Annotated in this window: 71 protein-coding genes (1 of these 71 only partly in view); 27 read left to right on the plus strand and 44 right to left on the minus strand. The window is 53.1% G+C overall.

Going from position 1 to position 115,343, the window contains the following annotated elements; translation table 11 throughout:
- Positions 1-1,690, minus strand: partial view of a SurA N-terminal domain-containing protein gene (locus tag HG66A1_RS05125; RefSeq protein WP_145181152.1) — the 5' portion only. Its footprint begins 896 nt before the window's first position; the window shows 1,690 of its 2,586 coding nt (coding positions 1-1,690); it begins with the start codon at positions 1,688-1,690; its stop codon lies off the left edge, out of view.
- Positions 1,691-2,137: 447 nt separating this feature from the next.
- Here HG66A1_RS05125 and topA point away from each other — a divergent pair, with 447 nt between their 5' ends.
- The gene (topA, locus tag HG66A1_RS05130; RefSeq protein WP_145193702.1) at positions 2,138-4,834 is read left to right on the plus strand and encodes a type I DNA topoisomerase; all 2,697 of its coding nucleotides are present in this window, start codon (positions 2,138-2,140) and stop codon (positions 4,832-4,834) included.
- A 4-nt stretch (positions 4,835-4,838) separates the two neighbouring features.
- On the opposite strand, the gene HG66A1_RS05135 is transcribed toward topA, so the two are convergent.
- Positions 4,839-5,678, minus strand: coding sequence for a DNA topoisomerase I (locus HG66A1_RS05135; RefSeq protein ID WP_197993827.1), 840 nt, complete (start codon positions 5,676-5,678; stop codon positions 4,839-4,841).
- 115 nt (positions 5,679-5,793) lie between these two features.
- Positions 5,794-7,071 carry a reverse transcriptase family protein gene (locus HG66A1_RS05140; protein ID WP_145181153.1) on the minus strand — a complete coding sequence of 426 codons (1,278 nt, stop codon included), beginning with the start codon at positions 7,069-7,071 and terminating at the stop codon, positions 5,794-5,796.
- Positions 7,072-7,615: 544 nt separating this feature from the next.
- Between HG66A1_RS05140 and HG66A1_RS05145 the strand changes: the two genes are divergently transcribed.
- Positions 7,616-8,311: a M50 family metallopeptidase gene (locus HG66A1_RS05145; RefSeq protein WP_145181154.1), complete on the plus strand. Its 696-nt coding sequence runs from the start codon at positions 7,616-7,618 to the stop codon at positions 8,309-8,311.
- 24 nt (positions 8,312-8,335) lie between these two features.
- Here HG66A1_RS05145 and HG66A1_RS05150 read toward each other — a convergent pair whose 3' ends face one another.
- Positions 8,336-9,688, minus strand: a complete 1,353-nt coding sequence (locus HG66A1_RS05150) for an enolase C-terminal domain-like protein (RefSeq protein WP_145181155.1) — start codon at positions 9,686-9,688, stop codon at positions 8,336-8,338.
- Between the two features lie 198 nt (positions 9,689-9,886).
- On the minus strand, positions 9,887-11,230 hold the full coding sequence (locus HG66A1_RS05155) for an ATP-grasp domain-containing protein (protein ID WP_197996991.1): 1,344 nt from the start codon (positions 11,228-11,230) through the stop codon (positions 9,887-9,889).
- A gap of 243 nt (positions 11,231-11,473) precedes the next feature.
- Between HG66A1_RS05155 and fae the strand changes: the two genes are divergently transcribed.
- From fae to HG66A1_RS05195, 8 genes are all read left to right on the plus strand, one after another.
- Entirely contained in the window at positions 11,474-11,971 is a 498-nt protein-coding gene (fae, locus tag HG66A1_RS05160; RefSeq protein ID WP_145037213.1) for a formaldehyde-activating enzyme, read from the plus strand.
- Positions 11,972-12,073: 102 nt separating this feature from the next.
- Entirely contained in the window at positions 12,074-12,937 is an 864-nt protein-coding gene (locus HG66A1_RS05165; protein ID WP_145181157.1) for an NADP-dependent methylenetetrahydromethanopterin/methylenetetrahydrofolate dehydrogenase, read from the plus strand.
- Between the two features lie 145 nt (positions 12,938-13,082).
- The gene (locus tag HG66A1_RS05170) at positions 13,083-13,676 is read left to right on the plus strand and encodes an RNA polymerase sigma factor (protein ID WP_145181158.1); all 594 of its coding nucleotides are present in this window, start codon (positions 13,083-13,085) and stop codon (positions 13,674-13,676) included.
- A complete protein-coding gene (locus HG66A1_RS05175; RefSeq protein ID WP_145181159.1) occupies positions 13,673-14,293 on the plus strand; it encodes a hypothetical protein in 621 nt (206 codons plus the stop codon). The genes HG66A1_RS05170 and HG66A1_RS05175 overlap by 4 nt, the downstream gene beginning before the upstream one ends.
- A 402-nt stretch (positions 14,294-14,695) precedes the next feature.
- The gene (locus HG66A1_RS05180) at positions 14,696-17,374 is read left to right on the plus strand and encodes an outer membrane protein assembly factor (protein WP_232102138.1); all 2,679 of its coding nucleotides are present in this window, start codon (positions 14,696-14,698) and stop codon (positions 17,372-17,374) included.
- Positions 17,375-17,481: 107 nt separating this feature from the next.
- On the plus strand, positions 17,482-18,096 hold the full coding sequence (locus tag HG66A1_RS05185; RefSeq protein ID WP_232106756.1) for a DUF447 domain-containing protein: 615 nt from the start codon (positions 17,482-17,484) through the stop codon (positions 18,094-18,096).
- Between the two features lie 44 nt (positions 18,097-18,140).
- Positions 18,141-19,124, plus strand: a complete 984-nt coding sequence (locus HG66A1_RS05190; protein WP_145181160.1) for a beta-ribofuranosylaminobenzene 5'-phosphate synthase family protein — start codon at positions 18,141-18,143, stop codon at positions 19,122-19,124.
- 189 nt (positions 19,125-19,313) lie between these two features.
- A complete protein-coding gene (locus HG66A1_RS05195; RefSeq protein ID WP_232106757.1) occupies positions 19,314-20,441 on the plus strand; it encodes a DUF1501 domain-containing protein in 1,128 nt (375 codons plus the stop codon).
- 42 nt (positions 20,442-20,483) lie between these two features.
- On the opposite strand, the gene HG66A1_RS05200 is transcribed toward HG66A1_RS05195, so the two are convergent.
- From HG66A1_RS05200 to HG66A1_RS05225, 6 genes are all read right to left on the minus strand, one after another.
- Complete coding sequence (locus HG66A1_RS05200) at positions 20,484-21,020, minus strand: hypothetical protein (RefSeq protein ID WP_145181162.1); 537 nt, start codon at positions 21,018-21,020, stop codon at positions 20,484-20,486.
- Positions 21,021-21,115: 95 nt separating this feature from the next.
- Positions 21,116-22,486 carry a nickel pincer cofactor biosynthesis protein LarC gene (gene larC / locus HG66A1_RS05205; RefSeq protein WP_145181163.1) on the minus strand — a complete coding sequence of 457 codons (1,371 nt, stop codon included), beginning with the start codon at positions 22,484-22,486 and terminating at the stop codon, positions 21,116-21,118.
- A gap of 228 nt (positions 22,487-22,714) precedes the next feature.
- Entirely contained in the window at positions 22,715-23,755 is a 1,041-nt protein-coding gene (locus tag HG66A1_RS05210; protein WP_145181164.1) for a prenyltransferase/squalene oxidase repeat-containing protein, read from the minus strand.
- 34 nt (positions 23,756-23,789) lie between these two features.
- Positions 23,790-27,839, minus strand: coding sequence for a DUF4175 family protein (locus tag HG66A1_RS05215; protein WP_145181165.1), 4,050 nt, complete (start codon positions 27,837-27,839; stop codon positions 23,790-23,792).
- A gap of 174 nt (positions 27,840-28,013) precedes the next feature.
- Positions 28,014-30,563 carry a hypothetical protein gene (locus HG66A1_RS05220; protein WP_145181166.1) on the minus strand — a complete coding sequence of 850 codons (2,550 nt, stop codon included), beginning with the start codon at positions 30,561-30,563 and terminating at the stop codon, positions 28,014-28,016.
- 39 nt (positions 30,564-30,602) lie between these two features.
- On the minus strand, positions 30,603-32,861 hold the full coding sequence (locus HG66A1_RS05225; protein ID WP_145181167.1) for a BatA domain-containing protein: 2,259 nt from the start codon (positions 32,859-32,861) through the stop codon (positions 30,603-30,605).
- A 268-nt stretch (positions 32,862-33,129) separates the two neighbouring features.
- Here HG66A1_RS05225 and HG66A1_RS05230 point away from each other — a divergent pair, with 268 nt between their 5' ends.
- From HG66A1_RS05230 to arsC, 5 genes are all read left to right on the plus strand, one after another.
- The gene (locus tag HG66A1_RS05230; RefSeq protein ID WP_145181168.1) at positions 33,130-35,241 is read left to right on the plus strand and encodes an FAD-dependent oxidoreductase; all 2,112 of its coding nucleotides are present in this window, start codon (positions 33,130-33,132) and stop codon (positions 35,239-35,241) included.
- Positions 35,242-35,322: 81 nt separating this feature from the next.
- The gene (locus HG66A1_RS05235) at positions 35,323-36,861 is read left to right on the plus strand and encodes a DUF1570 domain-containing protein (protein WP_145181169.1); all 1,539 of its coding nucleotides are present in this window, start codon (positions 35,323-35,325) and stop codon (positions 36,859-36,861) included.
- A gap of 28 nt (positions 36,862-36,889) precedes the next feature.
- Positions 36,890-37,723 (plus strand): sugar phosphate isomerase/epimerase family protein, encoded by an 834-nt coding sequence (locus tag HG66A1_RS05240; protein WP_145181170.1) that lies wholly within the window; start codon positions 36,890-36,892, stop codon positions 37,721-37,723.
- A 17-nt stretch (positions 37,724-37,740) separates the two neighbouring features.
- The gene (locus HG66A1_RS05245; protein WP_197996992.1) at positions 37,741-39,123 is read left to right on the plus strand and encodes a sulfatase-like hydrolase/transferase; all 1,383 of its coding nucleotides are present in this window, start codon (positions 37,741-37,743) and stop codon (positions 39,121-39,123) included.
- Entirely contained in the window at positions 39,120-39,461 is a 342-nt protein-coding gene (gene arsC / locus HG66A1_RS05250) for an arsenate reductase (glutaredoxin) (RefSeq protein WP_145181172.1), read from the plus strand. Before HG66A1_RS05245 ends, arsC begins: the two co-directional genes overlap by 4 nt.
- 10 nt (positions 39,462-39,471) lie before the next feature.
- Here the strand turns inward: arsC and HG66A1_RS05255 are convergent, their stop codons facing one another.
- On the minus strand, positions 39,472-40,107 hold the full coding sequence (locus tag HG66A1_RS05255) for a zinc ribbon domain-containing protein (protein WP_145181173.1): 636 nt from the start codon (positions 40,105-40,107) through the stop codon (positions 39,472-39,474).
- Positions 40,108-40,411: 304 nt separating this feature from the next.
- Here HG66A1_RS05255 and HG66A1_RS05260 point away from each other — a divergent pair, with 304 nt between their 5' ends.
- Positions 40,412-41,725: a Gfo/Idh/MocA family oxidoreductase gene (locus HG66A1_RS05260; RefSeq protein WP_145181174.1), complete on the plus strand. Its 1,314-nt coding sequence runs from the start codon at positions 40,412-40,414 to the stop codon at positions 41,723-41,725.
- Positions 41,726-41,826: 101 nt separating this feature from the next.
- Here HG66A1_RS05260 and HG66A1_RS05265 read toward each other — a convergent pair whose 3' ends face one another.
- From HG66A1_RS05265 to HG66A1_RS05295, 7 genes are all read right to left on the minus strand, one after another.
- A complete protein-coding gene (locus HG66A1_RS05265; protein ID WP_145181175.1) occupies positions 41,827-42,936 on the minus strand; it encodes a type II secretion system F family protein in 1,110 nt (369 codons plus the stop codon).
- 44 nt (positions 42,937-42,980) lie between these two features.
- Entirely contained in the window at positions 42,981-43,847 is an 867-nt protein-coding gene (locus tag HG66A1_RS05270) for a type II secretion system F family protein (protein ID WP_145181176.1), read from the minus strand.
- A 2-nt stretch (positions 43,848-43,849) separates the two neighbouring features.
- Positions 43,850-45,211, minus strand: a complete 1,362-nt coding sequence (locus tag HG66A1_RS05275) for a CpaF family protein (RefSeq protein ID WP_145181177.1) — start codon at positions 45,209-45,211, stop codon at positions 43,850-43,852.
- 15 nt (positions 45,212-45,226) lie between these two features.
- On the minus strand, positions 45,227-46,495 hold the full coding sequence (locus tag HG66A1_RS05280) for a hypothetical protein (protein ID WP_145181178.1): 1,269 nt from the start codon (positions 46,493-46,495) through the stop codon (positions 45,227-45,229).
- A 59-nt stretch (positions 46,496-46,554) separates the two neighbouring features.
- Entirely contained in the window at positions 46,555-47,670 is a 1,116-nt protein-coding gene (cpaB, locus tag HG66A1_RS05285) for a Flp pilus assembly protein CpaB (RefSeq protein WP_145181179.1), read from the minus strand.
- 131 nt (positions 47,671-47,801) lie between these two features.
- Complete coding sequence (locus HG66A1_RS05290; protein ID WP_145181180.1) at positions 47,802-48,218, minus strand: TadE/TadG family type IV pilus assembly protein; 417 nt, start codon at positions 48,216-48,218, stop codon at positions 47,802-47,804.
- Between the two features lie 53 nt (positions 48,219-48,271).
- The gene (locus HG66A1_RS05295; protein WP_145181181.1) at positions 48,272-48,841 is read right to left on the minus strand and encodes a prepilin peptidase; all 570 of its coding nucleotides are present in this window, start codon (positions 48,839-48,841) and stop codon (positions 48,272-48,274) included.
- Positions 48,842-49,470: 629 nt separating this feature from the next.
- Between HG66A1_RS05295 and HG66A1_RS05300 the strand changes: the two genes are divergently transcribed.
- The 3 genes from HG66A1_RS05300 to HG66A1_RS05310 all read left to right on the plus strand — a co-directional run bounded on the left by HG66A1_RS05300 (position 49,471) and on the right by HG66A1_RS05310 (position 60,547).
- A complete protein-coding gene (locus tag HG66A1_RS05300) occupies positions 49,471-50,247 on the plus strand; it encodes an inositol monophosphatase family protein (protein WP_145181182.1) in 777 nt (258 codons plus the stop codon).
- A gap of 278 nt (positions 50,248-50,525) precedes the next feature.
- The gene (locus HG66A1_RS05305) at positions 50,526-53,879 is read left to right on the plus strand and encodes a hypothetical protein (protein ID WP_145181183.1); all 3,354 of its coding nucleotides are present in this window, start codon (positions 50,526-50,528) and stop codon (positions 53,877-53,879) included.
- Between the two features lie 53 nt (positions 53,880-53,932).
- On the plus strand, positions 53,933-60,547 hold the full coding sequence (locus tag HG66A1_RS05310) for a hypothetical protein (protein WP_145181184.1): 6,615 nt from the start codon (positions 53,933-53,935) through the stop codon (positions 60,545-60,547).
- 6 nt (positions 60,548-60,553) lie between these two features.
- Here the strand turns inward: HG66A1_RS05310 and HG66A1_RS05315 are convergent, their stop codons facing one another.
- The 16 genes from HG66A1_RS05315 to HG66A1_RS05390 all read right to left on the minus strand — a co-directional run bounded on the left by HG66A1_RS05315 (position 60,554) and on the right by HG66A1_RS05390 (position 87,901).
- Positions 60,554-62,551 carry a PDZ domain-containing protein gene (locus tag HG66A1_RS05315; RefSeq protein ID WP_145181185.1) on the minus strand — a complete coding sequence of 666 codons (1,998 nt, stop codon included), beginning with the start codon at positions 62,549-62,551 and terminating at the stop codon, positions 60,554-60,556.
- Positions 62,552-62,572: 21 nt separating this feature from the next.
- Positions 62,573-63,616 (minus strand): S1C family serine protease, encoded by a 1,044-nt coding sequence (locus HG66A1_RS05320; protein ID WP_145181186.1) that lies wholly within the window; start codon positions 63,614-63,616, stop codon positions 62,573-62,575.
- A 29-nt stretch (positions 63,617-63,645) separates the two neighbouring features.
- Positions 63,646-65,403 (minus strand): S1C family serine protease, encoded by a 1,758-nt coding sequence (locus HG66A1_RS05325; protein ID WP_145181187.1) that lies wholly within the window; start codon positions 65,401-65,403, stop codon positions 63,646-63,648.
- Positions 65,404-65,471: 68 nt separating this feature from the next.
- Positions 65,472-66,638, minus strand: coding sequence for an NPCBM/NEW2 domain-containing protein (locus tag HG66A1_RS05330; protein ID WP_145181188.1), 1,167 nt, complete (start codon positions 66,636-66,638; stop codon positions 65,472-65,474).
- Between the two features lie 54 nt (positions 66,639-66,692).
- A complete protein-coding gene (locus HG66A1_RS05335; protein WP_145181189.1) occupies positions 66,693-67,835 on the minus strand; it encodes a hypothetical protein in 1,143 nt (380 codons plus the stop codon).
- A gap of 36 nt (positions 67,836-67,871) precedes the next feature.
- On the minus strand, positions 67,872-69,635 hold the full coding sequence (locus HG66A1_RS05340) for a hypothetical protein (RefSeq protein WP_145181190.1): 1,764 nt from the start codon (positions 69,633-69,635) through the stop codon (positions 67,872-67,874).
- Positions 69,636-69,850: 215 nt separating this feature from the next.
- On the minus strand, positions 69,851-72,325 hold the full coding sequence (locus tag HG66A1_RS05345; RefSeq protein WP_145181191.1) for a hypothetical protein: 2,475 nt from the start codon (positions 72,323-72,325) through the stop codon (positions 69,851-69,853).
- 74 nt (positions 72,326-72,399) lie between these two features.
- Entirely contained in the window at positions 72,400-74,859 is a 2,460-nt protein-coding gene (locus tag HG66A1_RS05350) for a vWA domain-containing protein (RefSeq protein ID WP_145181192.1), read from the minus strand.
- Positions 74,856-77,123, minus strand: coding sequence for a BatA domain-containing protein (locus HG66A1_RS05355; protein WP_145181193.1), 2,268 nt, complete (start codon positions 77,121-77,123; stop codon positions 74,856-74,858). Before HG66A1_RS05355 ends, HG66A1_RS05350 begins: the two co-directional genes overlap by 4 nt.
- A gap of 46 nt (positions 77,124-77,169) precedes the next feature.
- A complete protein-coding gene (locus tag HG66A1_RS05360; protein ID WP_145037292.1) occupies positions 77,170-78,057 on the minus strand; it encodes a DUF58 domain-containing protein in 888 nt (295 codons plus the stop codon).
- Positions 78,047-79,123 carry an AAA family ATPase gene (locus tag HG66A1_RS05365; protein WP_145037294.1) on the minus strand — a complete coding sequence of 359 codons (1,077 nt, stop codon included), beginning with the start codon at positions 79,121-79,123 and terminating at the stop codon, positions 78,047-78,049. Before HG66A1_RS05365 ends, HG66A1_RS05360 begins: the two co-directional genes overlap by 11 nt.
- A gap of 435 nt (positions 79,124-79,558) precedes the next feature.
- Positions 79,559-82,474, minus strand: a complete 2,916-nt coding sequence (gene purL / locus HG66A1_RS05370) for a phosphoribosylformylglycinamidine synthase subunit PurL (RefSeq protein ID WP_145181194.1) — start codon at positions 82,472-82,474, stop codon at positions 79,559-79,561.
- 76 nt (positions 82,475-82,550) lie between these two features.
- Positions 82,551-83,426: a prephenate dehydrogenase gene (locus HG66A1_RS05375; RefSeq protein WP_145181195.1), complete on the minus strand. Its 876-nt coding sequence runs from the start codon at positions 83,424-83,426 to the stop codon at positions 82,551-82,553.
- 119 nt (positions 83,427-83,545) lie between these two features.
- Positions 83,546-84,820, minus strand: coding sequence for a PQQ-binding-like beta-propeller repeat protein (locus HG66A1_RS05380; RefSeq protein WP_145181196.1), 1,275 nt, complete (start codon positions 84,818-84,820; stop codon positions 83,546-83,548).
- Positions 84,821-84,991: 171 nt separating this feature from the next.
- Positions 84,992-86,260: a DUF1501 domain-containing protein gene (locus tag HG66A1_RS05385; RefSeq protein ID WP_145181197.1), complete on the minus strand. Its 1,269-nt coding sequence runs from the start codon at positions 86,258-86,260 to the stop codon at positions 84,992-84,994.
- Positions 86,261-86,263: 3 nt separating this feature from the next.
- A complete protein-coding gene (locus tag HG66A1_RS05390; RefSeq protein ID WP_145181198.1) occupies positions 86,264-87,901 on the minus strand; it encodes a DUF1549 domain-containing protein in 1,638 nt (545 codons plus the stop codon).
- 230 nt (positions 87,902-88,131) lie between these two features.
- Here HG66A1_RS05390 and HG66A1_RS05395 point away from each other — a divergent pair, with 230 nt between their 5' ends.
- Entirely contained in the window at positions 88,132-89,490 is a 1,359-nt protein-coding gene (locus HG66A1_RS05395; RefSeq protein WP_145181199.1) for a DUF4013 domain-containing protein, read from the plus strand.
- A gap of 400 nt (positions 89,491-89,890) precedes the next feature.
- Positions 89,891-92,002, plus strand: a complete 2,112-nt coding sequence (locus HG66A1_RS05400; protein ID WP_145181200.1) for an elongation factor G — start codon at positions 89,891-89,893, stop codon at positions 92,000-92,002.
- 69 nt (positions 92,003-92,071) lie between these two features.
- Here the strand turns inward: HG66A1_RS05400 and HG66A1_RS05405 are convergent, their stop codons facing one another.
- The gene (locus HG66A1_RS05405; RefSeq protein WP_145181201.1) at positions 92,072-96,058 is read right to left on the minus strand and encodes a hypothetical protein; all 3,987 of its coding nucleotides are present in this window, start codon (positions 96,056-96,058) and stop codon (positions 92,072-92,074) included.
- A gap of 590 nt (positions 96,059-96,648) precedes the next feature.
- Here HG66A1_RS05405 and HG66A1_RS05410 point away from each other — a divergent pair.
- From HG66A1_RS05410 to HG66A1_RS05420, 3 genes are all read left to right on the plus strand, one after another.
- The gene (locus HG66A1_RS05410; protein WP_145181202.1) at positions 96,649-98,145 is read left to right on the plus strand and encodes a MotA/TolQ/ExbB proton channel family protein; all 1,497 of its coding nucleotides are present in this window, start codon (positions 96,649-96,651) and stop codon (positions 98,143-98,145) included.
- A gap of 64 nt (positions 98,146-98,209) precedes the next feature.
- Positions 98,210-100,486, plus strand: a complete 2,277-nt coding sequence (locus HG66A1_RS05415; RefSeq protein ID WP_145181203.1) for a hypothetical protein — start codon at positions 98,210-98,212, stop codon at positions 100,484-100,486.
- A 1-nt stretch (position 100,487) separates the two neighbouring features.
- Positions 100,488-101,636: a hypothetical protein gene (locus tag HG66A1_RS05420; RefSeq protein ID WP_145181204.1), complete on the plus strand. Its 1,149-nt coding sequence runs from the start codon at positions 100,488-100,490 to the stop codon at positions 101,634-101,636.
- 7 nt (positions 101,637-101,643) lie between these two features.
- Here the strand turns inward: HG66A1_RS05420 and trxA are convergent, their stop codons facing one another.
- The 3 genes from trxA to HG66A1_RS05435 are packed head-to-tail and all read right to left on the minus strand — an operon-like array spanning position 101,644 to position 103,963.
- Positions 101,644-102,507, minus strand: a complete 864-nt coding sequence (gene trxA / locus HG66A1_RS05425) for a thioredoxin (protein WP_145181205.1) — start codon at positions 102,505-102,507, stop codon at positions 101,644-101,646.
- Between the two features lie 54 nt (positions 102,508-102,561).
- Positions 102,562-103,068 carry a 6-pyruvoyl trahydropterin synthase family protein gene (locus tag HG66A1_RS05430; RefSeq protein ID WP_145181206.1) on the minus strand — a complete coding sequence of 169 codons (507 nt, stop codon included), beginning with the start codon at positions 103,066-103,068 and terminating at the stop codon, positions 102,562-102,564.
- Complete coding sequence (locus tag HG66A1_RS05435) at positions 103,058-103,963, minus strand: triphosphoribosyl-dephospho-CoA synthase (protein WP_145181207.1); 906 nt, start codon at positions 103,961-103,963, stop codon at positions 103,058-103,060. Before HG66A1_RS05435 ends, HG66A1_RS05430 begins: the two co-directional genes overlap by 11 nt.
- Positions 103,964-104,127: 164 nt before the next feature.
- Between HG66A1_RS05435 and HG66A1_RS05440 the strand changes: the two genes are divergently transcribed.
- A complete protein-coding gene (locus HG66A1_RS05440; protein WP_145181208.1) occupies positions 104,128-105,060 on the plus strand; it encodes a dihydrodipicolinate synthase family protein in 933 nt (310 codons plus the stop codon).
- A 28-nt stretch (positions 105,061-105,088) separates the two neighbouring features.
- On the opposite strand, the gene fusA is transcribed toward HG66A1_RS05440, so the two are convergent.
- On the minus strand, positions 105,089-107,233 hold the full coding sequence (gene fusA / locus HG66A1_RS05445; protein ID WP_145181209.1) for an elongation factor G: 2,145 nt from the start codon (positions 107,231-107,233) through the stop codon (positions 105,089-105,091).
- Positions 107,234-107,659: 426 nt separating this feature from the next.
- A complete protein-coding gene (gene ppdK / locus HG66A1_RS05450) occupies positions 107,660-110,392 on the minus strand; it encodes a pyruvate, phosphate dikinase (protein ID WP_145181210.1) in 2,733 nt (910 codons plus the stop codon).
- 619 nt (positions 110,393-111,011) lie between these two features.
- Here ppdK and HG66A1_RS05455 point away from each other — a divergent pair.
- On the plus strand, positions 111,012-111,437 hold the full coding sequence (locus HG66A1_RS05455; protein WP_145037330.1) for an FHA domain-containing protein: 426 nt from the start codon (positions 111,012-111,014) through the stop codon (positions 111,435-111,437).
- 9 nt (positions 111,438-111,446) lie between these two features.
- Here HG66A1_RS05455 and HG66A1_RS05460 read toward each other — a convergent pair whose 3' ends face one another.
- Together HG66A1_RS05460 and lpxD are read right to left on the minus strand one after the other, a co-directional pair.
- Positions 111,447-112,340 carry an LpxI family protein gene (locus HG66A1_RS05460; protein ID WP_228030574.1) on the minus strand — a complete coding sequence of 298 codons (894 nt, stop codon included), beginning with the start codon at positions 112,338-112,340 and terminating at the stop codon, positions 111,447-111,449.
- A gap of 43 nt (positions 112,341-112,383) precedes the next feature.
- Entirely contained in the window at positions 112,384-113,484 is a 1,101-nt protein-coding gene (lpxD, locus tag HG66A1_RS05465; protein ID WP_145181211.1) for a UDP-3-O-(3-hydroxymyristoyl)glucosamine N-acyltransferase, read from the minus strand.
- A gap of 398 nt (positions 113,485-113,882) precedes the next feature.
- On the opposite strand from lpxD, the gene aroH reads away from it, so the two are divergent.
- Positions 113,883-114,254, plus strand: a complete 372-nt coding sequence (gene aroH / locus HG66A1_RS05470) for a chorismate mutase (protein WP_145181212.1) — start codon at positions 113,883-113,885, stop codon at positions 114,252-114,254.
- Positions 114,255-114,260: 6 nt separating this feature from the next.
- Here the strand turns inward: aroH and HG66A1_RS05475 are convergent, their stop codons facing one another.
- A complete protein-coding gene (locus HG66A1_RS05475; RefSeq protein ID WP_145181213.1) occupies positions 114,261-115,097 on the minus strand; it encodes a hypothetical protein in 837 nt (278 codons plus the stop codon).
- Positions 115,098-115,343 lie beyond the last annotated feature (246 nt).

A 115,343-nucleotide genomic window follows, 5' to 3' on the forward strand; every position in this document is an offset into this window, starting at 1 on the left:
TCGGTGTCGGAGGATTCTCATCGGTAGCAGGGCTGTTGATCTTGTAGCTCAGGTCGTTCATGAAGGTCGCGGCTGCGTTGATCTTCTGCTGCATCAGTTCCAGGGTGCGTTCCCGCAGCAGCTGATCGCGAATTTCACTTTTCAACTCATCGTTGAGTGGACGGTATGGTTCCAGCGGAGGTGCAGCCGTCGTTGCACTTTCCGGTTGAGAGTCTGCCGGTTTGTCAGCAGGTTTCTCAGCTGGCTGTGCTGGTTTGCTTTCGGGCTTCGCAGCTGGTTTCGCAGGCTTATCAGCCGGCTTCGTATCTGCAGCGGGAGCCGATTCTTTCTTTTCAGGTTCCTTGGCTGCAGACTCTTTCTTGGCAGGCTCTGGTTTAGCAGGCTGCTTTTCATCCAGCAGTGCTACGAAAGTTGTCTGGTTGGAATCGAGGGCACTCGTTTTGTCTTTCGATTCTGTTTTGGCTTTCTCTGCTTCCGGTTTCGCTTCGGTCTTGGGTTTTTCCTCAGCCTTGGGAGCAGGTGTTTTGGTTTTCTCCGCTGGGTCTGCCTTGGGAGCTTCTGGCTTCGCAGGTGCTTTCTCTTCAGCAGCTGGTTTAGGAGCGGCAGGCTTCGGGGCTTCGACCGGTTGATCTCCCTGCGGAGCGACAGGAGCTCCCGGGAAGTTCATGTTCGGATCGTTGGGGATCGGATTATTTTTGTAAAGCGTTTCCTTGTTCTCTTCGTAGAACGCTTTGATCTCTTCTTCTGTAACAGCCTTTACCTGCTTTTCGGTCTCTTCGTAGTCGGCCAGCAGGTATTCGACTTTCACTTTGGGTGGCTGCAACAGCCCCGGTGCTCCCGGACCTTTTTCGTTGGGCATGACCGCTTTGTAATTTTCGTAGAATGCCTTCATCTCAGCTTCGGTCGGTTCGGCGATCTCTTTCTTGAAATCTTCGACCGGCAGGGCTGCCACTTCCAGTTCTTCGCGTACGTTGAATTTCTGATAGAAGTTCCAGTACTGATCCGGGGTCAGCGAGACTTCAGGGCTCTTCAGCTGGAAGGCAAGACGTGCTTTGAGCTGGTCCCGCAGGATTTCATAAATCCGTCCCTGGGTGACACCCAACTGCTGGCAGACCCGTTTGAAGGCGTCCTGGCTCAGTTTGTTATTGGTATAGCGTGAGATGTAATTGGAAACCGCATCGTCAGAGACTACCAGTTGCATCTGGTCTGCTTCTTTACGGAGCAGGAATTCCAGGATCATGTCGTCTTCGGTGCTCTGCACAAAGGGAAAACCGAACAAGGCACCCTGCGGCACCCGTGCGCTCTGCATTTCTTCCTCGGTGAGCGAAGCGAAATACGACTGGGCGACGAACTGGTTGGCGATCTGCCGGTTCTGCAGCATGATCTGGTACTGCTGCTGGTCGATTTCTCCTGCGGTGGAGGTGACGACATTCGCGGTTCCCATCCGGGGCATGTACATGTAGCCCAGTAGAAAGCCGACCACGACTCCGACGACGGCAAATTCTTTGCCTTTACCACGGTCTTTTCCCAGGAACCAGAATAAAGGTCCCACAAAGAGCATGCCCAGGATCGGCGGTACCTGGTCTGCATTCATCTGGCCCAGCACGATAAATGCGAACATGGCCAGAATGGTCAGGGGGACCATTAATACTTTTTGATTTTTACGAAACAATTCCAGTGGCGAGGCCATGCTGTTTCCTTCTTGAGTCTGCAAGTCGAACGAAATCGATTTCCTGTCGTCAGTTTCCGGAAGAACAGGGTTACCCCGGTGCTCTCCGGCGGGATTCGTATCTCCCGTTCGGAAAAGAGTTTTCCGTTTAATCCATGTGTTGTAATTTATTCCGGCAATTCGTGAAAGTCTTCTCTGAAAGAATCCTGCGGTTTCCCACCTGATCTTACGCCGAAAACAGCCCGTTTGGGGATCACGATCCGCTGTGAAAAAATAATTACAGGCTTGACAGGGACTTTTATCGCGGTTATGGATTGCCGGATGAAATTGATCAAATGAATCCGCAGCAACGATTCAAAACAGTCTCTGTCAGAAGTACATTGAGCCGCGTATTGTAGCCGGGAGAGCTCTGGTGACAAGGTTGACGTCGGTTTTCCAGGAAGGATAGATCTGGTGGCAAAGAAAAAGCTGAAAGCTTTGGTGATCGTGGAATCACCTGCCAAGGCAAAGAAAATCGGCAGCTATTTAGGCAGTGATTATAAGGTACTGGCCAGTATGGGCCACGTGCGCGACCTGCCTGCCAAAGCTTCCGATGTTCCTTCCGAATTCAAGAAGAAACACAAATGGGCCACCCTCGGGGTCAATGTTGAATCGGAATTCGAACCGTATTACCTGGTTCCCAAGGAAAAAAAGAAGACGGTCAAAGAACTCAAAGATGCTTTAAAGGACGCTGAAGAGCTGATTCTCGCGACCGACGAAGACCGCGAAGGAGAAAGCATCGGCTGGCATCTCACCGAGCTGCTTAAACCCAAAGTGCCTGTAAAACGCATGGTTTTCTCGGAAATCACCGAAGAAGCCATCAAGGAAGCCATCGAAAATCCACGTGAACTTGACCTGAACCTGGTTTCCGCACAGGAGACCCGCCGGGTCCTGGACCGTCTGTATGGGTTTACACTGAGTCCCCTGCTGTGGAAAAAAGTTTCCCGCGGACTCTCCGCCGGTCGCGTGCAGTCTGTCGCGGTTCGTATCCTGGTTCAGCGGGAACTGGAACGCCTGGCGTTTCGCAGCGGTACCTACTGGGACTTGAAAGCCCTGCTCAAAACGGACGAAGGGGCCGAATTCGAATCGATGCTGATGACCGTCGGCGGAAAGAAAGTCGCCAGTGGTAAAGACTTCGACGAATCCACCGGGAAACTCAAAGAGGGCGCCGACGTCCTGCTGCTCAACGAACAGCAGACCGAAGAACTCCTGGAACGCGTTCAAAAATCGGACTGGACCGTCACCTCCGTCGAACAGCGGATGCAGTCACGCAAACCCCCCGCACCGTTCACCACCAGTACGCTGCAACAGGAGGGGAACCGGAAGCTGAACATGTCGGCCCGGGAAACCATGCAGGTCGCCCAGCGGCTCTACGAAGACGGTCACATTACTTACATGCGTACTGACAGTGTGAACCTCTCCAACGAAGCGATAACAAGTGCCCGTCAGCGGATTGAAGATCTCTACGGCCAGGATTACCTCAGCCAGGACATCCGCCGCTTCGAGACCAGTTCCAAAGGGGCACAGGAAGCTCACGAAGCGATCCGTCCTGCCGGTAAACTGATGAAAACCGCTGAGGAACTGAACCTCAAAGGACAACAGGCCAAACTCTATGCCATGATCTGGAAACGGACGATGGCCACCCAGATGGAAGAAGCCCGCCTCCGCTTCCAGACCGTTACGATTACAGCAGACGACGCTGAATTCCGGGCTACCGGCCGCCATGTCGAGTTCCCCGGTTTCTTCCGTGCCTATGTGGAAGGGGTCGACGATCCCGAAGCCGCACTGGACGACAGTGAATCCATGCTGCCGCCTCTGGAAGAAAATCAGAAGCTGGATCCCAGCCAGGTCGAACCACTCAAGCACGAAACCAAGCCCCCCGCGCGGTACACGGAAGCCACGATTGTCCGCAAGATGGAAAGCGAAGGGGTGGGCCGTCCCAGTACCTACGCCTCCATTATCAGTACTATTCAGGATCGGGGCTACGTCAACAAATCAGGCAGTCAGCTCGTTCCAACCTTCACCGCGCTGGCGGTCACGCGACTCCTGGAAAAGTTCTTCCCGAACCTGGTCGACCTGCAGTTCACCGCTGCGATGGAACAGGAACTGGACGACATTGCCGTCGGCGAAGGGGATCGTCTGCCTTATCTGAATCATTTCTACAGGGGTAAGGAAGGGCTCGACGAGCAGGTCAAAACCAAGGAAGAGACCATCGATGCTCGCGAAATCTGTACCCTGGACCTGGACGGCATCGAGTCAGCAGTGCGTGTCGGCCGTTACGGACCGTACGTTACCGATGAAAATGTGGAAGAGCCCGTGTCGGCTTCGATTCCCGAAAATATCGCCCCTGCAGACCTGACCAACGAACTGGCTCAGAAACTGATTCGCCAGAAGAGCGAAGGTCCCAAGGCACTGGGGATGCACCCCGAAGAAAATTCACCCATTTACAAGTTGCACGGCCCCTTTGGACCGTACCTGCAGCTGGGCGATGTGACCGAAGACGGCCCCAAGCCGAAACGGGTCAGTATTCCGAAAACCGTGGACCCGGATGACGTCGACCTCGATCAAGCTCTGAAATACCTGAGCCTGCCCCGTTTCCTGGGAGAGCATCCCGAGACCGGCAAGAAGGTCAACGCAGGCATCGGACGCTTTGGACCCTACGTCCTGCATGACAAGGTCTATAAGTCTTTGACAAAAGATGATGACGTACTGACCATCGAACTGGATCGTGCAGTCGAACTGCTCAAGCAGGCCCGCCGGCGCAGTGCCCCGACTCCGATTCGCGAACTGGGTAAACATCCCGAGGACGAAGAACAGGTCGCCATCTTCGATGGTCGTTACGGACCTTACGTGAAACACGGAAAGATCAATGCCACGATTCCCAAGGAATACGAGGTCGAAAACGTAACCCTCGAGCAGGCCGTCGAATGGCTGGAAGCCAAAGCGGCTAAGAAGGGCGTCAAGAAAAAGGCGAAGAAAGCCACCAAAAAGAAAACGGCGACCAAAAAATCAGCCGCAAAGAAGACTACGAAAAAAGCAGCTGCCAAGAAAAAGACGACCAAGAAAAAAGCCGCCAAAAAAGCGACTAAAAAGAAAGCCGCTGAGAAAAAAGAGGACGACGAATAGTCGTTCAGGCGGACGCCTTCGACTGATCGGTGTCCGCCTCGGCAGGCGTTGTCTCGCTATCGAGTTTCTCAGCGCAGTTTTTACGGTCGGCTGCTTCAACCTCGGATTCATCCAGGTCGAATTCTTCTATCAGTTCCCGTCGCCGCTGGTTAACCTGGCGGTCAAATTCCGAGAGCACATCCAACGCGCGATCGCGTGAGGTCACCAGGCCAATGATCAGGTACTGAGCGATCGCCATGCCGTAACAGACCCAGCCCACGGTATCGACGGCGATCGCAGACAGGATTGCAAAGACGGGTGACGAACGATTGATATGCTGGCAGACAAAACCTTTAAGAATGGCCCGCCATTTTTCTTTCAGCTCACGCCAGATTCCGTACTCCCGGGATAACTCCAGTTTCGGGGGGCCAGGGTGAATAATCGAGAACAGTTCCTGATCGGGCATCACTTCAATCACACCAATCACCAGCATGATCCGGAAACCCATTAGCACCGGGTTGCTGCTCTCCTCGGGTTGCACATTGGGCAGCCAGGAGAAGAGCGCTGCTTCCATGTTTTTGGTTGCAACCAGCAGCAGCAGAGAACCACGAAACCACTGCTCCAGGTCTTTCTCGAGCTCTTCATCAATTTCCTGAACCCGTACGACCTTGTTCATGAACAAATGAAAAATAGGAATTGCGATCAGCCCCACAAAGAAACGTGTTAAAGGTTTCAACACGTTTCGCAGGTAGGGAAACATGGGGCTTAGATAGGAAAACAGGATTCTGATCAATCCACCCACAGCAAATCCAATCTGGTCGAAGGGCGTCAGCATGAATTCGTCTCCCTGCTGATCAGAACGCACGATTCCTCAGCAGGGATCAAAAAAAGGCCTCGAAAAACCGGATTGGCAACTGAGACCGGGCCTCTATTATGTCGCAAAAAGCGTCACTGAGACAAGGCAGATTCGCGTGTTGCGCTTACCAGCGAATCTGTTCGTAGAGATGCAGTAAACGCTGACCACGATTCGGGTTGAGCTGCTGCACGTGAGCGATTTTACCCCGCAGATGATTTGCAAAATCAGGATGCTGTTCCCGGTTTTGTGTTTCTGGGCCCTGGCGGATGCAATTCGTGAGAATCGCTTTCAGACGGTCAAATTCCTTGCGGGACACATTCGTGTGTTCGTTCACAACAACGCCCGTGACGGTCTGCCGCTGATTATTTCTGATCACTCGTCGTTTCGACAGATTCACCTGAAAGCGCTCCGAACGGATCACCTGCTGGACCAGCGGGATAAACACCTTCAATGATCGCAGAAATGCTTCCGACCCCGAGAAGGTCAGGTCGTCTGCATAGCGTGTGTAATCGGCTCCAAAGGATCGTGCCAGTCCCGACAGTCGCACATCCAGTGAGTAAGCTGACAGATTCGCCAGAGCAGGGGACGTTGGTGCGCCCTGTGGCAGGTGACGTGGCAGATAGGGGAGCAGTGGCCGCAGTGTCCCATCGGGAAAGGGCAGGTTCGCCGGAATCGCTGAAGTCGTCAGACGTGCCAGCCAGAGGGCGGCTTCCCGGCAGTAACCCAGACTGCGAAAAATCGAAACCACGCGCGAGAACTTCACGTTCGCATAGAAGTTTTCCAGGTCGAATTTCAACACCACCCGTTTGCCTGCATGCGGTCGGGCATTGGTCACGGGCGAATGCCCCGAGACAAAACCGTGGGCACTATGGTGCATGGGGATCCGACTTAAGATTTCCTGCTGGATCTGCTGCTGAGCCATTTTGATAAACGGACGCGGCGCTTCAATCAACCGAAACCCGTTTCGTTTGGGCAACCAGTGATAAGTGTAATGCGACTCCTTTACATCTTCCGGACCGTCGCTGTGATTGTAACGATGTGTCAGCCAGGCGAGTTTTCCCAGTGGAATTTCCAGCCACTGTGCCAGTTCCAATGGCGTCGCGAACTGAGGCAGTTCATGGCGACTCAGCTGCTCTGCATCCGTGTCCTGGGTCATGTCAAAATAATGACCGGTCATGGCACCGTAGCGGGCCAGCTCGTAGGGGGGCGCTGGGACCTCTTCAATATTGTACTCAGTCCGTGGTCGTCTCTTGGGATAGCGGAGCGGCTGCAGACGGACGGGGCGTCGCTTCTGAGGTGGTTCGTGGGGGGCCGGCTCAGGGACAGGATCGGGATCCGCTGCCTGACCGGAGCGGTCGGGAGGGGACCCGAAGAGCTGGCGAATAAAATCAAATAAGCCCATTCGAATAACCTGGAGTCAGTTCAATGCTATGCGGATCAAAAGCGGGTCAGCGCAAAACAATGGCCAGCGGGCCGCACAACCCATCCTGTGACGAAGTGTTGCAACGAAAACGGTCTTTCGTTGCGACACTTCACCTGTCGTAGTCTGGTCAATTCTTCTCCCGCGGGGTATCCCCGCAGTGCTCTGAGAAATCGGTCAGGATTCATTCAGAGTCAGAGCTTGTGCGACCCACTGCCCATCTGACTGCAAATCGTATCCTTTTCGTGAGATGCGTCAATGTTAAGTCCATTGAATTCAGGTCTCCCCCTGATTTTTCGTGCAGGAAATCTGTACCCTAAACTATGTCGACCGGGTCAAATACAGTCAATTTGTCCGATTTTGGACCTCCAAACTGCAATTGCCCTGTTTTCAGGACCTGACTACAGTGCCGCTGCCGGTCCAGACCATGCAGGAGTGCATTTCTGTTGACCAGGCGATATGCTGTCCTCTAAACCGGATTGAAACTTCCATTCCGGGATCAATACAACAATAGAAAGTGAAGCTGATGCTGGGAAATGTCGCTCCCACAGAATTTGATTTACGTTTTTCCATATTTGGCATTCCGATCCGCGTGCATCCACTGTTCTGGGTTGTGGCCGCCTTCATGGGCTGGAATCCGGATGATCTGAAATTTACCTGGATCTGGATCGCCTGCGTATTCGTCTCCATCCTGGTTCACGAACTGGGACACGCCATCATGGCGAAAATCTTCGGCTGGCCTCCCCAGATTATTCTCTATCATTTCGGCGGTCTGGCCGTCTATCAGCCGTATTCGGGGCTGACCACACAACGCTCGATCATCATTTCCGCCGCCGGCCCGATGGCCGGGTTTATCCTGTTCGGCATCGTGTGGGTCTTCCGCTATTACTCGATCCGCTTCGGCCTCTGGGACGGCTTCAGCCCACAGGCGCGAGGGTATATAGGCCTCGCCTTTTATGACCTGATCTTTATCAACCTCTACTGGGGGCTGATTAACCTGGCACCGGTACTCCCCCTGGATGGCGGACATATCTGCGAAGATATCTGCAAGTCGGTCAAACGTTACCGGGGCGATATCCTGGCGCTGCAGATATCGATGGTCGTCGCCGGCGGTCTGGCCGTTTATTTTTTTTCACAGCATATGCGCTACGCGGGAATCATGTTCGCACTGTTCGGCGTCTTCAACTTCCAGATGTACCAGCAGCGCAACCGGTCCTGGTGAGACGAGAGTTACGCTGAGAGTAGCTTAGAAGCCCAGCCCGTCTCCGTTTAGCTCACCGGTCTTTACAGTACCATCGGTGAGTTTGAACATCCCGGGATAGGAGCGGCTCCACTTCTTATTCGGTCCCGGACAGTACTGCCGGCCGTTGCCTTCAATCGCCGCGACCGTCGGAATACGGGCGGCCAGACTTGCGGAGTGCAGGAACGAATAACCGCAGCAGGTCAGGTCCTGCACACAGAGGAACATGTCGAACTTCTGAGCAGCGGCCCCGAGGAACAGCGATTCGGTCTGACCCTTGCAGGCTTTGAGTGCCACGCCGGAATAACCCAGATCGCGGCTCAAGAGCAGCGATTCGTAGTCGACCAGCGATTCATCAATCACCACCGGTTTGATCTTGGCGGCCTCGTGCATTTTATTTTCGGGGTTGGCTTTGAGATCCCGATTGGTCGGCTGTTCGATGTACTGCACCCGATCAAAGGCAGCCGGGGACTGTTCCCGAACTTTGTTCAAGAAGTCCAGTACGTAATCGACGTTCTCGCACTTTTCGTTGAAGTCGAGTGAATAGCACCAGGTATCCTGACCCCGTTCGGCCTGGGCCTTGGCGGCTTCATTTTCGACCGCAATCACACGACTGATGTCCCAGTCGAGGTTGTCGCCCGACAGCTTGATCTTGAGATGGGTCAGGCCGTCAGCCTTGATCCACTCGCCCAGGGTTTCCGGCAGTCCATCGTCGATTCGCTCGGCGACGTCAGCTTCGGTAATCGGATCCAGGGCTCCCACCAGGTGGTACAGGGGGAGAGTCGGTTTAGGATCGCGGAGCGTGTACTGGTCCAGGTATTCGCCGGCGAACTGATCGTCCAGGTACTCCGTCAGGTCATGGATCATGTACTCTGAAGACAGACCGTTGTAGCTGTTGATATGATTTGCCCGACCGAAACCATCGTGAATGGCGGCGTCCAGGGGGCTGGATGCGACCAGCTGCGCCAGTTCGGGGATCTCTTCCGCCAGTCCCAGCTTCTTGGCAATTTTCTTGGCCATGAAGTGGTATTCGGCGGAAATGTGATACATCAGGTCGATGGGATGAGCAATTTCCGGGCAGATATTGGCGATTTCCACCGCTTCTTCCAGAAACTCGATCATCGCTTTCAGTGCATCCTCAGGACTGACCACGCTGGAAGGCCAGGCCCAGATATTCCCGGCCGGCATACTGCCGATTCCGATGCCCTGTTTTCCTGAGCGTGTTTCAACGATCACTTCCACGTTCAGCAGCACGCTGCTGTCCATCACCCGACCACCAAATTTCAGGGGCGTGCGAAAGGGAACTTGTTCCGTTGAAAATTTTGCCTCAACAATTTTGATGTCTGTTGACTTGGCCATCGGTCCTGACTTTTTCCTTCATGCTGCTTGATGAACCGGAACGGTCGATCATCTGTGAAATATTATGTCGTCTGTTTGAACGCTGAGACTGGAGTCGTTTCAGAGAAAACCAGACACGCAAGTATCGACTATACCCGGCCCGGAAGACCTTGCAAACTCAATCCGAAACGCGGAACGCGATTGAAATTGATTTTATAGTCAATCAGGAGATTCTTCAAGAAACGAAAGTCTTCCCGGGACGCTTGAGAAAAAACGTGAAAAAAACAGATTTTCCGGTTCCTTTACTGTTCCCGGGCTGGTATGCGGATTGTCACCAGACTCTTCCGGCAATTCCCCTGCTGCCAGTAACTGCTGATATTTGTTGACCCGCCTCGCCAGCACCTGCAGGCTTTCCCGGGGATTCTTGCCCGTCCCATACACCGAACAGAACGGCGTTCCTCGAGGGATCAAAGTACCGGGATAGGGAAGATCGGCGCTTTCGGGGATCGCATAACAGTCGTCTGGGATGCCCGAGAAACGAATCTCAGGAGCCGTCCGGTCTCGCTGGGCATACAGGATTCCTTTCGAGATTTGCTGAAATGGCTCTCGGAAGGCCCGTTCGAGTTGTGTCTTTAACTCACCAGCGGTATCCGGCTCTGCTGCAGGATCTGCAAACGAGCGACAGGCTTTTAAGTGCCAGCCCAATAGCGGCACTTGGGATTGCAGCTCAAACAGTTCCGTCAGCCCGGTATACCGCGGGTTGACCTCGGTCAGCCAGAGCGGCTCTTCGTCGTCCGGGCTCCCGATCAGATCACAGCCAAACAGACCCTGAATCCCAGAGCCCCGGGCGACGGTGGTGCCCAGTTCTTCGAGATCGGATCGCAAACCATCTGGGACCGGCGAGATAGTCACTCCGCCACAAAACTGAAACGCAGCAGCCCCCAGCGTCGGGTTTCCACAGAACTGCAGGGCCATTCCCACCAGAACGACCGCTTCAGGAAAGGCGATAAACAGCGCTGACAAGGGAGCCCCCGACTGATACCGCTGCAGATAACAGTAGCCAGCCGGTGCGTTCTCCCCAGGACGTTCGCCCACGAAATGAATCCCCTGGCCGGCAGCACTCTCGAGTGGCTTCAGGAGCCAGTTTTTCGCATCGGCAGGTTTCGCTTCCACAGGCAGACAGGGGGACATGCGGATCGAATTATCGGACAGCAACGTCTGTAAAAAAAACGGATCTCGTACCCGACTCAGACAGTCAGGATCGCAACCTCTTAGAGTGTGCTGCGCGCTGATCTGCGCGATCAGTTCACTTTGATTTTCTACAGCACCCGTAAAGATCCATTCCATTGGTTCCAGGGCAGCCAGTTCGTGCAGCCAGTCATTCGGTGCAGATGTCCGGGGAATCACACGGGCCAGGGCATGCAGATCCTGGTCACCAAACTGATCGACACACACGGGACGCATGCCCGCACGAAGCGCAGAGGCGGCAGCAGCGCGCGTACTGGCACCTGCAATCAGCAGGTTTGCTGCGTCGGTTTCGGAATGTGTAAATTGGCTATTCATGAGTGTGAGATCGGGGCCTGGGGACATGATAATTTTATGAGGATTTAAACTGAATGTCAGCCGTTTACTGGCAATCCCGTTCTTAAATTGTTATTACTTGATACAGGCTACGAATGATCCAAGGCGAACCTGACTTTCTCAGTTTGTTTCGCCGTCCGTTCAGGACTGCGGTATTCGTGATCCGTTTTCAAATTGTGCTGAAAGCATATCGAAGCAAACCTCATATGAAATGGAGAACGAAGAATGTCTATGTTTGTCGGTGAGTCACTTGTCGGTGAAGGTAATGAAGTTGCTCATATCGATCTGTTGATTGGTGACAAAAACGGCCCTGTCGGGGCTGCCTTTGCAAACGCCCTGTCCAGCCAGAAAATGGGTCACAGCAACCTGCTGGCTGTTCTGACACCCAACCTGGCCGTTAAGCCCGCCACAGTCATGGTTACCAAAGTGACCATCAAAGGTGCCAAGCAGGCCGTTCAGATGTTTGGTCCTGCTCAGTATGCTGTTGCCAAAGCTGTTGCAGACAGCGTTGAAGCTGGCGTCATCCCCAAAGATCAGTGCGAAGAACTGGTCATCGTCTGTGGCGTCTTCATCCACTGGGAAGCTGACGACGACAAGAAGATCTTCGATTACAACTACGAAGCCACCAAAGAAGCCATCGCACGGGCCATGAAGAATGAGCCTTCTGCTGATGAAATGATCGCCAAGAAGAGTGAAGCATCTCACCCCTTCTACGCCGGCTGATCATTCCGCTCTAAGTGGATAGATCGAATTCAGACCCCTGTTCGCATCGAACAGGGGTTTTTCCATTTGTCAGTTTCGCATTGATCAGGTTGCAGAACTCTCATGAAAAAAATACTGATTCAACTGGATTCCAGTCAGCATGCCAGCACGTTTGATCGCGTCGTCGCCATTGATGCCGGCGTGGATGAATTGATGAGCTATCACGAAGTGACTCCCGTCAACGTCGAAGCACTCGTGCATGGTGCCATGTTTACCCGCGGACCGGAAGATCTCAAAAACACCGCACTCTTTATCGGAGGCAGTGATACCCATTCGGGTGAAAACCTGCTGCGAAAAGTTCAGGAAACATTTTTTGGACCCGTGCGGGTTTCGGTCATGATGGATTCCAATGGCTGCAATACCACCGCAGCCGCAGCCGTGCTCGCGGCAGGCAAGCATCTCGATTTCTCGGAAACCAAAGCGCTGGTGCTCGGCGGCACCGGCCCCGTCGGTCTCCGCGCGGCACAACTGCTGGCCCGTCGTGGCGCTGAAGTGGTCCTCGCCTCCCGCTCCGAAGAACGAGCCCAGGCTGCCTGTGATGCGATTGCCGGACTCGTCGAAGACGCCCGGGTGCAACCGCTGTCGCTGAAAGACCACAAACAACTGGAGGCCGTCAACCAGGAGACCAGCCTGATCATCGCTGCCGGAGCAGCCGGCGTAAAACTTCTCCCCGCAGCCTGCTGGAAGCCCCTGAAGAATCTCAAGGTTGTCATCGACTTAAACGCAGTTCCACCTGCCGGCATCGAAGATGTCGACGTCATGGACAAAGCCACTGAGCGGGACGGAAAAATCTGTTACGGTGCCATCGGGGTCGGCGGGACTAAGATGAAAATTCACAAGGCCGCTATCCGTAAGCTCTTCGAAGCCAATGATCTCATTCTCGATACCGAGGAGATCTATCAGATCGGCGTCGAACTGCAGTCCTGACATGAGTCCATTTTCACTCCAGATTCGCGAGTTCCGGTTGCATCGGAGTGACTCTTGCCGCTAAAATCAGGAACGGTCCTGTGTGGATTTCCGCACAGGTCGTTCCTCCCTTTTCGGCCGTTTTACTTCGGTAACCTGGTAAGCCATGAATCAGAAACTGGACGATGCCACCATCATGAAGCGCGTCTGTGCAGGAGAATATCTCCTGTTCGACGAACTCGTGTTGCGCTATCATCAGCGTCTGTTACGCTTCGCCTGGAGCAAATACGGGAACCAATGTGCTGCGGAGGACCTCGTGCAGGAAGCATTCCTGGCCGCCTATGCAGCCCGGGAGACTTACAATCCTGCCTTTGCTTTTTCAACCTGGCTCTGGACAATCTTCCTGAACCTCTGTCGTCGGCATTACAAGCGGGAAATGAAGCAACCCCGCGAAGTCGTGCGGTCTGCATTGGGAACCAGCGAAGAAATCAGGATTCCCGAGCCCAGTTCGACCGAAACACCCCTGCAGACCGCTCTCAGAACCGAGCAGTTTGAACTGCTGGTGACTTACCTGGCTGATCTGCCGGAAGTCCAGGCGGATGCACTCCGTCTGCGGTTTTTTGGAGGACTGAAATTCTCTGAAATTGCTCTGACGATGGAATGCAGTCTTTCGGCTGCCAAAATACGTGTGAAAAATGGATTGCTTCAACTGGCTCAGCGTTTTTCTGAAGAGACCCCTTCAGAAGGAGAAGTCTCATGAATTGTGACGAAGCTTTTGAATTAATGACTCATCCTGCGGACTATAACTGTGACGAACTGCAGTGGCACCTGCAGATGTGTCCCCGTTGTCGGCAGATGCAGGAAACGCTCGCGCCCGCGCTGACCTCGTTTCAGAAACTCTCAGACGGGAATGATCTCTCTGAAGAAGAGCTGGCCCTGTTCGACGCCCATTTTACACACCAGAGTGATTCTCAAAATGACACCGGCTTTACGTCTGGTGGTAAACCGTTCCTCTCGCCGGAGGCAGTACGGATTGCTGAACAGGCGGCAACCCGGTTGAGCGCTGAAGTCGGACTCAGCCAGCCGAGTACCGAAGTCTCACCGGCAATCATCCAGCGCAAACGAATGCTGCAGGCCGCCCTGGTGCTGTTCGTCGGTTTCGTTTTGGGTTGGGGAATTTCCATGGATGTTCCTTCCGAGAAGTTGCCTGTGGGAGCAGCAGCCAGCCTGCCTGCTCAGGAGCCCTGCCTCTGGATCGCCCAGCGGGATCAGAACATCAGCAGTGAGCAGCAGAAGTCGACCCGCAGCACGAAAGCATCGGCCCACAGCGTTGTCCTCTCCTGTGTTGCCTGCCACCTGCAGTCTTCTGCCGACTAGCTCGAATTCCACGCTTTGACCAGCTTCTCCAGCTTCCTGAAATAGCGGTCGAAAACCCCTCTGCGCAGCGGAAAATCCCCGTGGTTTTGTAACTCTTACACGCTTCAAACTCTGCCTGCGTAATTTTTTCTCTACGAACCTGCCAAATCTGAATGACGTCGGGAAACTCGTCTTGCGGCTGTTTTCGTTTTCCGTTATTTGTACGCAACCCACTTCGAATTAGAGGGTAACTTTCCTGTCTTTCAGTCCCGTTTCTCAAATCCTCTCTGAGTCGCCGGGACAATGAAAAAGTGATTTCCAACCTGTCACAAGAATGTGAACCTCATATCTTTTCTCGCAATATTTACAATTGGATCTGACATGATAAGAGGTGTCTCGTCTGACACCAGATGCGGCAACGCATTGCGATTGGCTCTAAGCCTGATCCTGGTACAGATAATAATCTTCGGAAACTGCATCAACGGAATCATTCCGCTGATTGATTCCGTTAGCGCGCAGGAACCACAGAAGCGTTCTATCGATCTGAATCAGTCAATCTTTGATGTCCGCGTCGAAGGCAACGAATCAATTCCTGCACTCGCCATTCTCCAGAAAACGAAAATTCAACGTGGCCGTCCCGCCACACGCGACATGGTTCTTGAAGACGTCCGCCTGCTGTTTGCCACGCGCTGGTTCGCCAGTGTGGTTCCCGTGTATCGTCAGACCGAACAGGGACTGGTGCTCGTATATAAAGTCAAAGAACGTCCCATCGTGGAAAAGGTAGAATTCCGCGGCTATAAAAAAATCAAAATCAAACGCCTGCAGGCAACCACCGGTTTGAAGGTGGGTTCACCTTTCGATATCGCTGCCAACCAGGAATCCGTTAACCGTATCAAGCAGCTCTACGTCGAACGGGGTTACCGGTTCGCTGAAGTGAAACTGCTCAAGGGGGGAGACCCCAATGACCGCGAGGTCATCTTTGAAATCAAAGAAGGCCCCAAAGTAGTCGTTTCCGGTATTAAGTTCCGCGGCAATAAGTTCGTCAGCGACGGCGTGCTGAAGACCAAGCTGCAGACGAAAAAAGCACCGCTGGGAATGAGCTTCTTTGGCGGTAAGTATGATCCTGCTACGATTCAGGACGACCTGATTTCTCTCAAACAGTACTACAATGGCCTGGGATTCTTTGATGTCAAAATCGATGAGAAAGTCGGTTACAACAAAGATAAATCCCGTGTGCAGGTCGAATACACGATCAACGAAGGCAAACGTTACAAAATTCGTGATATCATGATTGAAGGCAATCGCATCTTTTCGGAAGAAGAGATCCGCGAAGATATCAAACTCGCTGCAGGCGAATACTTCAACAGCCGCACCCTGGCCACCGATGTGGAAAAACTTTCGGAACGCTACGGCGAACTGGGACACCTGTTTGCCAAGGTGACACCGCAGCCCCGTTTCCTCGAAGCCCCCGGTGAAGTCGATCTGGTTTACAGCATCAATGAAGATAAACCTTATCGCATCCGTAAAATTACCGCCCATATTTCCGGCGATAACCCCCGTACAAAAAGTTCGGTTCTCTTGAACCCGATGATGGTCGCACCCGGCGATCTGGCCAATCAGCGTCTGATTGCCAAGAGTAAACGCCGCATCGAAGGTAACCAGGTCTTCCAGAAAGGACCCCAGGATGGACCGCGCATCAATGTGACACGCGTCAATCCAGAGCGGGAAATGCTGGCCAGCCGCGAAAACGATATTCTGCGGGGACAGAATGCAGACGAGCAGCAGGTCCAGAAATTGCGTTATCCTAATCTCAAGTATCGCAGCCAGACTTACAAACAGCCTGCTCCTCAGCAGAATCAGGATCTGTTTGAAGGCATCAAAACCGAGCCCGTTTCTTATCAGTCTCCTCAGCGGACAGGACAGATCTTCCGCGGGCAGAACTATGATAACGGTATTCCGGAACCACTCAATCCGCTGTTTGGGGAAAGCCCCCTCGGCGATCCGATGGGCACCGAGTTTCCTCAGCAGCAACCTGGCTGGGTCGACCTGGACGTCTATGCCTCTGAAAGCCGTACCGGACGTCTGATGTTCGGCGTGGGTGTGAACAGTAACGCCGGTGTGGTCGGTTCGATCGTCCTGCAGGAAGAAAACTTTGACATTCTCCGTCCTCCGCGCAGCATGGAAGATATTCTCGATGGTACTGCCTGGCGTGGTGGCGGACAGCGGTTCCGTGCCGAAGCTGTTCCCGGTGATCAGGTCAGCCGTTACCTCGTTAACTGGACCGATCCCTACTTTCTGGATACTAACTTCAGTCTGGGTGTCAGTGGTTTCTACTTCACCCGTTACTATACCGACTGGGACGAACAACGTGTTGGTGGTCGTTTCTCACTGGGCCGTCAGTTGACTCAGGAATGGTCGATCAACACTCAGTACCGTCTGGAAGACGTCAAACTGTATAACCCACGTACTCCCACCCCCGCCATCGTGCAGGCGTCTGTGGGGGACAACCTGCTGAATACATTCCGCATCTCGCTGAACCATGACACGCGTGACGCCGCGTTCCTGCCAGCCGAAGGTCACCTGCTGGAATGGGCGGCTGAACAGGCAGTGGGCGATTACACTTACAGTCGCCTCGAAGCCAACGGCAGCCAGTACTTCACGTTGTACAAACGACCGGATGGCGGCGGACGCCACATCCTCTCGCTGAGTGCACAGCTCGGCTGGACCGATACTGATACCCCGGTCTTCGAACGTTACTATGCCGGTGGTTTCCAGACCTTCCGCGGCTTCGAATTCCGTGGTGTGACTCCCCGCGAAAACGGCATCGCCATCGGTGGTCGCTGGAGCTTCCTGGGTAGTGCACAGTACATGATGCCGATTACCGCAGACGAAATGATTCAGATGGTCTTCTTCAGTGACTTCGGTACCGTGGAAGAAGATGTTTCCCTGGATCAGTTCCGTGTCTCTGTCGGTGCTGGTCTGCGACTCACGGTTCCCGCCATGGGCCCGGTTCCCGTCGCACTGGACTTCTCTGTGCCTCTCGCCAAAGAGTCTTTCGACCAGACACAGGTCTTCAGCTTCTACGTCGGATTCACTCGCTAAGCCGAATGTTTCCCTCGCAGGTCTGACAGCGCTGTTCCCGTCGATCTCACGCAATTGATGCAGCCACTGGTTTCCCCTCCGTCGCTTTCTGAACTATGATAGGGTCTGTGAAAAAACATCGGATCCCGGCAGAGGGCACATTGGAAATGATTCTGGAAGGCATGGTCACCAGTCGCAATCAGGAGAGCGAGTATAATCTCGCGCCGATGGGGCCGCTGGTCGACCAGGAAATGACCCAACTCATCTTGCGTCCCTTCCAGACTTCACGGACCTGCCAGAATCTGAAAGAGACCCGCTGCGGTGTCTTTCACGTCGTCGATGATGTGCTGCTCCTTACAAAAGCCGCCATCGGTCGATTGGAGTCAATGCCGGAAACATTTCCCGCAGAACGGATCGAAGGGGCCGTACTCCAATCCGCCTGTCGCTGGTATGAATTCGAGATCGAATCGATCGATGATTCTGACCTGCGGACTGTCATGCAGGCCCGGGTTGTGCACCAGGGCCGCATTCGTGACTTCTTCGGTCTCAACCGGGCAAAGCATGCCGTCCTCGAAGCCGCCATCCTGGCCACGCGTACGCATCTGATCCCACAGGCCGAGTTATTACAGCAGTATGAGTCACTCGCCGAAATCGTGCGTAAAACCGCTGGTCCTGCAGAAACAGAAGCCTTCCGTTTACTGGAAGAATATGTCACCAGAGCGTATGCTGAGTTGCAGTCTTAATTCGTCTTATCCACACTCACGCCAGCTCGGAAATCAGATTCGCCATGTCACCTGAAGTGATCGTCACCACCGGAAGCCGTCTGCACTGGGGACTGCTTTCGCTCGCCCCCCGCACCGGGCGCGAATTTGGTGGCCTGGGGCTGATGGTGGAAGAACCTGCGCTGGTGCTCTCCGTGAGATCTGCTTCCTCGCAGGAAGATCAGATCTCGGGTAGTACTGGCAGCGCTGCGAAAATTCAGGCCGCGCTGCAGGTACTCCGTGCCAGTTCTCCAGACTGGTTCGGCGATCACTGTTTTGAAATCACGCTCCAGTCTGAAATCCCCCAGCACTCCGGCTTCGGTTCAGGGACACAGCTCAGTCTCGCAGTGGCCCGTGGACTGGCAGCGCTCATGGGGCAGGACGAACTTTCATCGGTCGAACTCGCTCAACTTGTCGATCGTGGTGCACGGTCTGCCCTGGGGGTTTACGGATTCGACAAGGGTGGATTTCTCATCGAAGCCGGAAAACGGGATTCCGCTGATATCAGTCCCCTCGTGTTTCAGGCTCCCTTTCCGGAACCGTGGCGGATTCTCTTAATCACCCCGCAGGACCAGGCTGGCATCTCGGGAGCCGTCGAAGCTGATGCCATTCAGCAGCTGGGGCCGATGCCAGACGCGTTGACGGAAAAGCTCTGTCGTCTGGCGCTGATGCAGCTGGCACCAGCTGTCCTGGAACAGAATTTTTCAGAGTTCACCAGCGGCCTGACAGAATTCGGACATTTAGTCGGTGAATTCTTTGCACCGGTCCAGGGGGGCGTTCTGGCTCATCCCCGGATGCGGGAACTGGAGCAACTACTGCTCTCACAAGGAGTTGAGGGCATCGCCCAGACCTCCTGGGGGCCGACATTATCTGTAATCTGTCCTGATGAGGGAGAAGCAGAGAGTCTCTCAAGTCTAATTAATTCAGCAGGTTACGGCGAAGAATGCCTGGCCCGTATCGTGAAACCGTTCAATCAGGGCGCCACGCTCGAACACCGGAAATCGGTCTGAACTTTGGATTTTGCCTGTGAAGTTTCAGAAACAGGTTGAATTCTCTGTGAGGATTTCTTCGACTATAGTCGAGGGCTGGTATAATATTTCACCCACAGCGTATACCTTTGAGACTGTATTCAATCGAGTAAAAGACGTATGAACTCCAGGAAAAAACAATCGGAAGTATCGCGGCGGGATTTTCTCCGGGTGGGCAGCTTAAGCTTTGTCGGTCTCTCCATGGCCGAGCGGGCCGCCCTCGCAGCGACTCGCAGCGATCGCTCTGAGAAAAACTGTATCCTGATCATGATGACCGGCGGCGCCAGCCAGCTGGAAACCTTTGATCCCAAACCCGATGCACCTGCCGAGATCCGGGGACCTTTGAAAGCGATCTCCACGACAGTGCCTGGTCTGCAGGTGAGTGAAGCATTTCCGCAACTCGCACAACGTACCGGACAGTTCTCACTGATTCGATCTCTCTATCACGATGCCGCCCCAATTCATGAAACCGGTCACCAGTTAATCCAGACCGGTCGCGTCTCACGCGGTTCGTTGAACTATCCCTGCTTTGGTTCGGTTGTCGCCCGCCAGTGGGGACCGCGGGGCGATGCGCCACCGTTCGTAGTACTGCCTCGTCTGCTACACTCCCTGGGAGTCAACACCTACCGAGGCCAGCAGGCAACCTTCCTGGGCGAAGAGTTTGCTCCCGCCACCACGATTGGAACAAAGTCAGCTTCCACCGAATATGAAATCGAAGTCGCCGGCGAATCTCCAGCCATCCAGCAGCAGTACGGCAAGCATCGTTTCGGCAAGCTCTTGCTCCAGGCACGGCAACTGGTTGAGCGGGGTACACGGTGTGTCGTCGTCAATCTGTTTGACGATCTGCATGAGCAACTGACCTGGGACTGTCACGGCACCGGCGCCGGGACCGCAGGAAAAGTTTACGAATACCGCGATTCACTCGGCCCAGCTTTTGACAAAGCCCTCTCCACGCTGCTCGACGATCTGGCCTCCCGAGGTTTGCTCCAGGATACACTCGTCGTAGCCACGGGTGAGTTTGGTCGCACACCACAAATCAACGCTTCCGGCGGACGCGATCACTGGCCGCATGTCTGGTCGGCCCTCGTAGCCGGCGGTGCGACTCCCGGCGGTCAGGTAATTGGCGCCAGCGATTCGCGGGCCAGCAGTCCCGTTGAGCGGCCCGTCCATGCAGCCGAACTGACGGCGAGCATTTATCAGCATCTGGGCCTCAATCCTCAGAGCTGTCTGGCACGTCAGGACGATCAGCAGATCAGCCTGGTCGATGCAGCACCGATTGGGGAACTGTTTCAGGGCTAAGCTGCAACTCTGTCAGTTTAAGGTCCTGTAGTTGATCCACTTTCAGGCGGTCTCGGAATCGGGACGTGGCAGATCTTCCGCAAGTACCTTTTCGACTTCCTGCAGACTGCACTGAAAACAGTTGCTGATTTCCTGCGCGGAAAAGCCAGCCTGGCTTAAATAGACCATCATCAGTCGTTTTTCTGCACTCGCGGAGAGCCGCCTCCGCTCCTGCTCATACATCAGAATATCTGGTCCCGCAGCAGATTGATCAGCCGACAGCCCCTGTTGTGCCAGCGCCAGTTGCGTCCGTAGACGATTGATTTCCTGATCCGCTTCCTGCAGCAGTTCATCCAGCACCCGCAGTCGATCTTCACTGCGGGCCTCCACCTCGCGACCGTAATCGTAGAGTTTGACCTCCAGCTGATTCAGCCGGTTCATCTGGTTCTGTTCCATACTGGTGAGTTCGCTGCGGGCCTCTTCCAGTGGATCGCGGTTTTTCGATTTGTGCTGTGCGCGAAAGTTTCTGCGAAGCGACCAGGCAATTACCAGGATCAGCACGCCCGTCAGAATTGTATTGGTATTATTCAGATCAAACATGTTTGGAAAGTCATCCTTTACTTCCAGACAATACCAGTGAGGAACGCATTCTGTATTCGGGGGCCATGATCTTCCTGATCAGGGGCCCGCGTCGATTAATGATCGTGATCGTGATCGTGATCGTGATCGTGATCGTGATCGTGATCGTGATCGTGGTCGTGATCGTGGTCGTGGTCGTGGTCGTGGTCGTGGTCGTGGTCGTGGTCGTGGTCGTGGTCGTGGTCGTGGTCGTGGTCGTGGTCGTGGTCGTGGTCGTGGGGCGCATGTGCACCCGAATCAAATGCGGTTTCTGCAACGCCTTCCAGCAGAAATGCCGCTTCAGCCGCCCGATACACGGTTCTCAGCGAAATCTGATGGGTAGCGGCTAACTCGGCACACGCTTCATATTCGGGAGTAAAAATCGACTGGTAGTTCGGTCCCAGCGACAGTTTCCCGGCGACTTCCCCCCAGGCGGTTTTGACCTGATGGGGTTTACGGGCGCGGATTGCACGTTGTAACTGATGTTTGCGGATGCCGAGAGTTTCGGTTTCTTCAAACAGAATTCCTTCCAGCTGCTCGGCTGACTCCGGTTTGCAGATCACACTCAGCATCACCGCGGGGCGATCCTTCTTCATCTGGATCGACGTGCTGTAGACATCCAGGGCTCCCGCTGCCAGCAGCTTCTGTTTGGTATGACCGATGATCTCTCCGGAGATGTCATCCAGATTGGTTTCCAGCAGGGTGACATAATCAGTGTGGGCGGGTGTCGCAACTTCGCCGACAAACAGCCTTAACAGGTTGGCTCGCTCCGGGAAGTTCTTGGTTCCCGCGCCATAGCCGATCTCTTCAATCGTCATCGGCGGAAGCATGCAGAAACGATCCACGAGCGTGGAAACAATGGCAGCGCCGGTCGGCGTGGTCAGCTCAGCCTGAATTGGAATGTCCGCCAGCGGAATCCCTTTCAGCAGCTCAGCGGTTCCCGGTGCAGGAACCGTACAGATTCCATGATCGATCTTGATCTGTCCAAAGCCGGTAGGAACCGGGCTGCAGAGAACCTGGTCAACTCCCAGCAGATCAAAGCCGATTGCGACGCCGACGATATCCACGATCGAATCGATGGCTCCCACTTCATGAAAGTGGACTTTGTCGATTGATGAACCGTGTACTTTCGCCTCCGCGCCTGCAATCGCCGAAAACAGCGAGAGGGCCAGCTCGTACTGGCGGGGCGTAAGCTTATCCGACTGCTTCAATATCGTGATGATATCACCCAAATGCCGGTGTGCATGCTGCTCTGGATGTTCGATGGTGACATAGGTCGCGTGAAAGCCCCCCTTGATTGTCGAGGAGAACGTCAGTTTCACGCCGGGCAGTCCCAGGGAATCGATGCCGGCACAAATCTGATCCGGGTCCACACCCGCATCCACGAGGGCGCCGAGGGTCATGTCGCCGCTGATTCCGGTAGAACAGTCTAAGTAAGCAATCCGCACAGTCAGGTATCCAGGGAAAAAGGGTTAAAAACAGGAAGCGAATTCTAAAGATAACGGGCAGGATCTCCAAGATCAATTCGTTGTCAGGCACCGCTGGAGAAACGGGGTAAGTTTATATCTCACAGCAGGATATCAAGCAGCGGCTTCTGCACCCAAGTGGGGAAAACGCAGGAATATCGCGGGTTTCTTGCTGCGAGGATGAAAAGTGTGCCGTGACAGGACGGGCCCTCAACGCTGATAAATGGGCAGGTATTGATATTCGACCGCCAGAGCGAGGACTGCCAGCGACGTCGCATAGACCTTGCCGGCTTCTTTTTCGCTCCCCTTGGTTGCCAGCCAGCTGCCGTCATGCTTCTGCATCTCCAGCAGTTGGGGCATGATCGTATCCCGGGTTTTTTTCCAGTACTCGCCTCCCATCTGGAACATCCCGACACTGCAGTAATACGCCCCGTAGAAATAATAGAATTCATCCGGGTGCAGGGGACGCTGCACGAGATAGTCGCCGGCTTCAAGGGCATCCTTGGTGTGATGCTGCCCGCAGATTTCCAGCGCCAGGATTCCGGTTCCCGTTCGCGTTGCACTGGGGGCACCGCCGGGTTGATAGGCAAAGCCCATGTTGTTCCGTCCCCGACAGTGGCGGACATACGCGACCGCTTTGTCGATCTGATCTGCAGAGATATCACAGCCGATGTTCTTCGCCGCACGCAGGGCCAGCAGCTGCCAGCCGGTCACACTCAGATCGCTGTCTTTACTCGTCTGATTATATCGCCAGCCTCCGGCGTTCCGTTTGTCTTTGGGAACATTCTGGGCTGCAACAATCAGTTTTACCGCCCGTTCCAGAACTTCGCGACACTTTTTCTCCCGTTCACCCGTCAACATCCCGGCCACTTCGGCCAGCATCAGCGTGCTGATCCCATGGCTGTACATCGGCCCATGACTCTTGTGGTGCACCACCAGCCCGTTATCTGCCTGGTGTGCGAGAACCCAGTCGATGCCTCTGTTGATCTGGTCACCATAGGGGCCCTCTTCGGGCACATACCCGGCCGCCATGAATGCCATGATCGCCAGAGAGGTCGCGGCCGTCGATTCACCATAAGAATTAAACGACCAGGCTCCGGAAGGCTGCTGTGTTTTTGATAAAAACTGAATTGCCCGCTGGATACTCTCGTCAGTTTTCTTTTTCTGTGCGTCCAGCTCCTGTGCCCGGCAGAGGGCAGGGGAGAGCAGCATCAGCAGTCCCAGCGGGTAAGCGATCAGCCTGAGTAACATTGAATTATCCTGTGATTGAAATCGAACCGGTCGCTTATTTGCTGTCGGATTTCGATTTGGCGATGGCTTCAAAATAATGTTTGATCAAGCGGGCGTATTCGGGATCAGTTCTGCTTTGCGAGCCTTGCAGAATCTCGGTATCCAGTTCGCCGGGCAGCTCACCCCAGTTTCGATTGGACATGGCTTTCAGCTTCATTTCCAGTTTACTGAAGTCCACATTCGTGCGGGCACCGCCCCCTTCGCTTTCTCCCTGACCCTTACCGGGGGCCATATTGCGGGAAGCGGTCTGGGACTGCTGACCCTTACCGGGATCGGAACCCTGCTGCGCTTTCGACTTCAATTCCGTCGCTGCCTGGGAAAGGGATTCCGCTGCCTGTTTGAGCGATTCGGCCGCCTGCTGCTGGGCAGACTGTTTTCCAGCCTGACCCGATTCTGCCGACTGTTGACTCTGGTTTTTCCCCTGCTGGCCTTGTTGGCTTTCGGAGGATTTCCCATTCTGACCTGATTGGGAATCACCCTGAGCCTGCTGCTGCTCGCCCGATTCGGTTGCTTCCTGTTTCTGGTCGGCTGGATTCGACGAGTCCGGCTGTGACTCGGCATCGCGGGGAACGGATTGCTGCTGTTCGTTTTGAGCCATCAGTTGATCCAGGGCACTTTTGAATTCGGGGTTCTGCTCCATCTGTTGCTGTGCCTGGCGGAGTTGTTGAGCAGCATCGGTGACCTGGTTGCCGACCTTTTCGGGAACCGGCGAATCATTGGCTTGCTGCTTGCGAGACTGCTGTGCCTGTTGGGCGGCAGCCTGTAATGCCTGAGCTGCCTGCTGCGCCTGTTTCGCAGCCTGTGCCAGGTCTTCCTGTTTCAGCTTATCGACCGCCTGTTGCATTGACTGACCAGCCTGTTCAGTCTGCTTGCGACTCTGATCTGCCTGGCGGCTCTCTTTATTCAGTTTAATCGGATCGTTTTCCAGCTTCTGCGAAGCCTCAGAGAACTGTCGCGTTAATTCCTGGGTCTGCTGAGCCAGTGTCTGTTGAGAATTCTGGATCGCTGCCTTCCGTGCCTCTTCCGAATTGGATGCTTCTGCCAGCTTGTTCGCAACTTCGCCCTGCAGTTGTGCCATCCGTTCTGCTTCTTCGAGGAACGCATCCCGTTCGGTATTCTGCTGCTGTTCTTTGCGTGCCTGTTGTGCTTCCTTGATTTCATCCGCAATCTGGGCAGCCCGATTTGCAGCCTGGCTCGCTTCGTGGAACTGCCCCACATTGGCCTGCTGTTCTGCCTGGATCGCTTCGCGTGCCATCTGAGCCGCCTTTTGTGTCGACTCTGATTCGGCGCCAAACTTCTGGGCAGTCTCCAGCAGGAAGTTCGCTGCGGCATCCGCCAGGTTTCGTTGCTCCTGTTGCAGGGCACGCATTTTTTCCTGAGTCGTAGATGGTGCCTGTGCCCGGGCAGGCTCGTTGCTCATGTTGGTTTCGGCAGGCTGACTGTTCGTAGACGGCTCGTTGTTCGCAGCGGCGGTGGCGGCGTTTTGCGGTGCATCACCATTCGCCGGGGCCGCGGGCTGAGCCGGAGGTGTCGCTGCATCGTTGCCCTGAGGTGCTGCACCCTGTGGGGCCGCTGGTTCAGGCGCTTCCGCATCGCGGGGCAGGGGACGACCCGCAGATACCGGGGCCTGCTGCTGCATCGCTTCAGCGAGTTGCTGTTGTGGCTCGACCAGTTGCGATGCCTGGGTGACCAGGGAATCGAGCTGTTTTAACTGAAAGTTGCGGGCAGCATCTACCAGTTCCGGTCGACGATCCAACAGGTCATCCAGGTCTTTCGTCAGACGGGACTGACGGTGTTTCAGTTCGGCCTGTTCGTTTGACAGCTCCTGCTTCATTTCCGGTGTCAGTTTTAACTGCTGATGCGGATTATTCTGTTTCTCAGGCGTCTGGTTATCCGCCTGCTGCGGCTCTTCTGGTTTTTGCATCTGCTGTTTGACCGACTCTACCTTGTCGTTGAACGCCAGCATGTCATTCGCCAGGTGATCGGTCTCTTCCGCCAGACGATCCAGATTGTGCAGATCGTTTTCCAGTTCGACCAGTTTTTCATACTGGCGTACCAGGTCATCGATCTTCTTTTCTGTCTGCTGCATGGCAGCAGGTACCGGTTTGAGTTCCTGCTGCGCCTGTTCTCGATTGTCGGCTGCTGCCGCGGATTTCAGTGTATCGTGGTTTTGGACGAAGTCGTTCCGGGCGAGGTTCTGTGTCTGCTCTGCCAGTTTCTGATAGAGGGGCAGTTCCAGAAATTCATTCGCCACAGTTTCCAGCTGCTGAGCCAGTTTTCGTTCCTGCTTGGTCAGCTCCTGCAAAGACTGTTCATCCTCGGGGGAGAGCGCCTCCTGTTTTTTCTGATCTTTCAGGTCGGCAATCTCTTGCTTGACCTGTTCTTGATGTGTCTTGAATTCCTGCTGAATCTTCTTTAATTCATCCCGCAGTTTCTGCTGCCGGGCTACGACACCTGCCGAAAGCTGCTGCTCTGCATTCTTGTCAATGCCAAAGACACGCGGCGTCGACCAGACCACATTCGGCCCCGGAACTTCGCGATTGTCTGCAGCCTTGATGCGATAGGTAAAGATATCCGCCTGGTCGGCCTGGAGTTCTTTGAGATCGATTTTGAATTCATGGTCCACCGTGGACGTTCCCAGCTTGTCGGCGGGGACTTTGACCACGGTCGCTTTCTCGTCCAGTTTCTGAATCTCCAGTTCCAGTTCATTCACGGCATAATCATCAAGCACTTTGACAGGAACGGAGAATGTCTCACCAGGTTTATAGAACTCCGGTTGATTGTAGAGAGACAGCTCAATTTCCGGTGCGCGATCCTGAGTGATCTTGACCAGATGCTCAGAAGTCTGGTTTTTCAGTCCGCCCTCTTTACTGTGAAACTCAATATGAAAGACAAAGCTCTGGTTGCCAACGGGCAGATCCAGTTGTGCAGTCAGCTGATCCTGACCGATATTCAAAGGTTGCTCTTCGACCGGCGGACGTTCGTTGTTCTCTGCACCAGATGCGTAGTACTGATAAAAGAGTGTGGCCTGACTGATCGGTCGATCGAACGTCAGCTGCAGGGCGATCTGGCTCTGTTCCATCACGCGGATTTCGCTGGGAAGCACCGTCAGCTCCTCCGCCGCCTGTCCGGTATAACGAGGCGGCGTGATGACCACTCGCGTATCGGTGATCGAGGGAGGCTCCGCCACCTGGATGGCATACTGCTTCGTACGGCTCGATCCGCTGGAAATTGAATAGGTAAATCCGCTCAACAGTCGCGAAAACTGAGTTGTGTAATGACCGGCTGCCTGATCGAGATCCATCCGGCGTGAGAACGGTTGTCCTTCCGCGTCTTCCCAGGCAATCCAGACCTCATCGATGGTTCCCGGCTGCTTGGTGTGCCAGTGAGGAGTGGCAATGATCTGCAGGTCCTCGCCGCGGGCCACTGTTCCATCGCCCGGTTCAACTTCGAAATAGAGTGAACTGACCGTCCCGAAATTCCCCCAGGGAACGATACTGCGAGAAATCAGCAACTGGTAAGCGTCGGGCCAGAACAGGAGCGGCGTCAGGAAGATGATAATGGCAATCCCGGCACTCATCACGAAACGCATGGCGCGATCGGAGGGTACCGAATCGGTAATATTGAAGTTCGTCAGCGAAGCGATGGTCTCCCGCGCCAGGCGTTCGCGCATCACGGAGGAACTCGTGTCGTCGTGAGCGACGGAGAGTTCCAGAACAGAAGTCAGTCGTTCGTTGAGAGACGACTGCGATTCCTCGACAATCGCCGCCAGTTCGATGGGGGTCCGCTTATGAAAGACCCGTCGGAGCATACCAAACCAGAGACAGCCCACCAGCACCGTTAATGAAAACGAAGTCAGGGCAATCCGGGCCGTGTTATTCAATGAGAACACAAAATCAAGACTGATCTGGACTGTCACCAGGCAGATCAGAACCAGGATCACAAACCCCAGTCCCCGCAGCAGAGCCAGTGAGCGGATGCGCCGATCCAACTGGCCTAATTGCCGTTTGAGTTCATTGACGAATTGATCTAACTGTCCATCCATAGTCGTTCTCTGAGAGAAGTAGTGATCTGGTCAGGGTTTGCGAGCGATCTGTTCCGTCCATAAATCGCATATCCGGAATGCAGGCCGGATGGGGAGCCGGAACGGAACTCCTGATATTGTAACAGGAAATTCCGTGAAATAGGGATGAAAAAAGGGTGGGAACCCTAAAAACTTTTAAGGCAGACCGTTCAGCTTACGCAGAGCCCATTCGACAGTCAGGATTCCCATGATCAGTACCAGAATCAGCCAGTGATCCCAGAGCGAAACTTCGTCCTGGTTGGAGATTTCCTGGTTCAGATTAGGGATCAGCTCCAGCAACTCGTCGATCGTTCCCGGGGTCAGCAGTTTCCCTCCACTCGACTCAGCCATTTCGGTGAGCAGTTGCGGGTTGGAGGCAAGGTTACCCAGCTCGATCGTTTTGACTTCATGTACAAACAGGGGTGTGACAATCTCCTTGTCGCCTGGCTGCTGAGTCGACGGTTTGAGCCTCAGCTCGTATTCTCCCGGATCCAGCTCGGGGAGGTTCGCTTCCTGCAACTGCGGATTGTTTTTCTGGGTCTGCAGTTCGAATGAAGCGACGATCTGATCCGGCTCCGCGGCCCGGACGATTTCGACGGTTGATTTAATATTCGGATGTTCTTTCAGATACACCTGAGTCCATCGTGCGGTCGCGGTCGCGATTTCGCCGGCGTCGACATCGGTTTTATTCAGACTGAATTTGACGAACTCATTTCCTGCCGAGGCTTTGTTACGGGCGGCCCACCGTGCCAGCTGACCCCAGAAACGATGATGGTAGCGATCTCCCATGCGGAACCGCCAGCGCCAGGTGCTGTCGATCCCAATCCAGATCACCTGTCCCGCGCCATACTGCCTGACCACAATCACGCCATCCCGCTCTTCATTCAACGGCGCATTAAAGGGAGACAGACCATAGGCGAGGACCGTTGCCCCCGGTTTGAGTGTCCCCTGCAGAAACCAGAGGTGGCCCGGCAGATTTTTCCAGATATCCCGATTCACATCCGGAGTGGCATCAAACTGGAACAGGGGCTCCAGCTCTCCCTCGGGGGTCAGAGCCAGGTGCATGCCTCGTTCATTGGGAGGAACTTTGAAATTTGCCTGGTTCCAGTCGACGACACTCAGATCTTTCACGGGCAGCAGTTCGTTCAAAGTTTGCGAACGGTGTTGCAGCGGTAGATATTTTTTGCCTGCCAGCAGTACCAGGGTCCCTCCCTGATCGCCGACAAACGCTTGAATCTGTTTCCAGTGTTCTTCCTGGACATGTTCGGGCGAAACGTCGCCGATAATGATCAGATCTTTGTCGGCAAACGGCTTTGGCTGTTCTGCATTATTGTCAGCCACCTGGTTTGGCTGCGGGGCGTTGATCAACAGCTGATTCGGAAAGAAGGGCTGCGGCAACAGGCCCATATAAGGCTGTTCGAACAGCACCTGCTGCAGATCGATGCGTTTGTCCCGTTCCAAAGCGTTGTGCAGAAAACGGAATTCCCACCGTGCGGTCTCTTCCACCAGCAGCACATGCGATTTGTCATCGACGAAATTGATCGCAAAGGTTTTTTCGTTGTTATCCTCGCGTGTTTCTCCCGGAAGAATGTCCGTTTCCAGCCGGTACTCCTGTCGTCCCGGCTTATCGGATCCCAGTTCAAATTCGAGTAACTGACTTACGCCGGAAGACTTGAAGCGTTTCACCGCCAGTTCCTGATCTCCCTGCATCAATGCCACGCGGACATCCTGTCCCTCAAAACCACTCGTGCCAATGCGGGCTTTAAGTAAAGGCTTGTCGTCTTTGAATGCGGTTTGTGGATAGTCGAGTGCTGATACAGAGATGTCTTTCGGCTGATTCGCCGATCCGAGCAGTACCGGATAGACGGGGACCTTCATCTGCCCCAGTTGTTCTGCAGTCGAGACCGGATCTAACTGGCTATTGTCGCGTCCGTCGGTCAGCAGGACGTAACCGGAAATCGGTGAGTTGCCGGACTCCGAACCGCTGCCCGCCGCTTTCAGGGCCTGTGACAGATTCGAAAGTTCCATGTGCACCTGGTCGGGAACTTCCGCCAGTGAATTCTCCAGGGTTGTCTGTTCGGTGGGGACTGCATCACCGGCAAACAGGACGAGGTCGATGTCGCCGCGCTGTTTTAACTGGTCCAGAATCGGATGCGCGGGATTGGTCAGCAGTTTCTGGGCGATCTCTTTGCGGGACATCTGATCGATCTCGTCAAAAATAGTTTCCAGATTCTCGCGGCGGCTCTCTGCCAGTTGGGTCCGTTTTTCCGGGTTCGCGGTCTCACTCTCTTCGACCCACGCGGGTTCTTCACCCGCTGCATAAGCAGCCTCCCACCGATCGAGTCGTGCGTCGATCTGATCGTTGCCAATCATTTTCAGGGCCCGCGCCAGTTGCAGCTTTTCCAGCTTGCTCGCGTGGCGGTCCTGCGTATTCATACTGTCCGAAACATCCAACGCAACAATCAGGCGGCCTGTTTTTTCGGTATTGAATGACCAGGTAAGTACTGGCTCGAGGAAGGTGAGCAGAATTAGAATCAAAGCGGAGATGCGGAGTGCAATCAGTGCATTGCCGATGCCGTGCGAAACCAGTCGCCGCTCGTAACGGAACAGCAGGATGATGCTGACCAGCACCACCAGCACCGCGCAGACGCTGACAATGGTCCACCCGCTCCATTCGAGGCTGTTAAACTGGAAATGCTTTTCCATCAGTAGGACAACGTTCTTTAATTCAGGTTTCTCTGGAAATTATTGATTCTCTTCCGGGAGCGACACATGTCCTCCCTGTACCAGTCGCCGGGTCAGGAACATCTCCCCAACCATCAGTAGTAAAAAGATCAGCAACAGAAAACGCCAGAATTCGGTCTCCGACACATCGGAGAACATCAACTGTTTCAGTTCGTCCAGCGTTTTGAAAAAAGTAAAGTGATACGAGTCTGTCAGCGATTTCTGCTCGACCTCTGAGAGTGGCGTCAGGTTCGACTCGCTGCGATCAAAGTTCACAACGAATCGATCGGACCTCAGTTCCTGGTTCTGGTCTGATTTTGGATTCAATTGATAGACGCCGGGCAGAGCGGTGTTCGTGCACTGAAAGGTCGCACCATTGACAGCCTGATCGATGGTACCAACTGCTGGTTTCCCGTTGGGATCCAGAAAGGTGAACTGCTCAATGGTCGTCCCACCCGGCACCGGAACCACAATCGGCTCATCCAGTTGCAGGTTGCGGAATACGCGTCCCGAGGAAAGTTCAAATACCGCCTCGTGCAGGAACGGAACATAATCCGGCTTGCTGGGTAGATTGTTCCAGTCCGCATCGAGTGAGGAAGTCATCAGCAGTACACGTCCCCGCGCGTGGTTCATCATTACCAGTAACGGTTTCTGATTGGACAGCCTGGCGATGGACTGAGGGGCTGTCGAAGGACTGGAGTCGGCCGCATCCCCTTGCTCCTCAGCAGGGAGGGCCTCGACATCCAGTAGTGTAAGATCCCACCAGTGATTGAACCGCGCCGCGGTCAAGCCGTTGGCATATTCACCGCGAAAACGTTTCAGCCAGGGAGTCTGCAGGCTGTCAGAGTCGATCTGTATCACGTTACCGAATTCAAGACCCTGGGCGGCTTCCTTTGATTTCAACTCAACGGGGATCAATCCCTCAGCTTTGAATAACTGTCGCTGGTACTGTTCCGGATCGACCTGGTCCCCCAGAGCCAGCATGACGCCACCACCCTGCTGATTGACAAAATCAATCAAAGCTCCCGCCTGCACGTCAGTCAGAGCATCGACGTTTGCCAGGATGACCACCGCCTGGTTCTTCAACAGGTCTGCAGTAAGCTGGTCTTTTTCAATAACCGTGGTCTGAATCCACGGAGTCCGGTTTGTGGGGGCCGTGAGTGCCAGGTTGGCGAAAAAGACTTCACTACGGGTCGGGTCGAAACTGGGCGTGCCATCTACCAGGAGCACGGGCAGTGCGCTGGTGACCTGCAACGCTGCATCCGAACGGTCATCGCCAGGCAGGTTGTCTGGATCAAGGACGACGCTAATGACGTGCGTCCCTTCCTGCTCGAAGCGATGCTGAAACTCGACCGCCGCTTCGCCGTGATTTTCAATTTTGATCGACTGCGTTTTTTCTTTGATCCGCTGACCATCAATTTCGAAATAGACCGGGCAGATCAGTGTCGGCTCCGGACCGTCATAGCGGATGGTGGTCGAAATGCGGACAGGCAGATTTTTGACGCAGACTTCCCGCGAAAGGGTAAGCTGGTCAACACGCAGGTTGGTTTGTAACCCTTCATTTTTTTCGCCGGCAACATTGGTCGCCCAGAGGTCAATCGGAACCGCAGACTGCTGCATCAGATCATTAACCTGATCCCAGAGCAGGGTATCCTGGGGTGTCCAGCCGAACGCCTGGTCGTCGGTCAGCACGATGATCTCGCGTTCGAGGTTAGATGTCTTCCCCAGGATCTGAATCGCTTTGCTGACAGAATTCGCGAGATTCGATTCACCTGCAGGTGGCGGCAACTCGTTCAGCTTCTCGCGGACCATCGCAAAATTATGGGTGGGAGATTCGGTTACCAGTCGCGGTTGATGCCGGGCATCGATAACTGAGATTGTGTCACCCGGATTCAGTTCTTCCAGAAAGCGATGCACCCATTGAATGGCTGCGGAGTGAGGCGTGGTTGTTTCTCCCTCCCAACCCATACTGTAGGAACCGTCGATCACAAAGACGACGTCTCGAGACTGTGTTGAAATGAACTGGGAGAGAAAACCACCGGAAATCCACGGGCGGGCCAGCGCGAAGGTGATCAATGCGACCAGCAGCATGCGGATTGCCAGCAGAAGCCAGCCTTCCAGGCGGATCCGTCGTCGCGTGCGGCGGCCCAGCTCCAGAAACTGCATCGCCCCCCATTGTACGACGTCATATTTCTTGCGGCTCAATAAATGCACCAGTATCGGCAGCGATAATCCCAGCAGGCCGAGAAGCATCATCGGATTTAGGAAATCAAATGTCATGACTGCCTGCTGAGAACGGGTATGGGACTGGAGTAGAGCACGAGGATGGTTTCAAAAGGGAGACAAGCCGCATTATATGGTGAAATCGTTGTAAATGGTATCGCCTGTCTGATTTCCTTTTTCAGGGAGACTTAAGTACAGATTTGCATGGAACAGGTTGGGAATTCCCTGTCCAACGATTATGATGGACTCAACGGCCCTCTGTAAACATGTCCGCCCCCATTTAATTCTGATTCGACCCTCCTGAGAGACCAACGAGGCTGATAGTATGCTGTCCTGTTCTACGAAATTTCTCCCCGTTCTGTTAGTCACGATTTCTCTGTTCTGCAGCGTCCCTGCGATTTCCGCACAGGAAATTCAGCCCGACAAACTGAAGTCGGCTTATGATGTCGTAGTCTATGGGGGAACTTCCGGAGGCATTGCAGCTGCGCTTCAGGCACACCGCATGGGGAAAACCGCACTGCTGATCGAGCCGGGAAAACATCTAGGCGGTCTCTCTTCCGGGGGACTGGGGGCAACGGACATCGGCAACAAAGCTGCGATTGGCGGAATCGCCCGGGAATTCTACGGAAGACTGGGTACGTATTACAGTCAGGATGATTCCTGGGTTTATCAGAAACAGAGTGACTACAAGAGCCGACGCAAAAAAACATCTGAAACCGAAATGTGGACTTTCGAGCCTCACGTGGCGGAAGCGACCTTTGAGCAGATGCTGACCGCGGATCAGGTTCCCTGGCTCAAACAGCAGCGACTCGATCTCAAACAGGGTGTTCAGAAAGCAGACGGACGCATCTCCGCGATCAAAATGGAAGGGGGCCTGGTCGTCAAAGGCAAGGTCTTTATCGACGCGACCTATGAAGGTGATCTGCTGGCGGTCGCCGGCGTCTCTTATCACGTCGGTCGCGAGTCCAACGCCACTTACGGCGAAACATTAAACGGGATTCAGACCCGCAATGCCGTCTTTCATCAGTTCATCAAACCCGTTGATCCCTACGTCGTTCCCGGAGACAAGAGCAGTGGTCTGCTCCCCGGAGTGCAGCAGGAAGGGCCCGGCGGGAAAGACGGAGACGGCGACCACCGCGTGCAGGCTTACTGTTTTCGCATGTGTACCACGGATGTCCCCGAGAACCAGCGGGAATGGGTGAAACCGGAGAATTACGATCCCCAGCGATACGAACTGCTGTTGCGTAACTTTGAAGCCGGCGATCACCGGGTTCCCTGGAATCCGGTTCTGATGCCGAACCGAAAGACCGACACGAATAATAATTTCGCGATCTCGACCGATAACATCGGGATGAACTACGAATACCCCGATGCGGATTACGAGAAACGCGATGAGATTTTCCAGGAGCATCTGACTTACCAGCAGGGCCTGATGTGGACCCTGGCCAACAGCCCCCGCGTACCTCCTGAGGTGCAGAAACAGTTCCAAAAATGGAAACCGACGAAAGACGAATTCCAGGATACCGCAGGCTGGCCCTTTCAACTTTATGTGCGTGAAGCCCGTCGCATGATTTCTGAATATGTCATGAACGAGAAACATTGCACGTCGGAACTCGTCGCCAATGACAGTATCGGTCTGGCCGCATATACAATGGACTCACACAATCAACAGCGGTATGCCATTGATGGTAAGACTCTCAACGAAGGAGATGTGCAGGTCGGCGTGCCGAACCCCTATCCGATTTCCTATCGTTCTATCCGTCCTCGAAAGTCTGAGTGTCAGAACTTGCTGGTGCCGGTTGCAATGGCTGCTTCGCATATCGCCTACGGCTCCATTCGTATGGAGCCCGTATTTATGGTCTTGGGACAGTCTGCAGCGACTGCAGCCAGTCAGGCCATTGATGCTGATTCCGCAGTACAGGACATCGATTACCCCACATTAAGGAAAAAGCTTCTCCAAGACAAACAAATCCTGATCTGGACTGGTCCGCGTAAGGAACCACCGATTCGCGTCAAATCGCTGGCAGGTATCGTAGTGGATGATCGAGACGCCCGGAGTTCACTCGGCTGGAAAAAAAGTTCGTCCGTCACTCCCTATGTCGGACAGGGCTATCAGCATGACGGCGACACTGATAAGGGAAATCGGAAAATTGTCTTCACTGCAGAGATTCCGCAGGATGGCATTTACGAAGTGCGTGTGTACTACGTTCCCTCATCCAACCGCGCCACTAATGTTCCTTACGAACTGCAGACTGCTGAGGGACCAGTGACCGTTCGTGTCAACCAGCGTAAAAAGCCCGAGCAGGGTAAATATCAGGTGCTCGGGACATTTCTGTTCAAATCAGGAAAACAGGAAATTCTCACTGTTTCGAACCAGGGGACCGATGGGCATGTCATTGTAGATGCCCTGCAACTGGTTCCCCTCGAGTCGAAATAAGAGGAAGCGACAGCAGGCACTCGATGAAAAAGCAGGCACAGCGTTTTTCATTCAGCATTACTGCGAACGGGAAGGTTTCTCATGCGACAGCTTTGTTTCAGGTTCTCTCTCTATTCCTGCCTGATTATTTTCACAACATTATTGACCGCGCAGCAGCTGCACGCGGATCTGTTTACTTACATCAATGAAGAAGGAGCCTTAGTAACCGAGGAAGCGACATTATACGGCTCTGGAAAAGAAGCGGGCGAGATGCTGCACGCGCTGCTCAAGCCGGATGGATCTCTGACTCTCGTACCTCAGGGGAAGATCCAGAAACGGGAACTGAAGGCACCCCCTAAACCCCTGACCGTCGAACAAATGGCCAAAAACCTCGAGCAGAAGTTTGGCGCGAAAACGTTTCGCTACTACATCGAAAAGCCATTCGTCATCGGCATCGTGCTGGCGGCACCGCTGGATGGTTCGGATCGAACCGAAGTCCGCGTGCAGTCGTTCATGAAAAAAGCGGGACGCTTCATGCACAATGTGGACGTCATTTTCGAAACCTATTCGCGGAAGATGGGGATCGAACTGCAGGATTATGAATTCCCGATGGCCATGCTGATTTTCGAGTCGGACGACGACTTCGAAAGCTTCGCGAAAGAAACTACCGGCCTGGGTGACGGCGCGTCGAATGTGCTGGCTTACTATTCGGGGATCTCCAATAACCTGATTCTCCGCATGAGTGAATGCAGTTCGTTTGATACACCGCTGCACGAAGCCATTCACCTGCAGACCACCAATCGCGGTGTGGTCAAACGCCTGGCACCGGTTCCCACCTGGTTTATGGAAGGAATTGCGACCGGCTTTGAAGGGGATGGCGACCGGATCAACGTCAGCCCGGAGCGGATCAATACGCATTATGCTCTTCTGTCGGGTATCGCGAAGCTCCTCAACTGGGGAGAAGTCGTGGCCCTCAATGGCGTCTTTCAGGGAAGCATCCTTTCCGGGGATGCTTACGTGCATGCCTGGGGACTGCACTGGATGCTGGTGACGCAATACCCCGATGAATATGTCAAGTACGTTCAGCACCTTTCGGCCATGGAGCCATTCGAGGAGTCCTCGCCGAAACAGCGCTACGACGACTTTGTCAAGATAATGAAAGTCCGTCCCGAATCGCTGCAGCTGCGGTTTAAAGTGGAACTGATTCAGGCAATCCTCAATCAGAAAATCAAACTACCGCCGCTCGAAGACCGGACAGTCCATCTGGAAAAACACAAACAGGAAATGGCCATCGTTAAAGTGACGGCGACCGCTTATTCCCGACTTGCACCACCCCGGATTGAAGGTTGGTTGCAGAACATCTCTCCCTTTCGACCGATGACGTTTCACGTCACGGTACAGACTGATGCCGGCACCTACGCCGAATGGTACTTGCCCGAAGTCGGAATCCGCCGCAAGGTCAAGCTGAATCCGCAGATTGCCAGACAGTTGATGCGGGGTGGGCAGGGAGGTCAGTGGAAGACTTATCATGTCGAAGTCGAATCTGCCTATCCTGGTAGTGAGACGGCTCAGGCCTGGGCTGCAGGAAGATTGCCGGTACCTGTTGTGTCGCGTCGCGTTGAGATACAATCGGGTAACTGAACCAATTCGTAATGTTAAAGGACGAACGATGAAACTCTCCCTCTCGGTGCGGATCGCGGAAGCGGCCTGCAAAACCAGGTTGAATATCCCCTTTGCGGAACTGGCTCAGATGGCCGCAGATCTGGGGTATGCGGCTCTCTGTATGCGAGCCAGCGTCGTGGGGGTACAGAGTTCCGATGCGGAACTTCAACAGGTGAAATCGATCGTCGATGCCGCCGGTCTGGGGATCTCCATGATCACAGCCGACATGAATATTCCTCAGAATAATGATCAGTCCCCCCAGGCACTGCAGGAATTCGAACCGACGCTGCACGTCGCTGAAATGCTGGGAAGCCCGCTGGTGCGAGTCTGCCTCAAACAGGAGTCCGATATCCCACACGCTCAGAGGGCCTGTGATCTGGCGGCAGAACGGGGTGTGCAGCTGGTACATCAGTTTCATCCAGCCTGTCTGTTCGAGGAACTGGAACGCTCGATCGAAGTCTTAAAGCAGATTGATCGTCCCAATTTTGGCGTGATCTATGAGGCGGCCAGCCTGCTGATGTGCGGACAGCCTTATGGCGAATCCGCCATACGGCAGATTCGACCCTGGCTGAAAAACGTGTATGTGCAGAATCTGGTGATCACCGAGGACGGGCCCGATCACCTGGAGACCTGGTGCCTGGGAGACCGTCCCTTCCAGTTGCTCCCTTACTGGGATGAGAGCGGCCGTGGAATCAATTTTCGCGAGGTGCTGGCAGGATTAAATGCAGTGGACTATGATGGCTGCTTCACCATCCATCAGGCGGAAGGTATTGTTACCGCCGACGATGCTCGCAATTATGCGGCTCGCTGTAAAGAGTGGGTGGAATCGCTCAACTCCTGACAGATTCAAAGATGGGAATGAAGAAAGCTTTTGTCGTCAGTTTCGAACAGTTGCCCGCATTTCTGCTGGGCTGTTACGGGCATCAGTGGATTGAAACACCCAACTTCGATCGCCTGGCGTCCCAGTCTGTAGTCTTCGATCAGCATTTTGCGAACGATCTCACCTCTCGTGGCAACACGTTTCCCTGGTGGACGGGACAGACTGTCCCCACTCAAAACAATTCTTCAGCAAGCGAGACCGCCTGTTTCGTCTCACGCTTGAAAGCACAAGGCGTGCTTTCAACGTTGCTGCTCGAAACGGAAGCTGACGTCGGTCGCTCCGCGTCGATGCGTGAACAGGAACCGTTCTTTAATCAATTCGATGATGTAACAACGGTAACCGGAAAGAATGGTTATGAGCTCAGCGAAGCGGATTCCCCATTCGCGAGACTGATTCAGACTGCTCTCGAACGCCTGCCCGACTGGATGGCATCGCCCGATGATCAACTGATCTGGCTTCGTTCAGAAGGAGTGCCTCCACTGCCACTGGCACCGGAATTCTATGCTACGCTCTACCTGGATGAAGTCCTCGATCAGGGAGACGATACAGAGGAAGAGAGTGAATTCGTCGCGGATGAACTTCCGCTAGAGCCTGCAGAAGAGGGTGATTCTGAGGAAGAGCTGGATGACGCCCTTGATCTTGAAGAGGACGATGACTGGGAAGAACTGATTAGTGCTGTCGTCGCCCTGTTCCAGAGCCCGGAGGAGTGGGGGGATCTGGATGATGACGAACGCCGGATGGCGCGGGCCGTCTACGCAGGCTACGTCACATTGCTCGATCAGTGGCTGGGACGCTTCCTGGATTCCCTGCACGAGTACGCAGAACAGCACTCCATTTTATTAATCGTCACGGCGGCACGCGGTGGTAGTTCGCTGCTCGGTCCCGTAAGAGACGCGGAAGACTGGGGACTGTTCGAAGAAACCACGCACGTCCCCCTGTTGATATTTAATTCCGGGAATCAGCAGCAGGGGAACCGACGCCAGTTTCTCTCGCAATCGGCAGATATTCCCGCGACCTTGTCAGCCTGGTGGAGCCTCGAATCCACAGAAAATATGATAGGGGGAACGGACCTCCTGGCGCTGATTACGGGTCAGGAAGAAATGTCGGAACCGGTCATTCACGCTGCCAGTGATGAGGCGGTTGCAATTCGTACCCCGGAATTTTATTATCTCCAGCGCCGAGACAAACAGCCTTCTGACGCAGAGCACGAAACGCATCCCCTCCCGGAGACAGCACCAGTTCAGCTCTATCAGAAACCTTCAGATCGCTGGGATGTCTACGAGCAGCATTCACAGCACCCGGAGACGGTGGCTGCGTTTGCAGAACTGCTGAATGAAAAACAGACCGGAAGCACATCATGAAGATCTATCATAATCCCCGTTGTGGCAAGAGCCGCCAGACACTCGCCTTGATTGAAGAGGCGGGTATTGAACCCGAGATCATCGAGTATCTCAAGACTCCGCCCACGGCTGAAGAACTCGATGCCATCCTGAAGAAGCTCAAATTGGAACCGCAGCAGCTGATGCGGAAAGGTGAAGCGATCTATAAAGAACTCAAGCTGGCAGAGCGGGAGCTGAGCCGTGATGAAGCAATCGCGGTGATGCTGGAGCATCCCAAGTTGATCGAACGGCCGATTGTCGTTCAGGGACGCAAAGCGGTCCTGGGACGTCCCCCTGAAAACGTAAAAGAACTACTGTAGGAAAATCTGTCTACAGATTGCGGCCGACGAGTAGTCCAATCGCGAAGGTCAATGCACCAAACGTCAGCAGCAGAATGAACCAGGTGCCGGTAGGTAATTCAAACCGGGAACTCCGTTTCAGTTTCCCCTTCTTTTTCTCGGCCAGTACGTTTGATGCCCGCTGTTGTGCGAGACTGGCCAGATGAGACAGCTCTGCTTCATGGTTCACGTCCGTGACATCTGTCACAGCCACATTCTGCTGGCTGACCGGAGTGATGGGCGTCTCAGGTGTCGGGTGCGAGGCAGGCGCTTCAACCGGTTCGGGGGCTGAGGATGTTTGCACCGATTTAACAGGGATCGCCTTGAACGCCTCTTCAGGAACAGATACCGGCTCCTTCGAAGTGGATGTTTTAGCCTGGCTCTGAAGTTCGAGCTGCTTTTTCTCAAGGGTCACATTACTGCCCAGGGCGGCTAACTCATCCAGGGCATTCGCCAGTTCAGCATCCTGCAGATCCAGCTTGGGCTGCGGTAAAGGGACCACTTCTCCATCCAGGCCGGGGACGCGTACCGACATTCCACAGGTCGGACAGTCTACAACATCACCCGCTTTGGAGCGGGAAATCCCCATCAGTTGATCACAGTGCTGGCAGCGAAATTTGATCGGCATCTTCAAATGTTTTTCAGTATCAATATCGTAGAACAGGTAACGACCGTCAGATTGCAGTTTCAGCCTCTGATCTGTCGCCCCTTTTGTTCTGCAATCCCCTTTTACAGACTGCGTGTCCCTGCCTGTAAAGTTCGATATAACAGGAGTTTATGGCGGAAAATCAGTATCTCTCCCCCAGTAGAGGATATTAAATGCTGATTCTTCTGTTATAATCATAGACAGAGCGGAGTACAGAATAAATCCATGATCTGGAACAAATTGCGAAGTTCTGAATTCTTGGAGAGTTAACACAAGAGGCCTTGAAGTGGATGTAGAAGAATTTCTGAAAAGGGATGTTAACCGACGACAGTTTCTGGATCGCAGTGCGCGCAATGCAGCCGGAATGGCTGCGGGCGTCGTGGGACTGGCCAGCAATATGGCTCTGGCAGATTCCGCTCCCAATGAACGCGTCGTACTCGCCGGGATCGGGATGCGGGGGCAGGGGAAGTTTCTGACCTCCAGTATGGCTGCCTTTCCGGATGTCCACATCAAGACGATCTGTGATGTGGATGAAGCCGTCATTCCGGCTGCCGTGAAATCCATCGAAAAAGAGCAAGGAACTCCCCCGGAAGTTGTCAGCGATTTTCGTAAGGTGCTCGACGATCCCGAAATTGATGGCGTCGTGATTGCTACTCCCGATCACTGGCACGCCATGATGGCGATCATGGCCTGTCAGGCTGGTAAAGACGTCTACGTGGAAAAACCGGTCTCACATAATCTGCACGAAGGCCTCAAAATTATTGAGGCGGCCCGCAAGCATCAACGCGTGGTCCAGTCCGGCATCCATCAGCGCAGCGGATCGCATTTTCAATCCGCGGTCGAATTCGTACAGAGCGGAAAACTGGGCGACGTCAGACTGGCCAAAGCCTGGATTATCCATCGCCGCAAATCGATCGGTCGGAAGAAAGACATCGCGGTACCTCAGGGCGTCAATTATGATCTCTGGCTGGGACCTGCTGCCAGCCGTCCGTTTAATCCGAACCGTTTCCATTACAACTGGCACTGGTTCTGGGATTACGGAACTGGCGAAATGGGAAACTGGGGCGTCCACATGCTGGATATCGCCCGCTGGGGACTCGGCGTCGATTTACCCGAACGAATCTCATCTTCCGGCGGCAAGTACTTCTTCAACGACGATCAGGAAACACCTGATACCCAGGTCGTGCAGTACCACTATCCGGGCAAAACGCTTGTCTGGGAGCATCGACTCTGGAGCGTGCATGGAATGGAAGGTCGTAATGCGGCTGCCGCATTCTATGGCGATAAGGGAACACTGGTCGTCGACCGTGGAGGCTGGAAGGTCTACGATCAAAAAGACGCTGCCACCTCCGGCACCAGCGATCAGGCAACAACCCATCACCGGAATTTCATCGATTGCATCAAGACCCGCAATAAGCCAACGTCGGACATCCAGATCGGCCATGTTTCCAGTGCGCTCTGTCACCTGGGTAATATCGCTTACCGGGCCGGGCAGGAGATTGAATTCGACCCGCTGCAGAACCAGATCATTGGTAATCAACAGGCACAGTCACTCCTCGGGCGGGAATACCGCCGTGACTGGGAACTGCCCCAGGTCTGATGACTCAGCAGATCCACTGATTATTGAAAACGAAAACAGCTTCCCGACAGTCGATAATGCCAGGAAGCTGTTTTCTTTGAGTCCACCAGAAGCGAACTGGTTTATTGCTGTGGTCCCACCTGCTGGAACATGTCGGTTGTGGTGTTCAGACTGTCTCTCCCTCCGGAATGGAAGAAGTCAGACAGTTCCACAATCGCGGGACCAAGCAGGAAGATGTAAATCGCGGGCATCAGACAGAATACAGTTGGGAACAGCAGTTTGAATGTGGCCTTGTTGGCTTTCTCATCCGCCCGCTGCTGCAGACTTTCACGCATGTTATCACTATATTCCTGCAGGGCCGAAGTCACGTCCGTTCCCATCTGATCGGTCTGGATCAAGAGGGCCGCAAACGAGTGGACTTCCGGTACATCGATACGCTTACTGAAGTTAGACAGCGCCTGCGTGAAGGTGCCGATAGAGGCCTGTTCCATCACGATTTTCAGTTCCTGGGCCAGCGCCGGATATACCTTCGCCAGTTCCCCGATAATTTTCTTCAACGCGTGTGGTACGGTCATCCCCTGGGAAACACACATGTTAAGCATGTCCAGCATGTCGGGAATCCCCTGTTCAATTTCACTGCGACGGTCAGATGCCTGACCGCTGATGAACAGGAAGGGAACCGCCCAGGCCAGGATTGGTACCAGCAGTAAGCCCAGTAAAATCGGAATTTCGAATCGCTCGGGAGCGACAAGCAGCAGGATTCCGAAGAACAACATGGTACCCAGAATGGAAACATAACGAATCGCAGAAAAGTTCTGCAGGGCATGTGGCTGGTAGTAACCTGCGGCCTGCAGTTCTTTTTTTGTCTGGGCCCGTCGTCCTTCCGATTCCGGCATCATTTCCGACAAGGCGGGAGTCGCCGATCCGAAGACATAATCATCGGTGCCCATCGAGGGAACATCGCCAGCTTCGATCGGTGGCAGACCCTCTTCCTGACCATGCTGATATGGGTTGTCAGAGGAAAACAACTGACGGTGTTCCCACGTTACAGGAGCGGCGCTCGAGGAAGAGGCTGAAGGAGAATAAGTCTCCTGCGGCTTCGTCTCGACCACCTCTTCAGGTTGTTGTTCCGGTTTCTGACTCCGCCGCCTGCGGATGATGCGGAACAGCATCCACAGAATGATGGCACCACAGAGTGCATAAAAAACGGTAATGGTTGTTGGTGTAAACATATTCTTACCCTCGCCAGTTTCTGGCAGGACGCAGTTGTTTCAAATCAGGTACGTTGACTGGTTTTCAGAACTCGTAAGACCCACAGGGAACCAATGACCTGCAGTCCGATAGCGGTAAAGGTCGCACCACGACCCCAGGCAGACGCCATCAGGGTTGTCAGGTAAGTGGGATCCCGTAACACGAAGAACCCGAGGATCAACGGCGGTAACGAAATCATCAAAACCGCTGTCGCACGGCTACCAGCCGTCGCGGTGCGTAGACGTCCCAGGAACAGCATACGGTCACGGATGGTACGGGCCAGACGCTCCAGCACCTTCACCAGGTCTCCTCCGGTTTCCTGATGGACGATCAGGGCCATCGAAAGAATGTTCAAACTGGCAACCCCGGTCCGTTCATACAGACCATCCAGGGCCGCTCTCATGGAAACACCCATCTGCAGTCGACGGGAAGCTTCCTGAAGTTCGGTTCCCAGGGGGGCCGGAGTCTTTGCAGACACATTCACGAAACAGTGAGTCAGGCTGCGTCCGGTTTTTGCGGCACGAGCCAGCTCGTCAATCATATCGGAAAGTTGTTCGTTAATCTGTTTCTGACGGCGACCACGTTGGTAAAAAAGATAGCCAATCGGCGCCAGTCCACCAGCCATAAAGGCGATTGAAGTCGACAGAAAGTTTTCCTGAATGATGTAGATCAGTCCGCCAAACAGGACTGAACTCAGCAGACAGAAGAACAGAATTATTGCCGGATTGGCCTGTACGCCGGAGTGCACGATCAACTCGTCAAAACCGCCGTTCAGCCGGTTGCTTAACTGGGTCGAATCCGGAACTGCGTAGCGGTCCCGGTCACGCAGGATGTCGCTGAAATCGGCTGCGGTAGCAGAGCTGCTGGGGTTCAGTGTGGCATCAGTTGCCATGATTAGCTCTCCTGTTCATTCTGCTGGTCGTTCTGACTACCAGAGAGTGGCAGTTCCCGGGCATGGAACAGATCAGTATTTTCATTGAAGTTGGTCTGGGTTAACCAGTTCAGAGTCAGCGGCTGATGGCCGGTCGCATAGAAGTTGCCATGCACGGTTCCGTCCGGATCGACACTGGTAATACGGTAGACAAACAGGTCTTCCACCATGTATTCGCCGTTCTGATATCCGATCAGTTCCGAAATACGCATCACTTTACGTTCCCCGTTTGGCAGACGGGTGATGTGTACCAGCAGATGGATCGCGGAGGCGATGTATCGCCGGGCAATCGCGTTCGGAAGTTCTGCCCCGGAAAGGGCGATCATCAACTCGAGACGGTCCAGGGCGTCACGCGTATCGTTCGCGTGGACGGTACTCATGGAACCATCGTGACCGGTATTCATCGCCTGCAGCATTTCCAGAACTTCACCGCCGCGGGATTCGCCGACGATGATGCGGTCAGGACGCATTCGCAGAGAGTTCTTCAACAGCTCACGCTGGTTGATTTCCCCCTGACCTTCGATGTTGGAAGGTCGGGCTTCAAGCGAAACCACGTCCGGCTGCTGCAACTGGAGTTCTGATGTCTGTTCAATCGTCACAATTCGTTCGCGGTTAGTAATGTAGCGACTCAGGTTATTCAAGAGGGTCGTTTTACCGGCACCGGTACCACCACTGATCAGAATATTCAGTCGACCTTTGACGGCCATTTCCAGGAAGGTGGCCATGTCCGGTGCGAGTGAGCCCATCTGAACCATGTCATCAAACAAGAGAGCCTGGGTTCGGAAACGACGAATGGAAAGTGTAGGTCCCTTCAAAGCCAGCGGAGGGATAACCGCGTTCAGACGGGAGCCGTCCGGCAGCTTGGCGTCGACCATCGGCGAAACTTCATCGATACGACGTCCAGCCCGTCCCACCAGACGGTGGATCAACTGCAGCAGGTGTTCGTCATCGGCAAAACTGATATCGGTCTCTTCCAGCAGACCCCGGCGTTCCACGAAGACCCGATCGGCTCCGTTGACCAGCACATCGCTGACTTCCGGATCGCTCATCAGTGGTTCCAGTGGACCAAAGCCATAAATTTCGTCCAGGATCTCCCGCACCATGATATCGCGGTTCTTCTGATCCAGTGCGATATCCTGCTGCATACAGAGATGCTCGGCGAGGCCTCGCAGTTTCTGACGCAAGTCGGCTTCCGGCAGTTCGCCCGCTTTGGAAAAGTCGATCGCATCCACCATCTGCCGATGCAGCCTGGTTTTCAGACGCTGAAAGGCTTTGCGGGAATCCGCAGAGGAATTGGCAACAGGAGTTTCACTTTGTAAAACCATAATTCATCTCCACCCTTACTGGGTCAGATAAAGCTTGTAAATATATTTGTTTTGATTTGATTCTTTCAGGCCGGCAGTCTGTCCGACCTTGTTCACAGTCTGCTCAATTTTCTGGACCGGCTGATTCAGGCTGGCCTCATCTTCAGGAGCCGCCAGTACGACGGAACGTGAAGACAGCACTCCAGGTTGCAGAATGATTTCACATGCCTGGTTATCCAGCCGCTGGACTGCCATAATCCGACCACCCACCAGATTGGTGCAGAAAGCAGTCCCTTCAAACGAACCGGACTGTTGTTCCAGTTGATCGTATAAAAAGCAGATGCGGCACTGGCCGATCATTTCCTGAAACGCATCCTGCTCACCATTTTCGATATTCGGGCTGCACTTTACGGGCAGGGGACCGGCATCGAAGAGCAGTTCGCCCTGGAATTGCTTCAGGTTTTTGCGGGTCAGTCCCGACAGAATCTGCTGCATCACGGTATCTGTATTGAAGTGAGAACCGAAATCCAGAATCTGCATGTTGGCATCACTGATCTCACCCCGACGGGGTTTCCCTGTCAGAATGATCTCCGGAATGCCGTCAGATCCTTGGGAGACCGTTTTGGTTTCCGGATCGTAGCGGTACTCATCTTTTCCCTGTTTCTGATCGATCTGCAGTTCCCAGGTCTGTGTATGCTTGCCCGAAGGGTCCGTTTTCAGGATTGCCAGGGGATATGCGGGGACCGCTACATTTTCAAAAGGACGAACACCCCGGACATGGTTGTCGAGTGTGGCCTGAATCTGGGCTCCCGCTGTTCCCGCATGGGAACGGGTCAGGTCTGACAGAAACTCAGCCACCGGATTGGCAATCCGGCCGGGAGATTGTGTCTGAATCTGAATACTCCGCGGTTCATGATCTGTTTGCAGAAAACGACGAACTCCTGTTTCAACCACCGGTACCGATTTACCAAACAGTAAATTCTCATCTTTGGTCAACTTGATGCCGACCTGCTGGCCCGCAACTGAGTTTAGTTTCAGGGCCTCATTGGCAGAATGCTCGGCCCGCTGCATCAACGTCTCATAGTCCGGCTGATCCTTGATCAGTTCATCCGAAACCATCTCATGACCGGCGGCCAGGACTGCTGTTTCGATGCATGTCGTCACTTCCAGAGACGCTGCATCGAGCCAGAGCCGATTGATGATCAGCGCAATCCCTGCCAGCACGACCAGCAGCACGCCGGCTGCCAGAGGGGTGATAACCCCTCGTCGTTGATGCGCAGTTCGGATTGTCTGGAGACGTCGCATGAGTTACGCATTCAATCTATGGAAATAGGATAAAGATTTCAGTCGAGACGCTGGTTCGCTTAACGTCCCACAGAAGGATTCTGCGGATACACACTGCGGGCATAAGATCCCTGCTGACGCATTGGACCACCCGGATAATTGGCTGGAGGTTGTCCCTGCTGTTGCTGCTGCTGGGCTGTCGGTCCATAGGAATTCTGAGCAGGAGGTGCCTGCTGACGCCGGGGAGCACTGATGGAATCACTGTCCAGGTCAGAACCGTTACCACCGCCCCAGTATGGATCCAGATAGCCACCAGAATTGAAGCCGCGACCGCCTCCACGACTGTTCGAGTCGTAGTCACCGACCCGCAGGCCGTTCTGGTCAAACCGGTTCACGCTGCGACTGGTGCCATAGTAGCCTTCGACCACGAAGGGTTCGGGTGGTTCTTTTTCTTTGGGCTTTTCGGGGGTTTTGAGGCCCAGGATTTCATAGAGCGTCGCTTTGTCTGCATTGTTGACAGCCACACCACCATCCCCTTTACCCTCGGGGGTATAACTCATGGTGATTGCACCACGATCGCGGGCCAGAATCATGATGTTGGCCTGCTCGGGCGTCAGTTCCAGAGTCACATTGGTTCCCCGACGGGAGTTGCTGATCTGGGTATAACTGCGGTTAATCGCGATCACCCGCACCCCTTTAAACAGGGTTAATGTCATCCCGCCGTTCATACGTCTGTCGTTGTTCAATCCACTGGGGGTCATGTGCACGTCGACATATTCACCCGGCTTGATCAGGCCATCGACCAGATCGACTGTAGATTCGAGCGGCACAGAAATCGCCCGCATGCCGGGTTCTACTTTCAGTGGAGGTGTTTCACCAGCGGGGTAGAGCTGACTCGTGGAAATCGGGGTCGCTGCAGGAATGCGTTCCTTAACGACACGACCGACAATGACCTTATTCGAAGTCATCATTTCCGGCTTCAGGTTCTTGATGGCAATCGGACCCAGACCGAGGTGTTCTTCGGTGACCAGGGTACCCGGCTCCAACTCACTGATGGCCATGGGAATGTTTCGAGTTGCAACTGGCGGAGCTTCCTCTTTTCCTGCCAACAGTCTTTTACCGATATATGCTGCAATCAGGACACCGAAGACGCCAAACATCAACAGAGTCACTTTTGCAGGGGTCAGGCTTTTCACCGGATCAGTCTCCCGTATTTTAAATCAGCAAGGCAACTGCCTGGCTTCTAATCTTTCCCTCCCGTTACTTCGTCGGAGGGGTTTACGAATTCTTCCACTGTTTACTTTTCGAGCAGGTTCCCGAGGGAAGCCTACTCTTTAATCATTCTTGTTTCCGAGTACAGGTTCTGTCCCTTGAGGTTATAACCCACGGGCCAGAGCAGGTTGGGTGATGCGAGTGTCATGGGGATACTTACCGCCACCATGACCACATCACCCGAATGTTTTCCCATTTCCGTTTTAATCACGGCTCCCTGTCCCAGTTGGGGAGGCAGAATTTTTTTGACTTCCGCTTCCACGTTCTGCTGGGTGATGCCGGGCATAGTTGCCAGGCGGGCACCGATTCGGCTGGCTTCGACCACATCCGCCCGCGCGTAGAACAGGAGCGTAAACTCCACCAGCGCGAACAGAACGATTGCGAAGATCGGCAGAACCAGAGCCAGTTCCATGCTCAGGAATCCGCGATGTTTCAATCGCCGTTGTTTGTTTTGTTTGCGTTTGACTCTCATAGCAGAAATGCTTTCCTCAATTTCTTCTGGCTATGTGTGACTGTTTCGCAGGCTTACAGAACCGCTGCTTTGATAATCATCCAGGTTGTGACGCTCCAGGTCGCCAGAACCACGGGCAGAGCGAATGGCATGAATCCCCGTTCCCGCTTTTGTGCTTCCGTTTCCGGTTTGTATTTCTTTTTCTTGCCTGTGAACTGTTTACCAGTGGCCAGATACTTCTCTTTGGTTTTTCGAGCTCCCTTGGTGACCACGCTCCAGAACAGCAAGGCAGAGGAAGCGAGCACGACAAACACGGTTCCGACAATCATCACGGCAATCGTTGCTTTGAAACCCAGCCACATGGACAGGGCACCCATCATTTTCACATCACCGGCGGCACCACTGCCTGCCATCCAGATCAGAAAGAAGATGCCGAAACCAGCAATGAATCCGAGGAACCCATACAGCAGTCCTTCCCAGCCATTGAAGGCCAGCTGGTAAACGATTCCCAGCACAAAGAAGGGGACTGTCAGCACGTTGTAGATTCTGCGCGACTTATAGTCAGTGATGGCAGCGATGATCGTGAAGATCCCCACGCTGATGGCCATGACATACAGTGATAATTGGGTGAGCGGAAAATCCATCGGTTATCTTTTCAATCAAGTAGTCTGGTTTTGGGATTTCTGCCAGTTCAGGCAGCTCATATACGTATTATTTCCAGTCTGTCACATGACAGCAGATGTTGAAAATATACCTCACGTTTCTCTCCTGAAACTTTCAATCTGGAAAAATTCCACACCTTCACAGCTCTACCTGTTTTCAAAAAGCGACACCAATCCGGGGAATCATTGTGATCGCTGAAACTGACATAATCATCGCAGACAGCAGAACCCGTTGTGCACTGTTCAAATCCTGGTACCACCCCGAAGCGAGCTATCACTGATCTGTGGCTGTAACCACTGGCAAACTGAAATGAGCCACCTAAATCGTTACGAGGCTTGAGACTTCACCACTGGTATTTCCTCCCGCCGGTCAGGGGAGAAGATTTCGTGAAGAGCACAAAGAATTGTGAAATCGTAATCCTGACGGTTCGCGCTGCGCTGTACGATTCATAAAATAGGTAAAACCCGCTGAAGTGGTATGATCCGCATCATCGGACCGATTTTGCAGGTTTTTCCCTGCTGGTTGAACGGACCAGACGGAATCAGTGTCAGGAATAGCGACACTTACGCAGAATATCACGAGTCAAATGTGTTTCACGGAAGGATCAACAGTGCATTCCACGGAATTGCTTGAGGTGGCAGAGACCGCAGCTCGAAAGGGAGCGAAATGTCTGCAGGACTGGGTCAACGAATTTCGCGTTTCAGAAAAGGGACGTGCCGATCTGGTCACCGACGCCGACTTCGCTTCTCAGAAAGCGATTGTTGAGCATATCACCACACACTATCCCGATCATAAGATGCTGGGCGAAGAGGGACTGACCCGACATGAAGGGGACTCAGAGTATCGCTGGGTAATCGACCCTCTGGATGGAACATCCAATTACGTGCATGGCTTCCCTTACTACTGCGTCTCCATCGGCCTGGAGTATCAGGGAGATCTCATTCTGGGAGTGGTGTATGATCCCAATCGGGATGAGCTCTTTTCCGCGCTGCAGGGACACGGAGCGAAACTGAATGGAACGCCCATTTCACCTTCCCGCATTCCCTCCATGGATCAGGCCATGCTGGTAGCCAGTCTACCTGTCGGCACCAATGGACGAGATGTCTCCATTGATCGATTTCTGAAAGTACTTCCGGCAGCACAGACACTGCAACGTACCGGATCTGCGGCTTTGAATCTCTGTTACGTTTCTGCCGGTCGTATCGAAGGTTACTGGTCCAGTAATCTGAAGCCTTGGGATATGGCAGCAGGGGTCCTGATCTGCAGAGAGGCGGGCGGCCTGGTGACATCAATTGAGGATGCCAGTTTCACCATCGAAAACCCCAGTATCCTGGCGACAAATGGAACAAACATTCATTCTGATTTACAGTCATTGCTTACAACATAGGTTTTTTGGGCAGCTTTGAGATTACTGCTTTAATGTCCCCAAAAGACGACGTATGATAATAAGGGTCAACAGCATTTCTGATAACACAGGGTATACGTCTGACTACAAAAGGGCTGGTTGCAGGCTGACCAGACCAAATTCGTCAGCATACGCGGATGGAGCCGCCTGATGTCGAATTGATTCAGAGGTTTTCTGCTCCCAAAGTTGGGGATCAATTGACGAACATGTCACAGCTGAAACGTTTCATCTTAGTCGCAGCGGGTCTATGCGGGCTTTGCATGCTGATTCCACTGGAGTACGTGCATGCACAAGCTTCAGGGAGTGGTAGTTCTGCGCCCATGGAACGACCTGCTTCTCCTGCGTTTGACAGGGCACTACCCAGTTCCAGCCAGCCTGCGTCAACTGAAAAGCAGAACGGCACACTCCCTTCGGCAGCAGAACCGACAGGCAAACCGGCTGCAGATGAAGCAACTCAACAGGGGCTCTATATTCGTGGAGCCGATGGCCAGTTTTTACCACTGCCTAATCTCAACCTGGATCAGGTTCTGGAATATCTGAAACAGAAACAGACTCCCCAGACGACACCCTCGCCGGAGTATGCTGTCTCCTCAGTTTCGCTGCAGGGAAATATCAAAGAAGACCGTGCGATTCTTGATGCCCGCCTCGTGATCCTGATCAACGAAGCAGATCAGTGGGTGCGCGTGCCTCTGAAACTGAATGAATCTATTTTCCTGAAGACGAATTATAGCGGTGCTGGTGAGTCGAGCCCGGGAGGTTTCAACCGGACGGATGGTTATCTCTGGTGGTTCAAAGGCAAGGGAACTCACGAACTTAATCTGACATTGAGCGTGTCCCTCAAACAACAACTGCCTTCCCGGCGTCTGCAACTGGTCTTACCTCAGACCGCGGTCAGCAATCTCAAACTGACCGTTCCGCTTCCTCAGATCAGCCTCGAAGTTCCTACGGGAGTCGCCGTCTCCAAGAAGTCGCTGGATGACGATCAGAGCCAGATAGAACTGTTCGGCCTGGGGGAACAGTTGGATCTGTCCTGGCAGCCGATTCCCGATGAGAAAAAAGTCGACACGGTTCTTCAGGCCGAGACTTTGTTGACAACCGATTTCACAACCGATTCAGTATTACTCAATGCGACACAGTCCATCAAAGCCCTGACCGGCAGTTTCCAAAATGTGCAGGTCAAACTTCCCGAATCATTCCGACTGCTGGATGTGAAATGTGATGGCTATAAAAGCCATAAAGTGATCAAAGACAATCTGGTGGAAGTCTCACTGATTGAGCCCACGGTCGGACCGATTGAAGTGCAGTGGACTCTGGAGACTGATTTCCCCGAACAGAGTGGGAAATTCCTGATCGACGGATTCGAAGTCAGCCGTGCGAAGCGGCAGACCGGCTTGATCGATATCCAGACACTGGACGGGTATCGTATCTTTCGCATGGAAGGTCAGAACCGGTCGGTATATCAAATCAAAGCCAATCAGAAAGATCTGGACAGTTCCTATCGCTTCCTGAAACAGCCTTTCCAGTTACCGCTGAATATCGAGCGGGTGAAACCCTACTTTTCTGCAAAACCGTTTTACCTCGTGCAGATGTTTGGTAACCGGGCAGAACTGGATGCCCGCGTGCAGATCAATGTCTTTCAGGGGGCCCTCGATAAGGTGTCTCTCGACTGGCCGAATCGGACGGAGGAAGGCTGGGAGCTCGAACTGATGCAGGAGCCCTCGCTGACAGAAGCCATCGTAGTTGACCCGTCACAGCCTAACCGGGTGAATATCAATCTGTTGAAACGATCCAAGGGAACTTTCGAAATCACGTTTCGTGCCCGACGTCCCGTGATTGCTGACCGTGAACCCTTCAGCTTTACCTTACCCGAAATCAAAGCACCCAGCCTGTCAGCCACTTCACTGGTCATCGCCAATGATACGAATGTTGTGACCGACCTGACGCCTGCTCCCAAAACGCAGGTGATCTCCTCTCCCGCAGCCCAGCTCAAACAGTTCGAACTGCCTGCAGAAGTTCAGAGTCTGCGGAAGACCGAATACCAGATCCAGCCGGGGCCCAATGAATTTTCAGCGATTGTCTCGATTCACAATCAGCAGATCACCGCCAACAGCAACGCCCTTCTGGAACTTGATGGTTCCGAGATTCGGGTGGAACAGGAAATACAATATCAGATCGAATACGATCCCCTCTCTGAAATCCGTCTCCGTGTCCCTCAGGCGCTCAGGAACCGGGTCAACTTCTACCTGGATAATGAACAGAATCCACTGGTTCCGACCTGGACCTCGGACGATACCGATCCGATACAAAATGCGCGACTCTCTCTTCGCAGCAAACAGCTGGGCCCCGTTAAAATTACTGCCGTCTATCTCCTGCCCCAGGATTCTCAGGCTGAGCTCAACGTACCTCTGATTCGTTCTGATGATGTTCCATTTACGGAAAGTCAGTTTGAGTTATCTCTCTCCAATGAGGAAGATACACAGTACCTGGAAGTCTCCAGCCTGAATGACGCCTGGCAGCAGCAACTGGGCATGAATAACATCGCCTTCTGGCGTGCCGTCGATCCTCAGGCTGACATCAGCCTCAAGTTGAAAAAAAGTGATACCGGTTCCTTATTCTCTTACTCGATCAGTCAGGCCTGGATTGACTGCAGCCTGGATGCTGCTGGATCATATCTGGCACGAGCCCAGTATCAGTTTCCTGTATCTCCGCGCACACTGGCATTTCGCCTGCCTGAGAACGCGGGCATCAAAATCGAAGCGGTCTGGTGGAATAATCAGCGAGTCACAGAGAATCTGGTACAGCAGGGGCAGGCAACCGAATTTCAACTGATACTACCCGCACCCAAGGAAAAAGAAACCACTCCTCATATCCTGACAATCGACTACGGTTCAACGCGGCACCAGCGCGATTCTCAATTCAGTCCGCTGTCAGTTGTCGCTCCTGAATTCGTAAATAATCTCTGGGTGGAGAAGACGTTCTGGAAAGTCAATCTGCCCAGCAACGAGCATCTGTTTACAATTCCCCGAGGCTATACTCCGCAGTTCAGCTGGGTTCACCAGGGAGTCTTCTGGTCACGCGAATTTGCAGGCGAAGATGAGATTCCGGTAAAACTGAAGACTGCACCACCCGAACGACAGGACTTCCTCGGCGTGAACCATTATCAGTTCTATCGGCTGGGGCCTGCCACGAGCCTGCAGTTTCAGGCATTGTCCCGTTCGATGATTGTCTTCATCGGAGCCGGAACAGCCCTCCTGCTCGGCTTCATCCTGATGAGTATCTCCGTATTACGCAGCATGCTGGTTCTGCTGTTCATGACCACTGTCGTTTCTGCAGTTGCCCTCTGGTACACCGCTCCTGTGGAAGTATTGCTGCAACCTGCTGTGTTCGGTTTACTATTGGCTATTGTGGCTGCTCTGATTAACGGAACTTCCCGCAAACGCAAAGAGACCAAACTGCTCACGATGTCGGCACCAAGTGACTTTATTCCGCCGCCTTCTTTCTCAGAGCGAATTCATCCTTCCGAGGTCGATCCGGAAGATATTACGGCAGTGCGTCCGGGATCTGAAATTGTGGACAAACCCGTCTCATCCTCGGAAGCCGGGGCGAACCGATGACAACGGTTCGATCTGTTTTTACAAGCGAGCGCTTGCGCATCACCCGGTTCTGGATGTGGTTCACCATACTCTGCAGTGTTCTGGTGCTGAACCAGTTGCCCGCTGCTGAACCACAGACCGTCGACCTTTCTCCCATAGCACGGATCAGAGAAGTCACGGTGCCCGGGCAGGACCCTTCGCGCTGGCCGGAAGGCAACTGGTATCCGGTTCCTCTCAAAAAGTATGCAGCCCTCAAAGCGGCAGCGTTGAAGAAAAAAAATACACCCCCCAATTCCTGGATCCAGCAGGCAACGTATACAGCCACGCTGAAGGGGGATCATCTGGTGGACGGACAGTTGACCTGGGTGATGCATTGCTCCCGCAATGAGCCGGGATTTATCGATCTTTCGCATTTGAATCTAGCGGTTCATGAACTTAAATGGGGAAATCAGCAGGCGGTTTGGGGACTGGCCCCCGATCAGCGAACCTTACTGCTTGTCGATCACTTCAGTAAGGATCTCACGGGCAGTTGGAGTCTTAAAGGCAGGCAGCAACCGCTGCGTACGGAGTTTCAGTTTGAACTTCCGGAAACGGTGGTTTCACAGGTTCATTTGAAGGTTCCGAAGGGGAAAGTGTTGACCACTACTGTGGGGTATGTAAGTGGTCCCTTAAAAGCAGACGATCCTCAATACGATTTGTGGCAGATCGAACTGGGGGGACAATCCGCATTCAAAGTGACCGTGCATCAGGCAGAGAAGCCACAAAGTGCACCGCAGCAAATACTGTATCACCAGTTTGCTCAAGTGGGAGTTCGCGAAGACGGTCTGCGGCTCAGAGAAGATTTTCAGATCGAAGTTCTTAATACCCCAATCCAAAAGCTCGAATTTGAAGCACCCACCGAATACGAAATCTATTCGGTGAATCTGGGTAACGATCTTTCTCTTCCCTTTGAAGTCAAAAAACAACAGGGGAAACAACTGGTCATTGTCGATCTGATCGATCCGCTGCTGGGGATCAGCCGCCCCCTGTCAATCCGGGCGCTGAGTTCTCCCTCGCTGGATAATGAGATCGAAATTCCACGACTGAAATTAAAGCAGGCACACTTTCTGGGGGGAACCGTTCACCTGGATATCTCATCGCCCCTGGAAACACATGCAATTCGCTCATCCGATTTAAGGCAGACAGGTGTCCTGATTCAGGACGAGCAGGGGGAAGCCTACGATTTCAAACAGTATTCTCCCGACGCCAGACTTTCTTATCAACTGGCCCTCCCTGATCTGAACCTGTCGGCTAAAGTGCATAGCCTGGTACAGATCGAAGAGAAGAGCTGGCGTTTGAAAACACGCATTAACTGGTCTTCAGCCGCTGGTTCCACGTATCGGCTGGAAGCCATGATTCCCGCTGGTTGGGAGATTACCCAGGTCAGCAGTCCCGCAGAAAGCAGTTCAGGGAATCTGGTCTGGGACGTGGAACGAAGTGAAAAACAACAGAAACTGAGCGTACGACTTCCCGTCTCTGTCTCACCCGAAGCACCATACACACTGGAGATCCAGGCTCGCAGACTGGTTCCCGTTGCAACCCGCAACATGAATCTGTTTGGCGTCAAACCACTCGGATGTTACAGCGTGGATCGGGTTCTGGAAATCTCTGCTCCCGAACAGGTCGCCTTGCTATTTCAGCCCGATAAGGAAGTGCAGGAACTGACTACCGCTGAGTTGCCTGCCAGTTGGAAATTTCCGGCCGTGAATCAGGATGATTCCCGTTATTTCCATCTCTCTCCATATTCTGGAACTCACTGGGGAAGCCTGAGGCGTTCCGATCTGGAACAGAAGTTTGAAGTCGTTGCCAGTTCCTATATCGCGTTGAATGACAAGTCGATCCAGGAAAACTTCATTCTGAACTGTCTGCCTCCGGTTGGCGGCATTCAGCGGGTGCTGGTCTATCTGTCTGAACCTGGTCCGCCTGTGGAATGGACTTTACCCGCCAGCAGTGGATTACAATCCAGGCTCTCCATCAAAAAACTGCCAGTCTCTGCACATCAGAAATGGTATCTCCCCAACCTGGGAGAGCTCTGGGAGCTCTCTTTTACGGCTCCCGTATTCAAAGAGATCGAAATACGGGGAGAGCGTCAGCGACCGTTTGGTAAAAACGTGCGTGCTTCTCTGGTCTTCGCACCGCAGGCTCAGCCGTTCCAGGGAGTCGTGCGGGTTCTCAATTCGAATGAACTCAATCTGCGTATGAAAACGGAAGGGCTTCTGCTCCCTCCGGATTCACAGGAACGAACCAGTAACCAGCGCAATCAGCGAAACTATGAATGGAATTACGAGCAGCCTCTCGGATCTCTGACGATTACCCGGGCTTCCGATTTGCCAGAGAACGCACTCGAGCAGGGAACCGCTACACTCGTGATTGACTCCCGGCTGGGTCACGGAAATGGCGAACCGGACGTGCATGAGGCTACGATTACACTGGATCTGTCCAAGACATTTGAAGATAAATTTCTGTTTCGGTTTCCAGCTGCGGTAAAACTGATCTCTACCTCTGTTAACGATCGCCGCATCACACCGATCGAGGCAGAAGGCCAGTTTCTGGTTCCGCTGTTCGACCAGTTGGATACATATCGAATTACGATTCACTACCAGACCCAGGCACCGGAAAACCGGTTGACCGCCTCCAGACAGATTCCATTCCCCCAGATTAATCAGCGTGTCTTGGAGACAGACTGGAATTTCATCGTTCCCAAAGGAATCCGCCTGCTCAGCGGACCAGCAAATATGGTGCTGCAGGAACCTCTGCCGGCTGAATCATTGACACGTCGTTTTCTGGGAGTGCTGGGTAGAGAGTCTACCGCAAACCCGACTGAAGGGACTGAGTGGAATGCGCTGGTCTTATTTCCGGTGAGCTTCGGTACTTTGGAGACAACGAATATCACGGAATCTGGGATTCTCTCCTGGATGATGCTGCTTTTAACTCTGTTCTGTGGATTGTTGCTGCGAATATTCCGCGTTGGTTTACGGGATAAAATCTGTATCGTGGTGGCATTGAGTGCTCTGTTACTTTCCTGGAACCTGTCTTACCCACTGGCCCAGATATCGGGTAGTTGCTTTACCGGTCTGTTGATCGTGATGTTGATTCCCCGCCGGTTCCTTAGACAGGAAATCGTCAAACCGATTGAAGATCAGAGTACGAAAGCCTACGAGCAACCTCTGTCATCAATGTATTCGGCTGCCCGGCTGCTGCTGTTTGTCGTATTGGGCTATTCCGTAGCGACCGCTCATGCTCAGAATGGGGCAGGTCCTGGCCAGGCATCAGACAGTCGCCGCACAGTCACACTGAATGAAATGGTTCTGCTACCGGAATCCACAGATACCTCGCGCGAGTCTTATGCCTACCTGAGTCCGCAACTGCTGCAGGCATTGGAAAACTTCGTCAATGAAGCTGCTCAACCGGAGTATCTTCTCTCAGCGGCTCATTACCAGGGGGAGATCCAGGATAACCAGCTGTTAACACTCCAGGCCCGCTTCAGTGTCGAAATTCCCTCCGAACGTACGGAAGTGAAGATTCAACTCCCCATTCAAGGGGGGAATCTGAGTGGACCGGAATCCTGCCGCGTTGACGGTAAGGTCGTTCCGGTATTACTGGCGTCTGATGGCCAGAGTATTCTGGTTACGGTTGATAATGAAGTCCTGCCTGCAACGATTTCCAGGTCAGCATCAGATGGCCCTGTAGAAGCAGTCCGACCTGTCCTGCCTTATTCCTATCAGAAACATGAAATCGAACTGAAGCTGCATCCCGCAGTCAGGTTCAGTGCAAACGGCGGACAGTTTGAACTGGCGATTCCGCCTGTAGCCACAAATGATTTTGTGTGTGCGTTTCACGAACCGGTTCAACTCGTCGAACTGTTTGAATCAACGGGGATTTCACGTTATCAGCTGGGGGGTAAAAAAGAGTTTTCCACCTTCTTCAAAGAGAACAGGCAACTCAAACTGAAGTGGTTTAATAACCGGGACTCAGAGGTCAGCCCCTTGAACCTGTCAGCATCGGTTTTGACCAACGCCGATATTTCTCCGTCACTGATTCGCATGGATGTGCAGGTGAAATACAATGTGCTGAACGGAAAAGTCGATTACCTGTTCTGGAAACTACCCGTAGGTACAATTGTCCGCAGCATCAAAGTGGCGGGCATGACAGTCACGCCTGCCATCACCAGATCTGAAGATGGTAAGCAGGAAGAACTGCTGCTCGAATTGTCGGAATCGAAAGAAGGAGAGTTCATCGTCGATGCGGTACTCGAATTGCCCGTCAATTATGGGTTAGACTCCGTCATTCTGCCTCCACTCGATTTCAGCTCTGGCAAACTGGACTCGCAATCTGCCACCATCAAAATCAATTCCTGGCAGGTAGGCGTCCGAACTGGCCCCGAGTTCGATATTGAACAGGCAGGGGCATTGCCCGAAGGAGTGCTTTCGATTTCGTCCAAGACGCCCAGTAAACAGATTGAAAGCAGTATTCTCAAGTCTTCCGCTCTGCTGTTTCAACTCAACCAGCCTGCCCAGATCGCATTGAAGCTGATTCCCAAAAATCCACAGCGATCGGCACGGGTTAATCAGTCGCTGGTCGTAAATCAGAAAAACATCGACTGGACCTTTGCTGCAGAATTGCGCATCAGTCAGGCACCGGCATTTCGGCATACCCTGATCGTGCCCGAGGCCCTGCGGATCGAATCCCTCTCAGTCAAAGAAGAAGATGTGGAACGTCTGGCACACTGGCATCGGATCGGCAACCGCATCACGCTGTTCCTCAAAAATAAAACATCCGGTTTGCAGGATCTGACACTCAAAGGCTGGCTGCCGGTTCGGAAGATGGGAAGCATGTCTATTCCCAATATTCAGATTGTAGATGTAACCGTTGATGACTCAATTCTGACACTGTTCAAAAAGCCTCAAGTTGATGTGAAACTGGTTTCATCCAATTATCGAACTCTGCAGGACGAAGCCCCACAGCCAGCATCCGCAGAACACTCGACTCTGGTAGGCCGCTATCAGATGCTGAATTCTGACTCGGGCCCGATTCAACTCTCGCTCAAGCCGCGTAATTCGGTGACAACCGTTGATACCCTGACCATTGTAGATGCTCTGGAAGATCATCGGATGGAATTGACGCAGACACTCAGGTTTACTCAACCCGTGGGTGAAGTTCAGAAACCGCAGATCCTGATTCCTGCTGAGTATGGTGATGAATTTTCGCTGGACGGTATGCCTTTCGAACTGCTCGACAAAATGGCTGATGGACTCCAGCGTGTTGAACTGGATCCGACTGGTTCTCCGACACGTGAAAAGACCGTCACCGTCCGGGGGACTATTATTAAACCTCTGGGAGAACTGACAATTCCTCCTGTAATCCTGGAGAATGCCCAGGGACAAAATCACTATCTGCTGCTGTCTGACAATCAGGAGTTTAAGCTGGCAGACAAAAAATTGCGGAAACCATTGGCAGCTGACCAGATACCACGTTGGGTTCAGGCCCGTTGTGATTCAGCACCGCACTTCGACTGTAATCGCGTATTCTCTACCACCCAGCTTCCCTGGCGTCTGACTCCTGAAAACCAGAAAGAAGGAGTCGCGAATGCAGAGTCCATTCCTTTTATGGAAACGGAAATCATCCTGAGCAATCAGGATTTCGTGCACGGACTGACGCATATCAGACTGTTTAACCAGACCAGCCGTGCACTCACTCTCACCTGGCCGGGTAAAACCAAACTGATGGCGGTACTGATTAACGGCGAAAATGATACAACGCTTAAACAGGATACCGGAACGCTGGAAATTCCCCTCAATGGGGGACCGCAATTTTATAACATTACATTGTTCTGGGAATCGTATCAGATTGAGCATGAGTATTTTGTGGATCATGTCTGGCTGGAGACACCACGGCCGGTTAACTTCCCGGTGGATCAGAATCTGGTCAAAATCGTAACCTCAGAAAATCACCGCACGTTTCTGACCGACTATGTGAACCCGTTTACCTATTATGCAGACAAGCTCGAAGCTCAAATCAAAATTGCCGGAATCGAACTGGAACTCTCAGAGGATGGCTTTATCTCTCCCGAAACCTGGGATTCCATTTCACGCGAATACAATGAGCTGGAATCAATCGCGACCGACTCTCGACAGCAGCGGGATGCTGTCAGCGACGAGTTAAACCGCTTTGCCGATTTACGGGAACGGGTCTTTTTCCTCAGGCAATACGTGGACTCTGACCAGAAAGCCAAATCGGCCCCCGATTCCTTCGTCAGTCAGTTTCACCAGAAACTGGAACCAGTCTCAGCCAGTAAGATCCGTTATTATGCCGGACCATTGAACAGCGATTCCGATACAGTTCCTCTCTCTGCCTGGGTGATTCCAAACCTGTATCTCAACCTCATTCTGGGAGGACTGGGCTTGCTGATCCTGTTGCCGATTCTGGGGCGATGCGTGCAGTCTCGTTCGGCTGACTGGTTGAATCTGCACCCCGCAGTTGCCTTGCTGGTGCTGGGAGCCATCTGGCTATTCTTCCTCTCACCTGTTTACCTGGGTCTGTTTATTTTAGCCACGGCGGTTCTGATGGCTTATCGCGACCGGGAACCGGAGATCCAGGAATCAAATCATTCCGTAGCCAGTTCTACGGGAATTCCCAGCGCTCAAGAATAAGTGTCCTTAAATCCGGTCCAGGCTGTCGGCCCAGCGACCAATTTCTTCGAGAAATGGTTTCTCAGGATACTCGCCCGGTTGCTGATCATTTTTGATGAGCTGAAACACCGTGGGGTAATTCATCTCACGGATCAGGTCCAGCCGGGGTTGAAGTAGCTGGTTCAAAGGATTGTGGGCATTCAGAGCGAAGTACAGGCTCAATGGATAATCCGGGTCGGTTTCCGGAGGAAGGCTTTTGAGAGACCCTTCGGTGACCGCAACACCCCGAAACAGTTCTCGATATTTAAATGCGAGATCAAAAGCGAAATCAGCTCCGTCAGCATGACTCAGCAGGAAGATCCGCGTGGGATCGATGTCATACCGCTGCTGCATCGACTTCACAACCGCCTCTACAAATTCTGTTTCATTCCGGTTCCAGCGAATCACATCCTCCGCTGTAGGCCCGACGATGATGATCCCCCGCTGCTCACAGATACTCTTCCATTCATTGAAAATGGTTGATTCCATTGTGTTTCCGGGAGGATGAATCCAGACCATCAAACCGTACTCGTAGTCAGGATGATAATTCTCCGGCACATAGGCCCAGTAACTCGAATCACTGCCAGGCAGCTTCTCTTTGTAGTGGCCTACTTTGATATTCTGCGTTTTATTTTCCTGGGCGGTCCGGGAGGGGATCGCCTGTGTGGGGATTTCTGCGGGAACAGCATCAGGAGTCTTCTGCAGTTTGACGTCCAGCTTCACTGGTTTCTCATCGCGTGAAATCAGCAGGGATGCCTGGTCTTCAGGACGCAGATGGTTCACCAGAAATGCCAGCATTTCCGCACTGGTGACTTTCTGCTGATTAAATTCCAGGATCCGATCTTTGGCCTTCACACCGGCTTTTTCAGCAGCGGAATCGGGAATTACATAGCGTACCCCGACGCCGGTCGTTGTCTGATTCTGAGCCTCTCTGACAGGGAGAATCCCCAGGAAGCCGGATTCGAAGGGTACCAGTTTTTCTGTCAGAGTGGCTTTGAAGGTTAACGGTTCTTTGGCTCCTTCACGGGTCACGGTCAGGCTGACTGTGTCGCCTGCGTACAGGCTCATCAGGACCGATTTCACCTCGGAGTGCAATCCCACAGGTTTGTCGTTCAACTTGATAAGCGTGTCCCCTGCTTTGAGACCCGCTTCCTGTGCAGGGCTACCATAACGGACACGATCCAGATTCATTTCGGTCGAGAGATCCCCTTTGCCACTCAGGGTGATTCCCAGCAGCCCGGGATGGAGATCCTTACCGGTATTCAGACGGGGGATGACTTTCAACACGTCGGACATGGGGATCGCAAAACCGATCCCTGAGTCATACCATTCGACTCCTGCAGTCTCTCCTGTTGCACCGGGAGAAAGCGGAACGAGGATGCCCATCAGCCGTCCCTGGATATCAACGAGGGGACCACCATAATTGATGGGAGAAATCTTGGCATCGGTCTGGATCGCCTTCCCCCAGATACGTTCCAGGGCGCTGACAATACCAACCGAGATACTGGGCTGATCCAGTTCAAAGGTGCGTCCCAGCGCGATCGACCACATCCCGACCTGCAGATCTTTTTCCGGGACAGCGGTCGGAATCGGCAGATTATCCGCTTCAATTTTAAGTAGGGTCAGCATTCGCAGATGATCGGTAGCCACAACGACGGCAGGGAAGCGACGCCCATCGGGCAATGTCACCAGGATTGAGGACGGCTTGCCGATGAAATTGAAGGCGCTGGAGATAATCAGGCCGTCCCGGCTGACGACGACTCCTGATGTTGGGCCGGTACCGGTAATCAGTTTTCCTACCCGGTCCTGTCCGCCTACCGTTTCGATACGTACGATGGAAGGGTTCATCAGCGCTGCAGCCTGTTTAAAGGCACGTTCCTCCAGGCTCTCCAGATCAGAGGCAGGGGCCTGGGCCGGCAGGGGAGAATTCCCTAGACCGCACACGGTCCAGAACAGCAGCAGTGACAGAATTAAATGTCTTCTCATAACAGGGGTATCACTCTTTTATTATTTTTCGGGCGGGACCTGGAGTTCAACGGCAACCAGCTGGTTTTCTCTGCGGACGACCAGCCTGACGGTATCACCGGCTTCCAGTTTCCCCAGCTCTGATTTGAGGGTTTTACAGGACTTGATCAATTCATCATTTACAAAGACCACCAGGTCGTCGGGTTTAAGACCTGCCTTCGCGACCTGGGAACCGGGGAGCACAGTGTCGATAAAAGCGGGGGTACGAAATAAGACATCGGGGACCATCACCAGACCAAAATCAATCGGTTTGTAACGTTCAACGATGGTAGGTTCCGGTTCATTCTGGTCTTCGCTGGATTCGAATTTGCCGGTCACGATCTGCCTGATGCTTTTACTCAGCACATCGATGGGCAGGGAATAATTCACCCAGGTATTCGTCTTGGCGTTACGTACCTGTTTGCCAATCATTCCCAGTAGTTTGCCATCATAGGTCATGATCACCCCGCCAGCCGCTCCGGGGTTATTCGTAATCGCGTCTACCACGTATACGTCACCTGTGTAAGAAAGCTCGAAGGCACCTCTTCGTCGGGGCAGATCGGTGCGGGCTTCAATGACACCATGCAGCACGGAGACCGGTTCGTCTCCCGTGGCGACACGAAACATATTACTGAAACCCAGGATCCGTGTGCCTGCACCTGCGGTCGCTTTTTCTTCATAATTGAAGTAAGGCAGATTCAGGTCACGTTCGGATTTGAGTTTAATAATCGCCAGATCCAGGTGAGGTTCGGCTCCGAGAACTTCCCCTTCAAAACGTCTTCCGTCGTGCAGTACGACAGACAACTGGTCCGTATCCAGCACCGGACTCCAGATCGTGGCAATATGACCTTCTGGAGAAACCAGAAAACCGGAACTGTAGCCGTATAGGTTTTTAACTCCCCCCGCCCCAAAAATTTTGACCAGGCGTGGCAGGGCATACTGAATCGTCTCGCGCGAAGAGGCATCCAACCTGTGCATGGGAACCAACAGTGCTCCCAACAGACAGATACAGATCAGGATCGGTTTAATTAATTTAGCTTGATTCACAGAGTATTTACTTTCATCACGAAAGGATGCTATTTCCCGCTGGCGTCCGTGGTTTCCAGTTTCAGCCGATCAATTTTCAATTTCATCACAGGACGGTTTTCATACTGGACATCAAGCTCACCCGGAAATTTCTGTCCGTTGAGCGTGCGAAACTGTTCAAAGCGGATTGAACAGGGTTCTGAATTTTCCGTCAGGTAGAAATCACATCCACGCAGCGAAAGGTCCGACTTGTTGAAATACCAGCGGGAGATGGTGCCGGTTTGTGTGGCCACCATGACGTCGACCATCTCGTTTTTCCCATCCAGAGGTTCGCTGCCCAGATAATAGAAATCCGTAAAACGATCTGACTGTCCGGAGAGCAAGAGGCGGAAGTGATGCAGGGCTGCCAGCAGTCCGCCTGTTCCTGGAGGCTCGTCGACAGGCATCCCTGTTTCCAGTGATTGCAGGAAGACGTCATTACCCGATTCCAGGCCGATCCCTTTATCAGCCAGCGTGAGTGTGAAGTCTGCTCCGTTATCCAGTTTGCCGATCAGAGTCCAGTTGCCTTTGCGATCAGCGAAGTTACTGTGAGCGTGCAGCGCCTGTAACAGACGCTCCTGTTGCTGTTGATTAAAGTAATAATTAGTAAACCCGGTTTTGGGAACATACAGATGTTTGTACTGTTCCGGCGGTGCAGGGGGAGCGGGATGCCCATGAGGCATAGGGATCGGCATCTTCGGCTGTTTGGGATCCTCGTCGTCCGGTTTTTCCTCAGGGAGCATCTTGGGAGAACTGACATGTTCCTGGAGTTCCGCAGCCGTGTGCAGTGGCTGCAGACGCACATAAATTTTCGTTTTCTGCTCATCTCGACGATAGACCAGAGGCAATGTCCAGCCTGCAGGGTAAATCCCCAGGATGTTCTTGAACTGATTCACACTGCGAATGGGGCGACCGGCGAAGGAGACGATCTCATCTCCCAGCCTCAGCCCTTTGCGATAGGCGTCTGAGTCTTCCAGGATCTCAGCTACATCCACTTTGGCATCAAAGCCGGTCGCCACGGTGGCTCCCAGCGACGCATGGTCGACAATTCGGCCGCTCTTGAGATGATCCCAGAAGTGTTTGATCTGATTGATCGAAATCGCGTAGCCTGCTCCCGAATTGACGCGTCCCCGCTTTTCAAACGAGCCACGACCATTGATGCCGATCAACTCACCCTGGTCATTGAACAGGGGACCGCCCGAGTTTCCGGGGTTGATGGATGAGTCTACCTGGATACAGTCGGTGTATTCCAGGAATGTTCCAGCCGGGTACTGGTAGCGATGTACGCCGCTGACAATCCCGTAGGTGATCGTCGGCTGGAAATCGGTTGCCAGCAGGAACGGGTTACCCATCGCGTAGGCCCAGTCACCCACCTGCACTGTGTCGCTGTTTCCCAGTTTCGCGACGGGAAAATCATTACGGCCCAGCAGTTTGATCAAAGCCACATCCCCGGTCGGGTCAATGGAGACAATGACAGCGTCATACAGCTTGCCGTCATTCAGCCCACATTTCATGAAGTTGCCCGCTCCGGAAACGACGTGGAAATTGGTCAGCGCGTAGCCATCAGGAGTGACGAGGACACCCGAGCCACCCCCATCACCAGCACCACCGAAGATGGCAACCACTGAAGGTGAGACGGCTTTGATGACATCAATTCGCTGCTTCTGGGCAGCCAGTACGGCTGGATCTACATTCGAAGTGTCAGCTGACGCGGGAGCCTGGCAGAGCAGGCTGAGGATCAACAGCGCACAGACAAAAACGTTCTGCATTGATTTCCCTTATCATTCAGGACCGCAGTAGACAACCCGTTTTCGGGAGAGTCATCAACGAATCCGGCTTATTTAATCAGGCGGGCATTACACAGATCCAGGTGATCGCAGATTTCCAGGTTATCTCCAAAATCAACCAGGATCTCCAGGTCACGGACGCCACTGACATCCAGATCTAAATCGACAGGTGAGTCAGAACTTTTCATGTTGCCGGCGAAGAGCGTACGGCCATTGCCTTTAATTTCCACATATACAAAACCGATACCGGGGACCGAGTCATCAATTCCCATGACAGCCCGGAAACGGCGGTAATCGTCTTTGAGTCGATACTGCAGCAGTGTTTTGGAATGAATATAGAGCCCCCGTGAGTATTCTTTGCCACCCACGCGCAGCGGTCCCCCATCGCGATGTTTGTCACGGCGATACTTCCAGACGGTGTCGAAGAAGGGCGTGTACTCAATATTACGTGGTTCCAGATCGGACAGGTAACGTACCTTTCCCTGGCTGAAATCGAGATTCGCGATTACCGAAGGAGAAAGCCTGGTGCGGGCGCCTGTCTGCAGAGTGGCTTCGAAATCTTTTCCGTTATAAGAAATCGCTGAAGCCTGCAGGGTGCCTTCATCTGTCAGCTTGATTGAACAGAAGGGGGTCGTCTCTGTCGACGCTGGACGAGCGTAAATAATGCCGAAGACCCGCTGGCGATTGACGGGGACTTCATCTTCACCGGCAAAGAACTGAATCCGGTCAGCGGTGATATTGCCGACAACACCATCAATGTAGTCGAGCACATTTTCTTTCTGGACGACCAGCAGATCCTTACTATGTTTTCCGTTAAGCAGTTTGTCCCATGATTTCTGAAGATCGGAATTCAGGGCTCCGAAGCGAACGGATGTGACCGCTTTGGTAGGAACACTCAGGCTTCCCGTCTGCTCCCCCTGCAGAACAGTCTCCCGATCATTGCTCTTCAAATCCTGAATCGGAAAGCGGGAACCATCTGTCAGCCGCACCATTAGAGGAGATTCGAGTGTGCGTTGAAAGCGATTCTGCGGGAACCGGACATTCAACACACCTGAGAGAGGATACTGTCGATCATCCTGTCCCTGCTTCAACTGGATTGTACCCTGGTTCAATGACTGCAACTGACCAGAAACACTCGTTCCCGTCAGAGAGGTCACTTCGACTCCGGGGGAGGCTGCCAGCAGCATGGTCATGGTGGCACAAAACAGGGAATGCATAAACGTCTCCAGTATTCTATTAAAATCGCGGCGAAATACGGCCTGGCATGTCGCTTATTTGCCAGAACTCGCTTTCTCGGTCGCCAGCTTTTTAAAGTACTTTTCGATGGCCTTCCGATAGTGGGAAGGGAAATTACGGTTAATGATATTTTTGGCCGATGCCTGTTTCTTGGGTGGCAGTGTTCCCCAGCCTCCATTGTTCGACAGTTTCTTCTTATCAACCTCGCCAGGAGCCGTAGACCCTTTGACGCGGCTTTCATCTGCGCCCTGCTCAGGAGAACCGGAACTGCTGGGACCCGCACCGGAAGAGGGGCTGTTTTTAGACTGGTCTTCCATTTTCTTGATCATCTTGTCGAGAGCCGCGATGATTTCATCTTCCACTTTCTGAGTGTCTTTCCCCGACTTACCCAGGTCAAGACGTCGCTCAACATCGCTCATCTTGCGGGAGATTTCATCAAGACTGTCTTCTTTAAGCGATGCGAGATCTGCCTGCATCAGTGTGGCCAGCTGTCGATAGCGTTCAGGGATTTCCTGAGTCCGATCAAGCAGTTGTGTCAGTGTCTTTTCACAAGCTTCTTTCTGCAGGAGATGATGCTCGCAGACCGCTTTGTAAAACAGGTATCCGGCTGGATCGACCAGTTGATCGGGTTGGATGGTATTGAAAATTACCAGTGCCTGATCGACCATGCGATACTGCGTCAGGTTACGGGCGACGTAGTATCGCAGATTGGCCAGATAGAATTGATCGGCTTTGCCCTCAACCAGGTGTGGTTGATTGGAAAAGACCGGGTACTGATCCGACAGTTGATAAGCGCGGGCCACTTCACGGGCTTCCGGTTTCACTTCGGCAAAGACCTGCATGGTCAGATTCAGTTTGTCTTCTGCATTCAGGCTGGGATTCAGTTTGGCCAGCAGGGAGGCGACCCGCTTTAACAGTGCCGGATCTTTGGCTTTCTGTCCGGCGGTCCAGGTCTCCAGCTGAACATTCAGATCGACGGCTGAAGGAGCCGCGTAGAGTACCGTCTTTTCTTCTTCAGCTGGTTTCTGCGTTTTCGTTTTTAACGGAAGGGCATCTGTCTCTGAAATCTGCCCATACACCGTCAGACCGGGACCATTCCACAGGAGCAGCAGAACGCACACTTTGAGCAGGTTTCTGATGCCGCTTTGATTCTGACAGTTGAGTAACTGCTGTTTCATCTTGGTCTGTTACCTTTGTGTAAAACAGGTACGCTGCTATTTGTTTTTTCCGGTGGCCAGAATGTAGGTGGCATTCTGGATGCGTGTCTGTCGATCCGCCAGACTCTGCAACTGTTCCAGCAGGTCTGCACGATTGGCATCTTTTTCCTGGGCCAGTTTTTCGATGCGGCGGGTTCGGTTATTCACTCGTAACTGCATGGAACGGAGCATCTTGACCTCAGCCAGCATGTCGACCAGGGATTTATCTTTGGGAGCGCCCTGTTGTTGCTGTTGTTGCTGTTTCTTCTCGTCTTCCGATTTCTCCATCTCTTTCTGCAGCGCTTCGATCATTTCTTCCAGCGTGCTGATAATGTCCTGCTCGATTTCCTGTGTCAGGGTGCCAACCTTGGTCTGGTTGAGCCGATACGAGACCGACTGCACATCCTCTCGCACCTCAGTCAGGGCTTCACCAAAGGCGACAGAGGAACCTTCGTCTTTAATCATCAGAATCGCTTTATCGACTTCAGTCCCGATCATGGTCTCTTCACGTGATAATTGTACTGCTCGTGCGGTATGACGGCTGTTGCGTTCTTTTTCTGGTACCTGATCGATCGACAGGGTGCCGGCATAGACTCGTTTCTGCTGTGCAAGAATCTTCTGCAAGCGGGCCTCCATCGCAGCCAGCTTTAATTCGCGTTCTTCTTCGCGTAACTGACGCAGCATCTCTTCCAGCTTTTCTTTGGCCTCTGTCAGTTTACGGATTGCTTCGTCCTGATGTTTCGAAGCGTTTTCCTTCTGCTGCTTCTTCAGTTCTTCAATCGCTTTTTCCATCTCCTGACGGGCTTTTTCCAGTTCTTCGCGTCCGGGAGTTTTCTGCTGTTGCTGCTGACTCTCTGACTGCGGAGACTGTTTCTGTTGCCCCTGCTGGGATTGCTGCTGTTCCTGCGATTGTTGCTGTTGAGACTGCTGCTGCTGCTGTTGTTGAGACTGCTGTCCCTGCTGAGGAGACTTTTCCTGGGGAGAGCCTTTCTGACTCTGGTCGGATTTCCCCTGTTGGGGAGATTTATTCTGAGATTTGGAATCCTGAGACTGATCCGATTTTTGATCAGACTTTGATTCGGGCTTGCCTTCTTTCGGGGCAGATTCTTTCTGCTCTCCTGATGGCTTCTGATCCGAATCTTTCTGTACCTGATTATTTTTATTTTCAGACTGCTGTGAGTCCTTATTCTTCTCCGCATCCTGCTGGTCGATCTTCGCCTCCAGCTTTTTGGCGTTATCAGCGGTCTTCTGCTGTTTATCCTGGAGATCTGCCGGGTTCCCCCCGCGTTCCGTTGCCGCTCTGACATCCCGTTCCTGGCCGATCAACCGGTTTACATCTTTAAGCAGATTCTGCAGTCGTTCTTTTTCTTTCTCCACTTCACTCATGCGGTCTTCGCTCTGAAGCAGTGCGAGCAGGGCCTGCATGTTCTGGAGCAGGTTTTCCTGCCGTTCGACCGCTTCACCCAACTGTCCGTCCTGCAGCATCTGCAGGACCCTCTGCATTTCGACCGTCATCTGGTTCTGCTTACTCTGACCAAAGGCACGAAACAGCAGGTCGGCCCGGGCTGGGTCGGTCTTTTTCATGTACTCGCCCAGATCGTGCAACGTCGATTCAAATCGCTTGAACTGCTGGGAGATCGCTTCCTGTTTATCAGAGAGATCTCGTTTCCCGTTAGCGGCCCCAGAGTCTGTGGCATTGTCCTGAGCGAAGGTCACAGGGGCACACAATAGAACGCCAGTGATCGCGAACAGCAGGCAGGCGATGCGGGGGCGATTCAACATAAGAAGTGCTCCTGACAGAAAATTCATAATGAACTCAGAACCGATAGGGAGGGAATACGTAAGGGCTGTGTCTTTCTCAACATAATGAGCGCGCTGAGAAGAAAGCACAGCGATTTATTATATCATGTCGGGGACCATGTTCGAAGCATGTTTTTGTGTTCAGTCAAAAGCGGGTGGAAAATCGCATTCTGACTGAAACGCAGATTGGCGACAGATTATTCCAGCCCCAACCCTTTGAGACGATCGAGCAGCTTGTTTTTGCGATATTTTTTTGTCTCTTCGGTTAATTCTTTTTCGCGTTCAATCAGATTCTTCAGCATTTCAATGGCTTCGTGAAACTCCAGCAGGTCCTGCATTTCATCGAGGACACTCTGCATCCGGTTCAGCATGGCATTCAGAAGTTCAATGCTGGTCTGCATTTCCGGCAAGGGGTCATTTTGTTTCTCGATAGCCAGTCGGAGCAGGCCCAGGTGTTGATCGACCTCGGGAAAGTCCTGCTCGTGGATCATGGTCAGAGGTTTGAGAATTTTGTCGTCAATCCGGCCCAGAATCTGTGCCGTGGCGACTCCGTTGTTCACCAGCTCTTCGCGGATGTCATGAAAGGATTCAACGATCGACGCGGTTTCTGTCGCATTCTTGCGGCTGCCGTACAAACTGCGATCGGCTGAAACCGCGACCGCCGTCTGGATTTCCAGCAGAGTGTCATTCCATTTGGGATCGCTTTGGCCCTGCTTTTGTTTCGCCTTGATCGATTCTGCCTGCTTGAGTTGTTCGATACGCTCGCTCAGTTCATCGCGCGTCTGTGTGACTTCTTTAAAGATTTGTTCGAAGCGTTTCCGCAGATTGAGTTCCTTGGAATAGAGCTGGGAGAGCAGCTCTTCGTCGGTAACAATTTCAAAGTGATAGGTTTCCCCATGTACCTGATGCGGGCCACTCAGATTGTCTGCATCTTCTGCATGGACGGTCAGGCTGATTTTCTGTCCGACTTTCAGATCCAATGGGAGGACCTCAAAACGTTCCCACTCCTCCTGATCATTCCGTTGTAGAGTGAACTCCCGGGGGCGTTCACTTGGTTTCTTGCGGAATGGCCGGGGACGGAAGTTTTTATCTTCATCGACCAGGAAATCAAATCGTGCTGCCTGGATACCGTAATCATCGGTAATCGTTCCCTGTACTGGAATCATCGCCTTACGGGTAATTGATTTGCCAATTCCTTTGAGCTGTGTATCAATTTTGGGTGGTTGATCGACGATCCCGTTGATACTCAAACGGATCGGTTCGGTTACCAGCAGCCCGTCTGCATCCTCTAGATAAATCCGGATCGGTTCGTCCGCCATGAGTGGAATGCGGGCAGGCAGAGAGCCACTCTGGGCCTCGGACTGAGGTTTACTTTCACTGATCAGCGTAAAGGGGATCTGGAACTGCAACTGGTTTGAACCACACATCTGTGACAGTTGGGGGCCCGTGATCTCAACCTGCGAAACGATTTCTCCCTGAGGGTTTTTCCACGCCAGATAGCTCTCGGTCTGACTGTTCTCGCGTGGTGGTTCGAGTTGCAGTTTGAGACGATCGGTTTCGAAGAGATACCGAGTGATCGGTTTGTTGGCGCTTGAGATCAGATCAAACTGAGTATTAACGGGGATCGAAATCTGGGTTCCCTGTACGGCCAGAAGATCGGGGACTGGTTTTCCTGAAGCCGGCTCAACCTGATTCAGGCCCATGTAGGGCGGGTACACACAAGAGAGTTGAATCTGGTCCAGCACGGGGTTTTCCACAATCTCAATAGTGTAAGGCTCGGGATTGGTGTAATCATTTCCCGACACCCAGACCTGAATATCTTCCAGCAGATCGGTAATCGTGTGTTTAAAACGGCCTTCTCCCATGCGGGACATTACCGTCCTGCCGCCTCCACGTCCACTTTGCATCCGGTATGTCAGTTGGACGCGTTCCGGGGCCTGCTTTCCATCTGCAGTTTCCACCAGCAGGGTCAGATCGTTACCCAGCCCGTGTTTGTAGATCTGATCCTGAAATTCTTTGACCCGGTCACCAGGCTGTGCGATGACTTTAACCACCAGCCCCGTCTCTCGATTCCAGTAATCGGTTTTTAGCTCGAGGTAACCCTTGGCCCAGCGGGCCATCGCCGGTTGATTGAACACCGCCAGCGTCAGGATGGAAATACACAGGGCCAGCGCACAAAGAAAGGCACGCCGCAGCGGACGTTTGTCAAACACATCTTCCAGCGGGAGCTGTCTGCTGCCCTCGGCGACCTCATGCACGGTCCGTTCCAGCATCGCACGGGTCAGGGCATTCTGTGGTTCTTGGGTCTCGTGCAGTTCAATCGCGGTCGCCAGCCGGTCATTCAGTTCGGGGAAGCGTCGCTCCAACACCAGTGCGAGTGCTTTGCGGCGCATTTTTTTCATCAGGCGAAAGAGCAGCAGACTGACCGCCAGCACGAGAATTGCCGAAACGGAAATCAGGACCAGCGAGGCTCGAAACCAGACCGGCAGTTCAAAATGGCTCAGCTGAAAGTAACCCCAGTCAACCAGGAAACTGGCCCAGAAGATCAGACCGATCACTGCCAGCAGACGGGCAACGCCTTCCAGCAGAATGTATCTGCGGATTTTCCCACGCAACCGATTAAGGAGATCGGTGATTTCCTGGGGGAGCGTGATTTTTGATGGTTCATTCATAGGTCTGCTTTACAATGACTTGGGACGTCGATTGAAGTGCCGGAGTTCCCTGAAATTCTTTCCATTGCTGATTGTCATGACAATTTAAACAGTTTTCGTGTCAGCCACTCCGTCGCCAGCAGGCCTGCTAACAGGAAGAAGACCCAGGCCTGGTCCCAGAGGGTTTTCAAGCGTTCGTCGATCAAAAATTCTTCACCCTGGTCGGGCAGCAGTGCAGGAATTGTTTCCGCTTCTTCCAGTGCAAGATACGCACCGCCTGTATCGCGGGCCAGTTCCTTGAGGCCTTTGACATTCTGGCTCAGTGATTCATCTTCCAGTCGCGGCAGCAACACACTCAAACTGCCATCCACGACCTGTCCCTTGGAATTCGGAACGGTCACATTGAAACGATACTTCCCGGGCAGGCTGGCTCGGAAGCTGGCCGTGTATTCTCCCGAACGGTTTCGATCCTGCATTAAGAGCAGATTAGGAACCAGGGGGCGTCCGCGCGGGTCAATGACTTCCATCGGCACCGATTCCTGAACCAGTGGCTGGAATTCGGGATTCAGCAGTCGAACCCGTACCGAGACCGTCTGTCCCAGAACATACTCATCCCGTTCGAGAATCAGGGTCCCCCGCTTCGTACCACGTCGAGTACGTCCCTGTCCGATATTACGGATCAGTTTGGTCCAGAAGCGGTCGTAGTAATCTTCATCGACGGAACGAAGACGCCACATTTCGGGGCTACCGAGGTAGAAGCAGCGGCCTTCGCCGAAATACTGTGAAGCCATCAGAATCGAAAAACCGTGTTCGGTTTGCGTTTTGGGATCGGGGAAATGAGCATAGACCGTCGCTGCAGCTTTCGCTCCGTTCGAGGGATAACAACGATACAGCCCCGGGAAGGTTTCCCAGAGCTCTTTCGAGGTCGCCGGATCGTCGGTCAGCATGAGGAAACCGGCGTCCAGTCCCGCTTGTGTCCATTCGATGCGGCGAATCTGCGTTGCTTCCTGATCGAGGTAATCCCTCACAAAGGAATTGATGAAGACCGGATACAGATCGAGAATCGACTTATACTTGTCACTTTCCAGTGACAATTTAGGGGTATAGACATCACCGGCAACCAGCACGATGCCCCCGCCCCCGGAGGAGACCCACTCATTCAGATTCAGCATCTGTTCTTCAGACAACAGACTCCAGTTCACATCGAAGGCCAGTACGACATCATACTCAAACAGGTCGGATCGTTCGGGGAATTCGTACAGCAACTGATCTGCATCCTGTGAGACACCCGGGGGAGCAGATTGCAACCAGACATCTGACTTGATAGAGGGATGTCGGTAAAGCATCGTACGGGCAAAGCGGTAATCACGCATCGGACCACCTGCAATCACCAGTACCCGAGTCGGACGGCTGAAGACATTTACCGTGTGTTCCAGTTCGTTGTCCATCGCGTTCGCATCCTGAGCCAGCTGATTGCCTCGCACCCGGATCACGTAGTTGATTTCTCCCTCTTCGGCTGGTGTCCGTTCAAATTTGACATCCAGCGGCAGGCCGTCTTCTGTCGGTAATAGAATGTCGCGAGACTCAATCACCGTTGGCTCTGCTTCTCCCGGTAGTTTTTTCAACAACTCCAGTGTGATATTTTTCCCAGGCATTCCGACCGCCTGCAGCAGAGCGGTGATTTCAAAGGCATCGCCGAACTGTACATCGGTGGGAGCGATGATTTTTGAAACCTGCAGGTTTGCCGGCCGTGTCGGGCTGCCGACACCGAGAGTAATCAGACGAACTTTGGCTTCCTTCGCTGCTTCGTTGGCAGAGAGTAAATCAGTGCCTGCATTAGAAGCACCATCGGTGGCTACGATAATTCCCGACAACGTTGAACCATTGATTTCGCGGATCAGCTGCCCCAGCTGTTCCCCCAGTCTCGTTTCGAGTCCTTGAGGTTGCAGCAGAGTGTTCCAGTCAACTTTAGTATCTGTCTCTGTGGATGTAGTATCAGCTGATGCTTCCGTATTGGAAGTTTTGTCTTGTGACGCACGCTGGAAGACATGGTGTGGCCCTTTCAGGGCCTGGTCGAACGTGTAGACACTGACCTGGTGACTCTTCTGCAGGTCTGCAATTAGAGGTGAGTCCGCGAGCAGTTTTTCTATGGCTTCCATCCGACTGGGGACGTTTCGACTGGCGGGGGAACTTGCATTCGCAGAGACCAGTTCATTCGGATGCCTCATGGAGAGTGAGGTGTCGACCAGAACCGCGACCCGGGATGGGCGGAACGACATTTTCTGTGTTCGTTCATGCGGGTTGAATACGATGACAATCAATGCAATCAGCACCGCCAGACGCAACCCGGTCAACCAGCACCGCCAGAAGACGGGCAGCTGAAACGAATCTTTCCAGATGGTGCGGATCGACAGGATCAGTACCAGTGCCAGGCCCCCCAACAGCAGCAGCCAGCCCCAGCCGGTATCGGGCGTATCGTATTCGATCGAACGAAACGCTGTAGTTTCGTCGGCAGCCAGCATCATGAATTGGGAGACAGAGCTCAGTAGGTTCATGCGGCAACGCTCGCAGTCTGGGGATGGTAGCTCAGGCGGTAGGCCAGCAGCTGTTCACAGAGCAATAGTATAAACAGGATGATCAGAATTGTGTTGGTGATTTCCCGCCCCGCTTCCTGACCCTGAATCCACTGGAATTCACCAGGTTCCTGAATCTGAATTGAGGGAGAATTTCCTAACTCGGCAGTGAGTTCATCTGTCGTCGCCAGTTCCAGGTTACTTTCGGTGACGGGGAAATTGAAAGCATACATCTGGGATTCAACAGTCTGGTCCTGACGCTTCAGCTGTACTGTGTAGACACCTGGCTGGTCGGTCTCGCGAAAAGTCGTGATCAGTTTCAGGTCACCTGAGTTACTCGCGTCGCTGTCCTGTTGGGGAGTGGCCTTGAGTCGTACGGTCCGCCCCCCGGCGGTCACGGGAGTCAGGATTTCTACTTCATCGGTATAGGTCGCTGCATCCAGTGAGAAGGCGATCGGATCCCCGGATGTCTCAGCCTGCTCGTGGGAGCGAGACTGCACCAGGTATTTCTGCAGCTCCAACTGGAAGACGATATAACTCGGATTCAGCGCCCAGGAATTCCAGGGCTCTCCTTCGCTGGTCTGGACAGGACCGGCAGAAGTCAGACAGGTAATAATGCGTCCTTTCCCCAGTCGGTGTTCCAGGATCAGCGGATCCTGATTTCTCAGCTTGGCGATGATGCTGACTCCCGAGGCAGCAGCAGCCTTATTTTGCAGCCACTCGGCAGAAATCGGGAAGTAACGCATGATCGAGACCGCTTCGATCAGGGGATTGTCCTGACCTGCGAAAACTGAAAACAGTGGATGGTCACCGACCTCCAGGTCGACCAGGGTATTCGAGTCGCGTGCAGGCAGGTCACGAGGCGCAATTTCCAGGGGCGCCGGAAACAGTCCGTTCCCTTCCTTGTAAAGTTTGTCGTTATAAAACGCAGGCTGGACCGAGGGGCCTGCGAACCAGATCAGGCCGCCCCCGTTTTTGACGAAAGTCTCCAGGGCATCAATTGCATCGAGAGGCAACTCGGCCACATTGAGCAGGTAGATATTCTTAAACTGATTCAATGGGTGTCTGCGCAGGTAGTCGACATTTTCGACCGAGGGCGCAAATCCTGTGATCGCGGCGTCGGGAGCAATCGCGGTCTGGACGTACATCCATTCGTTGCCGGAAGGATTCCCGTCCACAATCAGGACCGGATTTGACTGCTTGACGTTGATGGACAGAAAACGTTCGTTGTCGCTGTCGAGCGCATCGTTACTCAGACTGACATTAATCTGATGCAGGTTCGGTTTATTGAACACGACATCAAAATCCTGGGAGACTTCGCTGCCGGCTTCAATCTTGTCAAATACAATGCTCATCGGCAGTTTGTTCTGATCGACAAACGCCGAGACGCGGACATCTTGAGCCACCTTGTCACCAAAGTTTTTAACGCTGACACGCAACCGGAGTGGGACATCGACCGCTGCGACCTCCGTAGCGCCCGAGAGTTCCGTAATCGCCAGGTTGGGCTGTGAGTCCGGAACTGTTTTGACCAGATTGATCGTAGTCTCGTTGTTGCTCAGTTTTTCGATTGTCGCTGCGACCGATTTTTTCTCCTGCCAGTCTGCTTTGCGGAAGTCGGAAATCAGGTGCAGAGTTTTAATCACCGCCCGGTCTTCATTCAGTAGATCCGCAGCCGCTTCCAGACCCTGGTTCAGGTCCAGGCTCTGATGGGAACAGGTAAGATTACCGAGCTTGGCATCGAGTTCGTTGATCAGTTCTTCGTTGATATCACGTTGCAGGAACAGTGGAGCGTCCGCGCGGGAGAGCAGGATCAGAGAAAATTTTTCGGTGTTGGGACGACTTGTCCCCTCCGCGGCAATTTTGCGGACTACCTGCAGTCCTTCCTGAAACGCTGACTGCTCACCCCAGACGTTGCGCATGGAGCCACTGTCGTCGAGTACGATCACGTGATGCGACTTGGCTCCTTGAAACATCGAGAGCTGATCCGGATCGAGAATCAGCCGCGCAATCAGCAGCAGCAGACAGACGATTAACAGAATCCGCAGCAGCAGAAGCAGCAGTTGTTCCAGAAGCACCCGCCGCTGGTTGGTCTGCTGGCTTTGCAGCAGGAATTCCATGGCGGCAAATCGGACGCGTTTATACTGGAAGCGGTTAATCAGATGGATAATGATCGGCGCAGCGACCATCGCAACACCGGTATAGACCAGTGCTGAATTCACAAAATGTTGTGTTAACCAGGCTTCCATAAACTATTTATCAGTTGAATGTGTCAGGGGGTGGTCAATTCGTTGCTTATTGTCGGATCGACTGTTGCATGCCGATCCGGTGGTTCAGGTAATGCGCCAGTGCGGCATCAAGATACTCGCTGGTGCGAATGGTCTGATAGTCAAATTTATTGCGGGCACAACGGCGTTTTACGTCATGCAGAAATTCATGCATAGCCTTGAGATAGCCCTCGCGCAAGGAGCGGGGATCGCAGACCAGTTCGCCTGTTTCTTCCATTCCTTCGAACCGAGTCGTACCTGCATAATCAAAGTCGAGCTCCTGATCATCCAGAATGTGCAGGAGCATCAGATCGTGTCCGCGATACTGCAGCAGTCGCAGCCCTTTGAACAGACTTTCACGGTTGACGAATAAATCGGATATGAGGATGATCGTCCCTTTTTGTGATCGCGTTTCGGCGACCTCTTTTAGTACGTCATAAATGTCCGTTTTTTGAGCAGGTTTTTCTGCTGCCAGGGCACTCAGTAGTGAATTCAGGTGAGTTCGCTTACTTAGTGCAGGAACTTTGGAGCGAATGGCGTCATCGAAAGTAACGAGTCCCACTGAGTCCTGCTGTTTGAGCAGCAGGTAAGCCAGGGCGGCTGCTGCCGTACACCCGTATTCATATTTATTCAACGGTCCCGTACCAAACTGCATCGATTCGCTGACATCGACGAGCAGGGTGGTGCGGAGGTTGGTATCTTCTTCGTACTGCTTAATGTAATACTTGTCGGTTTTCGACCAGACCTTCCAGTCGATATTCCGGACGTCATCACCCGGGGCATACTCGCGGTGCTGAGCGAATTCCACCGACTGGCCGAAAAAAGGACTACGGTGCAACCCGGACAGAAAGCCTTCGACGATCGAGCGTGCCCGAATTTCCAGCCGCGAGATGCGGGAGATGGCTTCAGGCAGCAAAAATTTTCTGTAATCTTGGGTCACTGGTCAGTTCGCCTTCCTTAGACGGTGTCTCTTTTATCAAACGCTCAATCACCAGGTCGGAGGTAATCCCTTCCGATTCCGCAGCGAAGTTCGTCACGATACGATGCCGCAACACGGGAGCGGCCAGAGCGCTGATATCTTCTGTTGAGACGTGAGCGTTTCCGTTCAACAGAGCACGTGTTTTTCCACCGAGCAACAGGTTCTGTACCGCACGCGGACCAGCTCCCCAGCTCAGCCACTCATTGATGAAATCAGGGGTTCCCGGTTCATTGATCCGGGTCTGTCTGACCAGTGCCAGTGCATAATCGATGACGTGGTCCGAGACGGGGACTTGTCGTACGATCTTTTGAATCTCCAGGACATCCACGGCCGTCAGGACGTGTTCGATTTTGTCGTTAGAATCAGATGTTGTCCGGCGGGCGATCTGTCGTTCTTCCTGGAACGACGGGTACTTCACATACACTTTGAACATGAAGCGGTCCTGCTGTGCTTCAGGCAGTGAGTAGGTTCCTTCCTGTTCGATCGGGTTCTGCGTCGCCAGAACGAAGAAGGGGTCACTGAGCAGGTGCCGCGTCTGTCCGACAGTCACCTGGTGCTCCTGCATCGCTTCCAGCAGCGCTGCCTGTGTTTTAGGAGGCGTTCGGTTGATTTCATCCGCGAGGACCATATTGTGAAACAGTGGACCAGGAATGAAACGAAATTCGCGTTCGCCTGACTCGCGATTTTCCTGGAGTACGTCGGTTCCCGTAATGTCGGCGGGCATCAGGTCGGGGGTAAACTGGATGCGGCTGAACGACATCGACAGCGTTTGTGCCAGCGAGCTGATCATCAGGGTTTTCGCCAGTCCGGGTACCCCTTCCAGCAGACAGTGCCCCCGGCTGAACAGGGCAATCAGCAACTGTTCGATCACGTCATCCTGACCGACAATCACTTTTGACATTTCACCATGAATCTGCTGGTAGGCAGAACTCAGTTTATCAATCGACTCCCGCGTGATTTCCAGATCGGGAGATCCTGTGGATTCATTTTGTACGTCCGACATCCGTTTAAACACCTTTCTACAAAGGTAAACACTGCCTGCAGCAGAATGTTCCGTAAGAACTGCTGGTTCATCTCTCCTGTCTTCACAGGTAATCGACGCCGGGCGAGCACGCCAACGAGCATGCGAACCATTTCAGACAACGTGCCATTCCAAGTCTGACAAGACTCTATCGTAATGCCTGAGAATAGACTTTGCGACCATAAACCGAGAAATTACAGGGGTTTCCCGTCAATCTGGACTACCGGGAATATTCCGTACAGATCCCCATGATTGGCATAAAATCCATTTTCAGACGTCTGTCGTTATTCTACTCGAACCGGCCCCCCGGGGAAGGATTATTCTGGGGGGAACCGGGAGTTCTCAGGGAAGAGGCGCGCAGGGAAAAGCAAATTTTGTTTGTAAATCAGATCAGAAAAATGTCCACTTTGAGACCGCTTAATCCCAGGCCAGTGGATTTTTCCAGGCGGACTTTAGTTCGTCCAGGCCGAGATTGATTACATTGCTTCCGGAAGTACCCTTGATCGTGAGTTGTCGATTTCCGATGACTTCCCCGATTTCCACCAGGGGCAACTCGCCAAAGCAGAGTTGCAGGGCGGCAATTTTATCCGGAGCGACCTCGATCAGAAAACGAGTGTTACTCTCAGAGAAGAGCAGGCTGGCGGTGGACAGTTCCAATGCTTCCGGTAACCGGGTTGGATCCAGTTTCATTCCGTAGCCGCCGGCAAATGCCATTTCTGCCGCTGCAACAGCCAGTCCCCCTTCGCTCAGGTCGTGACAACTGCGTACCAGCTGCTGCTGAATCGCGGAGTGCAGGGCGTTGAAGATCAGCGGGGCGTCCTCTTTATCGACCTGCGGAACTTCTCCCCCCTCCAGGTTATTGACCAGGGCATAATGGCTTCCGCCCAGTTCATCTCGGGTGGCACCTACCAGGAAGATCCGGTTGCCGGGTGACTTGAGGTCCATTGTGATCGCTCTGCTCACGTCTGGAATCTGGCCGATAGCACTGATCAACAGAGAAGGCGGAATCGCGACGGTCTCCTTTTCTCCCTTTTCATTCTCGTAGGAGAATTCGTTATACAGACTGTCTTTACCACTGATAAACGGTGAACCATAGGCGATTGAGAATTCCTGGCAGGCCAGGGCCGCGGCAACGAGACTGCCCAGGGTTTCCGGTCGGTCGGTATTACCCCAGCAGAAGTTGTCGAGGATCGCGATCTTGTTGGGATTTGCACCCACAGCGACACAGTTACGGATGGCTTCATCGATGGCCGAAGCCGCCATCCAATGTGTGCTCAGATCGCCATAACGCGGATTCATACCGCAGGAGATGACCAGCCCACGTGTTGAAGTCAGGTCCGGACGTACCACTGCGGCATCTGAAGGACCGTCGTTCTGCACGCCAACCAGAGGCTTGACCACGCTACCTGCCTGGACTTCCTGGTCGTACTGGCGAATGATCCACTCCTTGCTGCAGACATTCAGTGAACTCAGAATGGAAGTCAGGTCTTTGTTGTAGTCATCTTTCTGTGTTGGAATCAACGGGGTGAATTCCGGTGTCTTGTAGACCGCATCACGCACGATCGGCGGTCGTCCATCGTGGAGAAACTCCATCTCCAGATCTCCAACAATCTGGTCCTGGTATTTTAAAACAAGATGTTGTGTGTCTGTGAACTGACCGATGACAGAAGCTTCGACTCCTTCACCAGCGCACAGTTTCTCGAAGGCTTCCCAGTTTTCCGGGGGCACAGCCAGTACCATTCGCTCCTGGGCTTCGGAGATCCAGATTTCCGTATAGGACAGCCCGGCGTATTTGAGCGGGCACTTGTCCAGCCAGACTTCTGCACCCGTCTTTTCACCCATCTCACCGACAGCACTGCTGAAACCGCCGGCACCACAGTCGGTGATTGCGGAAAACAGCTCTTGATCGCGGGCTTCGAGGATCACGTCCATCGTCATTTTTTCTGTGATCGCGTTCCCGATCTGTACTGCACCTCCTGAGAGGGATTCGCTTTCGGAGGTCAGTTCTGCTGAGGAGAACGTGGCTCCATGAATCCCGTCTCGCCCGGTCCGGCCGCCCACTGCGACAATATAATGTCCGGGCTGTGCCTGTTGTTTGGCCGACTTGCCGACGGGCAGCATCGCGACGTTACCACAGTAAACCAGAGGATTACCCAGGTAGCGTTCATCAAAGTAGACCGCACCGTTGACCGTAGGAATTCCCATTCGGTTACCATAATCGCGGACACCCGATACCACGCCGGTAGCGACCGCCTTGGGGTGTAATACGCCTGCGGGCAGTTCATCGTAAGAGATATCCGGAGGCGCGAAACAGAAGACATCGGTATTACAGACCGGCTTACCACCCAGACCGGTACCCAGCGGATCCCGAATGACACCTCCCAGGCCCGTATTGGCGCCACCGTATGGTTCCAGGGCTGAGGGGTGATTGTGGGTTTCTACCTTGAAGCAGACGTCCTGCTTGTCGTCGAAGGTGATCACGCCTGCGTTATCGGCGAAGACACTGACGCACCAGTCTTTCTCGCCCAGTGATTTCCGAATTTCGGTTGTGGCAGCAAAGATGGTTTCTTTGAGCATGTTTTCGAAATGGATATCCCGTTCACCATCCCGGAAATGGATGCGGCCAGCGAGGGTTTTGTGCGAGCAGTGTTCGCTCCAGGTCTGGGCGACACTTTCCAGCTCAACATCGGTCGGATCTTTCTCCTGTTTGACGTAATAGTCCTTAATCGTCCGCATCTCAGCCAGATTCAGATACAGCTGGCCTTCGCGACTCAGGGTTTCCAGCTGGCTGTCGTTCATATCCCGAATGGGTACTGTGACCAGTTCGAACGTGTACTCGCTTCCCAGGCGAATACTGTCCATCAACAGGGGACCGCGGACGACATACTCGATGGCGTCATTTGAGAGAACTTTGGAAGCCATGCGATCAATCTCGTCGCTGTCTGCGTCGGAGTTGACCCAGTACTTACGACAGGTGGCGACATTCTCGATGGCAAGCCCGAGGTCAGCAATCGCATCGCGGGCACTGTTGGCCACATTGTCAGTCACGCCAGGCTTGAACATTACATTCAGCAGCGGTTCGCTCGATCCGGACTCAGTCGATTCACTGGAAAGTGTGCGAATCTCGAAAGTTTCCACCACCGGGTCAGCCAGCAGATTACGAGCAATCTGTTCGAGGCCCGCCTGATCCAGGTTTCCTTCCAGCAGAAAGGAATGAGCCGTCTGCACGGAACGAATGGAATTCGCACCCAGAACCTGACATTCCTTGAGAATCCGTGCACCTTCACGGTCAATCTGGTTCTCGGCTGGTTTAATTTCGACTTCGCAAAGCATAGTGTGTTCCGTTACAGTTGATTTGAGTCAGGGACAGGCTGAGATTGTGGATTTTTGGGATCAGACTGGTTTCCACTTACGGTGCTGAATTTAATGCATCGTGATTCTTTTTGCCATCTTCCAGCAGCTGACGCAGCTGTTTTTCGTCCTGGTTGACGATGGCCTCCCTCAATCGGGCGAGGGACTGGGTATATTTGTCGATGCTTTCAATGATGGCATCGCTGTTGCTGAGCAGGATATCAATCCAGATCGATGGGTCACCGCCGGCGATCCGGGTCGTATCGCGAAACCCGGTAGACGTAAACGGACGATTCTCTTCTGACAGAGTCATCGCCAAGGCTGAGGAAATTACATGCGGTAGATGACTGGTTTCTGCCAGGATCCGATCATGATTTTCAGGCGTGGTTTGCAGAACGTGCATCCCCAGGGCTTCCCAGAAACCTTTAACCCGCTCGATGGCCTCATCCGGTGTTTGATCATCGGGCGTCACCACACAGGGACGACCCGCAAACAGTTCGGGGTCGGCAAATTCAAATCCGGCTTTTTCAGATCCAGCCAGGGGATGTGATGCCACAAATGTGACTCCCTCAGGCAGGCTCCCATACAATTCGGAGCAGATTTTCTGCTTCGTACTGCCAACATCGGTAATTACCGTTCCCGGGCGGCTGTTTTGAGCCACGATGCGAATGAACTGGACGATATTGTTGACGGGTGTGCAGACGATCACAAGGTCGGACTGGGCTGCCGTCTCTGCGATGTTGGTTGATCCCCGATCCAGCAGTCCCGACTGCTGGGCAGCCCGCATCCTGGAAGGATTTCGTCCTGCTCCGAGAATCGTTTCCGCCAGATGTCGCTGTCGCGCTGCAGCGGCAATAGAACCTCCCAGCAGACCGACGCCAATGACGCCGATCGTTTTGAAGAGGTGCGAATTTTGAGTCGATGATTCAGTCATGCTCCGTATTGTAGAGCTCCTGAATCGGGATTTCCAGCGGTTCGAAGGTGGTATCGGGGAGCTACGTCAAAGTCGTGAGCTACGGTAAGTGATTTCACCAGAATCGCTTCGGTCTATTTCTATTTCTGCTCCGCAATTCGGTACAGATAACCGTTAGTCCGCAGGAAAATACTCCCCTCACTGACTGCCGGCGAAGCATTAAACAGGTCTTCATCAGACTTGATTTCATTCCGTGCCAGTTCAACGTACTCCGGCACCGCTTTGAGCACGACGACCCCATTGTCGCGGGTCGTGACATACAGTTTGTCATCCGCCAGAACAATTGAGGCATACAGCCGGGATTTGGTCGGCAGCCGGTTTTTATAGACGACTTCACCATTTTTCGCGTTCAGACAGAATGCAATCCCTCGATCGCTGGCCCAGTAAAGATGCCCTTCGTGGAAGACGGGTGAAGTTACGTTGGCACCGACGTTCACTTCCCAGAGCTTGTGGGTTTTTGTGACGTCTCCCCGACCACCGGGACGAACGGCAATACTGCGATTGCTGCGGCCTCCCAGGCAGTAGAGGATGCCTTCGTTTTGAACGACGACCGGAACGACATAGTCCTGAATTCCTTCACAGGTCCAGAGCTCTTTTCCGGTATCAGGATCGAAGCCCAGGATCTGGTTTTTCTGATTTACTACCAGCTCCTGCTTGCCTCCCGGTACATCGACGATAGAGGGCGTCGTCCAGGCCCGAACGATGTTCTCGGCTTTCCAGGCGACTTTCCCGGTCGCTTTCTCCAGAGCATAGACTGTCTCGCTTTCGATACTGGCATTGATGATCACGAAGTCTTTGTAGAGGATCGGCGAGGAGGCGGAACCGAATCCCGCAGTCTTATTGCCGACATCCGCTTGCCATTTGAGGTTTCCCTTCAAATCGTAAGCGACCACTCCCGAGGTACCAAAGAAGGCGTAGACGCCGGTTTCATCACAGGCGGGCGTCCCACTGGCGTATCCATGGTCCACAATCCGTTTGGTGATTTTCTGCACCTGGTTCAAGGGGGCCACTGACTGGTCCCACATGATTTTGCCATCTTCCCGATTGAATGAAATTACGTGCAGCCGCAGGTCAGCTGGGTTTCCGTCATCTTCTGCAGTCAAACCGTAATCGGTATAAGCGGTCAGAAAAATCTGGTCCCCGTAGAGAACCGGGCTGGAAGAGCCATGCCCGGGAAGTTTCGTTTTCCAGAGGATATTTTTCTCTGCACTCCATTCCGTAGGTAATCCCGTTGACTCTGAAACTCCATTCCCGGAAGGACCTCGAAATTGAGACCAGTCAGCAGCCTGGCTGACATGACTGACTGAAAGACCAAATCCAACAAAAAGAATGAGCCGGGGAAGGATACGCTGCATGATCGGATTCCATAAGAAACAGGAATGAAGGAAAGCGGCTTGATACGGGAAACAGGCATCCCTAGGGGAACTGTTCTCCTTAACAAGTTAGAATCTTTCCTGCGCACTCGCAAGCATTTTCCCTGTTTCCCGGAATTTTCTTCTCAGGCGGTAGAGTATACAAACGCAGGCTCAGACCAGCTTGGTAATCGGAGTTCCATCGCTGAGTGCCAGCGGTCGGCCGATGGGGGAAATCAATTCTTTGGTAAAGTCGATTTGAAGCTTCTGCAGAATCGTGGCGTACAGATCCTGAATGCGAACCGGTTCGGTCGGATCTTTTTCTTTTCCGGTGGGATCTGTTTCTCCGATAATTGTATCCCCTTTCAGGCCACCTCCGCCCACAATACAGGAGAATCCAGAAGGCCAGTGGTCGCGTCCGTCCAGCGGATTGATCTTGGGAGTCCGTCCGAATTCGCCGATACAAAGCACAATTGTAGAATCGAGCAGATCCCGTTCTTTGAGTTCCTTGAGCAACGTAGCGAAAGCGGGGTCGAGAATTTTTGATTGAGTCTGATGTCCGGTGTAGTTGTTTGCATGGCTGTCCCAGCCATTCAGATTGACTTCGATTGAATGCACACCCTGTTCGACGAGCCTTCGGGCGACCAGGCAACCACGTCCGAAGGGAGAGTCGCCATATGCAGCGCGGACGGCTGCAGGTTCTTTTTCAATTTCGAATGCCTGCAGTTGTTCGGAACTCATCATGGTCAGGGCACGATCGATGGTCGACTGATGCAACGTTTTTTGGGTCTGGATGGTGCGTCCTCTGCGAAATGCCTGTGAGACGACATTCAGGTTATCCAGCCGCCGTTCCTGGCGTGGATCTCCCACCCCTGATCGCATATTGCCAATATTCTTACCGGGATCGGGAACGCGAAACGCATCGAGGTGTGCCCCCAGATAACCGCCTCGAGCCGGAAACTGGGTGTTACCCATGGAAATATGTTGTGGGATTTCAAGTCCTTTGTCGGGGGCTTCGTGCGTGATGATCGCACCTAGTGCGGGGTAGACGGTCGTCGGTTCAGGGCGGTAACCGGTTTTGAGATATTTCGTACCCCGTTCGTGGTCTCCCTCTTTGGAAACCATCGACCGAATCACAGACATTCCCCCCAACTGTTCTGCGAGCAGTGGATACATATCGGAAATCTGTAAACCCGGGACAACGGTAGAGATCGCTTTCCCCGGACCGCCGATTTGAGTCCCCGGGTGTGGGTCCCATGTCTCAAGCTGACTGGGGCCGCCTCCCATCCAGAGTGTAATCACAGATTTCCGCCGTTCCGGCCCTCGCTTTTGCGCAGCCTGAAGATCAAAGCCGGGCAGCATGAAGGAGAGCGTACCTCCCAGTGCAACTTTACAGAGGTCCCGGCGACTCAGCGATTGTGAAAATAGAGGAAAGTCGAACATGGCTCAATGATTCCATGAAAATTCAGGTGAATTATACAGCGCCCAGAACAGGTCCTCGGTGACTTTTTCGCGCTGTTCCTGATTCGAGGCAGACTCATACTGTTTCAAAAAGTGCGTCAGCTCTTCTGCTGTCGGTGGTCGGGACAGGCAGACGAGGAAACAGGTTTCAATCCGCTTGTCATTCGAAATGTCCAACGACGTGATCCGACCGACGGAATTGAACGGGGATGCACTTCCGTTGTCTCTGGCAAACTGACCATTCATCCGCAACAGTGCCTGGGGAATCGTTCCCGGAAAGTCATTCAGTTCGTCACTACCCAGGTCCCCATATTCACGTACAAAATCGATTTCCGAGAAAAAGCGACGGGCCCGCATGAACAGATTCGAGTTCTGGTCGATAGTTTTCAGCGAGGACGATTGCAGCATGGAACCGATGATCTGCTCGGGACGCAGTCGGACCAGGGGGAACAGCGCCCATGCACGGGTCGCCCGTTGTATCTCTTCAGAGTCAACCATGTCTGTGGATGATGAACGTTGAAATGGTTTCGATGCCACAATAATTTGAATCAGGCGTTTGATATCGTATCCGTTTTCACGAAAGTCCTGGCCCAGAATGTCGAGCAGGTCCGGGGCTTCCTGTGTCAGATCGGTCGGAGCGGGAAGGTCATCGACGGGATCGATATAAGGTACGCCAAACAACAGACCCCAAATTCGATTGGCAGACGCACGTTCGAATCGACGGTTGTCGGGGTGTGTCACCCAGGTCGCCAGTCGCTCACGCAGTGTCCCTTCCTCAGGCAGGCACTCATTCAGGAAAGGAACCTGCGGAGCAACCGTTCGAGTTTCCAGCGTATTACGATCCTCAACTTCGTACTTCAGTTTATTGTTCTGACGCACGCCGAGAACCTGTACTTCCACCTGACCGTAAAAAGCGGTCAGACCTTCGAAATCGGTCTGCTTCCAGTGATCGAAAGGATGATCGTGACACTGGGCACAATCAATCCGCTGTCCCAGAAATGCACGCACGGTGCTGCCCGTCAGTTTGTTCCGATCCAGGTTGCCATCTGCGACTGCCGCTGTGATGAAATTGGTTTCCGGGTCGCCGGTCCAGAGCCCTTCGCCGGCAATCAATTTTCTGACCAGTTCATCATAAGGCGTATTGGCCTGAATCTGTTCGCTCAGCCAGGCTTTGAAGCGATCGCGACGAAAGACAATGAATTGTCCCTGGGCGACTCCAACAAAAGCGCGTGTGAATCGCTCGGAAAAATAATCGGCGAAGCGGCGGTCATCGAGAAGTTTTAAGGTCCAGCGCTCCAGTCGATCATCCCCTGACATCGCCTGGAATTCACGTATCTCTTCCAGGGACGGGATTGTGCCATGCAAAGCGAGAGAAAGCCGACGCATCTGTGTCAGTTCGTCTGCCACCGCCGCGGGGTCGAGCTCTCGCTCCTGCCATTCTTGTGTGAAGAATTGATCTACCTGATCGATCGTGCGGGTCAGTGAATCCTCATTCTGCAGAACGGGAATCGGTTCCGTCTTCTTCAGAGGACTGCTCGAAGCCCAGGCAACCAGGGAGATCACCAGCGCCACGACTCCCGCGGGGAGGCAGGCCAGGATCCAGTTGCGAGCGGAAGCGGGCATTTGATTGTCCTGAATGAAGAAGGTTCAAGGGGAATGGACATCCGGGAATCAGCTCCCGGGAATACCTTATCATACCAGTTGAGTCATTCGAAAGTTTCACTCATTTCTTGAAACTTCCCGCTTTTTTCCGGGTATCACTCTCTGCGTTCTGGCATCAACCAGGAGATGAATTTCTAAGCAATTTAAATAAAGCTGTTATATATTGGACTTACCAGAGGGCAGGTGGTACCTTGAAAACGCATGCAGAAACCGGGAATACCTTGAACGTTCCTGCAACGGCTCATTTCTCAGGAGGCGAAGCAGAGCAGACCGTGAGTGAACATGCGACACATGCCGGCGATTTGAACAAAAACGGACAGGGGACTTCCGCACTGACAACCCCGACCAGTGACGAAGTTGTTCAACCCGCTGCAGTCAGTCCGACCACCGAGATTGATCAGTTCTATCCCGATGAAGTGGTGGGGAATATCCCGCCATTCCCTCATCTGTTTAAACACCCGCTCAAGGCAACATTCTGGACAATTCGTATGCTGTTTGGCATCGTCTGTCTGGTTTTGTTTCTGGCCGTGATTGCTGCCATCCCTCTTGTTAACTTTATTGCCCTGGGTTACCTGCTTGATGTGGAAGGTAGAGTTGCCCGTACGGGAAAAATTCGTCTCGCTTTTCCGCTGCTGGATATCGCACCTCGACTGGGAACCATAGTGCTTGGCACCGGTCTCTGGCTGATCCCCTTGTTTCTACTCTCCGGGGCTGCCGCGGATGCTCGACTCGTTGATCCAGGGGGCACCAGCGATCAGACGCTTCATTTCATCAATCGTCTGGTTTCGATTTTTGTTGCCCTGCATCTCTGTCTGGCACTGGCCCGCGGGGGAACCTTTTCCTGCTATCTCCGCCCACTCAAGAATGCGATCTGGTTGTTCAAACAGCTTCGCGCTGGCGGGTACTGGGAACGGGCGGCGCAGAACGTTAGTGAGTTTGTCTCCTCGCTCAAACTGGGGCAGAACTTCTCACTGGGGTTGCGTGGTTTTCTGGGAGCCTTAGCCTGGCTCTTGATCCCTTCACTCATGTTTGCTTCCGCCAGTTCCCCTGAGGGAGGCAAGGGAGGTCCGGTTCTGGTCACCCTCCTGGGGGGCTTGATGCTGGTGATCGTTCTGGGTTGGCTGCCGCTCTTACAGGCTCACTTTGCTGCCGAGAATCGATTGCGGGCCATGTTTGAACTGCGGACCATCCGCAGGAAATTCAAACGGACGCCGATCGCCTGGCTGGTGGCGTTGGTCGTTGTCTATGTGCTCTCGCTTCCTCTCTACCTGTTTAAGGTGGCTGCACTCCCCCGGGATGCGATGTGGGGCATTACCCTGATCTTTGTTGCCACCATCTATCCCACAAAAATTCTGCTGGGCTGGGTCTATTACCGCGCCTCCTCCAAAACTCGAAATGCCTGGTTTGGTTGGCGCTGGTTGAGCAGGACTCTGATTCTGCCACTGCTGTCACTGTATGTCTTTCTGTTGTTCTTTACCCAGTTTATCGGCATGCATGGCAATCGAGTGTTGATGGAGCACCACGTCTTTTTGTTACCGGTTCCATTCTGACGGAATTCGGGTGACAAATTAAACTCAGTGCTGGAAGCTGCTTTCAGGGGGGCAGACGGAATTCGTTTCTGAGACACGCTTCTCGTTTAAGTCAACACGTTTTTCCGATTTCGTTCTGCGCAGTTGAATTTTCTGAAAATCTCTTCGCCTTTTGAATTCGGGGCGGATATGATTTCAGTAGCGGAATCGCGCTTGATCCGCTCGATCAACTTCCTTTTCGCTGTCATCAATCGTCGAATTGATCCGGCTTTCCAGCGGGGAATCCGGTTAAAGGATATGCAGGGGAAACGTTCTGTTTTCCCGGCACACGTTCGCATCATTTCCTGGCTAAGCGTGTTGCCTTTTATTTGGAACGGAAGACAATTGCGCCTGGCCATTTTTCGAAAAGGCAGGACGAGCGATGAACGATTATAAGGTAGACGACGTTAGGAATGTGGCACTGGTCGGCCACGGGGCTGTTGGCAAAACAACTGTAGCCGATCTTTTGCTTTTTCAATCGGGAATGACCCCCCGACTTGGGTCTGTGGATGAAGGTACCAGTTTGCTGGATACAGACGAGGAAGAAATCGATCATCGGATTTCCATCGCCTCTACCCTGGTTCACTTTGATCATGCCGGTCATCATATCAATCTGATCGATACCCCCGGCTATCCTGATTTCATTGGGCAGGTTTCCGGTGCTCTGCGTGCCGTCGAGACCGCTCTGATTCTGCTCAACGCCGGTCATGGCGTGGAAATCAATGCCCTGCGAGTTTCCCGGATGGCCCAGGAAGCAGGCATCGCCCGCATGATCGTCCTCAATAAATGTGATACAGAAAATATCGACTACGATTCACTGCTCGATTCCATCCGCGAAACATTCGGTTCCAACTGTGTTCCCATTAACCTGCCTGTGGGACTCGGGGCCGATTTTCAAGCGGTGTGTGATCTGGTTAATTTTTCCGAGCCACCTGCAGAGGGAACGCTGGGAGATCCGGAGTCAACCCGCCAGGCGCTGATCGAAGCGATTGTGGAATCGAATGAAGGGTTACTGGAACGGTTCTTTGATGGAGAAGAACTCAGTGCCCGGGAACTGTCTGCAAACATTCCCAAGGCGATGGCGGCGGGCACACTGATTCCCGTACTCTTCATGAGCGCAAAAACCGGCGTGGGTGTCAGTGAATTTATGGACGCCATGTCCAACTACACATTGTGTCCGCAGGATATTCAGCGAATGGAACAGACCAAAGATGGTCGTTCGGTGGTGATTGACCCTTCGCCGGAGCAGCCGTTTGTTGCTCAGGTGATCAAGACACGCATCGACCCCTTCATTTCCAAGATGAGCTATCTGCGAGTCTTCTCTGGAGAACTGGATAAAGACACGGCTGTGGTCAATGTCCGCACGGGGAAGCCGGTTCGAATCAATCAACTGCTTGACGTCCAGGGTGGCAAACAGGAACCCGTCGATTCTGTTTCCGTGGGCGATATTTTTGCGGTAGCCAAAGTTGATGACCTGCAGCCGGGAGATACCCTTACCGCTGATGCGAATGGAGACGGTCTTTCACTGCCGGAAATCAAGTACCCCCATCCGGTAGTCGGGTTAGCTGTGGAGCCTAAAAGCCAGAATGACCAGCAGAAGATTTCCGGTGCACTGCACAAACTGGAAGAAGAAGACCAGACCTTCCATGTGATCCACGATGAAGAGACACATGAAATGGTAATGCAGGGAATGAGCGAACTGCATCTGAAAATCATGCAGGAGAAACTGCTGCATCGTGATAAAGTGGAAGTGCTGACACACCAGCCCAAGGTCCCTTATCGCGAAACGATCATGGCGAGCGCTGAGGGTAGTTACCGACACAAGAAACAGTCGGGAGGTGCAGGGCAGTTTGCCGAAGTACACCTGCGGGTCTCACCTATGCCTGCCGGCGTTGATCCTGAAACCTATTTCACGAAAGAAAACTTCGACCATCTGCGCAGTTATCAATACGATCCGGATTTGAACTTTGCTTTTGTCGATCGGATTTCAGGTGGCTCGATTCCCAATCAGTTCATCCCGGCGGTCGAGAAAGGAGTTCGCGAGCGGATGAAGCAGGGGGTGATCGCAGGCTGTCAGATTCAGGATCTGATCTGCGAGGTATACTTTGGAAAAGATCATCCAGTCGACAGTAACGAAACCGCATTTAAAATTGCGGGGAGCAAGTGCTTCTCGGAACTCTTTGGAAAAGCACGTCCGGCACTGATGGAACCGATCGTTAAGATTGAAATTCTGGTTCCCGAAGAATGCGTCGGCGATATCAGCAGTGATCTTTCCAGTCGACGGGGACGTATGGAAGGCATGCAGGTCTCTCCAGGAGGCTACGAAATCATTCAGGCGCGTGTCCCTCTGGCTGAAATTATGACCTATGCCCGTACGCTTTCCAGTCTCTCCGGAGGCCGGGGAACCTATGACATTGAACTGAGTCACTACGAAATGATTCCGCCCAACGAGCAATCCAAGGTGATTGAGATTCTTAACCAGGCCAGAGAATGATCTGATCTGTCAACGAGTCACGATGGTGGAAAAGCACCAGCGAAAGCGTGTACTCCCTTTTGCTGGTGCTTATTTTTTACGCTTTCGTTCCCGTCCCAGGGGCTGGTTCCAGAGCTTTAACTGCTTCTTGATGTCGTCAAGGGACATCGGGACGGGAGAGAGTTTGATCTGTGTTTCCAGGTCGTAATGCTCGCTGGTGATTTTTTCATCCAGACGATCAATTTCATCTTCGAGGTTACGCATCCAGTCCGGCACATCAATACCAGAGCCGATGGTTGATGCCAGATAGCGTTCGATCTCTTCCTGTAGAATCGAGAAGGTAGCGGAATCTTCATTGCCGTTGCGGGCATCTTTCATCGCCCGGGGAACGAGGGCCATCATCCGGTTGACTGACAACGGTTTGACGAATCGTTCATTCAGATGATCCGAAATCAGCGGCAGATTGATTTTGTATTCCGCTTCGGTCTGCTTGAGTTTTTTCAAATGCTTTTTAGCCATCTCTTCGGAGGTGGCTTCGAAGACTGCTTCCCAGATCAGGGCTGATTCATTGCGATCCTGCTGAGCCAGAACCTTGTGGGCAATCAGCAGTGGGACCATCTTCCAGTCGTCCCGTTCGTAGGCTGCTTCGATCCGCAGGAAGTCGAGCAGGCAGTAGAACATTTCGCCGTAGTCTGATTGGGTGGTGGTACTGTTGTACTCCACAAACCGATCAAATTTATCGACCACCGATTCAAAGATGACTTTGAGGTTGGTGACCGCTTCATCCATCTCGATGCTGCCTTCTTCGAGATCGGTGAGCAGCGTCATAGGATGGGCTGGATCCTGGTACTCGGCCAGATAATTCAGGTATTGTTCGATTCCATTATGCAGGATCGTACGCAGATTACCCAGGGTCAGGTACTGGGCGTGAAACAGGTCCGCTCCATACTGCTTGATAAAGCTTTTGACTTCCTGCCAGATATACTCCTGGTTCAGTGCTTCCGCGCTGGATAACCGCATGGTACGACTGTGCTTGAGCCATTGTTCCCGATATTTATTCACCAGTTTTTCAGCGATATCAATCAGCTTCTCGTCATCAAGTTGCTCGGATTCCCAGTCACGCGAGGAAGCAATGATGGCCACCAGAGAGCTTTTGAGAGCGGTGCGGAACAGGCGGTCGAACTCACTGACAGCAATGCCTTCAGGACGCGCACTGCGTTCCATCCGGTACGCGGTCTTCAGCAACTGCCAGGTTTCGCGGAGCAGTCCCAAGCCGGGAAGCTGTGTTAACAGGAATCGCAAAATCATCTGTAACGAGCGAACTTTGAGTACGGTGTTGGGCCTGCCTCCCTGATCGATGGGCGTATAGAGCAGAGGTGTTTCCGCGATATTGCTTAAGAAAGCGGGGAACTCTTTCCGCACCAGTTCGATGTCGCGGGTCAGCACACCACGATAGACGGGTACCAGCAGGCGTTCGTTTTCGGAAAGTTCTTTTTCTGCTTCCGATTCCGGCAGGGTCGCCAGCAGCATCAATCGAGCAGAACGACAATTGACAGTCGTGATGATGATGGCATGCATCAGGTAGAATTTGGTCTGCAACTGCAGATCGTATTCGATATTGGAATCGTGGTCGCCACTCGGCTTAGGTAGCTGGTAGCTCCAGATGGAATTGAGGAGCACTACCAGTTCCTGCTGCAGATTTTCGGTATGCTGGATCCAGCCTTCTATCGACTCGCGCGTTTCGGCGTCAAATTCCGTGTCGGCCTCCGGGTGAGTGACGTGTGAGAGTTCAGTCTCTGCGAAATATGCTGCCGACAACTGCCAGAGTTGTGAGAGTGTATTCAGGAACTTAAGACGAGGTTCGAGCAGGCGGTTGATCGATTCGATTTCGGAGTTGTTGGGTGAGTACCCGGAATCCATCATCTCACCCTGCACCCCATCGTCGGCGCTGTCGCGAAAGGTGACGTCTTCATAAGCCGCACCGAACAACTCGTCTTCTTCAGCCGGCTCTTCGGGATCCATGTCAAACGGATCCTCGATTGCTTTTTCTGGAACAGGCAGCACGGAATCGAAATGAGGGACCGACCAGTAGTCAGCGGCATTGGCTTCGAGGTAATCGAACATTTTGCGGATAGACTGTCCATTGCCGGATCCGGATTGAATATTCGCAGTTAACTGTCGCATCCACTGCAGTAGGACGGAGTGAATCGAGTAAGGACCCGATTCCAGACCTGTCTGGTCGACCTGGCTTAGCCACTGCATGATCAGACCGATGGCCGCCACATGATCCTGTTTCTGCAGCAAGGCATCGACAGTCAGGGCATAGGCTTTTGCCGATTCAAATCGGTCGACATGCTGTCGCCAGAAAGAAATATCACCGACCGCCTCGCCGCCGTTCTTCCACTCAGTAAGAATCTGTGAGACATGCGCCGCTGATTCAAACGAGTCCTGACCATTCACGTGGGGAAGATCCTCCACGGTGGTCGTTGCGTAACGATCCCATTTTTCAGCCAGCTTCTGGAAACGCTCAGAAATTTCCAGTTTGAGCCGGTCGTTCCCCTGTGCAGCAGCTTCACTCAGTGTGGCCGAGTAAGCGGAGAATGTTTCTTCCATCAGTTCCAGCAGAACTTCGCTCCGCTGATCGGGAATACTGTCCTCTCGGGAAATGAACAGGGGGAACAGCCCCTGGAATCCCAGAATGTTCCAGGGATCGATCAGGGCACCACATTCGATCCCTCTAGTGAGATGATCTTCGATCTCGGGGATCAGCTTCCAGGCTGCTTCCAGTTCGTTTCGTTCCAGGTGCAACTGGACCATGGTAATCCGCCATTGGATTTCACATTCGAAGCGGACCGAGGTGCAGGGGATGACGCCGGCTTCACAGCGGGCAGCACGCGAAAAACCCATCCGCGCATAGATGCGGGATAACTGGCGATGCTGAACCTGCTGGGCGCCGTAGCGTGCCAGATGCAGATTGAGATAGTGCCGGATGTGTCCGAAAGGCTGCTGAGACTGCTGTGCTTCTTTCAATAAGCGTTCCGCCCGGGAACCTGTCGCAGAGGCCAGCAGACGGTTGTAATAATCATCCCGCTGGCGAGCGACTTTAGGGAGCAAGGAGGTCAGGCTGATATCACTGGCGTGGGTATCAGGTCCGGAACCACTGATCGAAGACGCCATCAGCATGGTGCCACTCAAGACAGCTGCTGCATCCTGCAGTCGTTCCTGCAGCGGGATCTCTTTGTGTTCATCAATCCAGGCCAGCAGGGAATCGAGGATCAGTCTGCGGATGACAAACCGTCGGTAATAGCCCTGGTTGTCAATGATGTGCGGATCCCATTCCCCGAACATGTAGTTGGTGCGTTTGTTGACCGGGTGCAGGTGATCGTGTGCCCGGAGATCGATGGCGATCTCGTCCATTTTTTCCAGATTGAAATGTGCCTGATGCAGCAGATCTTCGGGAGTCGTTTCCAGGGTCTTGATCGTCTGTTCGATGAGACGCTGGTAATTTCCACAGGCGACTCCACTGCCACGAAAAAAGACCGGCATCGGGCGAAATTTTTCGTGTGAATAGACCTGCATCTGTCGACCATTTTCCAGAACGGCGACCGGCCGAAAACCGACGAAGTCATTCAGCTTATCGATGGCAGCGGTGACTAGTTCCTGGTCGGTATCCCAGCGACCGGTCTGTTCGAGCAGAGCTTCAAACATGACGGCGAGGAAGTAAGGCTGCAGGAACTCTTTTCGGCAGATATGGAACAGCAGGTCCCGGTGATGGGTGGTGTATTGCGGCAGGCATTCCTCAAATGCAATTTTGAGGACTTTCTCTGCCTGATCGATGGACTGAAATGCCGGGGTCGTCCCTTTGAGTTCATGTAAGTGAGTGCGCAGCAACGACTCCAGCAATGCAGAATCACGCTGAAGGTCCAGTTCAGCAAAGAGCTGATTCCAGTTGAAGCGAAACTTGGGATCTGGCTTTCCGTTAGAGAAATTCAAATAGCCCAGAATCTCTCGAATAATATGTTTATCGACGGCGGGCAGAGTCTCCAGACCCTGCTTTGGATGGCGCGGTACTGTCATATTGGTAAACGTTAATATAGAAATCAGATTCTTAAATTTGCTGGTGTTGGATTTCGCTCAACAGCAGTAAAACAGTCTATTTCCTGAATGAACAGTCCAAACGGAATGAATCCCCGAATCAATTATGCATTTTCCGATCTGGCAGTCAAAAGTTCGATCTCTCTGTCTTGATTAACTGCTTTTCTGGCAGCAGTTTAATGTACCGACTCCCCATTGAAATCGCCAGCTGGTATCTCTGAATCAGGGCACTGCTCACCTGATCATTTAAGATTCCTGCCTGCTTCTCCCGCTGGAGAGCAACTTTTCTTCAACTCGTATGTCAGAATATGACGATTATAACGAATGTGCGTATTTCTCAAACGAGCCTTAATTGTGTGCCTTTCAGGCGCTGGTATCAAGGCTGACAGGAGTCGGCAGCCGGCGTTGAGGGGTTTTCTTACCAGAAACAGGGCACAAAACACGGGAATTTATCCAGGCAGATCAGGAGAACGGATTCTCAAAAAGTCTTTCATTTCTTGAGTTTCCTGCAATCTAACCTGAAGTCTGGAGTCACCGGTGTGAACTGTGTCTTCAAGGAAGTGAAAAGTCAGATGGAACACTTGGATTCGATGCCCGATGGTCAGCCGACACTGCCAGAAGCTCAAACAGAAGATCACTTTTTGAACTGGTCCAAGGCGGTCTTGAAGTCTCCTCTCTTCTGGGGAGCCGCTGCTACATTCGGGTTTTATGCCCTGATTCCCCATCTACCCCTGTATCGCGACCTGGTAGATCGCTACTTCTGTAGCCACCCGCTCGAGTACGCCACTGCCGCGCTGTTCTTTATCGGGATGGCCATCATTGGTGTGAAGGGCATGGGCATGTTCGTCCAGAAGAAATCCCTCACCGAAACTCAGATCGACTGGGACACTATAGGCGAGATTGAGAACCTGCACGAGCGGATTGATGTCTTTGAAGAACAGGTGCAGTCACAGCCCTCGTGGCTCAGTGAGACCTATTTGGGCAAACGACTGCTGGATACGGTTTCGTTTGTGAAAAGCCGCCGGTCAGTGCAGGACCTGGATGAGCATCTCAAGTATCTGGCCGAGCTGGCTGCCGAGCAACTCCATGCCAGCTACTCACTCATTCGTACAATTACCTGGGCCGTACCTATCATCGGCTTTTTGGGTACCGTAATCGGGATTACCATCGCGATTGCCAACGTGACCCCCGATCAGCTGGATACTTCACTCTCTGAAGTGACCGGTGGTCTGGCTGTCGCCTTTGATACCACAGCTCTGGCTTTGGGGCTGTCGCTGGTTCTCGTGTTCTCCACCTTCATCGTGGAACGTATGGAACAAAAACAGCTCGAGCAGATCGAATTATTTGGAATCGAACATATTGCATCCTGTCTGAGTGAATCGGAACGTGTCGTCAGTCCGCTGGAATCTGCCGAAATTGAAGCGGCACAGCAACTCGTTTCGCGGACCGAAGAAATGATTCAGCGTCAGACCGATCTCTGGCAACAGAACCTGGAGGGGCTCCGCGGACGCTGGGCCGAAATGATGGATCGGCAGCAGTCGTCCTTTGACCAGACATTGCAGGACGGCATGTCCAGCACGCTGGGTAACCATGCGGTCCAACTGGAAGAATTTCGGAGCGAATTTCTGAACGCGTATCAGTCTACGACTGAGCAGATCGAACTCATGCTCAATCGCTGGCAAAACAAGCAGGAAGAGTCGAACAGTCAGTTCTCAACTCATCTGGCTCAGATCTGGAACGAAGTTCATGAAGACGTCATTTCAGCCCAGACGCGGCAGACCACACAAATCGAGGAAGCGACGCGGGATATCGCTGATGAAATCCGTATCTGGAATCAGCAGATGAAGGACTCGGCCGAAGTCTCGACCCTGCAGATCCAGGCACTGAATAACCAGAGTGAGCACCTGCTGAAAATCGTCGATCAGGAAGAGCATTTGATCGGATTACAGAAACGTCTCACCGAGAATCTGGATGCAATTCGTGCCGCCGAAACGTTTGAAGAAACTCTGCACAGCCTGAGCGCTGCTGTCCATCTGCTGACGGCCCGTTCCGGTCGTAACGCCGCCTGATTGTCACTGCGTCTCACTTGAGTCTTTCGTTTTTCCTCTGAGCAGATAAGTTCCGGTTTCATTCATGAGTAGAAAAGGCAACGAAGCACGTTCGGTATCGCTGTTTCCCTTTCTGGCGGTACTCATCTGTGCGATGGGAGCATTGATCTTCCTGCTGGTTGTCACCACGCGCCGAATTCGACACCAGGCGGTCCTGCAGGTACAGCAGGTGGTGATTGAAGAAACCGTGGAAGATGATCTCTTTCCACCGATTCTGTTTGGAGCAGAAGAAGCAGAACCGGTGCAGGCTCCTCCCGTGGTGATGATACCTGAGCCCGAGGTCAAAGAGCCGGAACCAGAACCTGAGCCAAAAATCATCAATCTGGCAGCCGATAAAGAGGCTCGCTTGAGAGCGCTGCAGTTACAGAAGGCGAAAAAACTGGCTGCACTAAAAGATCAGAATCTGATGCTGGTTCGCCTGAAGAACGAATTGAGTCAGTCCGAAAGTCAGCTCAATGAAACGCAAAAACAGTTTCAGTCACTGCAGTCAAAAGACAAAGAACTCGACCAGAACCTGGCTAAGCTGAAAGAGCAGAAGGCGCGTGTGGCAGAAATGCTGCAGGAAGAGCTGAATTCACTGGCAAAGAAAAAACAGTCACAAAAATCGGCTCGCAGTAAATATTCAATCGTTCCATATGACGGAAGAACCGGTACAGCCAAACGCCCCATTCTGATTGAATGTACGGATGAAGGGCTGACCTTCCAGCCCGAAGGCATCACTTTGACTCCGGACGATCTGCAGGACTTCACGCCGGGGCACAATCCACTACTCTCGGGAACTCAGGCACTGTTTCGCTACTGGAGTGGTAAAGATCGGAATTCAGGTCAGGAACCTTATGTTCTGATTCTGGTTCGTCCCAGTGGTAGCGTCGGTTACTATGTGGCCCGTAAGCTGCTGGGTAACCTGGATCTGGACTCTGGATACGAATTGATTGATGCTGACTGGGAACTGGCATTGCCCAAACAGGACCCAGTTGCGAAAGAGGTCTGCCAGGATGCGATCGATCGTGTGTTGAGTGGACGCAGGCAACTGGTCTCCCAGTTGAATCAAAAACAGACTGCCAGTCCCCAGGAGCGTCGACTGCAGTTTGATGCTCGTACCGGAATGGTCCGTGTAATCGAACCGGAAGAAGGACTGGGAACCGGTCAGGGAACCGAAAAATCAGCCGTGGGGGGGGCGGGGTCGGGAGATGGTAAATCACATTTCAGTGATGTTCTGACACCGCGACAGCAAATGGCGCGCGCCGAGTATCTCCGTAAAGTCGCCAACCAGCCAAACATCGTCTACAAAGAAGGCTTTGATGATGGAGACAGTGCACAGGGTGAGCGTGGCACAGGCTCTAAGCTGGAACGTGTCACCGGGAGAGGCACCTCCACCGGGAAAAGAGGACTGCCCGGAAGTCTGGAAGGAGCCGAAGTCTACGATCTGGATGAACTTAAACGCGGACCTGGCAGTGGTTTTGGCGAAGATGGTGGTTTGAAGCGGGCCAAGGTTATGGGCCGTGATCAACTGCGGGAAATGGCCGAGCAGCATCTGGTTGAACTGAAAAAATTACAGGGCCAGGGAGCATCGGGAAAACCAGGTCAATCCGGAGATCAACGAACACCGGGTGACCAGCAACTGGCAGGCAGCGCGGCCAGTGGTTCGACGAGTTCTGGCCAGAGAGTAATCGAAAATCCGTACCTGAAAAAACAGGGGAGTCGGGAGGGAACCGCAGAGTCTGGCCAGACAGTCGCCGGACAGCAGGGCATGCGGTCTTCGGAATCGACTCCGGGATCCTCTGCAAATCCCTCCTCGTCGAACGCATCTTCCCAATCCAGCAATCCATTCCAGAGTTCTGCATCCGGTTCCTCGGCAGCAGGAGCGGGGAACGCGAATTCAGTTTCGCTGAGCCGCAGTCGCTCAGCACAGGCTGAGAGCGAATCCTCAATAAACCGTCAATGGGGCCCGCCTCAGTCCCGTTCAGGTATTGGATTTGAAAGGGAAATCAGTATTCAGATCGGTTCAGATCGCATCATTGTCGGAGATGAAAAACAGCTGCAACTCGATCCGGGCATGTCACCGCAACGCCTACAGGCGTCGCTGTTCGCAGTCATGGATCAGTACGTGCAATCCTGGGGACCTGCTCCTAAAGGTTTCTACTGGGTGCCTTCACTGCAGTTTACAATCAGTCCTGGTGGGAACCAGTACTACGAACGGATAAAATCATCCGCCCAGAAAATGGGACTTGAGACCGAGGCACAGTATACGCTCGAGCCTTTACCGGCTGGTCCTGCTGCCTCAACGGGAAAGGAGCAGTAATATGAGCCGCCGCACACCTCAGGGAGAAGCCGGATTTGGTTCAGATTCCTTTCTGGATATCGTCGCGAACATTGTCGGGATTCTGATTATTCTGATCGTGATCGCTGGCGTCCGGATGAGCCAGGCACCGGTAACCATCGCGAATACCGAAGTCAAACCACCTGCAGCGCCTACTGTGATTGATGCCGATCTCGATGCCTTTCCTCCAGAGTTGGAAGCACCTCCTCTGCCTGCCCCCGTGGTGATATTGCCGGATCCGGAACCGGAAAAGCTGGTGCCGAAAGAACCGAAGATCATCTATCAACACCCCTCCGCAGAATTGCTGGCACAACTTGAAGCAGCGGAAGCCGAACTCTCTCGCCTGGATCGTGTTATGCAGGAACGGTCATCGGGAGCTCAGGATCTGCAGTCACGTAAGCAGGCCGTTCGAGGTCAGGTCCAGTCGATGTTGTCCGAGATCAATCACAAGAGCAGTCGACTGGAACAGGAGTATCGACAGTTGCTTAGTCTCGTCGATGAAACGAAGGCGGCACGTCAGCAACTGGAGCACGTGGTCGCCAAAGCACGCGAAGTCTCTGAACCACGTGAGCAGGTGAAAGAGCTGAAGCACCGCCTCACTCCCGTCAGTCAGCTGGTGACGGATAAGGAATGGCACTTCCTGCTTTCAGAAAACCGCGTTTCTTATGTGCCCATCAATGAACTGCTGCTGGAGTTGAAACACGAGGTCATGAAGCGAGGCAGCTGGCTGGCCAAGTACCGTGAGCATCATGGCAAAGTCGGGCCCGTCCAGGGATACACCATGAATTATGTTGTCGAGCGACAACCCCTTTCTGCGCTGGACCAGTTACGGACCGGTGGCACGGGCGGATTTCGAGTCGGGGTCACCAAGTGGGAGATCGGTCGCAGCGATGATGTATCCGGCGAAGTTCAAGAGACTGCATTACGGCCTCAATCACAGTTCTCCCGGGCGTTGACTGAAATCGGGACCGGTTCGACGGTTACCTTCTGGGTTTACCCGGACAGCTTCGAACTCTATCGAGAGCTGCAGAAATATGCCCATTCACTCGGATACCAGGTAGCGGGCAGGCCGCTGCCTTTTGGGGTACCCATTGCGGGGTCACCTGCCGGAACTCGCTCTGCAGGACAGTAAGCCACATTTAATAGAGCAGAGTCGCCAGCTTGCGACGGTACGCGCTGGTCAGGGCTGACTGTGGCCCCAGCAGATCGAAGATTCGCAACATTGTGGCTTTGGCTTCTACGCCTGCTCCCGCTTTATCTTCCGCGATGATCGCCAGACAGATTTCCAGGGCTTCTTCATGTTTGTTGGAAATCGCCAGGGCGTCTGCTAAGGCGATTTTGAGGTCAGCATTATCGGGATCTGCCTCCAATGCTTTACGAGCCTCTTCCACCCCACCCGCTTCATCCGCGGCTGCCTGAAGTTCGAGCTGCGATTTAATCTGCTCTGCTTCGGGCTCTAGAAACCCACGAGCTTCCAGTTCTTCAATGATCTGGCCGCATTCATCGAAGCGGGACAACTTTACCAGCACAGCTGCCAGTCGCAGTTTGATGGTATCGTTTTTCGGATCGAGTTCTGCTGCTTCACGGTACTTGCCTTCCGCGGCCGCTGGATCGGTCTCTTCGAGGATCTGACCTTCCTGCAGCAACATATCAATGGGAGAAGGCACCAGTTGCGTTACCCATTCCCTCAGCGACTCTTCGGGCAGGATCCCCTGGAAATGATCGACGGGCTGCCCGTTCAGGAAGGCGACCACAGTCGGAATCGATTGCACGCGGAATGCGGCCGCCAGTCCCTGTTGTTCGTCGATATTGATTTTCGCCAACTGGACTTTGCCCTGGAATTCGTTGATCACGTTTTCCAGCATAGGAGCCAGCTGCTGACACGGACCGCACCAGGGAGCCCAGAAATCGATGATGATCGGCATCTGTTGTGACTTCTGCAGGACTTCGGTTTCGAAGTTCTCTTCGGTGACATCAATGATCCAGGGTGCATTGGCTGACATGATATGTTTCCTTATCTGAGACTCCCAGGAGGGGAAACTCTGTTGGTTTGACAATCAGTTCCGGGTGACAGGGAGTTCGCAGATTGCCCACTGCCCGAAATTTTCTTCTACTTCAATCTGGACCGATTCAATCTGGCTTGCAGCGTCTGATCCTATCACAGTCATCAGCTGCTGGCCAATCCAGTGCGCGATTAATTCAGCCGTTGTATTGGCAACCGGCAGCAGGATACAGTCCTCACGCGGGAAAACCCAGCGCCGTTCTTCGAACGTGGCTTCGACTTCATTCTGATCTTCCCTGACTTTAATTTTATCGTGCTGCGTGGGAAGCAGAACACGGTGATCGAGCGCATCGACCGTTTTCTGCAACTGATCACGAAGTGCAATGAAATCGAAGACGTAACCGTTTTCGTCTAGAGGCCCGGTCAGCTCAGCAGCGACACGCCAGTTGTGACCGTGCAGACGCTCACAGATATTGCCGTTGAATGTGATAAAGTGTGCCGCACTGAAGACGAGGTGGTCTTTGGTGACGCGAACTTTGTATCGGGGGACGCTATCCTTCATAAATTAACGAGCTCAATTCTGCTTGAAAAGGTGGAGGGACTTTTTTTCTGATTGTAGCCGGAGCAGGGGGCTTGATGAAACCGTCCCGCAGGGCAACAAACAGGGCCGCGACGATTAAATCGGCTGTCGTTCCCGGATTCCTGCGATTTCCCGTTTCGCGCAACCAGCGGTCAAGTCCCTGCAAACTGCTCTCAAAGTCTTCTGCCTGTAAGGTCTCGCGAGCTCGCCGGGCTGCTTCTTCTGCTTCAGCCCTGCCACATTTACGGGCGATCAATGTGTCCGGACAGGCAGCCATCAGCATGAGCTGCAGACGAATGACGGCAGTTTCCCAGTCTGAGGATTGATTCCAGAAATCCTGTAGTGCGGGGACCGCTGTCTGGAGGGTGATCTCAAATCCGCTGGCATATTCTCGCGCGACGGCATCCCGCTCAGCTGCCAGGGCCATGACTTCGCGCAGTGTGCCCGTTGGTTCGTCTAAGATATCCTGCGTTTCTGTCTCTCCCAGGCCACCCGGACAGGCCACTCTGATTGCCTCGTAAACCAGTCGCGCGTCAGCGACACTCAATCCCTCCAGGACCGATTCAATTCCCGCAGAGATGGTCAGCTCATTCGGTATGGCCAGCAACGGGGCCAGTAACAGGACCATGCCCAGGTTGGAGTTGCTGGCAGAGACATCTCGGGTTGCTGTGATGCAATTCAAGATGGTTTCACCTATCCTGCCTGGCTCTGACTGTGGGAGCAGGGGGGCAATCGCCCGTGCAGAACGGAGGAAATCAACGTACATCAGATCAGGAAACGAGACGCCAGGATGAACATTTCCCGGTTTGCGTGCGGTCGCTTCGAGCAGGCAGGCCAGATAGCACCAGTTTTCGAGTTGTGCTTTATTTTGACTCATATACGCTGGTTTGATTGATGGTCGGTGAAAATCTGCGTACAACAGTAAGTAAAGACTGTTAAGAATATTGCGGGGGAATTCACTCCGAGGTCAATTCTGCAGGATCTATCCTGAGAATTGAAGTCTCTGACAACTTGAACCGAACAGGTAACAGGAATTGTTTTATGAGCCCATCGATTGAGCGTCAACAGCTGCAAACCGTGCATATTGTCCCACTGACCGCCTTCGATCAGCAGGATCGGATCAACGTCGAGATGCAGTCAGCACACACGACGAAACTGTATGAGGCAGGCATGCGTGTTTATCTTCCCGGGGCAGGGACCAGTGAATTTCACAGTCTGCTGCCAGAGGAAATCGTGCAGCTGGTGAAGATCACTCGCGAAGTTACCGGTCCGGAAACCCTGATTTTTGCACCCATCGGTTACCAGGTAAATGCAGCGAAGCAACTGGCGGTTGACTGTCTGGAGGCAGGGGCCACCGGCATCATGTTCATGCCGTTTGCGCATCCTTACATGAGTGATCGCGGGGCGGAAGAATATTACCGTGCAGTGATGGACGCTGCCGACTGTCCTACCTTGTTCTATAAGAAAGCGGCGATTCCCAGTGACGAGCTGCTGCTGGAGCTGGCCTCGGACGAGCGGGCCGTGGGGGTCAAGTATTCGGTGAATCAGATGCATCAGTTCCGGACCACGGTCAGCGCCGATACGGAAGGCATGGAATGGGTCTGCGGTTCTGCAGAGCGGTTTGCCCCTTATTACATGCTGGCTGGTTCAGGTGGATTTACCAGCGGGGCCGGGAATGTCTGTCCGCATCTGTCGCTGGCGATGCACGCGGCGTTTCTCTCGGGCGACTATGCCGAGGGAATGCGAATTCAGCAACAGATCCTGCCGATCGAAGATTATCGGGCACGCTGCGGGGACAGCTTCAACATCAGTATGTTGAAGTATGCCATTACTCTGACCGGAGCAGACTTCGGACCTCCGCGGCCACCTCAGCGGACACTGACCAGCGAACAGGAGGCAGAGATTCGTCAGCTGATGGAGCCGGTTCTGGCTGCGGAAGCTGAGTTGGCGCAACAAAAAAGCCCCGTTTCGTAAAACGGGGCTTTTCGTTTGATTCTCAGAATCAGGCAGTTGCCATCCGTTCTTCTTTTTCTTTCAGACGACGGGCAACGACTTCTTCCTGAATGTTACGTGGAACCTGGGCATAACGCGAGAATTCCATGCTGAATCCACCTTTACCCTGGGTCATGGAACGCAGTTCGTTGGCATAGTCAAACATGCTTGCCAGCGGGACTTCAGCGATGAAGACACTCGTTCCCATTTTGGTTTCCGATGTATTGATCACACCGCGTTTCTGAGCGATATGACCAGTGACAGCACCCTGGAATTCTTCAGGAACTTCCACTTCAAGTTTCATGATCGGCTCAAGCAGTGCCATGTTTGCTTTCTTCAGAGAGTCACGCATACAGTTGAATGCGGCGACGTTGAACGCCATTTCTGAAGAGTCAACATCGTGGTAGCTACCGTCCGACAGAGTGGCGGAAACGCCCACAACTTCACATTCGCACAAGGGGCCTTTAACAAGAGCTCGTTGGAACCCTTTGTCCACAGCCGGGATGTATTCTTTGGGAATACGTCCCTGGGTGATCGCATTTTTGAATTCGTAGGTTTCACCGTCATTTTCCACGGGCATTGGTTCAATTTTACCAACGACGTGAGCGTACTGACCAGAACCACCAGTCTGCTTTTTGTGCTTGTGATTGTATTCCACAGGGATGGTCGGTGTTTCGCGGTAAGCCACGCGGGGTTCACCCACGATACATTCGACTTTGTATTCACGTTTGATACGTTCGATGTAAACATCGAGGTGCAGCTGACCCATACCAGCGATGATGGTCTGATTGGTTTCTTCATCAGTCATCACGTGGAAGGTAGGGTCTTCGCGGTTGAAACGCTGAATGGCTTTAGCCAGACGATCGGCACCGTCCCGGTCGAGTGGTTCGATCGAAAGACGAATCACAGGCTCAGGTACAAAGATACTTTCCAGAGCGTAGTTTTCACCATCGCTACAGAATGTATCCCCGGAGGCACACTCCATACCTACAGCGGCGATAATGTCACCTGCTTCACCTACATCAACGTCTTCACGGCTGTCAGCGTGCATACGTACCAGCCGGCCAAAGCGGGTTGAGTTCCCGGTTCGGGTGTTGACGTAGCTCTGACCTTTTTCGATTTTACCCTGATAGATTCGCATGTAGGTCAGCTGACCGAAGGTTTCGTCGACAATCTTGAAGGCCATGGCAACCAGAGGTTTGTCAGAAGAGTGTGACAGCTTCGTACGGAACGAATCGCTGTGCGTATCTTCTGCACCTTCTTTGATGGCTTTCTGCTGAGCGTCCAGGTCAATCGCAGAAATTTCACGATCGAGCGGGCTGGGCAGGAAGCGAACCACGGCGTCAAGCAGAGTCTGCACACCTTTGTTCTTGAAAGCTGTTCCCATCATGACGGGGGTGATTTCGTGAGACAGAGTCGCTTCACGAATGACTTTGTAAATGTCGTCAACGGGAATTTCTGCCTCTTCCAGCAGGGCGACCATCAGGTCGTCGCTGAACATGGAGAGGGTTTCCAGCATCGCAGCACGAGCTTCTTCAGCAGCAGCTTTGAACTGCTCAGGAATTTCGCCGAGGACTTCTTTTTCACCCTGTTCGCCTTCGTAGGTGACGGCCTGCATGGTTACCAGGTCAACTACACCTTCGAACTGAGCACCTTCACCCATGGGAATCTGCAGCGGCAGAGGCACAACGTGCAACTTTTCTTCGATCTGCTTGATCACGCTGGCAGAATCGGCACCGGTACGGTCCATCTTATTGATGAAGGCAATACGGGGAACGCCGTAACGTTTCATCTGACGGTCAACGGTCAGAGACTGGCTCTGTACACCGCCTACCGAGCAGAGTACGAGAACGGCACCGTCCAGCACGCGAAGACTACGTTCCACTTCCACGGTAAAGTCAACGTGGCCCGGGGTATCGATGATGTTGACAGTATAGTCTCTCCACTGCACCTGTGTGGCGGCAGAAGCGATGGTAATCCCACGCTCACGCTCCAGGTCCATACTGTCCATGGTTGCTCCACCGTCACCACCTCGCACTTCACGCACTTTGTGGATTCGGCCTGAGTAGTACAGAATCCGTTCGGTAAGTGTGGTTTTACCAGAGTCGATGTGAGCCGAAATACCAATGTTTCGATACTTGTCCAGATTTTTCATGGCTTTAGTGCAGGTTTACTTTAGGGAACGTGTTATGGATACAAAATGATCGGCAACGTACCGACCTTGATCAAGAGCTCAATATTATTCGGAACTTTTGAGAAGAAGCTCTCAAGTTTTACGGGGAGGCAGGCCCCGCAAATCGCATCACTCTACTGGTGTGATGGCTGACCCGGCAGGTTTTCACAACAAGGGATCACTGACATCCGATACATTCGCAAGTAGATAATCTGAGCGTAAGGTGTGAGCGTAGAATCTTATCGTTGTATCGACTTCGGGGGAAGAGGATTTTTGGTTAAATTCCGAAAACTCCCTGATTTATTGCTTCAATATTGTATACGTCAGAAGCCGAATGTGAAAGGGAAAAAAACAGGGAGAATTTCAGATGAAATTCTCCCTGCAGGTAAGTTCAAACTTTAACTAAGCTTATGCTTTTTCATCCAGCACAGCCTGAGCTGCTGCCAGACGGGCGATTGGAACCCGGAAAGGTGAGCAGCTGACGTAATCCAGACCCAGTCCGTGGCAGAAGATCACACTGGCAGGATCACCACCGTGTTCACCACAAATCCCGATCTTGAGGTCGGAACGAGTACCACGACCGCGTTCGACACCGGTCTGCATCAGACGTCCAACACCATCCTGATCGATGGTCTGGAACGGGTCTGCAGGAATGATGTCATTTTCACGGTAGTGACCGATGAAGGTACCGTAGTCGTCACGGCTCATACCCAGAGTGGTCTGGGTCAGGTCGTTGGTACCGAAGCTGAAGAACTGGGCGGTTTCTGCGATCTGATCTGCACAGATGGCAGCACGCGGCAGCTCAACCATGGTTCCGACCATGTACTCAACCTTGACGCCTTTTTCTTCCAGAACCTGCTCGGCAACTTCACGGATGATCTTGGCCTGGTTATCGAATTCAGTCTGGAATCCAGCCAGAGGCACCATGATTTCAGGATGCACTTTGATGCCTTCCTTCTGCACGTCGCAGGCGGCTTCCATGATGGCCCGGGCCTGCATCGCGGTGATTTCTGGATAAACAATACCCAGACGACAGCCACGATGACCCAGCATCGGGTTCAGCTCGTGCAGTTCTTCTACACGGCGACGGATGAATTCAACAGTCACACCCAGTTCGTTGGCCAGTTCTTCAGCCAGGGTCGGGTTTTCTTCCAGGTGACGGTCAGAGAGGAACTCGTGCAGCGGCGGATCCAACAGACGAATGGTTACCGGCAGACCGTTCATGGCCTTGAAGATGCCGGTAAAGTCTTCGCGCTGGAAGGGCAGCAGCTTGTTAACAGCTTTGGTGCGTGATTCCACATCGCCGGCAGCGATCATTTCGCGGATTTCTGCGAGGTGGTGGAAGAACATGTGCTCGGTTCGACACAGACCAATCCCTTCAGCACCGAAAGCAATGGCTTCAGCTGCCTGATCGGGCTGGTCAGCGTTAGTACGAACACGCAGCTTGCGGATTTCATCAACCCAGCCCATCAGTTGCTGGTATCGCTGAAATGCTTCTGAGTCTTCAGGTTTCATGGTTTTGGAGATCAGCACTTCCACGATTTCACTCGGTTTGGTTTCCACTTTACCGGCGAAGATTTCGCCTGTGAAACCGTCGATGCTGATCCAGTCGCCGCTCTTGAGAACCTTGTCACCGGCGGTGATAGTTCCAGCAGCAGAATCAATCTTCAGTTCAGAAGCACCAACAACACAAGCTTTACCCATCTGGCGGCTCACCAGGGCAGCGTGTGAGCTGGCACCACCCAGGGCGGTCAGAATCCCCTTTGAAACTCGCATTCCGCGAAGGTCTTCGGGGCTGGTTTCGCGACGAACGAGTACCAGCTGAGCGGAGTTGTCACGGTTGAAAATGGCTTCGGCTTCTTCAGCACTGAAGCAGATGTGACCACTGGCAGCACCCGGACCGGCGTTGATACCCTTGGTCAGCAGGTTTCCTTCCTGGGCGGATTTCTGTTTTTCAGCCGGGTCAAAAATCGGCTGCAGGAGCTGGTTCAGGTCGTCAGCAGGAATCCGGCGTTTGGTGATCGCTTCTTCCTTGCTGACCAGGCCTTCGTTTACCAGATCGACGGCGATACGGACGGCGGCAAAACCGGTTCGTTTTGCGTTACGAGTCTGCAGCATCCAGACCTTGCCACGTTGAATAGTGAACTCGATGTCCTGCACGTCTTTGTAGTGTTTTTCCAGGATCTGACCGATTTCTTCGAGCTGCTTGTAACCTTCCGGCATGTCGCTGCTCAAAGTAGCTTCGATCTGTTTCGGAGTACGAATACCAGCCACCACGTCTTCACCCTGAGCGTTGATCAGGTAGTCGCCACAGAAACCAGGTTCACCGGTAGAACAGTTACGGGTCAGGCCGACACCAGTCGCACAGTCGTCGCCCAGGTTTCCGTAAACCATAGCCTGAACGTTACAGGCGGTTCCCCAGTTGTGAGGAATGCCATAATCGCGGCGGTAAACGACAGCACGGTCGTTATCCCAGCTGCTGAAGACGGCTCCGATAGCACCCCAGATCTGCTGTTTGGGATCGGTCGGGAATTCCTGACCAGTGCTTTCTTTGATCAGGGTCTTGAATTCAGCCACCAGTTCTTTGAGGTGTTCGGCACTCAGTTCAGAGTCGTATTGGACGCCGGCTTTTTCACGCTTGGCTTCGAGAGCATGTTCGAACGGATCTTCATGCTCACCTTTCATACCCATAACCACATCGCCATACATCTGCACGAAGCGGCGGTAGCTGTCCCAGGCGAACGCTTCATTGCCGGACTGTTTCGCCAGTGCTTCGACGGTGGTATCGTTCAGACCGATGTTCAAAACGGTGTCCATCATACCGGGCATGGATTCCCGGGCACCGGAACGACAGGAGACGAGCAGGGGGTTGGTGTCACAGCCGAATTTAGCACCCATGGCTTCTTCGACTTTGGCCAGAGCTTCTTCAACCTGTGCGTCTACACCTTCGGGGTATTCTCCACCGGTTTTGCTGTAGTGAATACAGACGTCTGTATTCAGGGTGAAACCAGCTGGGACGGGGAGCCCGATGTTAATCATTTCTGCCAGGTTGGCCCCTTTCCCCCCCAGGGTATTGCGCAATGTGGCGTCGCCATCTGCTTTTCCATCGCCGAAGAAGTACACATACTTTTGACCTGACATACTTAATTCCTCTAAATGTTAATCAATCAGCCCGTCGGTCCCTTCACGCAAAGAAACCGGACGCTGACCAGTACATATCTATTGTTCAGAAGCTCGCAGCTTCCCAGTAAGATGCGGGACTGAAGATTCAACCCCTCTCCTGCTCAATTCCTAACACGTGACAGTCGGCAAGAATTTGCCAGCTGCTGATTATTTTGTTGGAAGACAGACTCGTCTCTGGCGGTTGCTATCCAGTGATTCCGATGGGACTTCGTTCGAAGTCGTTCCGTCCGGGCAATCTGCTGTTTGCAGCGGATGTGGCTACTGTACGTTAAGCCATCGGATTGCAGCATATTTACTAGGGACACTACCATTGCTCCGTCTGGCCGTCAAGCGACTGGATAGATTCGGGTTAAACGCTCCCGGAAATCCTCTGAATCTTCACCAAAGCCGACGTAATCAGAGCTCATAGCCAGTTGATTCCCCTGAAGTAAGCAGAATTAGCGTGGAAATTTGCTTCAGCTGTGATAACATTAAATTGAGCGCTAGTGATTCCGGTCAGGGGGCCAATCTCGGGATCATGTTAACTCACTTCCATTTCTTCACTTACATATCTTGAGTTCTCGATGCGGGCTGTACCATGATAGCGAAACTGATTCCATTAAATGGTGGTCAGCCGATTCTGATTGATAAAGACGTTACAGTGGTCGGTCGGAAATCGGACCTGTGTGACGTGCAGATTGATAAAAACAGCATCTCTAAGATCCATTGTGTGATTATCAAAACGGACGGTCTTCTGTTCGTGCGAGACCTGTGCAGCACGAACGGGACCCGGGTGAACGGTCAGAAAATCACCCGCGGTGCTCTGCTGCCCGGAGATGAACTCTCAATTGCTTCGACCCGCTTCGAGGTAGAACTAACCGGGAAGCATAAAAAGCAGCAGGAACCGGTTGAAGAAAGTCATCGCCATACCGAGATGCTGACTGCCTTCAACCTGGAGGTCGAGAGCCTGGATGAGAAACCAGAATCCGATGGTGACAGTGAGCTGAAACTGGCCTCAGAATAAACTGATAACTCAGCCGGCCAGTTGCAGTGACAGCTCTTCTTCGTTGAGTGAAACGATCGCGATCCCCAGCTTGTCTGCCAGGTCGGCGACTTCCTGTTGGTCGATCATGATCGTCTGGTTGCTTTCAATTGCCAGTACCCGTCCGCCTGCTTCGTGCATGGTCTGCAATGTTTTGATACCCACCGTGGGAACATCAAATCGACGATCCTGCTGGGGTTTGGCAACTTTAACCACGGTAAAACCACCTCGTTTACAAAGCTGGCCGGCCCGTTGAATCGCACGATCGGTACCTTCAATCGCTTCAACTGCGATGACAGCTTTATCGTTCACGACGATACTTTGTCCAATGTCCAACTGCCCCATCTGCTTGGCAATATCCCAACCCATTTTAATGTCTTCCCACTGTGAATGGCTGGGACGTCGTTTCGTCAGAAATCCGTGTTTCACAAGTAACTCCGGGCAATAATCCAGTGCTGATTCGAAAAATAGATCGTCACGCTCAAATTCTTTAATCACCGCCAGAAGCAGAGTATCGTCTTTACGATCTTCCCTGGCGTAACGATACCACATATGCAGCGTGCGGAAATCGGGTAACAGTTTGAATATTCGAAACGGGCTGAACAGGACCGTTTTTTCAATCTTGCCCGCCATCACGATGCGTTTAACTTCTTCCCGTTTGAACAATTTGATTGCCCGGCCGATGCGTGCCAGGGGAATCCAGTGAAACGTATCGCAGATGTCCATCAGCTCGTCACTGGCCATGCCGAAGATGCCCAGGCAGCAGACGGAATAACCCTGTTGCTGTGCCTGTTCCGCAAAGACGATTGGGAAGCGGCCTGCACCAGCCAGCAATCCGATCTGTCGTCGGGTGTCGGGAGGAGAAGTTTGTAATGTATTCATCATTAATCAGTCAGTTTCACGTTGAAACGGGTTTTGAAATGAAGACTCAGGTAAGCGCGGATTTGTCGTTGATCTGACTCGAATCGTTCAGAGCTTCGAACTGCTGTGTGAGTGTTTTGAGTTGCTGTTCGAGGTCACGGATCTGCTTCCGCATTTCAGGAACCTTGCGAATAGACATCACAATTTTCCGTTGTTCTTTTTCAGGCGCTGCAGGTGTTCCGATATGGACTTCGCCGGGCGGAATATCGCGGTGAACACCGGCCCGGGCACCCAGAGTAGCCTGATCTCCGATGTGCACGTGGTCTGCGATACCGACCTGTCCTGCACAGCGAACGTAATCTCCTGTGGTAATCGAACCGGCAAAACCGACTTGTGAAGCAAACGCGTTATGTTTGCCGATTTCGCAGTTATGGGCGATCATCACCTGGTTATCGATCTTGGTTCCCAGACCGATGACTGTCGGTCCGATCATACCCCGGTCGATGGTTGTTCCGGCGCCAATTTCGACATCGTCTTCGATACGCACACTGCCGAGATGAGGAATCTTGACGTACCGACCATTTTCGAAGCGATAGCCAAAACCGTCACATCCCAGCACAGCTGCGGCGTGAATTAAAACCCGGTCAGCGATTTTGACATCCGGGTAGAGAACTGTATTGGCATGAATGGTCACATCGTCACCGAGGACGCAATCATCACCGATGTAGACGCCAGGGTAAATCCGGCAGTTGTTTCCAATTTTGACACCAGGGCGAATCGTGACCCGCGGATAAATGTGACAGTTCTCACCGATGGTGGCCTGGTCACTGATATCAGCTGCAGGAGAAATGCCGATTTCGGGAAGCTCCCGAGCAGGGCGGAGTTTCTGAATGACTTTGATGAAGGCAGCCTGGGCATCCACCACGGTCAGGGAGGTCATCGGGGTGGATTCAAAAGCTTTCTGGAACGACTCTTCCAGGCGTTGCTCGATAATCACGGCGCCAGCCTGACTCGACTTGAGGCGTTTCAGGTTGAGTTCATCGCCCACAAAAGTGATATCATGGGGACCCGCTTTGAGAACGGATTCCGCTCCATGTATTTCCAGCCTCTGATTGCCACGGGCCGGGCAATTCAGTTCTTGAGCGATCCACTCTACCGTCGTCGACATCAAGGAGTCCTTTCCGAGAGATGTACGTATGCGATATCAATTGTCTGATTGAATACGGGAAAATGAGATACCATCCTGGCACTCTTTGAATCCTGATTTCCCGGAATCGAATGATTTTTACCTGATTTTACAAAAGTAACGCAAGAGCATTTTTTAACTCAGACGCAAATTGTTTCCACATCTTGAGATGTTAAGCAGGGCAGTGAGCGCTGCTTCTTTGTCTTGTGACCTGAGTCTCCTCAGAATTCAGGAATGCCACTGGTAGCCAACAGCCGAAGAATTAGTTAGGATATTCTTTTCATGGAATAGGCTAATTTTACGTTGATCAGGTTGCATTGACTGGTTCGTATGTTCAGTTGTGCGGCAGAAGATTTTTTCAGGAATGCTTGGTAATAACGATGTCGGTACGTGGAATTCGTGGTGCAACAACAGTGACTCAGGACGTTTCAGCAGAGGTATTGTCTGCGACACGCGAACTGCTGGAGCAACTGCTCAAAGCGAATCGGATTGAAAACTACGAAGACATTGTCTCCGTATTTTTTACCACCACCCCTGACCTGACATCCGCCTTTCCGGCCGAGGCAGCCCGTGAGTTGGGAATGAAATCAGTCCCACTGATTTGTGCCTCTGAAATCGCCGTAAAAGGAGCGATGCCTCGCTGTATTCGTGTGATGATTCACGTAAATACTGACCAGAAACAGTCCGAAGTGGTGCACGTTTATCTGAATGAAGCTCAAAAGCTTCGACCGGACGTCGCCGCGGCTCAATAAGCCGGCTTACTGAATCCGGGTTTGCTCCGGTTCGGGGTCTGGCTCATCGTTGCCAATAATAGCATTGGTCGAAGTCCAGTGTAGCAGCTCGTCCGCATCGTCATCTGGAAAGGTGAAGGGAATCCCTCTTTCTTCCAAGATGTCCGTGAGTTCATCCAGCGGATTTTTCAGGAACTCCGGAGGCAGAACTTTCTGTAATTCATCCCAATGGGCTCTGACGAGATTCATGTTTTCCGGGGGAACCTGTATCAGGTGTTCGGCCCGGTTCACCCGGGAAATCCACATGGCTTCATGCAACGTGCGGTGACGCTCTTCCAGGGAGAGCGAAGAGAAAGGGCGTTTATCCAGTTTCAACTGATGAATCGTTTTATTACCCTTTTCAATGACTTCCTCAAGGTCCTGATCCTCGCGCAGCTGATTCCGGCTGGCCGCCAGTCCCAGCGCAAGCGTGTAGCAGATGAACTGTTCTTTCGACATGTCCCGTCTGCGGAGTGCTTTCTTCAGACTGCGATTGCGAAGTCCGAACTGATCCCCAATGCGATCCACATCCCAGAGCAGTGACAGGTTATTCTGCTCGCTGTGAACCAGATCCTCGATCGGCAGCGACCGGATGTGGCTCCAGGATGGCGCTGGAGCATAAACCGAGGGGAAGGCAGGCAGCTTCTGTTGTGGCAGAAGCTCAATGACTTTGAGATAACGCTTGAGTTCTGCCTCAGTCACCTTCTCATTGACCTGCTTGAGTTCGGTGAATTCCAGAGAGTCGTCCGCACATCCCGCACTCAAAAACAGAACTATGCACAGGCTGTTTAGTGTTGAAAGGAAACCGAGTTTAAACTTCGCCATGAGAGGCAACCTGCAGTCTGGCTCTGGAAGTATTCGAGGATGAAACTAAACGGTCAAGGGAGGCACCTCTATCAGTTCAGGCAGCGGCAAACCACAGTTCTAGAACTGGGCCGCAGCGATTGATCAGGCAGGGCGCACACAATGCTTATCGTCGGAATCTGAGAACTGGGAAGACTGTTTTGCCGGGAATTCCGACTTATCGGGTTGTAGGGAATATAGCGGATTGCGACGCTGGAGTTAAATCGC

It is taken from the genome of Gimesia chilikensis (genome assembly GCF_007744075.1).
In the GTDB taxonomy this organism is placed as follows: domain Bacteria; phylum Planctomycetota; class Planctomycetia; order Planctomycetales; family Planctomycetaceae; genus Gimesia; species Gimesia chilikensis_A.

Excerpts from the sequence above, each read along its gene's own strand:
- HG66A1_RS05140 (WP_145181153.1), bottom strand. The coding sequence starts at position 7,071 with ATGGGCTTATTTGATTTTATTCGCCAGCTCTTCGGGTCCCCTCCCGAC.
- HG66A1_RS05145 (WP_145181154.1), top strand. The coding sequence starts at position 7,616 with ATGCTGGGAAATGTCGCTCCCACAGAATTTGATTTACGTTTTTCCATA.
- HG66A1_RS05150 (WP_145181155.1), bottom strand. The coding sequence starts at position 9,688 with ATGGCCAAGTCAACAGACATCAAAATTGTTGAGGCAAAATTTTCAACG.
- HG66A1_RS05155 (WP_197996991.1), bottom strand. The coding sequence starts at position 11,230 with ATGAATAGCCAATTTACACATTCCGAAACCGACGCAGCAAACCTGCTG.
- fae (WP_145037213.1), top strand. The coding sequence starts at position 11,474 with ATGTCTATGTTTGTCGGTGAGTCACTTGTCGGTGAAGGTAATGAAGTT.
- HG66A1_RS05165 (WP_145181157.1), top strand. The coding sequence starts at position 12,074 with ATGAAAAAAATACTGATTCAACTGGATTCCAGTCAGCATGCCAGCACG.
- HG66A1_RS05170 (WP_145181158.1), top strand. The coding sequence starts at position 13,083 with ATGAATCAGAAACTGGACGATGCCACCATCATGAAGCGCGTCTGTGCA.
- HG66A1_RS05175 (WP_145181159.1), top strand. The coding sequence starts at position 13,673 with ATGAATTGTGACGAAGCTTTTGAATTAATGACTCATCCTGCGGACTAT.
- HG66A1_RS05190 (WP_145181160.1), top strand. The coding sequence starts at position 18,141 with ATGTCACCTGAAGTGATCGTCACCACCGGAAGCCGTCTGCACTGGGGA.
- HG66A1_RS05200 (WP_145181162.1), bottom strand. The coding sequence starts at position 21,020 with ATGTTTGATCTGAATAATACCAATACAATTCTGACGGGCGTGCTGATC.
- HG66A1_RS05210 (WP_145181164.1), bottom strand. The coding sequence starts at position 23,755 with ATGTTACTCAGGCTGATCGCTTACCCGCTGGGACTGCTGATGCTGCTC.
- HG66A1_RS05215 (WP_145181165.1), bottom strand. The coding sequence starts at position 27,839 with ATGGATGGACAGTTAGATCAATTCGTCAATGAACTCAAACGGCAATTA.
- HG66A1_RS05220 (WP_145181166.1), bottom strand. The coding sequence starts at position 30,563 with ATGGAAAAGCATTTCCAGTTTAACAGCCTCGAATGGAGCGGGTGGACC.
- HG66A1_RS05225 (WP_145181167.1), bottom strand. The coding sequence starts at position 32,861 with ATGACATTTGATTTCCTAAATCCGATGATGCTTCTCGGCCTGCTGGGA.
- HG66A1_RS05230 (WP_145181168.1), top strand. The coding sequence starts at position 33,130 with ATGCTGTCCTGTTCTACGAAATTTCTCCCCGTTCTGTTAGTCACGATT.
- HG66A1_RS05235 (WP_145181169.1), top strand. The coding sequence starts at position 35,323 with ATGCGACAGCTTTGTTTCAGGTTCTCTCTCTATTCCTGCCTGATTATT.
- HG66A1_RS05240 (WP_145181170.1), top strand. The coding sequence starts at position 36,890 with ATGAAACTCTCCCTCTCGGTGCGGATCGCGGAAGCGGCCTGCAAAACC.
- HG66A1_RS05245 (WP_197996992.1), top strand. The coding sequence starts at position 37,741 with ATGAAGAAAGCTTTTGTCGTCAGTTTCGAACAGTTGCCCGCATTTCTG.
- arsC (WP_145181172.1), top strand. The coding sequence starts at position 39,120 with ATGAAGATCTATCATAATCCCCGTTGTGGCAAGAGCCGCCAGACACTC.
- HG66A1_RS05255 (WP_145181173.1), bottom strand. The coding sequence starts at position 40,107 with ATGCCGATCAAATTTCGCTGCCAGCACTGTGATCAACTGATGGGGATT.
- HG66A1_RS05265 (WP_145181175.1), bottom strand. The coding sequence starts at position 42,936 with ATGTTTACACCAACAACCATTACCGTTTTTTATGCACTCTGTGGTGCC.
- HG66A1_RS05270 (WP_145181176.1), bottom strand. The coding sequence starts at position 43,847 with ATGGCAACTGATGCCACACTGAACCCCAGCAGCTCTGCTACCGCAGCC.
- HG66A1_RS05275 (WP_145181177.1), bottom strand. The coding sequence starts at position 45,211 with ATGGTTTTACAAAGTGAAACTCCTGTTGCCAATTCCTCTGCGGATTCC.
- HG66A1_RS05280 (WP_145181178.1), bottom strand. The coding sequence starts at position 46,495 with ATGCGACGTCTCCAGACAATCCGAACTGCGCATCAACGACGAGGGGTT.
- HG66A1_RS05290 (WP_145181180.1), bottom strand. The coding sequence starts at position 48,218 with ATGAGAGTCAAACGCAAACAAAACAAACAACGGCGATTGAAACATCGC.
- HG66A1_RS05295 (WP_145181181.1), bottom strand. The coding sequence starts at position 48,841 with ATGGATTTTCCGCTCACCCAATTATCACTGTATGTCATGGCCATCAGC.
- HG66A1_RS05305 (WP_145181183.1), top strand. The coding sequence starts at position 50,526 with ATGCTGATTCCACTGGAGTACGTGCATGCACAAGCTTCAGGGAGTGGT.
- HG66A1_RS05310 (WP_145181184.1), top strand. The coding sequence starts at position 53,933 with ATGTGGTTCACCATACTCTGCAGTGTTCTGGTGCTGAACCAGTTGCCC.
- HG66A1_RS05315 (WP_145181185.1), bottom strand. The coding sequence starts at position 62,551 with ATGAGAAGACATTTAATTCTGTCACTGCTGCTGTTCTGGACCGTGTGC.
- HG66A1_RS05325 (WP_145181187.1), bottom strand. The coding sequence starts at position 65,403 with ATGCAGAACGTTTTTGTCTGTGCGCTGTTGATCCTCAGCCTGCTCTGC.
- HG66A1_RS05330 (WP_145181188.1), bottom strand. The coding sequence starts at position 66,638 with ATGCATTCCCTGTTTTGTGCCACCATGACCATGCTGCTGGCAGCCTCC.
- HG66A1_RS05335 (WP_145181189.1), bottom strand. The coding sequence starts at position 67,835 with ATGAAACAGCAGTTACTCAACTGTCAGAATCAAAGCGGCATCAGAAAC.
- HG66A1_RS05340 (WP_145181190.1), bottom strand. The coding sequence starts at position 69,635 with ATGTTGAATCGCCCCCGCATCGCCTGCCTGCTGTTCGCGATCACTGGC.
- HG66A1_RS05345 (WP_145181191.1), bottom strand. The coding sequence starts at position 72,325 with ATGAATGAACCATCAAAAATCACGCTCCCCCAGGAAATCACCGATCTC.
- HG66A1_RS05350 (WP_145181192.1), bottom strand. The coding sequence starts at position 74,859 with ATGAACCTACTGAGCTCTGTCTCCCAATTCATGATGCTGGCTGCCGAC.
- HG66A1_RS05355 (WP_145181193.1), bottom strand. The coding sequence starts at position 77,123 with ATGGAAGCCTGGTTAACACAACATTTTGTGAATTCAGCACTGGTCTAT.
- HG66A1_RS05365 (WP_145037294.1), bottom strand. The coding sequence starts at position 79,123 with ATGTCGGACGTACAAAATGAATCCACAGGATCTCCCGATCTGGAAATC.
- purL (WP_145181194.1), bottom strand. The coding sequence starts at position 82,474 with ATGCTTTGCGAAGTCGAAATTAAACCAGCCGAGAACCAGATTGACCGT.
- HG66A1_RS05375 (WP_145181195.1), bottom strand. The coding sequence starts at position 83,426 with ATGACTGAATCATCGACTCAAAATTCGCACCTCTTCAAAACGATCGGC.
- HG66A1_RS05380 (WP_145181196.1), bottom strand. The coding sequence starts at position 84,820 with ATGCAGCGTATCCTTCCCCGGCTCATTCTTTTTGTTGGATTTGGTCTT.
- HG66A1_RS05385 (WP_145181197.1), bottom strand. The coding sequence starts at position 86,260 with ATGTTCGACTTTCCTCTATTTTCACAATCGCTGAGTCGCCGGGACCTC.
- HG66A1_RS05390 (WP_145181198.1), bottom strand. The coding sequence starts at position 87,901 with ATGCCCGCTTCCGCTCGCAACTGGATCCTGGCCTGCCTCCCCGCGGGA.
- HG66A1_RS05400 (WP_145181200.1), top strand. The coding sequence starts at position 89,891 with ATGAACGATTATAAGGTAGACGACGTTAGGAATGTGGCACTGGTCGGC.
- HG66A1_RS05405 (WP_145181201.1), bottom strand. The coding sequence starts at position 96,058 with ATGACAGTACCGCGCCATCCAAAGCAGGGTCTGGAGACTCTGCCCGCC.
- HG66A1_RS05410 (WP_145181202.1), top strand. The coding sequence starts at position 96,649 with ATGGAACACTTGGATTCGATGCCCGATGGTCAGCCGACACTGCCAGAA.
- HG66A1_RS05415 (WP_145181203.1), top strand. The coding sequence starts at position 98,210 with ATGAGTAGAAAAGGCAACGAAGCACGTTCGGTATCGCTGTTTCCCTTT.
- HG66A1_RS05420 (WP_145181204.1), top strand. The coding sequence starts at position 100,488 with ATGAGCCGCCGCACACCTCAGGGAGAAGCCGGATTTGGTTCAGATTCC.
- trxA (WP_145181205.1), bottom strand. The coding sequence starts at position 102,507 with ATGTCAGCCAATGCACCCTGGATCATTGATGTCACCGAAGAGAACTTC.
- HG66A1_RS05430 (WP_145181206.1), bottom strand. The coding sequence starts at position 103,068 with ATGAAGGATAGCGTCCCCCGATACAAAGTTCGCGTCACCAAAGACCAC.
- HG66A1_RS05435 (WP_145181207.1), bottom strand. The coding sequence starts at position 103,963 with ATGAGTCAAAATAAAGCACAACTCGAAAACTGGTGCTATCTGGCCTGC.
- HG66A1_RS05440 (WP_145181208.1), top strand. The coding sequence starts at position 104,128 with ATGAGCCCATCGATTGAGCGTCAACAGCTGCAAACCGTGCATATTGTC.
- fusA (WP_145181209.1), bottom strand. The coding sequence starts at position 107,233 with ATGAAAAATCTGGACAAGTATCGAAACATTGGTATTTCGGCTCACATC.
- ppdK (WP_145181210.1), bottom strand. The coding sequence starts at position 110,392 with ATGTCAGGTCAAAAGTATGTGTACTTCTTCGGCGATGGAAAAGCAGAT.
- HG66A1_RS05455 (WP_145037330.1), top strand. The coding sequence starts at position 111,012 with ATGATAGCGAAACTGATTCCATTAAATGGTGGTCAGCCGATTCTGATT.
- HG66A1_RS05460 (WP_228030574.1), bottom strand. The coding sequence starts at position 112,340 with ATGATGAATACATTACAAACTTCTCCTCCCGACACCCGACGACAGATC.
- lpxD (WP_145181211.1), bottom strand. The coding sequence starts at position 113,484 with ATGTCGACGACGGTAGAGTGGATCGCTCAAGAACTGAATTGCCCGGCC.
- aroH (WP_145181212.1), top strand. The coding sequence starts at position 113,883 with ATGTCGGTACGTGGAATTCGTGGTGCAACAACAGTGACTCAGGACGTT.
- HG66A1_RS05475 (WP_145181213.1), bottom strand. The coding sequence starts at position 115,097 with ATGGCGAAGTTTAAACTCGGTTTCCTTTCAACACTAAACAGCCTGTGC.